The following is a 115343-nucleotide window of genomic DNA, read 5'->3' as shown; positions in this document are numbered from 1 at the left end:
ATAAGGCGCTTGAGGGTGCAGTTAAAGGGGTTAGTATTCTTGTATTTCCGATGTTCGGCGAGCCTTATAAAGTAGAGTTTGAAACAGGTGAAGGTGGTCATGGCGGCGGCGACCCAGTGCTGCTGAACGATATTTTCGGTGTTCCTGTCCATGATGAATTCAATCGCGCAGCCAATCATATTGATGGTGCACGTTCTATTCTAACAGGTATTGCAGCGAACAAATCAATTCGCACAGGGCAACTGGTCAAGGTTGATGAGCTCGTTACATTCTATAAATGAGGTGATGAAACAGTGAAAGCATTTATGGACGATCAATTTTTACTTAATTCCAATACGGCAGTCCGTTTGTATGAGCAGTTTGCAAAGTCATTGCCGATTATCGACTACCACTGCCACTTGGATCCTCAAGCGATTTATGAGGATAAGCCATTTGCCAATTTAACTGAGGTATGGCTGTATGGCGATCATTACAAGTGGCGTACGATGCGTGCCAACGGAGTAGATGAAGCCTATGTTACAGGTGGTGAGGGCGTCACCGATTATGATCGATTCCTTGCCTATGCTAAAACTGTACCGATGACGCTGGGCAATCCGCTTTATCATTGGTCGCACCTGGAGCTAAGAAGATTGTTTGGCATCAATGAGATTATTAATGAGCAAAATGCGCCGATCATATGGGAAAAAGCTAACGCGAGATTAAAGGAAGCTGATTTCTCACCACGGGGCTTAATTCGAAGCTCGAATGTTCGTGTTGTCTGTACAACGGACGATCCCGCCGATACGCTTGAGTATCATCGCAAACTAAAGGAAGAGCATAATCTTGGCTTCCAGGTTCGTCCATCGTTCCGCCCGGATAAAGCGCTCGAGATTAATCAAGCAACGTTCCTGCCGTGGCTGCTTAAGCTGGAGGAAGCGTGCGGCTACTCGATTACGAGCTATTCAACATTGCTGAAAGCGCTCAAGGATCGGGTACAGTACTTCCATGACACGGACTGCTTATTATCTGATCATGCGATTGATAAAGTGATGTACGCAGAAGCAACGGAGGAGCAGGCGAGTGCTATATTCGCTAAAGCATTAAGTGGAAAGCCCGTTTCTGTTGAGGAGGAGGCAGCTTACAAAACGTATACGCTGCGCTTTCTTGCAGGATTGTACAACGAGCTGGGCTGGACCATGCAGCTTCATATTAAAGCGCATCGAAATAACAACGAAGCGATGTTTGCCAAGCTTGGGCCAGATACTGGCTTTGACTCAATTAACGACGGCCCGCTGGCGGAGCCGCTTGTTAAGCTGCTTAGTGCAATTGAGCAGAAGAGCGGCCTTCCTCGTACAATTCTGTACTCGCTCAATGCAAGTGACAATGATGTGCTGGCTTCTATTATCGGCAGCTTCCAGGGTGGCGGCATCCCAGGGAAAATGCAGCTTGGCTCAGCATGGTGGTTTAATGATACGATTGATGGCATGCAGGCTCAGTTGAAATCACTTGCCAATATTGGGGTGCTGGGCCGATTTGTAGGGATGCTTACTGATTCACGAAGCTTCCTTTCTTATCCAAGGCATGAATATTTCCGTCGCATATTATGCAATATGCTTGGCGAGTGGGTAGAATCGGGTCAGGCGCCTGAGGATGATGAGTTGCTAGGACCTATTGTTGAGGGGATCTGCTATCACAACGCGGAAGCCTATTTTAGATTCGGTTCAAACCAATAACGAGTCCCATATGTGTAACAATCTCATAGTAAGCTAACACCGTTCCTTGTGAACGGTGTTTTTTTTGTGCCAAGCCGTTCTCAGCTAGCATCTGTATGTATAACAAAACTGTTGGGTAAAATAAGCCAACCTAACAAATAAGTGGGGGAATGATCAGGATGTGGAATGTAATAGTGGAATATTTTCCTGATTGGAAAACATGGAATCAGGCACTTGCTACGCTGCTGTTCGCGCTTATTATAAAAGCAATCTATGGACATTTGTATACGTGGGGGAAAAATAAAGGCTCGAATGAGGAGCAAAATGAGGAGCAAAGCCAGGAGGAACAAGAGAAGGCTTCACTTACGGGAAATTACGACACCGATCTTGAGGCAATTAAGCAAATGATAGGCGGCAATAGCGACGTGAACTTTCGTGATTTTCGAATCAGTCTGCGAAGCAGCCGTGCCGTTCTTATTTATGTTGAAGGAATGGAGGATAAAACGCTGCTCAATATGCAGGTTCTGCAAAATTTGATGGACAGCAGCTTTCAGAAGGCTGAGGGCTATAGCTTGCAAGGAGAAGATTTTACTTCATATGTGAAGGAAAGACTGCTGCCAGTAAGCAAGTTGAATGAAATTAAGGAGATCAATGAGCTGGGGCAATTTGTGTTGCGCGGCTTTACCGCTTTGCTTATCGAGGGATTGCAGAGTGCTTTGCTCATTGGTGAGCCTACCCCAAAAGTCAGATCGATCGATGAACCGACCTCCGAGGCTTTATTGCGTGGTCCACGCATTGGCTTTACAGAGGTACTAAGTGAGAATACCGCATTGCTTCGCCAGCATGGACGATCATCAGACCTTGAGATGAAAATGGTTGAAGTGGGAAGCAGAATCAAACGAAATATGGTTATTGCATATATGAAGGAAATCGTGAATCAAGATCTGTTGAAGGAAGTGAATGATCGGGTTGCTACCGTCAAGATGGACTTTATTGCGGAATCCGGTTATGTCGAGCAGTTGATTGAAGACGATTGGCTAAGCCCGTTTCAACAGGTTCAGAATACGGAACGACCAGACCGCGTAATAAATGCACTTCTTGAAGGCAGAATTGCGCTACTGCTTGATGGAACGCCATTCGCTCTTATCGTACCGGTAACGTTTAGTATGCTTCTTCAATCTCCAGAGGACTATTACGAGCGATGGCTATCCAGTTCATTGCTGCGCACACTTCGCTTTATAGTTGCATTTACCGCATTGATGATGCCAGCCATGTATATCTCATTTATTTCTTTTCATCCAGGGCTTATTCCAACCGAGCTAGCAGTCACCATCATTGAGACAAGGCAAGCTGTTCCCTTTCCTTCCATTATAGAGGTTTTAATATTGGAAATTTCGATTGAAATTTTACGAGAAGCGGGAATACGGCTGCCTAAGCCAATTGGACCGGCGATGGGTATCGTCGGTGGTTTGATTATTGGAGATGCCGCTGTTCAAGCCGGAATCGTAAGTCCGATTCTTGTTATCGCTGTTGCAGTTACAGCGATTTCATCCTTTGCTATTCCAATGTATAGCGCGGGGATTACACTTCGCATGCTTCGTTTCGTTGGCATGTTTTTTGCAGCTATGCTTGGTATGTATGGCACGATTTTATTTTTCCTGCTTATATGCAGTCATCTGACTCGATTAAAAAGCTTTGGCGTGCCTTACGTGACGCCAATTGCACCATATCGCTTAAATGATTGGAAGGATTTATTCCTTCGTTTGCCAATTACGTTGATGAAGCATAGACCCAATCTGTTGAAGGCTCAGCAGAAAAAGCGGCGGCCATAATCAATCAAGGGGGAGTTAAATGTTTACCCGTACGGATGATAAGCTAACGACCACTCAGACGTCTATTTTTTTAACAGATTCTCTGCTGGGTGCAGGCATACTAACTATGCCTCGATCTGTTGTAATTGCAACAGGGACTCCGGATGCGTGGATTTCTATTTTGCTTGGGGGATTCATTGTCATATTGCTTGCTCTAGTCATGGTCAAGCTAAGTCAGCAGTTTCCTAACCTAACCGTATTTCAATATGCAGGTAAAATAATCGGTAAACCGCTAGCGTTTGTACTTAACCTCCTGCTAATTGTTTACTTTATTGTGATAGCAGGCTATGAGATGCGAGTGCTGGCTGAAGTCACGATGTTCTTTTTACTGGAAGGCACACCGAGATGGATCATTATCATGCCTTTTATTTGGATTAGCGGTTACTTGCTGACTGGCGGCATTAATGCCATTGCTCGCTTATTTCAGCTTATATTTCCAATTAGTTTGTTCGTGCTCATCGTCTCCTTTCTACTGAGTATGAGAATTTTTCAACTGGACAATCTTCGACCATTTTTAGGAGATGGTTTGCTTCCTGTAATGGAAGGATTAAAATCAACCGTTCTTGTTTTTGCAGGCTTTGAAGTGTTAATGTTTCTAGTCGCTCATATGCAGCATCCCGAAAGAGCAGTTAAGGCAATGGTGGCGGGATTCGGCATTCCCCTTGTTTTATATTTCGTTACCGTTATCGTTGTCATTGGAGGCATGTCGATGGAGGCAGTGATGCTAAGTACATGGCCAACGATTGATTTGCTGCGCAGCTTTGAAGTGGCGGGATTGTTTTTTGAACGATTGGAGTTTCCATTTCTGGTTATTTGGATGATGCAATTGTTTTGCAATTTCACTTGCTATTACTATAGCGCTTCATTAGGTATATCTCAGCTGCTCAAGTTTAAGCAGCATATGGTTTCATTTGGCTTGATGCCAATCATCTACATCTCAGGGGTTATGCCTCAGCGAATTAATGATGTATTTTCAGTTGGTGAATACGTTGGATGGGTGGGGTTAATATTGTTTTTTTTAATTCCTCTGCCGCTTTCTATCGTATGGCTAATTCGGACAAAAGGATTGAAGCAACATGTCTAAACCAATATTTGCTACCCTATTGATACTGGGAATACTTATGCTGTCAGGATGCTGGAGCAGCAAAGAAATCGAGGAGAGAAGTGTATTTGTCGGTATAGCTGTTGATTTGGCCAAAGAAACGAAAGCTGAAACGCGCCTCGAGGAACAAGGCGGCATAACCGCTGTTCAGCCTTTAATTACAGCAACGATTCAGTTCGTGCCGTTGAAATCCGTTTCAGGACCACAGCAAGATGAAGATAACGGTATGAAAAAGTATTTGAATGTTTCAGAAACAGGAGATTCTGTATTTGAGATTATTCGTCAATACTCCGCACGCCGCGATCGTGCGGTGATAGGTCATCATTTAAAGGTATTTATCATATCACAGGCGCTAGCTGAACAAATCGAGGTCGGCAAGGTGCTTGATTTTATGCTGCGTGATAATGATATTCGCCCAAGCTGCTTTGTGTTTTTGTCAAGAAGTGATGCTGATGAAGCATTAAACAGCAGTCAGCCTGACGAAATACCATCTTTTTCTCTAAGGGACATGGTACGCAACAAATTCAGGAATAATCAAATAATGAATGAAGTTACCTTTACAAATATTGATCAGTATTTGTACTCCCGACAAAGCTTTATTTTACAAAATATAGCGGCATACGATGGCGAAAGCGAATTTGCGGGTGCAGGCATAATTAAAGGTTCAACTGGAAAATGGATTGGCAATTTGTCACAGGATGAGGTAGGCAGTATTTCGTGGATTCAAGGCAATAGCAGCGGTGGGTTACTTAAAAGCAAAAATGACAGAAATGAGACCATAATATATGAAATCAAGACGTCGAAAAGCAAAATTACGCCAAAAGTTGAAGGAGAGCACATTACTTTTCATGTCGATATTTCTTCCGAAGGTAGGCTGACCGAAAACTGGGACCGTGAGATAGATGCCTCTAGTATTGTTTTTCTGAAAGAAGCAGAGGATATATTTGAAGAGACGCTGGAGAACATGCTTCAAGGTCTTATTCAAAAGCTGCAAAACGAATTTCAAGTCGATGTAGCTGGCTTCGGGAGACGGCTAAGCATAACCCATCCCAAGGTTTGGAAAAAGGTTAAGGAGGATTGGGATGAGGTGTTTAGTCGGTCAACAGTTGATTTTACGGTTAAATTGAAAATTACCGATTACGGTTCTTCTAAAGAATAGCAGTCATTATGAAAAAAGCTGAAATCCAAGACACATTTTTCAACTTGGATTTTAGCTTTTTTTCTTTTTTAGTAGATAAGCTGAAACGAAGAAGCCAAAAACACGTATGGTAAATGGATAAGTAAGGAGATAGAAAAGAGGAATGTTGATGCGTGAAGCGTTTAAGAAATTGGTCGAGCATTCGTATTTTCACATGATCATTACGAGTATTATTTTCTTGAATGGCGTAGTTGTTGTTGCTGAAACGTATACCCCCGGCAATTCGTGGCTACTAGTGATTGAAAAGATCATTCTTGTCATTTTTGTGCTGGAAATCATGATTAAGATGGTTGGTTTTGGTTTCAAACGGTTTTTCTCTAATGGGTGGAATTGTTTTGATTTTTTAATAGTAGCTAGTAGTTTAGCATTTTTGGCTACTCCTTTTGTCAGTGCGTTGCGTTTGGTTAGGGTGTTGAGACTTTTTCGAATGATTCCAGCCATTCCATCATTGCGTAAAATTATTGACTCGTTGCTTCGATCATTGCCGGCACTAACTGGAGTACTTGGACTGACACTACTTATTTTCTCCATCTATGCAATTATCGGGACAACGTTTTTTAACGACGTCCTTCCATATGAGTTTTTTGGCAGTTTTCATCAGTCTTTATTTACCTTGTTGCAGGTTGTAACATTTGAGTCATGGGCTAGTCAGGTAGCAAGACCAGTTATGGCTGAACTGCCTTGGTCATGGATCTATTTTGTATCATTTATTATTGTTGGGGCTCTTGTAATTTTGAATTTAGTTGTAGCAGTCATATTGAGCTATCTCGGTCAAGAGGATGATACAGACAGGGATGAGCGTGTTGATCGTATTTTACAAGAGAATCGTGAGCTGAAGCAGGATCTGCAAGAAATAAAACAGCTGCTCTTGGAGCAGAAGAAGCACTCGAGCTAGCGTGTTGTTTCACGACAGGAGACGTGCACATAGGTAAACAATTGAATATAAGGAAACGGTATTTTTATGAAGAAAGACATGAAGCTGAATGGATAATGTGCTCATGTCTTTTTTACGTACTTGCTTAACGAGAATATTGTGTTCACACATATGATAGTTTAGTATAATAGTTAAGTGGTTTATGTAGATATAAATTCATGTAATAGGCTTAGCTGCTACAAAGATGATATGGGAGGAATGATCATGTCAGAAGAGTATTATGGATATTTATTAGCTCATTTTATCGGTGAACAGCCTGATGGGGAACAAGTCTATTTTGCATACAGCGAGAACGGCTTGCACTGGAAGGATCTAAACAATGGTCAGCCGATACTACTCTCAGGCCTAGGAGAGAAGGGGGTGCGTGATCCGTTTATTATTCGTTCTCCACTAGACAACAGCTTCTACATCATTGCTACTGATCTTCGTATTGCAAACGGGAAAGGCTGGGGAACTGCGGTAAATGAAGGCAGCCGCGATATTATCATCTGGAAATCTGAGGATTTGGTGAACTGGTCAGAGCCTTGGGCGGTAACGGTCGGCATAGAAGGAGCGGGCTGCGTATGGGCGCCGGAATCGATCTATGATGAGCAAGCGCAAAACTTCCTAGTATTTTGGGCATCAGCTACAAGGGACTTTGATCACGAGGAGCGCAAGCAAAAAATATATTGTTCCCGCACGAATGATTTCCGTACCTTTAGTGAGCCAGAGCTATATATTGAGCGGGATAATCACATTATTGATACGACGATTATTGAACACGCGGGATATTATTATCGCTTGTCCAAGGATGAAACGACGAAAAATATTACCCTTGAAAAAGGAGCTTCCTTGGATATGGAGGCATTCGCACCTGTGTCAGCTCCATCTCTAGAGGCTATCTATGGCGTAGAAGGTCCGCAAATTTTCAAGCTGAATGATCGTGAGGAATGGTGCTTAATTATAGACCGCTTTGCTGAAGGCAAAGGCTACCTGCCCCTGCTGACTTCTAATTTGGACTCTGGAGAATTTCGGATTGTTGAGGATGGAGCCTTCGACTTAGGCACGACTAAGAAGCGTCACGGCAGTGTCATTCAAATTACTAGAGAAGAATGTAACCGCTTGCTTGCCGCTTATGGCGATGGCCATCAGGTATTACCAGGCCAATTCGCAGATCCTGATCTAGCGAAATTCGGCGATCGTTACTATCTGTATCCGACAACAGATGGTTTCTCCGGCTGGTCAGGCACGCAATTCCACGTGTTTTCCTCTTCAGATATGAAGATCTGGCAGGACGAAGGAATAATTGTCGATCTGGAATCTCCCGAGGTTCCTTGGGCAGTTGGCAGCGCTTGGGCACCCGCGATTGCTGAAAAAAATGGAAAATACTATTTTTATTTTTGCGGTAAATTAAAAAGTGGCGAAAGCGCAATCGGTGCAGCAGTTGCCGATTCGCCAACAGGACCATTTACTGCTATGCCTGAGCCTCTTATTACGATGGAGCAAATGAAGCGATTGTCCATTAAAATGGGTCAGACGATCGATCCAGCCATCTATACAGAAGAAGATGGGACCTCTTACATGCTGTTCGGCAATGGAGATGGAGCGATCGTACAGCTTGGCGAGGATATGGTGAGCGTGGTAGAGGAGACGATGGCTAATCTCGAAGGCTTACATCACTTTAGAGAAGCAGTTACTGTGTTGAAGCGGGACGGCTTGTATCACTTTACGTGGTCCTGCGATGACACGGGCAGTGAGGATTATCATGTTAATTATGGCACATCTGAACATCTGTATGGCCCTGTCACATTTCATTATACGATACTATCGAAAAATGCGGACAAAGGCATGCTTGGTACAGGACATCATTCAATGATGAAGGAGCCTGGCACTGACCAATATTGGATGGCCTATCATCGCTTCGTGACGCCGCTAACTCGTTTCCGAGATGGCAAAGGCTTTCATCGCGAGGTATGTATTGATCCGATTACGTTTGGCTCAGATGGATTAATGGAGCCAGTGAAGCTATAAATAGTGTAAACATTGTTTGCAAGATGAAAAAAGACACTCAACGCTCTATCTTAGTAGAACGTTTGGTGTCTTTTTCATAAGGATAGATTTATTAAGCCCATAGCAACTGAGTTATTGCAATTATTGCTTAAAGAAACGGACTTTAAGAAGTTAGAGGAGAGGCTGACCAAGTTAATATCGCCGAAGTCTAAGCTACTATAGAATTGAAGCCAAATTTTGAGCGAGCTGATGTACAGAAGGCTTGCTGCTTAGCTGAAGCTGATATAAAAATGTAGGCCGTGGTTGTTCCTCGAGGAGCTTGTTAATCGCTCCCAGATCATGAAGCTCGCCTAATCGAGTAGAAAGCATGCGTGGCGTTACTAGCTGCAAGGCGTGCCGTATGTCCTGAAAACGTTCATGCTCGTAATGCAAAGCAAGCAGAACTGGCATATTCCATGCTTTTGCTGACAACCTGCCGAATCCAAGCTTTTCCTCTGTATGCTGAAGTGCTTTTGCCGCTTCCTTATATAGCAATCCTTTCTCGGTAAGCACATACTCAGGCAAGGCGGGGTGACGTCGTTCATAAGGGGACAGATGCTGTAGCAGTCCATTTTCCTCCATGCGTTTCAAATTATCGCTTAGTCGAGCGGGAGCAATTTGAAGCTGATGCTGCATCGGGGTAAATCGACCACGGCAGCTTTCTAAAGCTAGCAAAATAGGGATGGTCCATTGTCCCGACAGTTCCTGAGTGAGTCGTAATGTAAGCTGTTCTGTACTCAGAGGGGTGTCAGTTCCTCAGATAGCATCAAACTGTGACCGTCAGGATCGATGAATGTTGCTAGCTTTACCATCTCAGGCACAGTTTCTGTTTCCCCAATAAATGTTACACCTTTTTGTTCTAAAGCCTTTCTCGAAGCTTCGATGTCGTACACCTCAAAAACAGTAGAGGATGTAGAAGGAACAACCTCTTGAGCCTCAGAAAACCCAATAATGCAATGTTCAGTCGTGGTGCCAACCATAGCCATCCCAGATTCGGAATCGTGGAAAAGTAATGAGAAACCTAGCTTGTCTTGATAAAATTCAAGACTTTCCTGTAAATTTTTCACACTGTACCATACAGTTACCCCTGGCTTAAACATAAAACACCTCCATTAAGTTATACCGAAAGTATACCAAGTATATTTTCGGTAGTAAATAAAAAAATAGAAACTTTTGGATTTTTCTTATTGCGCTTAAGAGCTCATTTAACTTATGATTTAATTAGATTAATAAAAGTAGTATTCGATTATATAATTTGTTAATCTAATGTTGGAACCTAATAGATGAAAGATAGCAAAGAAGAGATGAGAAGCAAAGGAAGCTTATTTATTGATTTTTTATGAAAAAAACATAAAAGTTAATAAGAAAGTAAAGAGATGCCAATATAAATAAAAAAATGCATATTGCATTATGCTTATTAATTTATGATAATAACAAAATATATGAAAAATAACTGTATGTATCTATATATATGTAAGCGCTTTCCAATATTGAGTTTATTTTGATCGCCATATGTCATGTATGCATAGCCATTGCAGATAGAGCAAAAGGAGTCGTTTGTAATGTACAGACTGTTAATAGTAGATGACGAAGAGATCATTACGCAAACATTGTATGAGGTTTTTAATCAGTCCATGCAAGAGGAATTGGATGTATACAAAGCTTTTTCAGCGAAGGAAGCTCTGGATTGGATGTCTCGCACAAGAATAGATATTGTATTGTCAGATATCCGTATGCCAGGAATGAGTGGACTTGAGCTAATGGAGAAGATACACACGTATTGGCCGAGATGCAGAGTCGTATTTCTAACGGGCTACAGTGAGTTCGAGTATGCCTATCAGGCGTTGCAAAAAGCGAATGTAAAGTATCTACTAAAAACAGAAGGCTATAACAAGGTAATGCAAACAATTCAAGAGGTCATCGATGAAATTAAATACGATCACCAAATCAATCATCTGCTCAAGCAATCGGTCGAGCAGAAGGACGCGTTAGTCTCAATTGCTCAGGGAGAGTATTTTAGACAGGTTATTCTCGATGGCTATGACGAGACCGTTGAACGCTCGCTTGAAATGCTCGAGCATGAATTTAAACATTTCGATATTAACCTTCGTGCTGATGAAAGGGTTCTGATTGTTCTCGGTCGTTTTGCCTATACGACTGATTTGTCCTATCTTCAAAAAGTGGATAATCTGTCATTAGTTCGGCAAATATGGGATTCATTTATGTCTGATCAAATTAATAGTACAGCTGTTATTGATAAACATGGCGATTTAATATGGTTTCTACAACCCTCTATGCAAGCAGGGCAAATGCTAGGTGGTCGGATCACGACTTATGTTGAGGGGACGCTTGAGCTTATCCAACAAGCCTGTCAAGCCACGCTTGGAGTCGACCTCTCTTTTACGATGAGTGGAAAACCGTGCAACTGGGAACAGGTATCCAGCCAGTATGAAGCTTTGCGCCAGCTCCAGAGAATGCATATTAGTGAAGGCATTCCGGTTATTCAAGTTGCTCATTCCCTTACTCTTTCATGTTCATCCAGCTCAGAAGGATTCAGGATTGGGCCAAAGGTGGAAATGATGACTCTTCATCTTGAAGCAGGGCGCATTAAAGAGTTTATGGAATCATTTGAAGAAATTGAGTCTTATACGTTAAACCATAATGATTCCGCTCTTCGTTCTATGGAAGTATACTACAGCCTTTCATTAATGATGCTGTCATATATGAACCGATATCAATTGAATGAACAGCTAACGGATATGAACAAATTAATGCGTTTAGACGCCCACGCTTCAATGAAGGAGGGCTTTAGATATATACGAATGATTGCTGAAAAAATTTTTTCTAACAAGCATTCGGATGATCGAGATCGAGCCTCATCTGTTATTGATAAAATTTGTAACTATATCCATGAGCATCTAAGTGAAGATTTATCTTTAGTTAGGCTTGCGGAGGTCCATTATTTTAATCCTTCTTATTTATCACGATTATTCAAGCAGGAGAAAGGCGTTAAGCTGTCAGAATATATTGATGAATGCAGGCTTAGAAGAGCAAAAGAGCTGTTAGGAAACGCAGATTTGAAAATACGTGAAGTTGCCCTTCAGGTGGGATATGAAGCAGCACACTCCTTTACAAGATTTTTCAAAAAAGCAACAGGTATGACACCGCAGGAGTACCGAGATCTGTGATGCTTATCGAAGCAGTATAATCCTGAATAGTCCATTATAAATGCCAAAAGCCATCCCTTGTGCTTGTTTTCCAAGAGGATGGCTTTAGATGCATTGTAAATGCTGCTGTTATAAAAATGTGCGAATATCAATTTTTTGGCCTAACTTGGCACTTTCGAGAGCTGCAAGCACCATCGCCATGCTGTAAATATTGTCTCCACTATAGGTTTCAGGCTGTGTACCTTGCCCTAGCGAATCAAACATATGCTCAAGGCAACCATGATGAAAGGTTAATTGCATTGAAATAGGCTCGGAAGCAGCACGCTCATGTTCATACAGGAACTTTCCAGCTTGCGGCTCCGGTTTGACGATTTCGGCATATGGTTCACCATGACCATCCCAGATAGCAGTTCCTTGGTCGCCTACAATGCGCCACGATGCTTCCCATGACGTTGGAGCTCCTTCGGCACACCATGAGCCTCGGTAATCAAACACAGAACCGTCAGCCATCTCGAAGATGCATAATGCCATGGCATTCCCTTGATACCAGGACCCCTTCGGATTGAATTCATGGCAGTATACCGATATTGGATTAGCACCGATTAGATATCTTGCTTGATCGAATGTATGAATCGCCATATCGAGCAGCAACGGACTTTCCATCGCGTCTCGGAAACCGCCAAAATGCGGCGCTAAAAAGAAATCGGCACTTGTAAAACCGACTGTGCCTATCGTTTGCTTTTCAATCATTTGTCGAAGCGAACGAATTCTTGGATCGAATCTTCGATTTTGCATGATGGCATGTGTTCGTCCTGTTTCTTTAGCAAGCTGGACAAGCTCCAAGCATTGCTCAAGCGATTCCGCAAGCGGCTTTTCACTGAATACGTCGCAGCCAAGCTTCATCGCAGTAGAGGCAATCCCATAGTGGCTTGCAGGAATTGTAATGTCAAATACAAGATTTGCTCCTGTAGCATGGATGGCTTCTGACAAATCAGTAAAAATAGGGCATGCCAGCTGCTTTTGCGTTGCAAATCGAGCGGCTGCATCAGGATTAATATCGACCAGGCCGACGATGCGTGTATCGCTTCTTGTTAAGGCGTAGTCAGCCCACACATGCGCCATACTGCCGCAACCAGCAATAATTACGTTATAGCTCATAATGATGCCCCCTCTACAGGGTTAGCAATAAATTGGCCGCCGCGGCAAGTTTTTAAATAGTTGAGTGCATGCACCTGTCCCGTCATTTCTAGTTCGCCCTTATAAACGGGGTCGTGCCAGCCTTCAATGTCAATGGCTCCTTGGTAGCCATGTTGACGCAAAATCGTAATAATGTCGCTCCAATTGCTGTCGCCAAAGCCTGGCGTACGATGCCAGACAAAGTTTTTAGGTCCATGAATACCATATTCCTTCACGATGTCCCAAGCGATCGTTGCATCCTTGCCGTGCACATGAAAAACTTTATCAACCCATTTTCTAAGCTGAGGAATAGGGTCAATCAAGCTGACCATTTGATGACAAGGCTCCCATTCAAGACCGATGTTGTCGGCGGGCACAGCGTTGAACATCATTTCCCACGCAGTAGGATTATGGGCAATATTCCAGTCTCCGCGATCCCATGTTCCGCCCATATCGCAATTTTCAAACGCTAAGCGCACGCCTTTGTCAGCTGCCCGCTCAGCCAGGTCGCCAAATACCTCCTTGAAAACGGGAATGGATTCATCAATGGGACGGTTAGGAATTCGCCCAGTAAAGCCGGATACGATATCTGTACCAAACAATGGAGCGTGCTCGATTAAGCGCTTCCAGCTTGCTAAAGTATCGGAGCTGTCGCCTTCACCAGTCAGCGGGTTTCCAAAAACGCTTATAGCTGAGATCGTGAATTGATGTTCGTCTGCCAACGCACGAACTTGCTTAGCCAGTTCCTTTAAGTCTGTTTGCCCTGTCGATTGCCAAAACGTTAAATTGAACGATTCAAATCCATGACCGACAATTTGCGGAATAATAGAAGTTGCAGTATTGCCGCCTACTAATGTACCAATTGTGATCTCGTGTTTCATTATTGTTATCACTCCAATATTGTCATATAGTATTGCTAGCAACTCTATTATAGATAAGACGTTTTAAGGTTGCTCTATCTGAAATTGGCGGAACTTTCTCTAATATTGTGGAGGTATGACGCATGAGCTATCGAAAAGAACTGTGGGAGGATACGCACATGTCCCAGCGTGCTTATCCGATTCAACTTTTTCAAAATCGACCAACGAATAAAAAAATAGGCGACTGTATTTTATATTTGCACTGGCATGCCCATTTGGAATTAATTATCGTCAAGTCAGGCCAAGCCTTATTTTATATCGACAGCCAGCCAATAGAGGCAAGAACGGGAGATGTGCTTTTAGTTCCAGGAGGTAGTCTGCATGTCGGCTATTCTCAAAGCGAAGAAAAGGTTGAAATTGACTGTATCGTGTTTAACCCCGCTTTGTTCCAGGAATGGATGGATGACTCCATCCATGTTCAGCTGCTCTCCATGTATTTGGAGGGGAAAAATCATTTTCCATATTTAGTTTCTAAGGAACCTTATTTTTCAGTCGAGTTGCAGGAGGAATTGAAAAGGGTCACAGATGAATTGTTAAAAAAAGAAGCCGGCTATCAATTGATCGTTAAAGCTAAGCTATATGCTTGGCTAGTACAGCTGGCTCGCAACCATAAGCAGCCCTCAAAGGCTCAAGAGCCCTATTTTGCCAATCGAGATCGATTCAAGCAGCTTATTAAATGGGTCAAGCTTCATTATGCAGAGAAACCAACTGTTAAACAGGCTGCAGCGATGGTTGGCCTTGATCCTTATTATTTTTGCAAACAATTCAAGAAGCTGACAGGTAGAACTTTTATCGAATATGTAAATATTTGCCGTTTAACAGAGGCAGAGAGAATGCTAAAGTATAGTGAAGAAACGATAAGTGAGATTGCGAGCAGCATAGGCTGTGAAAATGCAGCATATTTTACTAAGCTTTACAAGCAGTATATGGGCATGACGCCTTCAGATGCGAGAAAAGGTAAGCACAGCTCATAGCTGGTAGGTAAATACGTTAATGTGAAGTGGGGGAGAAGCTTGCGAAATTCTATTAAGTCTAAAATACGTATTTTGTCTTTTGTTATAATTGGAATTTTTATGCTATCTGCTTATATTAGCTACCGAACGAGTATTGACCGCGATGAGCTTGATCAAGAGAAAAACTTCCATGATGAAATTTTGTATGATGAGATAGGGTTAAGTAAGTATGATCCTCCGATAAACGTTTCCTTTGTACGTGACATCGGTACGGACTTTAACGATTTGCTTAGTAGTCTCCCAGGAGAAACGCTGGAGGACAATAGATGGTCTCGCTTATACCAACAAGTACTTGGCATTCAGATCGATTATGATTGGACTGCTAATGGAGATTTCTATCGACAGAAGCTTAACTTCGCCATCTCATCAGGACAACTTCCAGATATTATTAAAGTGTCCTCAGAACAATTAAGGCTGTTAAGCAATGCAGGGTTAATTCAAGAGCTGACAGATGTGTATGAGAAGTATGCCACGCCATTTACGAAAGATATTCTTAATCAAGAAGGCAGTGGTCCCTTCGATGCTGCAACAATTGGCGGCAAATTGATGGGAATACCTGAATCGAATTCTTCGATTGAAGGTGCGATGTATATATGGATTCGTACCGATTGGCTCGATCGGCTGGGATTACAGCCACCTAAAACGATGAATGATGTATTGGAAATTTCGAGAGCGTTTACATTGCGGGATCCAGACCAAAACGGGAAGGATGATACGTTTGGATTAGCGCTAACGAATTATTTATGGGATCCTACCATGGGAGTCAAGGGCTTCATGGCTGGATACAACGCATTTCCTGAAATATGGATTGAAAATGAAGCGGGCGAGCTGGTTTTTGGAGGGGTTCAGCCAGAAGTTAAAGATGCCCTCCAGGCTTTGCGGCAGATGTATCAGAACGGGGAAATTGATCCCGAGTTCTCCTTTATGAATGGCAATAAAGTGAAGGAACGCATCGCAAACGGCAAAATCGGCATGGTATATGGCGAGCAGTGGGCTTCTTTTTTAGTACAAAGCAGTCGTACTAGTGATCCAGATGTGGACTGGCAGGCCTTCCCTATTGTATCTGTAAGTGATGAGCCAGCCAAAGTACCATTAAAATTCAATACGTGGCAATTTTTTGCTGTGCGTAAGGATTTTCAACACCCGGAAGCTATCGTGAAACTAATAAACTTGCATTTGGAAAAGAATTGGGGCAAGACAGCCGAGTACGAAACGTATTACAGCACACCTTTTGCTGCATGGCAGCTGTCTCCTGTTACGCCATTCCCCGCCAGAAAGAATATAGACGCTTATCGTCAACTGGAGGCTGCTCGTTATACTGGAGATTGGAGCGAGCTTGATTCTGAAGCAAGAATGATAAAAAAGTTGATTGATACGTATCATGCAGGTGGAGCTAATATGTCCTCGGGATGGGGCTGGGAAAAAACCTACGGTCCAGATGGCGCATTTTCCATATTGGTACAATATGAGGAAAATGATCAGCTGCTATATGAAAAATTTACAGGCGTTCCAACAGAAACGATGATTGAAGCGCAGAAGATACTCCATGATCTTCAGCATGAAGCTTACATTAATATTATTCTAGGAAATCCTATTGACGAGTTTGATCGTTTTGTTGATAGGTGGAAAAAATTAGGAGGAGATCGCATTACACAGGAAGTGAATGACTGGTATTCTCAAAATCGGTAAGGATTATAAGTATTGCGGAGGAATCGGCCTTGATCAAATTCCCAGTAACTTCATTACGAAATACGATATTTTTTCGGCTGTTGATTACGTATGTTCTAGTTATTTTTCCGATTATTTTATTAGGCTTTTATTTATATTATTGGAGCTATAATAATGCAAGTGAAGATATATCAAGGGCTACAGTAACTCAGCTTAATTATTACCTGGAAGACTTGAATCGAGAAATCGAGTGGATGGAGCTGCAGCAGCATGATTTGCTTGAGGACAATGAACTGAACAAGCTTGGCGTGACATGGGAATTGATGAGTAGTGTGGAGCAGCGTGAAAGTCTTACGTACTTGCTGCATCGTCTTACCTCTTTTAAGAATAGCAGCTCATATATCCAAGATATCAAAATTCATATCGATGCGATTGGAAAGACGATTTCAGCTCAAAACGCTGTGGTTGATTTGGATCGGCAACACTATGAAAAGCTGTCATCGAGTATGTCGAAATACCGAGAACGGCTAACCTACCTTAACTCTTCCTTGCATCTTATCGCTGCAAAGTATGGAGGGAAGAAAGGACAAGCACCGTTATACATTATTCAAATTAATCTCGATTCGAATAAGCTGAGTGATTCCTTGCAGCAAATCAGTCTCTATGATAATAGTGGAGCATTTTTATTTTCAGATACGACAGGCTTTCGAGTAATGAACCATGAGTATGCCAAGCCTATTATGCAAAGCTATCTTATGCAAACTAAAGAAGCGCGCAACAGCACTTCGCTGCTTAACAATAGTGGAACAATGTATCATATCGACAGCGTGTACTCTCCAAAATTAAAGCTGACGATTGTAACGTATTTGCCTGAGGAAACGGTAAAACGCCCCCTGCATTTTTTCTATCAGTGGGCGTGGCTATTTGCTTTAGCCTGCCTCATCGCCATTATCGTCGTAACTTATTTTACGTATCGCTTTATTCATAAGCCCTTGCTGCTGCTCGTTCAAAGCTTCAGACGAATGGAGGAGGGGGAGCTGGATATTCCGATCGACCATGACAACCGGGATGAGTTTGGCTTCCTGTACACAAGATTCAACCAGATGCTAGTGAAGCTGAAAATGCTAATTGATCAGGATTATAAGCAAAAAATGATGATGCAGCGCTCAGAATTAAAACAGCTCCAGTCGCAAATCAATCCGCATTTTTTGTATAACAGCTTCTTCATATTAAATTCTTTGGCCAAGGTTTCGGATGTGGACCGAATTGAGCAATTTACAGTAATGCTGGGGGAATATTTTAGATTTATAACACGTAATGGCGATGATCTTGTAACGTTACATGAGGAGACGAAGCATTCTCGTGTATATACGGAAATTCAGCAGCTGAGATTTTCACGCCGATTACACGTCCAATTTGACGAGCTTCCGGAAGCGTGTGCTTCTATAAAGGTTCCTCGACTTATTATCCAGCCCATTATCGAAAATGCATATGAGCATAGCTTGGAGAAAAAAAGCGAAAATGGACTGCTTGTCGTATCTTTTGACAAACAAGAACAGGGCATAACGATCATGATTGAGGATAACGGTGAGCATTTATCAAATGAGAAATTGGAAGAGCTGCAGCAAAGCTTAGAGAAAGTCAATGAAATGAGAGAAATGACAGGAATGATCAATATTCACCGACGTCTTCAATTGACGTTTGGTGAAGGCAGCGGCTTGAAACTTGAAAGGAGCGTAATGGGTGGTCTCAAAGTAACGATTTGTATTCATCTGAATGAAAACGATCAGGGATAAGCAACATGTCAGGCCGTATAAGAACGGACAGGATAGGCGCACTAGCTGAAATGGCTACGTGCGCTTTTTATATTTGAACCTATAAGTTGAGGGGCAATTCTCTTCAGTTTGACGGGTTGTTGTGACAGCACAGAAGCATTACCCTATTACGTATACTTGTATAATCGGTATTGGGGGGATTGCTGTAAAGGTGAATGCAAGTAAACGGAAAATGGTTCTTTTGCTGTCAATCGTCTGTATTGTGATCGTGAGCGTATGGCTGCTTGATAGAAAGCAACAGGATCAGCAGAATGAAGAAATTCCAGTTGTTAATGGATCAATGGCGGCCAACCCTATTTTTTTATCTGATGTTCCTGATCCAGATGTCATTAGAGTGGATGATGCCTACTATATGGTGAGCACGAGCATGCATATGATGCCTGGTTCTCCTATTATGAAATCAACGGATTTAGTTAATTGGGAAATAGTAGGATATCCATATGAGCGGTTGGAGGAAAATGACGCGCACAATATGCGAAATGGCATGAATGTGTATGGTCAAGGCACATGGGCAAGCAGTTTAAAGCATTATAATGGAACGTTTTATGTGCTTACCGCAGCACTTGATTCGGGAAAAACGTATTTGTTCTCTGCGCAAGACCCGAGTGGCCACTGGGAACGAACGGAGTTTAATGAATATTTGCATGATCCCGCTCTATTGTTTGATGATGATGGTAAGGCCTATATCATTTATGGCGTTGAAAACTTTTCAATTAAAGAGCTGACCTCGGACTATAAGGCTATTAAGCCAGATGGACTTAATAAAGAAATATTGACATCTGGAAAGCCAGGTATGGAAGGGGCGCATGCTTATAAAATCAACGGCAAGTACTACATCACTGCAATCTGGTGGGAGAAGGGGCAAATTCGTAGACAATACATTTACCGTGCTGACCAGCTAGACGGTTCATATGAGGGTAGGCTTGCTTTAAGCGATACTATGGGCTATAAGCATAATGGCGTTGCTCAAGGTGGACTCGTTGAGACACGAGATGGCAGATGGTATGCTATGCTGTTTCAGGATCATGATGCTGTCGGTAGAGTTCCAGTGCTTGTTCCTGTTAAATGGGAGGAAGACTGGCCGGTATATGGGGAAGAAGGCAAGGTTCCATTAACATTCACAGCACCAGGAATTAGCGATTTTACGACTGCATTAACAAAAAGCGATGAATTTTACCAGACAACAGATCATGCAACGGCATCGAACGCTGAAAACAATCAAGTACCATCAACAGCTCCATCAGGTGGAGTTGAATTGATCGTCAACGGTTCATTTAACAGTGGCATTGCGGATTGGAGCGGCAAGGATCAGGCGAGCATTCAAGTTATAGCTGATGCACAGTCGAATGAAAACCAAGTTGCACATATTTTTAATCGCAAGGCAACTTATGCTGGCATTGAACAAAATGTGACGGGAAAAATTAACGTCGGAGAACGATATCTTGCAAGCTTTAAAGTTAAGTATACAGAAGGACCTGCATCCAAGGAGTTTGTATTGACAGCAAGAAAGATTGTTAACGGCGAAACCACTTATCAAAATCTTATTAGAGGAACGGCCAAAAAAAATGAATGGACTGAAATAACAGGGACATTTGCCATCGAGGATGATCCAGCATTTGTGTATCTATTCATCGAGACGCCTTGGACAGCGGAGCCTGATCCGGAACAGGATTGGATGGCATTTTATGTTGATGATGTAACTGTGCTGTCAAATCCTCTTTCATCAAATGAGCTGGCCGAGGGGATGCCAAACGGATCGAAGCTTGGCTTGCAATGGCAGTGGAACCATAATCCAGACAACACAAGATGGTCGCTTACAGAGCGGCAAGGCTTCCTAAGACTTCACACTGGTTCTGTCGTCAATCATTTGCTGGAGGCGCGCAATACGCTTACGCAGCGTGCACAGGGACCAACAAGCTCTGGTTGGATTCAACTGGACACGCGGAATATGTTGGATGGCGATGTTGCAGGGCTGGCTGCTTTTCAGCAGGAGTATGGCTTTATTGGTGTAACACAGGAATCAGATGAGCAGTATCTCATTATGGTGAATAAAGGAGAAGAAATTTCGCGACAGAAGCTGACGCATTCCTATATCTATCTTAAAGTTGATTTTGATTTTACGATTGATCGGGCTCAGTTTTATTACAGTCTGAATGGTAGAGAGTGGGAACTGTTTGGCAATACATTGGAGATGAACTATACCATTCCTCATTTTATGGGGTATCGATTTGCATTGTTTAATTATGCGACAAAGCAGTCTGGAGGCTATGCTGACTTTGATTTCTTTAGATTTAGCCCTGAAGCCACAGGCAGCAAGACAGCCTATAGCCTGTCCGCTTATCTGAATGATAGCATGCTCACGCTACGCAAGGACAGGGATAGCGAGTATGAAGCTCAGGTACTGCTAGATGAATGGCCGGAAGAGCTGGATATTGAGAGAATTGAAGCTGTAATGCAAGTGCCACAGCTATTTAGAGTGAGTGCCATTCATACGCACGGGTCGAATATGTCTAATGCAGACATTACGTTTGACCATGATGGCGATAGGCTTATGCTGCACATAACTCGCATAGATTCAACCAAACCGATGTATACGAATCAGGATGGAAGCAGAGTTGTTGTTACAATCAATCTATTACTAGCCCAGGAGTTGAGCGAAATGAAAAATGAAGAAATTAAAGTAGAGCAAGTAACGATTTTTGATACAGATAAGAAAGAAACAAACATTGATGTAAGCGGAGCAGTGACCAAGGCCTCCTATACACCTCCAGCCTCTGCAGTAGGCAAAGAGATTGGCTACGGCAACCCGCTCGTTTCATTTAAGTTTGGAGCTGATCCTTATGCTCTTGTGTATGACGGTCGCGTTTATTTGTACATGACCAATGATCGTCTGGAACACGATGAGAATGGTGAAGTTAAGGACAACACGTACAGCACGATCAATAAGCTTGGCGTTATTTCTTCTGACGACCTCGTGAACTGGACCGATCACGGTGAAATCAATGTAGCGGGCAGTGAAGGTGCAGCGAAATGGGCTTCACAATCATGGGCTCCAGCGGCTGTGCACAAGGTTATTAATGGTGAGGATAAATTTTTCCTATACTTCGCTAATAATGCGAGCCATATCGGCGTGTTGATGAGCGATAGTCCTACAGGACCTTGGATTGATCCGATTGGTCAGCCGCTCATTACTAGACAAACACCTGGGGTAGCAGACGTAACGTGGCTGTTTGACCCTGCGGTACTGGTTGATGATGATGGGCAAGGCTACATCTATTTTGGTGGCGGAGTACCACAAGGACAGGATGCGATGCCTAACACTGCAAGAGTTATGAAGCTCGGAGATGATATGGTGAGCGTTGTAGGTGAAGCGGAAGTGATTCCTGCGCCTTACATGTTCGAAAACTCTGGTATTAATAAGGTGAATGGCAAATATTATTATACGTACTGCTCCAATTTCTACAACGGCACACGTGAGGAAGGCAGCCCGCCTCCCGGGCAAATTGCTTATATGGTAAGCGATTCGCCAATGGGACCATGGACGTACGCTGATACGATTTTGAAAAATCCAGGACATTTCTTTGACGTAGGCGGCAATAATCATCACGTTATTTTCGAATTTCATGGCACATGGTACATTGCATATCACGCTCAAACGCTATCGAAGGCAATGGGGGTACCAAAAGGCTATCGCTCTACACATTTAAACAAAGTGAACTTCCTGGCAGATGGCTCGATTGAAGAAATTATCGCCGATTATAAAGGTGTAGAGCAAGTGAAGTCATTAGATCCATTCAAACGTGTAGAAGCAGAAACAATTGGCTGGAATGCCGGTATTGGCATAGAGGCGAGTGCAGATGCTGGCAGCGGCAGAGTGGTGACAGGCATCGATGATGGTGATTGGATCGGCGTATCTAATGTCGATTTCGGAAGTGAAGGAGCGGCTTCATTTCATGCAGCTGTATCAGGAGGAGCTTCTCCAGCGTCCATTGAACTGCGCCTTGGAAGCCCGGAAGGTGAGCTTATCGGTGAGCTGACTGTGCCTGCTTCAATAGCTGGCATCCAATCGACGGAGCTTATCAATAAGGTGAATGGCGTGCACAATTTATTCTTTGTATTTAGAGGTGCTGCTGGCAGCGATTTATTCACTTTTGACTACTGGAATTTCCAATAATAAAGCGAGATATACAAGGGCATATGGGTTACAAACAGCCTCAGCATCGAAACAGATGCTGAGGCTGTTTTTGTCAGGGTAATGGTCTGGCTGGAGAAAGCGTTAAAACCACCACTAACCCAATGTTTATATAGCGTGCAAATCTTTACTTGTTGCATGGTGATGGTTACCCGAAAACCCTTGTCAGTAAAGGAAATCTATAATTAAACAGGTAACTGATCTAAAGAGAGTAAGGTTGTTGCAACTCCGATGTAAGCGCTACACTTTCACTGTAATCATAACACAATTAGGGGGAAGCAAAATGCGTAAGAACAAAACGATGTTAATGATGCTGTGCCTTGTATTTGTATTAATACTAGCTGCTTGCAGCAGTAATTCAGGGACAACACCTTCCAACAATGGTGAAACACCTCCAGCAAATGAACAAACACCTTCCAATGACAATGACGCTGAAGAAGATGTAGTCGTAGGAAACCCTAACGCAACGCCTGAAATGGATTTTGATTTGGGAGGACGCACGATTAAAGTCGTATCCTGGTGGGATATGTCAATTCCAGAGGACAACCCAGACAATATCCAGCGTAAAGCTAATTTGGAAGCCTTAATGGAAAAACACAACTTTAACATTGAATACATTGCTATTGATTATGGCGAGTATCAAACAAAAGTTGTCGCATCGTTAATGGCTGGAGAACCGCTTGGGGACATCGTTCGTCTAGGCAAAACGTATACGGTTCCAACACTGGTCAAGCAGGATCTATTATGGCCGCTTGATGATTATGTGAAAAATGAAAACGCTTTTAACGTCAAGGTTACAAAAGAGCTGTACACTTACGATGGTAAAGGCTATGGCTTCACAGATGACAAAGCTAACCATACAACAGGAATCTTCTATAATCGCACACTTATGAATCAGCTTGGCTTAAAGCCGCTGCAGGATTACGTGAATGAGGACAATTGGAACTGGGATACATTTATCCAGGTTGCCAAGGAAGCTAATAAGGATACAAACAATGATGGAAAAATAGATACTTGGGGACTGGCAAACCGCGGGTTGCTCGAGCCAGCACTTTTCTCCAATAATGCAGAACTTACTTCAGGAGATAAACAAAACCTGGATGATCCAAGAACATTAGAAGCATTAAACTTTGTTTCTCGTCTTGCAACGGAGCAAGTATCCAGACCTACCGAAGGTGGAGATTGGACAGAACCAAGCCAATTTTTCCGTGAAGGCAACACCTTGATGTATGTAGGAGCTATGTATGAGGTGAACGGCATTAAAACGGATATGGCGGATTACGATATCGGCTTTGTACCGCTTCCTAAAGGACCAAGTGCAACGGAATATCATTCTGGCGAAGCGTTATACCAAGCATTAACGATTCCAAAAGCAGTAGATAATCCGGAACAGCTCATGTACATTTGGGAAAAAATCAATGACATTGAATCTATGTACGATTATCCATCTCAAGCTTCATTCGAAAGCAATTTCGACAATGAAGATGATATCAATAATGCAAAAATGGCACAGGCAGGATTAGTCGTAATTGATCATTTTACATTCCCATCCTTGCCATATTGGGATTTTGAAGGTGAATTGACGTCAGGAACATCCGTTTCGACGGTAGTTGAAAAGTACAAATCTACGTTCCAAGCCGCAATTGATGAAATATATGGTCAATAAGCATCAAGTTTAAATGTAATGTTAGTCCCCATTATGCAGATCGTAATGGGGACTAACAATGATGATGCAGCTTCGCAAGGAGGGAAGAAAGTGAAAAAAATTAAAAAGAACTACGTGATTATCTTCCTAGTTCTTGCCCTAATTATAACGTCTGTTGCAGTGTATAATCCTTCTCGATCATCTGATAATCATGTAGCACTTGCAATGAGTGATTTTATTGCAGTAACGGACGAGTCGAACGAGAATGACTATACTCATTACTTGCAAAGACATGAACATGCGTCCCGTCCCAATCAGATTATTCGAATCGAAGGTGAACAGTTTTCTGAAGTAGATGGGGATGGCTTTGACATTGTTGACCAATATCAAGGTTTGTCAGGAAAGGCAGTTATTACGCCAGAGACAGGCTCGATTAGCTGGAAGGTCCAATTAGAGACAGCAGGCTTGTATAACATCAAAATTCACTATTATCCGATTGAAGGAAAAAGCTCTTCAATCGAAAGAGAGTTTTTAATCAATGGTCAAATCCCTTTTAAAGGCGCTGACATTTTATTGTTCAATCGAGTATGGGGCAATGCTAGCGATGAAATTAGACAGGACGATCGCGGCAATGATCTACGACCTAGACAAATTGAAAAGCCATCATGGCAAGTTATGTCCTTTATAGATGGCTACGGATATTATGAAGATCCGTATTTATTCTATTTTGATCAAGGTGAGCAAACGATTACATTAAACGCGCTTCGAGAACCGATGGCAATCGACTATATAGAGCTGTATCAGGAAAAAGAGCTTTTGAACTATGAGCAGCTTAAGCAGCAATATGAAGCCGAAGGTATTCGCGAAGCTAACAACCAATCGATTATTATTCAGGCTGAGGATGCAACGAAAAAATCATCACCAACGCTGTATGCTCTGACAGATCGATCAAGTCCTTCAGTGGTGCCTTATCACGTTTCAAAGCTCCGTATAAACACAATCGGAGGGGTGAACTGGAAGCTGCCAGGTCAATGGATCGAATGGGAATTCGAAGTTGAAGAGGATGGCTTGTATCACATAGCACTAAAGCGCAAGCAGGATCAATTGCGTGGCGTATACTCAACCCGTAGTTTAACGATTGATGGCGAATATCCATTTGAGGAAATGAAACGCATCCGTTTTAACTATAACACAGAATGGCAAATGGACGTTCTCGGTGGCGAGGACCCATACTTGTTCCATTTAACGAAAGGCACACACCGTATTAGGATGATGGTGTCACTAGGCGATATTGCGCCGCTTCTTCGCACGATTGAATCAAGCGTACTTCAATTGAATGAAATGTATCGGAAAATATTGATGATAACATCTAACACTCCGGACCCATATCGCGATTATCAACTGGAGAAGCGCATACCTGATTTGCTGGAGGTATTTTCTACACAGGCTGATACGATAGCTTCCGTTGCTGAATATCTCGAGGAAACGACTGGTGAACGCAGTGATAAAGTTTCGGCGCTTCATTCTACTGTTGTTCAATTGCGAGATATGGTTGAATCTCCAGAAACAATCGCCAAGCGACTGCAGACATTCAAAATCAATGTCGGCAGCTTGGGAACCTGGATTCTACAAGTAAAGGAGCAGCCGCTAACGCTCGATTATTTGGTGGTTTCTTCACCAGATGCTGAGCTTCCGCGAGCTGATGCAAATTTCTTAGAGAATGTAAAGCATGAACTTGGTGCTTTAGTCGCTTCCTATACTGAGGATTACGACAGTATCGGAAATATAGAGCAAAAACAACGATCCATTTCAGTATGGATCACAACAGGTCGTGATCAGGCACAAGTATTAAAGGGCATGATAGATGATTCCTTTACACCAGAAAGCAATATCTCGGTACAGCTAAGACTAGTGCCTGGAAACATCTTGCTTCCTGCGACATTAGCGAATGAGGGACCTGATGTTGCCTTGCAATTAGGTGAGGATGTTCCGATTAACTATGCAATGAGAAACGCGGCAGCAGATTTGACTCAGTTCGCAGATTATGATTCTGTTATATCCCGTTTCCGGAAAAGTGGTATTGTTCCTTACGAGTACAATAACGGCGTATACGCACTTCCGGAGCAGCAATCGTTCCCAATGCTGTTTTACCGTAAAGATATTTTGGATGAATTAGGAATAGAAGTGCCGAAAACGTGGCAGGACGTATATAATATGATTTCTGTCCTGCAAAAGCATAATATGGAGTTTTGGCTGCCTCTTGAAAATCCAACGAACAACGTAAGTCTTGTGCCGAACGCAACGTTTGCGATGCTGCTCTATCAAAACGGCGGAAAATTTTATCGTGATGAGGATAAGAGAAGCGCACTAGATTCAGAAACTTCTATGGAAATGTTTAAGCGCTGGACGCAATTCTATACGAATTACAAATTCCCGCTAACAGCGGATTTTCCGAATCGTTTTAGAACGGGCGAGATGCCAATCGGAATTGCGGATTATACAACGTACAATCTGTTAACGGTCATGGCACCAGAAATTCGTGGTCTATGGGATTTCACACTGGTACCTGGCACAGAGCAGGCTGATGGCACAATCAGCCATCAAGTTGCAAGCTCCACGACAGCAGTTATGATGCTTGAAAATGCAGTCGATAAAGAAGCTGCGTGGGAGTTTATGAAATGGTGGACTTCAAAGGATGTTCAAATTCAATATGGACGCGAAATGGAAGGCCTAATGGGCGAGGCTGCACGTTATCCAACAGCCAACATTGAAGCGCTGGAGGAACTGCCTTGGCCAGTTAAGGACTACAATAACCTGGAAAGTCAATGGCAGTGGGTCGAAGGGATTCCTCAGGTGCCAGGCGGCTATTTTACTGGAAGACATTTAGATAATGCTTTCAGAAAAGTTGTCAATGGCAATGAAAATCCGCGTGAGGCACTATCCGACTACATCCTTTACATCGATGATGAAATTGCGATTAAGCGAAGAGAGTTTAATTTACCTTATTAGTGTGGAGGTGGAAGCCGATGCAAACTGAAACGAATAGTCAAACGGTACAGGGCTCCATCCAACCGATGAAATCATCAAGGTTGGCTCGTGTTGCTGGCGAGCTGAAAAGAAATAAGCATTACTATATCTTGATGAGTCCGTACATGATTATATTTTTTACTTTTACCGTCATACCAGTCGTTTTTTCTTTACTGTTAAGCTTTTTCTATTTCAATATGCTGGAGTTTCCACGATTTGTTGGCTGGCAAAATTATTCGCGACTGTTTCTTAATGATGATGTGTTTATGATCGCATTGAAAAATACATTTTTATTTGCCGTTATTACAGGGCCTGTGAGTTATATCGCGTGTTTTATCTTTGCCTGGATTATTAACGAGTTGTCTCCGAAGGTCCGTGCTTTTATGACACTCGTTTTCTACGCGCCATCTATATCTGGGAATGTGTTCTTTATATGGCTTATCGTATTTTCTGGTGATAGCTACGGGTATCTTAACGGGTTTCTAATGAAGATCGGCATTATTTTGGAGCCTATCCAATGGTTAGCCGATGAGAAGTATATTCTGGCGATCGTCATGATTGTTCAGCTATGGCTAAGCTTGGGTACGAGTTTCCTTGCATTTATTGCCGGGTTGCAGACAATCGACAGATCCTTAATCGAGGCTGCAGCGGTCGACGGTATCCGAAACAGATGGCAGGAGCTGTGGTTTATCACGCTGCCATCTATGCGTCCTCAATTAATGTTTGGTGCGGTTATGCAAATTACAGCGTCCTTCGCTGTAGCTGATATTTCCATTGCACTAGCCGGTTTTCCGAGTGTCAATTATGCAGCGCATACAGTCGTTACCCATCTAATGGATTACGGTACAATTCGTTTCGAAATGGGTTACGCTTCAGCGATTGCAACGATTCTGTTTGGTCTAATGATTGGAACGAATTTGCTGACACAGAAGCTGCTTAGAAAGGTGGGTGAGTAACGATGGGATTAAAATTAATTGCTCGTTTGCGGGCGCCTAGAAAGCTGAATCGCTCGTTTACGGTCAGTTTCTTGCTATTCGTGCTCCTTGCCATGTTTGGTTCATTTATGGCACTGCCGCTGATCTATGCGGTTAACAATGCTTTTAAGCCATTGGACGAACTATTTATTTTCCCACCTCGTTTTTTTGTTAATAATCCAACGCTGGATAACTTTTTTGATCTGGTAGCGATTATGGGCAATTCGTGGGTTCCGCTGTCTCGTTACTTGACGAATACATTGCTTATTACAATCATTGGAACGGCAGGGCACATCATTCTTGCTTCAGCCGCTGCTTATCCATTGGCGAAGTATAGGTTTTATGGATCTAAAACGTTGTTTTCCATCGTTGTATTATCATTAATGTTCTCCGGACATGTTACAGCAACTCCTAACTACATGGTTATGTCATGGTTAGGCTGGATCAATACACATGCATCTATTATCGTTCCTTCACTTGCGTTTCCATTGGGATTGTTCTTGATGAAGCAGTTTATGGAGCAAATTCCCGATGCATTGCTGGAAGCGGCAAAAATCGATGGGGCAAATGAATATCGTATTTATTGGACAATTGTTATGCCGAATGTAAAGCCAGCCTGGCTAACGTTGCTTATTCTTCAGTTTCCAGCGCTTTGGGGAACAGATGGAGGAAGCTTCATTTATAGCGAGAATTTGAAGACGCTCAATTACGCATTAGGCCAGATTGTACAAGGCGGGATTGCTCGTGCAGGTGTCGGAGCTGCAGTAGCCTTAATACTAATGATTGTTCCGATTACGCTCTTTATCATCTCGCAAAGCTCTGTCATTCAAACAATGGCAACTTCAGGGATGAAAGAGTAGAAGGGGGGTACAGTCATGAAATTAAACCGCATGTCGAAAAGATTCGTGATGCTTACGCTATGCTGTGCATTGTTTTTTAGCTCAGGGTCTATGCTTGTTCAGGCTGAAGGTGCTTCCAATTCGTACAATTACTCCTTCTGGGGCAATACGGTTGTATCTCCAGCAGCTTATGAACCAACGAATATCGTAACCGGAGCTAAACTAGGCGTTGACAGCTTTAAAGATCCGAGTGATCTGCATGTATCAGAGGATCAAACGATATATTTGCTTGATTCAGGAAATCATCGCATCATCGTAATGGATAAAAATTATTCCTTAATAAACATCATTGATGGTTTCAACAATGGAGGTCAGCAGGACGGCTTTTCTAATCCGCAGGGGATGTTCGTAACAGAAGATAATCAGATCTATATTGCAGATACAGGCAATAAGCGCGTCGTGCATCTCAACGAACAATTACAGCTTGTACAAATCGTCGATTCACCACAATCTGAATTGCTTCTGCAAAACTACGAATTTTTGCCGGTTCGAGTAGTCGTAGACAAGGCCAAGCGTATCTATGTCATGGCGACTGGTGTGTTTGATGGCTTTATGGAATTTAGCGCAAGTGGTGATTTTACCACTTTTATCGGGGCAAACCGAGTGAATGTTGATCCGATTGAATATCTTTGGAAGATGTTATCTACCAAAGAGCAGCGCAGTCAAATGGTACAATTCACACCGACTGAATTTACTAATCTGGACATTAATGACGAAGGCTTTATTTACGCAACCAATGGAGATCAATGGGGCGAAAATATCAAAAAACTGAATGCTCAGGGCAATGATATTTTAAGAAGAGAAGGCTACTTCAGTCCAAGAGGAGACGTACGTTACAGATCAGCAGAAGGACCTTCCAGACTCATTGATATTGACGTTGGGGATAGTGAAATCTACTCCGTGCTGGATTCCAAGCGCGGTCGCATATTCACATACAACGGTGACGGACATCTTATGTATGTATTTGGCGGACTAGGAAATCAGCTTGGAGAATTTACGATGCCGATCGCCATTGAACGAGTTGGCGATGATATGCTCGTGCTGGATAAAGCACTCGGCGAGATTACGATCTTCAAAACGACAGCTTACGGCCGAACATTAAATGAGGCGGTGCGCAGTTATTATCGTGGAGATGAGGAAGCAGCTTTTCAACGATATCTTGAAACAATTAATATGAATGCCAATTTGGAATTTGCCTACTCTGGTATTGGTAAAGCCCTTTTAAGACAGGGCAATTATAAAGAGGCAATGAAATACTTCAAGGAAAGCTACGACAACAAAGGATATTCAAAGGCATTTTTACTTTATCGAAAAGAGATCATGAGAGCTTATTTTCCGACAATTATGACGTCCATAGTAGGATTACTGCTAGTCCTTATAGTTTGGAGAAAAGTGCGTAAATGGAAGGGAGGAAAAAAGATTGTCACCATTGAGTAAGGAAGTCGTAAAATATCCTTTTTATCTTATCATCCATCCCTTTAATGGCTACTGGGAGCTGAAATATGAGCGCAGTAATAAAATAAATCTCATTATCTCCTTTGTTATATTACTTATGCTTGCGCTTACAAACATATTGCACTCTCAATATGCTGGTTTTTTAGTCAATTTGTATAATCCAAAAACAATGAACAGCTTAATGGAGGTTGTCTATGTAGTTGTACCCGTGCTGTTCTGGTGTGTTGCGAATTGGTCGCTTACGACGCTAATGGATGGAGAGGGGAAGTTTGTTGAAATTTTCAATTCGACTTGCTTCGCGCTCATTCCGCTAGTCATCATTAATTTTCCTTGGATATGGCTTAGTAATTTAATTGCAGTGGAAGAGACAGCCTTTTTCTACTTTTCCGGCAGCTTCGCAGTTGTTTGGTTTTTATTCTTATTATTTGTAGGTAATATGACGGTGCATCAATATACTCCGCTTAAAACGATTTTTACGATGCTGTTGACACTGGTGGCTATCGGATTTATGGCATTCCTTTGCTTGCTATTTTTTAGCTTGGTGCAGCAAATTATTTCCTTCGTATCCGTCATCTATCAAGAAATCGTCATGAGAGGCTAGGGGGAGGATCGCAATGAGGTTAGCAAAAAAATGGATCGCTTTATTCATCGCGGTTGTACTCTTGGCTGGTTGTGCAAGTACGCAGCAGGCGAATGAAGCGATGGAAGAAAATAACGACAATCAAGTTCAAAATGAAAGCACAAGCCTTCAAGCTAAGCCTGTCTCTGCTGCTTTTACAAGCAATGCGGTTGCAGGCATGAAGGGAATGCTGGAAAATGATCAACTGCAACTGTATGTCAGTGACGAAACTGGCGAGATAGCGGTTGTTCAGAAAAAAAGCGGCGAAGTATGGTATAGCAATCCGTTAGAAAGAGATGCGGATACCATGGCATCAGGGATCAATAAGGATATGTTGTCTGCACAGCTGAAGCTTGACTTTTACAATTCCTTCGGTCAAATCAACTCGATAAACTCCTACACCGACAGCGTTGCACATAAGCAGCTCAAGGTGGAGCCGATAGAAAACGGCGTAAAAGTGACATATCAATTTGGATCGGCGAAGCGCTCATCAGAAGATTTGCCAATGAGGCTGAGCAAGGAAAGATTCGAGGAATTAACGGGCCAAATGGAAAAAGCAGCGCAGCGTGCGCTATTGATTGCGTATAGGGAAAATAAAGATCTAGAAGTGTATGAGAGAAACGATAGTGCATTGCAAGGGCTGCAATTGGAGAGAGCATTGCAGGCATTTGATTCAATCGGATACACGGAGGAAGATCTGATCAAGGATGCAGAGGAGCATAATCTTACGCAAACGAAGCCCGAGCCGAGAGTTTTTTATGCATCCATTGTTTACACGCTAGATGGGGATAGCTTAATTGCAACGATTCCTGTAGAGGAAATTCAGTATCCGGATGTATTCCCGGTTAATATGATTTCAATGCTGAGCTTTTTTGGGGCAGGAGATGCTCAGGAAACAGGCTCTATCCTAGTTCCGGATGGCTCAGGCGCATTGATTCACTTTAATAATGGAAAAACGAAATACCCAGCATATAAACAGTCAGTTTATGGCTTGGATATGAGCATGGAAACAACCGAGGATGCGAATAGAGAGCAAAAGGTTAGATTGCCCGTATTTGGCATGATTCGTGAAAACAGTGCATTTCTCGGTATTATTGAGCAAGGTGCAGCGGCAGCACTTATTAACGCTGATATCAGTGGTCGATTGAACAGCTACAATTATGTGTATCCAAGCTTTTACGTCGTCAATAAAGGCGATGTAACGCTAGATGCCAATGGACAGCGTCGATCCCTACCAAAGTTCCAGGAGAATCCGATGAATACTGATTTTTCAGTACGTTATGTGTTCCTTGGCAAGGATCAGGCTTCTTATTCAGCTATGGCGCAATACTATCAGCAATACTTGCAAGAGCGTAATGGCCTGCCTCAGCGGATAAGCGAAGCATCCAGCTCAAGCACGTTCTATCTGGAACTGATTGGCAGCATTACAAAGCTTAAGCATTTTGCTGGTATCCCGTATCAAGCGCTGGAGCCGCTAACGACCTTTGATCAGGCGAAAGCGATCATTGCAGAGCTTGAGGAAAGAAAAATTACGGAGCTTGCCGTTAAGTATTCTGGTTGGTTTAATGGAGGACTCGATCATAAGGTTCCTTCAAAGGTTTCAGTAGATAGTGGAATTGGCGGCAGCAAAGGCATGAAAAACTTTGTAGCCTATGCTGAGGAAAAGAACATTGCATTATTCCCTGAGACAGCCTTACTTATTGCAAATACCAACAAGGGCTTTAACGAGAGAAATCAGGCTTCCCGTACGCTTAGAGAAATTCCAGCAGTATTGTATCCGCTTGATCTGGCATTAAATCGACGTGACCGTGAAAAGTCACCATCCTACATCGTATCGCCGCGCTTAGTGGAAAGTTACACTAAATCTATGCTGAAAGGCGTTGGTCAATACGATACGAGCGGTATTGCACTAAGAGATTTGGCAGATTTGCTTAACAGCGATTTTTTGAAAAACAAGCAAATAGATCGGGTGGAATCAGAACAGATTTCCATACAAGCGCTGCAAATGATTCAGGAGCAGCATGAACAAGTGCTTGCAGATGGTGTAAACGCTTATGCACTTCCGTACGTTACGAATATTACAAATGCACCGATGACGAGCAGCAAATTCAAAATAGAGGATGAATCGATTCCATTCTATCAAATGGTCATCCGCGGCTATATTGATTACGCAGGCTCGCCTTATAATCTATCTACCTATACGAATGACAAGCAATATATTCTAAAAACGTTAGAATACGGCTCCAATGTGTACTTCAAATGGATATATGAACCCAATCATTCGGTGAAGGACACAGATCAAAATGATTTGTTTGCTGTAAATTATGAAATATGGTTGGAAAAGGCGACTCAGATATACAGTGAGGTCAATGACTTCTTACAGCAGGTTCGTACAGAACGCATCATAGGTCACGAAAAGCTAGGTGAGGGTCTCTATAAAACAACCTATGAAAATGGCATGTATGTCATCGTTAATTACAGTCAAACAAGTGTAACAGTCGATGGCAAAACTATTAATGCCGAGGGCTATATAACAGGTGGTGATCGTTCATGAAAATTGGATTGAAGCTCGGCATGAAACAGCGTACGTATGCGCAGCAAAAGGCGTTTTGGGGATTTCTATATGTGTTGCCATGGCTGTTAGGCTTTATCTTTTTCTTCCTGATTCCATTAATTTCTTCATTTCGCTACAGCTTAAGTACCATTACTGCAAATGCACAAGGAATGATGATCGAATTTATTGGATTTAAGAACTATATTGATGCACTTACTGTAAATACCAGCTTTAACCGTACCTTGACCGAATCCATTATAAATATGGTTGTTAATGTTCCGCTTATTGTTATTTTCAGCTTGTTTTTAGCGGTTATCCTTAATCAGAAATTTATTGGTCGGTCGGTGGCCCGTGCTGTCTTTTTCTTACCCGTTATTCTTGCATCTGGTGTTATTCTACAGTTGGAAAGCACGAGCTTGATCCAGGCAGTAAACGATCAAAATGCAGGCGGTTCAGGTGTAATTAATGCATTTAGCAGCTTTGAGCTGCAACGGCTAATGCTGGAAGCGGGTGTGAGTGAAACAATTGTCATTTATTTGACAGGTGCGGTGGATCGCATTTACGAAATTGTCAGTCTGTCAGGTGTACAGATCCTGATCTTCCTGGCGGGAATTCAAACCATACCGCCCCAATTGTACGAGGCATCGAAAATGGAGGGTGCAACGGGTTACGAGGCTTTTTGGAAAATCACATTTCCGATGGTAAGTCCACTTATTCTCGTTAACGTCGTGTATACGATTATCGACTCGTTCTCTCGCAACGCCTTAACGAGCTTGATTCGCGAGACTGGTTTCACTAAATTCAACTTCGGCTTAAGCTCTGCAATGGCGTGGATCTATTTCTTGTGCATCGCGATCATATTGGCTATTAGTACGGCAATAATTTCAAGAAAAGTATTCTATCACGAATAGAAGGAGGGTGTGGAGCTTGAGTCTATCCAAATTTTTATCATTCGAAAACTGGAAGAAATGGCTATGGTCATTCGTACGGTACACCCTAATTCTTGGCTTGGCATTCGTAATTTTGTACCCAATACTGCAAAAAATATCAACTGCCATTAAAGATAAGTCTGATTTGTATTCTCCTATTGTAGTTTGGATACCGCAAAACTACTCGCTAGACAACTTTGTTCAAGTTATCAGAGTTATGGATTATTGGGAAACGTTGCTGAACACCTTTACGTTGTCGGCAATGACGACGGTATTGACCGCGATCTCTTGCGCACTGGCTGGTTACGGGTTTGCTCGTCTCAAGTTTAAGGGCAGCAATCTATTGTTCGGCGGGGTATTGTTAACCATTTTGGTTCCACCGACTACCATTTTGATTCCTATTTATTTGAATTTGAAAGATTTTACCTTAATGGGAATCATTCCTTTAATAACTGGGAAACCAGTCAATTTGCTGAACTCCTATTGGCCATTCATACTAACATCGATGACGGCTAATTCTTTGAAGGCAGGGTTATACATTTTCATTTTCAGACAGTTTTTCAGAGGTATTCCTAAGGAAGTGGAGGAGGCTGCTTATATTGATGGAGCGAATATTAGCAGTACCTTTACGCGTATTATGCTGCCAAATGCGATTCCTGCAATTATTACGGTTACACTGTTCTCGTTTGTTTGGCAGTGGAACGACAGCTTTTATACCACAACCTATTTAACTTCAAGTAAAGTGATGGCGACTCAATTATCGTCATTACCGTATAATCTGGGCATGCAAATAGACGGTGGGGATGCATCTCAGGCGGATCCATTCTATTTGAGCATGGTTCAGGATACGGGGATTTTAATGGCAATATTGCCGCTCATCATCATTTATTTATTCGTACAGCGTTACTTTGTAGAAAGTATTGAAAGAACGGGGATTGTTGGTTAATAACAGAATTAAGAGACGCCGAGTGCTGAGCATGTATTAGGTTCACACAAGGCGTTTCTAATTTTCAAGAGAGGCAGGCACATATGTTGAATCGTATTCAAAAAAAACAAGCGGTCATCATCGGCATTACAGCTGCCGTTGTGCTAGCGCTCCTACTGATCATCATCGTAACAAGCAACCAAGGAAACAAGTCGTCAGAAAGCAATGATGTGGCGGTATCGAATCAGGTGATTCAGGAGGAGCAGGATGAATTGCCAGAAGAAAGTGAAAGCCCTCCTCAGGAGACGCTAGAGCCCGAACCAGCACCTACAGCAGCTGCAGAGCCATCGGTCGAACAGGATATCCCTTCTCTGCATGAAGTATTCGCTGATTATTTTCCAATTGGTGCAGCAATCGAGCCTTTTCAAACTAAAGGATTGAAGGCTGAGCTTTTGAAGAAGCACGTTAATATGATAGTTGCAGAAAATGCGATGAAGCCTTCATCCATCCATCCTACTGAAGATCAATATAATTGGGGCCCAGCTGATCAAATTGTACAGTTTGCTAAGGAAAACAATATGCAGCTTCGCTTCCACACATTAGTTTGGCACACTCAGGTTGGTGATTGGTTTTTCATAGATCGAGACGGCAAGCCGATGATAGATGAGACAGATCCTGCTAAACAGGAAGCGAATAAACAGCTGCTGCTGGAGCGTCTTGATTCCCATGTCCGGACAGTCGTAAGCAGATATAAAGATGATATTGTATCATGGGATGTTGTGAATGAAGTTATTGAACCTAATGATCCTGATGGAATGCGAGCAAGCCTTTGGTATCAACTAACGGGTACTGATTATATTGAGACCGCTTTCCGTGCTGCACGAGAGGCAGGAGGGGAACATATTAAGTTGTATATCAATGATTACGGCACGGATGATCCTACTAAGCGTGAGCTTATCTATGAGTTAGTTAAGGAACTGCTTGACAAGGGAGTACCTATAGATGGGGTAGGTCACCAGACTCATATTAGTATTCATTGGCCGCCAACGGATTTAGTTATCGAATCTATGGAGCGTTTTGCAGAGCTTGGGTTGGACAATATCGTAACAGAGCTGGATATGAGCTTATATGCGTGGAATGATCGCAGCGATTTTGGAGACAACATTCCGGAAGATGTGCTCAACAAGCAGGCAACTCGCTATCGTGAGCTATTCGAAGCATTTAAAGCAAAGCAAGATATTTTAAGTGAGGTTGTGTTCTGGGGAATTGCCGATGATCATACATGGTTAAGCGGCTTTCCAATAAAGCGAACAGAGGCTCCGCTCTTGTTCAATGATGTTTTACATGCGAAGCCTGCTTTCTGGGCAATAGTAGATCCCGAAAAACCAATTGAGTAAATGAAGAGGAATAAATAAGCTAAGCAGCAGATAATTTTGATCTGCTGCTTTCTTCATCGCAGACTTGTTGAAAAAGAGAGGAATGAAAAAGCATATGGTAGACATTACAGCGTTGCCAGAGATATTCAAGTCACAATTGAATGAGGAGCTGCTTTTCAGCGTCAAATCAGACTTGGATATAGACGGAAAAATTGCTGTTCAATGGCTGGCAATTACGCACGATGAGGTCGTGTTATGGCAGGAGCAGCAGTCAGTTCCGTTAAAGAGGATGGCAGTACATACGATGAAGGAAGCAAGAGCAGTAAGCAATATAGGAAGTGGCATGCTTATTGTGGAAACAACAGAAGGGCCAGTAGTAGCAGCACGCTATACGTCCTCGCTAACTTCACCTATGAGCTTTGCTGCTAAACTTATATCTGCGCTTGCACAAGGGGAAGAGCTGCCGACTTTAACGAAAAGTGATGTACCTCGTTATTGCTCAACCTGCAATAGTCCTTTGGAGGAAGGAACTCAATTTTGTGAAGTTTGCATGAGCAAAAAATATGCAGCATTGCGAATGTTAAGCTATTTAAAGCCTTACAAATTCAAAGGCTTGATGGCGCTTTGCCTATTGGTGCTTACTACGCTGGTGGAGCTGATTCCGCCTTATCTGACGAAAATTATAGTCGATGATGTGCTGCAGCCGCAGCAGACAGGGACAATTTTTATTATCGTTATTGCTGCCTGGGTGGCGACGCTCGTCGTCATGTCAAGCATGCAGGCATTACGAGGATACATTGGTGTTGCGATCAGTTCAAAATTGATGGGGGATATACGGAAGGATGTATATCAATCACTTATGAAACTATCTCTAGCTTTTTTTGATAGAAGGCAAACCTCTCAATTTATTAGCAGAGTGAACAACGATGCAGAATCGATGCGCCAATTTATGACCGATGGTGTCATATATATCGGCGGACATCTGCTGCGCTTCGTATTTATTTTAGTCATAATATTTTCAATGGATTGGAAGCTTACGCTGCTTGCATTAGCGCCTATACCGTTTCTCGTGTTTTTGTCCGTAACAATATGGCCTAAGGTCGGGCGTCGATTATATCAGCAATGGCGTGCCATCTACCGATTAAATATGCAGGTTGGAGACACGCTGCAGGGGATTCGTGTCATAAAAGCCTTTGGACAAGAAAAGATGGAATTGACGCGCTATCATGCTGCCAATAAAGAAGTCGTTTACCACGATATGCGCTCTGAAAAAATGTGGCAATTTTTCTTTCCGGCTTTCGGTCTTATTACGAGTCTTGGTACGGTGCTCATTTGGTATCTAGGAGGTCAACAGGTACTAAGCAGTGAGCTGCAGTTAGGTGTGCTGCTCGCATTTGTTGCTTACCTGGGAATGCTCTTTGGTCCAATTCAATGGCTGAGTCAAATGATTAGCTGGACGAGTAGGGCTATGACAGCTTCACATCGCATATTCGAAATTATGGACACGCCTGCCGATGTATCCGATCATCCACAAGCGGTCAAGCTTTCTCAAATTAAAGGGGATGTGGTTCTCAAGGATGTGACCTATGGCTATGAAAAGCATCATCCCGTTTTGAAAAATATTAACCTTGATGTTAAAGCAGGAGAAATGATCGGTCTGGTGGGACATTCCGGTGCGGGGAAGTCAACGTTCATCAACTTGCTATGTCGTTTTTATGATGTCGATGAAGGCGAAATTACGATTGATGGTGTATCTATACGCAACATCGAACAGACAGAGCTAAGAAGACAAATTGGTGTTGTTCTGCAGGAAACCTTCTTGTTTGACGGGACAATTGCCGAAAATATCGCTTATTCGAAGCCTGACGCAAGCCCGGAGGATATTATGCGTGCTGCAAAAATAGCTAATGCGCACGATTTTATCGTTCGCCTGCCCGATGGCTATGATACTCGTGTCGGCGAGCGCGGACACAAGCTGTCTGGCGGCGAAAAACAACGCGTTGCGATTGCTAGAGCTGTTATTCATGATCCGAAAATATTAATTCTTGATGAAGCAACGGCTTCGGTGGATACGGAAACAGAACGCCAAATTCAAGAAGCGCTTGCAAACTTGGTAAAAGGCAGAACAACGTTTGCAATTGCCCATCGCCTTTCAACTTTACGCAATGCGGATCGATTGGTTGTTTTGGATCGAGGAAAAATGGTTGAGCTTGGGACACATGAGGAGCTGCTGGAAAAAACAGACGGTGTCTATCGCAAGCTGGTTGATGCGCAAATGGAAATGTCAAAAATTAAAGGAGTGGGATCATAATGAGTGTTCAGGATATTCGTATCCTTTCGCCAGACGATTGCTATATCTATCGTGGCGAGGGAGGCGTCTTGCAAGGGATCATTGCTGGAAAGACCTATCACGAATTGCTCATATACCTAGCGTTTCCGATGCATCATACAAGCGGTTACGTTTCAGTTCGAAATAAAGAGGGGGATGAGATAGGGATTATTCGTGACCTATCAAAACTTGATCGAGACAGTGCTGCACAATTGAAAGAAGAGATAGAGCTTCGATATTTTTTGCCAAAAGTTATGAAAATTCATTCGATCAAGCAAAAGTCGGATCGTTGGTTTTGGGAACTGGAAACGCATCTCGGTTCTATCCGCATTATTATGCGAAATTTACATGAGCACATTCATTTTCCAGGAGGAAACCGTATTATATTATCTGACCTCGATGGAAGAAGATGTGATATACAGGATTGGCAGCAACTAGATGCCACGAGTCAAAGATTATTAAAAGATATTTTATAATCAGAAACCTATAAATTGACAGGTATATCAACCGCTATTAGACATGTTGCTGATGCAGGTAGCGGTTGATATAGTTCATAAATGTAAGGCTAAGTCAACTACACGTTTGGATCGATCCCATTTCCATATGATCTGGCGTGCCATTATATTAAAGTAAGGAGTAATATAGTGAAACGAACGGAAACAGCATTCATTCTTTGTTATACGAGAACCGCTCAAGAAAGCGAAGTTTATTCTGAGAAGCTCGCTTACAGTATGCATTTGGCATATAGTGAGGATGGAACGAGTTATACGCCGTTAAATGATAATTCTGGCGTGTTATTTGCTAAAGCGGTTTCAAATGAAAATGAGACATTGACAGCGAAGAGCTTGAAAAACCCCTACATATTCGAGCTAAAGGATGGAAATTACGGTGTCATTGCACAGCGAACTGAAGCAGATGGTTCTAAGGATCAAGAAAGTGTCGGCTCAGTATTGCTGTTTCGATCATCGAATCTCATTCACTATGAGGAGCTTGGGCAGCTGAACGTTAAATCTGATAGCTATGTAGAGGACGCGATTTGCTATTATGAGCAAGAGCGTTCAGTGTATGTCATACACTGGCGTGACGAGGATGGTCAGTATTACAAAAATACGATCGATGATCTGAACTTGCTGGATCATGCAACTCCTCCAGTCAAGGCTGAAGCGTTTCAGCTACAAGGCAATAAGGGCTTAGTTAAGGATGCCAATGAACGTAATGTCATTGAAATTCCACAAAAACTGGGTACAACAATAAAGAATAAGCTTGGCAGAATTTATAACCATTCGGTTCATGTACCAAAAGTGATCGAAGCAGCATCCTTAATAGAATTAGAGAACATCCGAGCGACTGCTATTTATAGTGATGGATCAACGGCAAATAAAAAAGTAAAATGGGATACGAGTGCAGTTGATTGGGAACGTGCGGGTTCTTATGAGATAAAAGGAGAAGCTTACCAGCAATTTTATCGCTTTCCTATCGCATCTCATCGTGCCGATCCTTGCATGATGTACTTTCAAGGCTCTTACTATTTTATTGCAACAGATGATACAACAGCAGGCAATTTGCGCTTCTTTGTAAGAAAAGCTGATACCATTGACGGTATCGAGCATGCCGAGGAGCATCTTATACTAGATCAAAACAGCTACCCAGAGCTGAAGATGTTTTTTTGGGCGCCTGAATTTCATATTATAGGAGATGACCTCTATCTCTTGTTCGCATGCAGCAGCGGTGAATTTGTTGATATCCGTAGTCAAATGATGAAGCTAAAGCCAGGTGGAGAGCCGATAAAAGCTGAGGATTGGGAAAAACCGATTCCAGTAATTAAGAATGACGGCAGCCCATTGTTTACTGATGGTATTACGCTTGATATGACATATGTAGAAGTAGATGGCGGACATTACGTTCTGTGGGCACAAAGACAATTTAAGCCTGTAGATACAGGATCATGGCTATACATTGCAACGATTGATCCAATAAAGCCATGGCAGTTGACCTCCGATCCAGTTCTTATTTCCAAGCCAGAATATGGTTGGGCGAACAATCATACGTTTGTAGATGAAGGTCCGTATGCCATTATTGATCAAAACTATATTTATATGACGCTTTCAAGTGCCCTGGTGAACGCAACCTATTGTGTAGGCATGCTTAGAGCAGCAAGAGGCGCTAATTTACTTGACCCTGCTAGCTGGATCAAGTGGAACTATCCATTGCTAACTTCACGTTCGGTAGAGGGTGAGTTTGGACCAGGACACAACAGCTATATCGAGGATAGAGAAGGTAATTTACTTAACGTCTATCATGCACGTCCAGGATTAAATGCACCGAGAAGTACAGGAATTCGAAGAGTTCATTTTGATATTGATGGAGAGCCGGTACTTTACTTGACAGAAGAAGAAGATTTAAACCCAGAATTGCGTTCAGTAGCGTCAACACTAGTGATACCTGAACGATAACGGAAAGGATGAATGCACATGCAAACGGCAACAGCGACAGTTCAAAATCCAGTCATTTGGGCCGATGTCCCTGATGTGGACGTTATTTACTCGCGTCAGTATTTTTACATGGTAAGCACTAGCATGCATGTTATGCCAGGATGCCCGATCATGAGATCGAAAGATTTGAACAATTGGGAAATCGTTAACTATGTGTTTGATTCATTGGAAGATAATGATCAGCACAATCTGGTTGATGGTAAACATATCTATGGTAAGGGGTCATGGGCAGCCTGCTTGCGTGAGCATGAAGGAATCTACTATGTTTGTTTTTCTTGCAACGACACAGGGCAATTTTATGTATACCGTACCGACGATATTGAAAACGGCGAATGGCAGCGTTCAGTGATCAAGCATTTATATCATGACCCTAGCTTGTTGTTTGATGAAGGCCGTGTATTTGTTATTTATGGCAACGGAAACATTCATATTACAGAGCTGACTTCTGATCTTACAGCGGTAAAAGAAGGCGGTATTAACCAACTGCTGTTACAAGGCGAAACAGAAGGTATTGGTCTGAGAATTGAAGGCTGTCATGCCTATAAGATCAACGGATTTTATTACTTTTTCTTTATTGAATGGCCAAGAGGTGGGAATCATCGTCGCAGACAAGTTTGCTATCGCTCAGAAAGTCTGCTTGGACCTTTCGAGCATAAAATCGTATTGGATGATAATATGGGGTATCGTAATCATGGGGTCGCACAAGGCGGCATTGTAGCTGATGAGCATGAAAATTGGTTTGCTGTTCTGTTCCAGGATCATGACGCAGTAGGAAGAATTCCGGTTGTGGTGCCTGTTACATGGCAGGATGGTTGGCCGATTCATGGCATAAATGGTCAGGTGCCAGAGACATTCGAAGTACCTCTTCCGTTCACGCCGACTAAGCCAATTGTGTGCAGTGATGAATTCACATATGAAGACAATAAGCTTGCCTTGCAATGGCAATGGAATCACAATCCTGACAACCAGCTTTGGTCTGTGACCGAACGAGCAGGACATTTAAGGCTAAAAACAGGAGCTGTCGTCAAAAGCGTGCTTCATGCAAGAAATACGTTAACGCAGCGTACAGAAGGTCCGGCCTGCATTGGGACCACGGCCATCGATGTATCGAAGATGAAGCCAGGTGATCACGCTGGAATGATTGCTCTGCAAAGTGGCTTTGGCACGGTAGGGGTTAAGGTTGATGCTTTAGGAAATCGTTCAGTTGTAATGACAGTGAATGACGGATCAGGTTTGGAGGAGATTGTTGAAGCTACATCGATTGGGGCATCTGATATTTACCTGAAAATTGAGTTTGACTTTGAGAATAGTGTCGATCTTGCAACATTCTATTATGCAGAAGTTGATGGCGAATGGAAGCCAATAGGTCGTGCCTTGAACATGAAATATACACTTGATCATTTTATGGGCTATCGTATTGGATTGTTCAATTATGCGAGCGAACAAAGCGGAGGCTATGTAGACGTTGATTATTTCCACTTCTATAAGCGTATCGGCAGTGAGTACCAACAAATTAAATAACGATATATAAGAAAAAAGCCTGCCGCAGCAGGCTTTTTTCTTATATAAATTAATTGGCTCTGGACAACTCGTATCTTTTTCTATACTCATTAGCGCTTGAGCCAGTATACTCCTTAAACTTTTTATAGAACCAGTCAATTTCGGTGTAGCCGATTTCATTTGCGATTTCATAGATCTTTAGATCTGTCTTTTTAAGAAGAAGCTTTGCCTTTTCCATTCGTTGCTGCAATAAATATTCATTAAAGGACATGTTTTCATAGTTCTTGAACTTTTGTCCTAAGTATGCACAGTTAAAGTGCAACAATCTCGAGATTTTTTTCAACGTAATATTTTGATGCAATTCATTCTGGACGTAACGTTTCACCGAATCAATGACAGCTTTCGAAGCATCATCTTTTTTCTTAAGTGCTGTATGCTGTGGGATAAATGCAGCCGGGTAGTAGGTGTAGCGTCCATCAAGCTCTTTTTTTATAGAACGCAAACTGGAGAGTAGAGCACCCTCATTTAGCGGTTCTGGTATATAGTCGTTGATTTGATACGTTAGTGCTTTTCTAGCAAGACGGAAGTCATTTTTACCTCCAAGCAATAGAATTGGAACGCGACTTACCTGGCGAATGCGACTGCAAAGCACGATTCCGCTAGAATTATAGCTTTTCATATTAATAATAATTAAAGAATACTGCTGCTGTTCTAGAAGTGAAATGACATTATTAACTTGACTCGTGTTTGTGTAAACGTCAAACCCAGTTGCAAGACGTCGAATTAAAGCTTCTGTTTCTTTTAGAGTAGTGGTATTCGGATCAACGATAAGTACGTTATGCATGAAACGGCCCCCTTACTGAAAAAGCATGCTGTTTTTGAGTTATGAAGCATAAGCAGCTAAAAATGAATACGCTTTAATTATGGAGAATGAAAGCGCTGTAAACAATGTGCATTTCTTTGCTCTTGCTTCATTTGTTTACTTGTTGAAAAAGGGATGTAAACGTTTTCTGGTTAGATGTAAAAACACCTATAAACAGACAGGTATAACATGTGAAATTAATAAGGTTCTATTGTGTTGAAAATAAAAATGATAAAAAAATACCATAAATATTGATAAAATATACTATGAAAACGCTTTTATATCCATTAGCATCTAAATGATACAGATATGAGGTGAGGCGGAATGCCGACATTTAATTTATATAAAAAAATGTTAACGATATTGGTCGTTATGCTTATTCCGATTATTGTGCTCTACGTTTATTCCAATAAGACGAGCTCTGGTGTGCTGCGTGAGGAACTGCAAAACTCAAGTCGAGATCAGCTTCGTTTTTTCCAACAGCAGATTGACACTACGATTCACTCCATTAGTCAGTGGCCTAACCTTTTAATCTATGATCCCGATATATCTAATCTGAAGGATATCCATAAGCTGGAAGGGGATTATTTGGATTTGGAAACGATCGAGCTTATTAAACGCATTCAGAAGAAGCTAAGTATTCAAGAAAACTCTGTGAACTGGGCGAGTCAGCTAACCATCTATTCACCCTCGCTGCAAAGGGTTATTACGTCAAGCAAGGTGTTCAGCCTAGATGAGGACTACCTATCCTCATTATCTGTCTCAGGCTGGCAAATGAGCAGCTTCGCAGACAGCGCGTCCGAGTATCAGTTCTCACTTGTTACCGTTTCCCCATTTTCAAGCTCCAGCAGTCCCGAGCATTCGAATCTTGTATTGGAGGTTCAATTCAGCAGCAGCAATATTCAACAGATGCTTGATGCGTTTCGAGGCGATGGGCAGCGAAATCCGTTCTACTACGTAAAGGAAGACGAAATCATATACAATTCTGCCGCCAATAAGCAATTGGTTGCTCAATTAGTTGATCATTTGCGGCTTCATGAACTGGAAAAGTCAGGCTATGAGATCGTAACGCTAGAGGGAGAAGCTTATCTTGTCAATATGGAGCGCTCAACAACGACTGGCTGGATTTTGATCGATTATTTGCCAATATCCGAAGTGATGCTTCCAATCACGAAAAGCAATAAGCTGTTTTATGCCTCGGTAGCAACTTTGCTTCTGATGGCAGCAGTCGTTATTTATATTTTATATGTTCAGGTTCAAGTACCTATCAAGCAGCTTGTCACCAGTTTTCAACGTGTAAAGAAGGAGGACTATTCCGTCAGGCTTCAACCAAAGGGGAATACGGAATTTACCTTTTTGTTCAACCGTTTTAATTCGATGGTTACGCAAATACAAGAGCTGTTCGAGCGTTCTTATTTGGAACAGATTCATATCCGCGAGGCAAAGCTAAAGCAGCTGCAGTCTCAAATTAATCCGCACTTTTTTTATAATTGTTTTTCGTTCATATCCAGTATGGCCAAGCTTCAGAACTACGCTGCGATTATTGCGATGTCGCAAAATCTTTCGCATTACTATCGCTATACGACAAGACAGGAAAAGGAGCTTGTTCCACTGCAGGAAGAGGTGAAATTTGTCCAGCATTATTTGGATATTAGTGTCATGCGTATGAAGCGTCTAACCTATCAGATCAATATGCCTAAGCATGTGTTGGAGGAGATGATTCCGCCGCTTTCCATTCAGCCACTGGTAGAAAATGCAGTTTTGCATGGAATCGAGCAATCCGGCTCATCCAGCATGATTCAGATTACAGCAGAAAAAAAGCGCAACAGGATAAACATTACGGTAGAAGATGACGGAAAAGGCATGAAGGAAGCAGACATTGTAGCGCTGAGCAAGCGACTGCATTATCCGATGCAGGAGGACATGGGGTGTGGACTATGGAACGTGCATCAGAGAATGGTCTTGCGTTACGGAGGTGGCGCAGGTATCATGTTGCAGCCCTCCAAGCTGGGTGGATTAAGTGTCACGATAAGCTGGTCAGTAAGCGATTCAGAGGAGGAAATAGACAATGGTGGACATCTTGCTCGTTGATGATGAAACTTATGTAACAGAGAGCCTGGCTGCAACCATTCCTTGGAAAGAGCTTGGCGTCGAAGGGGTATATCAGGCTGCTTCAGCAGCCGAGGCACTTGATGTAATGGAGGAACAGCGGATAGACATTCTAGTTACTGATATTCGAATGCCGGAGAAGAGTGGACTAGAGCTGATCGAGCAGGCTAAGGACAAATGGCCGGGCTTGAAGACGGTGCTGCTTACGGGTTATTCCGATTTTGAATATGCACAGCGTGCACTGAAGCTTCAAGCATGTGACTATTTACTAAAGCCTGTAGATGATGATGCGTTCGTTTCCTGCATCTCGTCGCAGGTTGAAGTGCTCAGGCAGGAGTGGAGGCAAGCAGAGGAAGAACAGCGTCAGCAATATATTCGCAGAACAGAGCATACGGTGCTGAGCAGACAATTAATGCATGAACTGCTGTTAGGAAGAAAGCGCACAGCTTCTGCCTTGCAGTCCCTGCTCAGGCAATACGGGATTGGGCTCGAGGTCAATCAAGCTTGCGTGCTGCTGACGGTTCAGTTGGCGGGCCGATTTCGCGAGATGGATCGCCAGTCGAGTGAGCTTATTGAATATGCTGTGGGCAATATAGCCGAGGAGATTTTCGCTAAGCCGTACCAAGTGTGGCATAGCAGCTCACCGCAGGATCATGTCATCATGCTTATTGCATTGCCGGATGATGCTAGTACGGATTATACAGATAAGCAAAAGATGAAGACGCTGTATCATTTGCTTCAGCAGAAGGTATCGAGCTATCTTAATGGAGAAATTTCGATTGTTGCCTCTGACTGGATCAGGTTTCCTGAGGAGCTTCCCAAGCATTATCGCGAAGCCTTAACAGCCTTGTATCGATTACAGCTTGATGAAGCAAGCATTGTAATGCTGGATGAGCAGTGGATTAAGCAGCAAACAAGCAATACTGCGCTAGAGGAGCTGCACAAGCCGCCAACTTTTATACATTTGCTCGAAAGCGGTCGATGGGAGGCAGCAAAAGAAAAGCTGCATGCTTTTTTTATAAGCAACTCGTATCATACGCGTGAACGGCTGTATGAGGCGTTTATTGCGATATCGAATGGACTGATTTATGTAGCTAGCAAAATGGGAATTGATTTGCACAGCATAGACCCTCAGGGTGCAAACTTATTGCTGGATCGTTCCATTATGCTGACTGCTTCAAACTTGCGAGCATGGTCCAACGAAATGCTGGATTTGCTATCCATGCAATATGACGAAAGCGACATCTATCATAAAAAGCATATCATAAAGCAGGTACAGGAGCTTGTCAGCAAGGAGTTGGGGGGCGATACCTCTGTTAAAACCATTGCTGATCGTGTGTTTTTGCATCCCGTTTACCTGTCCAAGCTATATAAAAATGAAACAGGCGAAAGTCTTGGTGATTATATTATTCGCATCCGTATGGAGAAAGCCGTCTACATGCTAAAGCATACGAATAAAAAAATCTATGAAATTACGATGGAGCTAGGCTATCAAAACCCGCAATACTTCAGTAAAATTTTCAAAAAATATTACGGCTGTACCCCGAATGAATATCGAGATCAATAATAGGTTGGAAAAGGTGCAGAAATGTTGTGACAGTGTCATAGGTTGCTAAAACGCCCCAATTTATAATCAAGGTGTAGCACATATTCGTAAGGGGGTATAAAGATGAGAAAGGTTTTACTATCATTGATTCTCATTATGCTTGTTTCTGTTATAGCGGCATGCAGCGGGAATAATGGAGGTTCGACTACGAATAGCACACCACCGCCAGATGGCGCACAGTCAGAAAATCAAACAGACAATGAAAGCAACGGCTCAGCTTATAAGGAAAAGTATGATCCTCCTGTGACAATTTCGACAGTATGGGGAATTGATCCAGAACTGAAGTTCAAAAACAACGAAACGATAGAGAACAATGTTGCAACAAAATGGGCACTAGAGACGCTGGGGATTGAAATAAAATCGCTATGGTCGGTAACGGATTCGAACAATGCATTTCAAACTAAAATGCGACTCTCTCTTAACTCGGGCAACGATATTCCAGATGTTGTAACGATTGGAGATGAACAACTCGCACATGAATTAATCGATTCTGGTCTGTTCCGCGAGGTAGGCTCTTTGTTCGATGAGTATGCAAGTGATACATGGAAGCAGGCAATGGCGCTTGACGAAAATGTTTGGAATCCGTATACGCGTGATGGCAAGCGTATGGGCATCCCGGTGCTCGATTATGCTTACAACCATGATTACTTGCTATGGATCCGTCAGGATTGGCTTGATGCCTTGAAGCTAGAGGCGCCAAAAACAATGGCTGAGCTAGAGCATGTGCTTGATCAATTCAAAAATAATAACCCGTCTGGCTTAAAGCCAAATGAGGTAACGCCGTTAAGTACAGGAACGAAAATGAGTTTGAACACTTGGATGGGAGACCCTTCATGGATTTTCGGGGCATTTGGAACTTTGCCGGAACAGTGGAATCTTGCAGAAGACGGAACACTAGAGTACGGTTCGATTCACGCGGGTATGAAGGAAGGGTTGGCGCTGCTGCGTGATTGGCACAGCAAGGGCTATATTCCACAGGAAATTGCACTATGGGATGAAAATCAAACCTCGGTTCCTGCAGTAGCGGGTACGGCAGGCATTATCGCAGGTCCATACTGGATGAGCGGATGGCCGCTGTCAGATACAGCAGTAAATGATCCAGCTGCGGTATGGAAGCCATATCCGATTCCTACAGGTCCAGACGGTAAAGCAATGCGTCACGGTACGCATTACACGAATGGCGTTACGCTGATTAGCACGAAAATGGAGCATCCTGAAGCATTTTTCACGTACCAAAACTACCTGTTTGATAATTACGCTGATCCAAAAGAAGGCGGTGTTTTTGAAAACGGACTATTCAAAAACTATGATTATGACATTGCAGATGATGGCTCGCTGCTTCGTTGGGACGATATTCCTGGCGGTTATGTAAACGCTGTCCGCTACTTGCTTGTTCGTGATGGCGCGCGTATTCCTGATGCACAGATGAAAGCATTGATGAATCTGGCAGACGGCAAGGAGCCTGTAACTCGTCTTGAAAAAGAAGTGAAGGCTTCCTATGGCGTCGAGACGCCTTCTGCGGCTGTAGTGCTGCTGCAGCAAGAAGACATTTCATTCAAAAACATGTTCACAGGACCACCAACACCAACGATGAGCAGCAAGCTTGATTATTTAAAAAAGCTTGAATTAACAACGATGAATGAAATCATTTATGGCAACAAGGATATTAACGCCTTTGATGACTTCGTTGCTCAATGGAAAGCTGAGGGCGGAGACCAAATTACTGCTGAAGTCAATGAATGGTATAACGGCGTGAAGTAATAGTGAACGTTACAAGCTCGTTCAGCAGCTAGGAAGCAGCGCTGAACGAGCTTTATTTATAGAAAGTGAAATGTTAGGTGGATGCTTACGAGGTACATTTCTTGTTCAGTGAAGTGTACCGGTGTAGCCCATGAAATGTTAGGTAGATGCTTACGGGGTACATTTCATGTTCTGTGAAGTGTACCAGTTGTAGCCCATGAAATGTTAGGCAGATGCTTCCGATGTACATTTCTTGTACAACGAAGCGTATCTAATAGGTTCAAGAAATGTTGGAGGAGGCGTTGTTATGAAGCGAATTAAGGATTGGCCCTTTCATCTTATGATTTTGCCATCGCTGCTGTTTCTCATCGTGTTCAACTATGTTCCAATGCTGGGGATCGTCATTTCGTTTCAGGACTTTAAGCCTTGGTTAGGTGTTACAGGGTCACCCTGGGTTGGATGGGATAATTTCAAGCTGTTGTTTGAACGACAAGACAGCGTGCAGGTCATATGGAACACTTTTATCATTGCTGGCCTGAAAATTGTGTTTAATCTAATTGTTCCTTTCGTATTTGCCTTATTGCTTAATGAAATTCGTAAAGCCTATCTTAGTCGCACGATTCAAACGCTTGTTTATTTGCCGCATTTTCTGTCTTGGGTTATTCTGGGTGGAATTTTGGTAGATATTTTATCCACTGATGGCGGGTTAGTCAATCGTTTCCTTATGAGTATGTTTGGTATTGACCCGATTCCTTTTTTATCAAATGGAAACTGGTTCCGCTTTACCGTTGTCGTGTCCGAGGTTTGGAAGGAATTTGGCTATGGAACGATCGTATTTATTGCCGCTTTAGCCAATATTAACCCATCGCTTTATGAAGCAGCCGAGGTAGATGGGGCATCGCGCTGGAAGCAAACTATTTTTATTACAATACCAGCCTTGCTGCCAATGGCGGTTGTCGTTGGAACGCTATCGTTAGGTAATGTTCTAAATGCTGGCTTTGACCAAATATTCAACCTATACAATGCACTTGTCTATGAAAAAGGCGACATTATCGATACCTTCGTCTATCGAACGGCAATTCTGGAAGGAAAGTTTGGTATAGCAACGGCGGTAGGCTTATTCAAATCCGTTGTCTCAATGGTGCTAATCATCATCTCGTACCGACTGGCTTACAAGCTGGCAAATTACCGAATTTTTTAGCAAAAGGAAGGTGGAGCGGCAATGTATCATAAAACGTTATCCTATCGTGTATTCAATGTGTTCAATACGATTGCGCTGTTGCTCATCGCGATATGCTGTGTGCTGCCAGTGTGGCATGTGCTGGCTGTCTCCTTCAGTGCGAAGGCAGCGGCAGATGGTAACTTGGTTAGTCTGTGGCCGGTTAATTTTACGACGATCGCTTATGAAAAAACGCTTAATAATCCCGTATTTCTAGGCTCAATTTGGGTAGCGGTCAAGCGAACCGTAATCGGAACACTCATTACGTTAACGCTTGCTTGCCTGGCGGCCTACCCTTTGTCAAAGGAAACACAGGCGTTTCGCGGTCGTAATGTATACGCATGGCTGTTTGTATTTACGATGATCTTTAATGGTGGTCTTGTTCCTTTTTATGTTGTCATCCAGAAGCTGCAGCTTGTCAATTCGTTCTGGGTGCTGGTGCTGCCTGGAGCGGTTAATGTTTGGCTTACGATTTTGCTGCTGAACTTCTTCCGCGGGGTTCCGAAGGAGCTGGAAGAAGCAGCCTTAATTGATGGCGCAGGGCATTTTAGAACGATGTTCAGCATTTATTTGCCGGTATCGTTGCCTGCACTTGCAACGCTCGGCTTATTCAGTATCGTATTTCACTGGAATTCCTGGTTTGATGGACTGCTTTATTTGAATGACAAAACGGACTATCCGCTTGCGACGTTTCTCCAAACTGTAATTGTGCAGCGTGATATGAGCTCGATGAGCTTTAATCCAAAGGAAATGGAGCTGCTTTCACAGACGACCGTACGCGCATCGCAAATTTTTCTAGGTGCATTGCCTGTCATGATTATTTATCCGTTTCTGCAAAAGTATTTCGTTAAAGGGCTTGTTCTAGGTTCTGTTAAAGAGTAGGCAGACTGTCCTGTGAAGTCATGTTTGTGTAGTAGGACGCCGAAGAAATGAATGTTGACAAGTGAACGATATCGTAAAGGGGATGTTGTAATGAACGTACGCAAATGGTTAAGCGCGCTGTTAACCGCAGCCTTGCTGCTCACTCTGCTGCAAGCAGGTGGAGCGAGGATTTATGCAGAAGAGGGGGAGAGCTTCACCTCAAATGCTTTAACAATCAATGGGGAAGCTGTGACGTGGCAGCTGATTGGGGAGCGCCCATCAACATTTGGCGATCAGAACTCTCCAGCACGGCTTGAGTACTACAGCGACAGCAGCCTTCAATTCGAGCTGCAAGCGGTGCAATCAAATGTACCAGAAGGACAGTATGAATTGTCGTTAGAGGTATTCAGTGAGCAGGCATCGCCAGGGCCTGATGCGCTATTTTATGCGATCACAAGCGAGGGCACATATTCAACGCCTATTCAATACAGCGGAAGCAGCTGGGAAGCGCCAGCTACACTGCGACTAGGCAATGTTTCTGTTGGCAGTGACAGCTCACTATTAATCGGTGTGAAAATGAACAGTTCGGGTGAGCATTATGGCTATATACGCAATATTCAGCTGAAGGCAGGAAAAACGACAGAAACCGTCGCGGTTAAACCGAATTCTGCCATCCTTAGACCAGGATATAGCGTAGCACTCACAACTGCAATCACCGAGCAGCAGTCCATTCAATATGCATCCAGCAATGAAAGCGTAGCGGTGGTTGATGCACAGGGCATCGTTACGGCAGCTGGAGATGGAGAGGCTACGATAACGGCTACGGTGTATGAGCAAGGAGAAATTGTTGCTGTTGGCAGCAGCGAAATGGTAGTTTCAAGCACAATGCAGCAACAATATACGCCAATCGCCGTAGAGCCAGTAGATGAGCTGATTGGAGCTTCACGTTCTGATTTTATTATGGGCGCCGATATTTCGATGATGGACGAGTTAGCTGCTATTGACCGTAAATTTTACTCTGCTGATGGTGTAGAAAGCTCGCTAATATCGGAGCTGAAAAATGGCGGTGTCAATTGGGTTAGGCTGCGTGCTTGGGTTGATCCTTCTGATGAGCAAGGAAGACCTTATGGCGCAGGCAATATCGATACGGATGCGCTAGTTCGTATGGCTGCACAAGCGAAGGCGGCGGATATGAAGCTGCTTGTTGATTTGCATTACAGTGACTTCTGGACCGATCCAGGCAGACAAAGCATTCCGAAGTCATGGGCAGCGCTCAATGAGGAAGAATTGAAGAAGCAAGTGTATGACTATACGTATGAAACCTTGCAAGCACTAGTTGATGCTCAGGCTTATCCTGACATGATTCAAATTGGCAATGAGATTAATGGCGGTATGCTGTGGCCGCTTGGAAATTCACTAGAGAAAGCAAAGCCATACCTTGAGCAAGGGATTAAAGCTGTAAGAGATTTTGAAGCGGCAGTAAACGGAGATCATATCGATATTGTTATTCATCGCGCCAATCCAGGGGATGGCTTAAGCCGTGTAAGCAGTTTTTACGCGACATACAGTGATCTTGATTATGATGTGATCGGACTGTCCTATTATCCGTTTTGGCATGGTACGCTTAACAATTTGCAGCTCGTTATGGATGAGCTAGCTGCAACCTACAACAAAAAGATTGCCATCGTAGAAACCTCATATGCTTATACGTTGGAAGATACAATTCTGAATGGACCTACAGGTCATATTTTCGGTCAATCGCAGGCTGATGCGGGAGGCTATCTTGCTACTGTTCAAGGCCAAGCAAGTGCCATTCGTGACGTGATCGCCGCAGTAGCTGCTGTTCCTGAGCAAAAAGGAATCGGCATCTTTTATTGGGAGCCTGGCTGGCAAATGGGTACAGATACAGGCTGGGCGACAACCTACGCAGCTTCTTATCAGAAGGAAGCAATCCCAGCAGATGGAGGCAGCGGTTGGGCAAATCAGGCTTTATTCAATTATTTTGGAGAGGCACTTCCATCTATAAATGTGTTCTCTGCTGTTCGCGCATCAAGAGAGCAGTATGTAGAACCGACTATTGTTTCGGTCGCTTCGGTGCAATTAACGACAAGTCAGGATGATTATGCGGCTCTTCCGTCTACGGTCAAAGCGTTATTTAGCGATGATACGTATCGCGAGGTTGAGGTGCTGTCATGGACACCGAGCAGCTACGATGTAAAAACACCAGGGAATTATGAATTAGTTGGAGTATTGTCTGGTGGTCAAACGGTTACAGCAAGCATTACCGTTCGCCCCAAAAACTATGTTGTGAATCCAGGCTTGGAAAGCCCGGATATGAGTGCGTGGGAGCTTACGAACAGTACTAGAAGCACCGATGCCGCCTATTCAGGCAGCTATGCGATTCATTTTTGGAATCAGGAAACGGTTAGCGCGAAGCAGCTGATCCAAAACCTTCCGAATGGCGTCTATGAACTGTCTGTGCAAACGCGTATTGGCATAGAGGGTGAGCCAATTGCCGATACGAGCATGCTGTATGCTACAACAGGCAATAAAACCTATTCGGCCCCACTCGAAGTAACAGGCTGGGATAGATGGAAGAAGATTATGGTGTCTGATATCGAGGTGCGCAATGGTCAGCTTGAGGTTGGCGTTCAGGTTCATCATGCTGAGGGAGACTATGGCGATTTCGATGATTGGGAGTTAATTCGAGTTGGAGATTTGCCTGGTTCAACTCCACGTCCTAATCCACCATTCGTACCAAGCCCGACAGAGACGACAGAGCAAGTGCTGTCCAGCTCGCAGGAAAATGGCATAACCGTTCTGAGGGCTGAGATTCCTGCTAATCAGACAGAGCTCGTCATACCAGCCAAAGAGCTTGCTAATCATGCTGGTGCTCGTATTGTGTTGACATGGGGCGAGCAGATCGTTTCATTTGATAGAGATGCATTAGCAGAGCAGCTTAAGGATGACATTACGCGTTCAACGAGTAATATCGTTGTCCGCAGAAGCGCTAACGAGCAGTTGGAACTTGGATTTAACGGTGCTGAGGTGAATGCGCTGCTGGCGCCTGTGCAGTGGAACGTTTTAGAGAAAGCAGCCAGCGATCAGCGAGACCTGGACGTTCAGTTACAGCTTACTGCCAAGACTACATCGTCAGTCTCAGGATCGAGCAGTGGCCTGTATCGCGTAGCGGCTGATGGCAAGCTAACCTATGTCAGAGACGCTACATTAAATGATTCAGGCATAGCCGAGCTGCAGCTGCAAGCAGGACTATGGTATACAGTTGCAGATGTAACCCGCAAGTTTACTGACGTAGATGAGCAAAGCGAGGCCATTCGCAAGCTTGTAGCTATTGGACTGGTGCAAGGCGATCAGCGCGGCGCACTTCATTTGCAGCAGCAGGCAACGCGAGCGGAAGTAAGCAAGCTGACTGCGATGCTAGTAGAATTGATTGGAGATGTATCTCAAGCTGCGGAAACAATTGATGGAGAAGCAAGCATGGAGCAAGCAGCAGGTAATAGTACCGTCAAGTCGTTCGCCGATGTGCCGACTCAGCACTGGGCTAAGCCGTACATTGAGCAGCTAACTGCTCGCGGGTGGCTGATTGGTGTGAGCGAACACAACTTTGCTCCAAATGCGGCGATGAGCTATGAGGCGCTATGTGTTATGCTTGCCCGCATATTGAATTTACCGCTCGGAGAAGTGAACGCACAATCTTCAATTGAAGCTCATGCTTGGGCACAGCCTTCAATTGAAGCGATTGCCAGCGCAGGCGTTTTAACTCAGGCCGAGCTGCTGGAAACAGATTTCACTGCCCCGCTTACGAGAGAGCAGCTATTTGAAGTGTTCTATCGTTTGCTGGGTATATTGAGATCTAATAGTCAGATTGAGTGAGTTAGTTTATTAATACGCGAGGATAGCAAAATCCTCTTTAAGCACGCAGTGTCATGCTTAAAGAGGATTTTTTTCATATATTTCATATAAAAGAAAGGAAAAAATACTAAGAGCAGTTCCTGTAGAAAAACTGTTGTATAAGTACAGAGAAGTACAGTTCGGACGGATCTCCGATGGTTATAGGTGCACCCGAATCTGTATATCCATACAAGTTGCATTATGAACATATGTGACTTAAGATTAAAATACATTTATTACTAATAAATGGAATGTAGAGGGGCGAATATGAAAAAGATTATTGTTATATTATTTTTGTTGCTAAGCTCATGCAGTGCGAATACTAGTACCGTCCTCAACTCCATCCCTAACCCAAATGAAAGCAACCATACTCAGTCGCCTGAACTTGAAATTAATTTGAATGAGGAGCTACCATCGCCATTTACTGCTGAAGCGGTAGCTGATGCATTGGTCGAACATATAAATTTCTACAGCTATTATTACCCCGAAGACAGCACCACTGCACTTTATCTAGCTTCAACTAATCAACATGCTAGAGTAGAATTAAGAGCCTATAACCAGCCAATCTATCAAAATGGATATGAGGTTCCTGTACTTTATGGTGTAGATCAAGTAAGCGATTATGTTATCTCATTTTACTATCATCCAGTAAGCAAGCAGATATATGTAGATTCAATTGCTGAGCCGCAAAACATCCCGTTTTTAGACGCTGCCATGCCTTATGATACTTTGGGGCGAATTGAGGTCGATATTACCGAAGCGACTTTCCCGTTTACGGAGGAAATTTCGGAATACAAAGCAAGAAAGATTGAAGCAATTAAAGATGCGGTTCAACGCACTTTTGGCGTATTACAGCAGGATTATCCAGACATCGACTTTACGATAAAAGTAACAAATTTCTTAGAGCATCAACAGGAAGCATGGATGCTGATCGAAGGCTCCAATGGATTAAAGATGTATGCGTTGCTCGTAATGGACGAGTATTTTTATCCAGTAGATGACCAGGCGAAGGAATATGACTATAACGTAGAAATAAACGTTACGCGGGGAAATTTGATGGAGCTATCATTAGAGGAAGCATGGTTTAACCGTCAGCTTGAGGCCGATGCTTATTATTTCAAAAAAATATTTTTGGAGGATCCACCACTAATCGTGATGGAGAGTACGTGTTGTATATAAAGGAAGTGTTTCCCTGATGATTCAAACCTTTGAATCTGTAGACGCTTTACGTAAGCTAGTAGACTACATATGGATTGCAGATTTCGACTTTCTGGTAGCTGAAAGCAGAGAGGATATTATAATGCCACAAGGGCATATCAATATTATTTTTAATTATGGCTCTGCATATAAACGGATTGGAGCAAAACAAGAAACCATCATTCCCAACGCAGCTGTAATTGGTCAGATCAAAACTGCTAAGTACGTTCAATATGGATCATGTTTGCATCAGGTTGGAATTTCATTAACCCCATTAGGGTTTATAACGTTGTTTGATGTACCGAGCATTCAATTGACAGAACGAATCGTAAATGCTGTTGAGGTGGACAGTGGCCTTAATGATATGTACCGAGCGATTATTAACTACAACGATGTTGAGCTGAAAATTTCAGCAATTCATCATGCTTTACTGCATAAGCTATCACAGCGTAAAGCCGACACGGTACGTATGGAGGAGATGCTCAATTATGTTGAACGAGAGTATAAAAACTTAAGCATTGCAACGATGGCAGAGTTTTTTAGCGTGTCTGTGAGCACGTTAGAACGTGTGTTCAAGAGAAAGGTTGGACTGCCTCCAAAGACTTACGGAGATATTATTAAATTCAGAAAACTAACTGAGGATAAAGAAAATCGAAGTGTTATGCAGCAGCATTACTATGATCAGTCGCACCTCATCAAAACATCGAAGCGATTTGCAGGTAAAACGATAAAGGAATTAGAAAGACCGACCAATGAAATCACATTAAGTTATTTGTGGAATGACCAATAAAATTTTCATATAGCTGCTCATTTTTTACAATACATTCGTTTTTCCTCTTGCTATGCTAATGGTATACCAATGGATGAGGGGATGGGATAGCATTGCAGAGCATCGCGATAATGGCAAGCTTGTTGATGTTTTTGAATGTAACATTATTAATGATTTTGGTTCCAGGAGGACCGATTGAAAATAGAGATTTCAAGCATTTAAAAGGTGTTGTTTTTTGGGGATTTAATTTGTTTCTTATCATACTTGGAATTGCTTCATTTATTGTATGTTATCTATTATTGGTTTCACACTCTTATGCTGTGTTAACTGGGCAGATCCTTGCTGGCTTGTATTTTATCGTATATATGATAGATCTTGCCGGTGTTTTTCCAAAGTCGCCAACAAAAATGTCGCGAACACTTATGCTAATCGAAATTATTAATATCTCAATGGCGGTCTTTTTATTTCTGGTTTTGACTGCAATGGATCGCGTGTTGTGAGAATAGGCCATGCCAGATGCTCGATAGGTATAGCTTATCATCCTAATAGAAACAATAGTGGGAGAGAATTGTGAAGGAGGCATATAAAGTTGCTGTCAATCCCATCTACTTTTATTGAAGGAAAGCATGCATACTATGGCGAGATCAAAGATGCTTTTGAAGAGCGTGGCTTTGTTATTAATGGAAATTGGGAGTATTACAAAGCATTTTTTGATCATATTTTGCATCAGCATGAAGGTGAAACGATTTATCTGCGTTTACCAATTTATGTCCTGCAAGGAAAACTGGATCGAGATGATGCGTTTTTTGAATTTGGACAACCGTTTTTATTAAAGCATCTGGTGCATACGGGAATCGCTTCAGATGATAATGATTTTGGCATTTTGGATGCAATTGGATTGGCGCAGTTTCAAAAACCGCTTGATCCTGATGACAAAATTGAAAAAGAAGATAAATGGAGGCATGCAGGCTTGTCTGCGATTGAGCGTCTTGCCCCGATCTTTCATTAGAAGCATTGCCTGTGTGCGTATTCAGATGACACACAGGCAATGCTTTTTTGTTGGCATACGCTAGTCCTAGACCCTTCCCCGTCTTAGTATGTAGAGCCATCCTCGACCATGGTCTAGGTCAAAAACCGCCGTTAGTCCGTTTTGGTTAATCGGAATTTTATCTATACTAAGTACATAAGCAAGACAACGCAAGCAACAACAAACAACAACAGCAACATTGATGGATGAATGATGAAAGAGGTGATTTCAAAGCATGAATAGTAAATCGTTAGTCGGTATCATTTGTATCGCAATCGGCGGATTGCTCGCCCTTAAGTTTTTGCACATTGATCTAAGCGGTATTTTCTCCTTTCTGATTCCGATCGCATTAATCGTATGTGGTTATTTCGGATTAAAAAGCGGAAAAAAAGTAATCGGGGGTACATTTCTAGTAATTGGCTGTGTGTTACTATTAGGTAAGCTGGGTGGATTATTAACACTGATCTTCGCGGTAGCATTGATTGCAGCAGGCATTTATTTCATGAAAAATCAAAAACGCCGTTATTACTAGGCAAGTGAAAAATGATAGAGGAGGTATAAAGGATGGGAATATTTAGACGTATCCGAGACATTTCAGTAGCTACACTTAATGATCGTCTAGAGAAGGCTGAAGATCCTGTTAAGCTGATCGACCAGTTTTTATGGTCCACACGCGATGACATTATTGAGGCAGAGCGACTGCAACAGCAGTACTTAACACATACAAACCAGCTTAAAGCACAATGGCTACAAGCAGAGCAGCAGATTGAACAAAAAGAAAAACAGGCGATGATCGCATTGAAAGCTGGAGAGGAAATGATTGCCCGCTCTCTGCTTACCGAAAAAACGATGTTCGTCGAAACGGCTAACAACTATCGTGAGTTGTATGAGCAAAGCAATGCCTCACTACTGGAGCTTGAAGCTCAGCTTAAAGAGCTTCGTACCGAATATCAAATGGTTTACGATAAGCGTTCCTATTATGTGGCGCGTATGGAATCAATTCGTTTGCAGCAGCGATTAAACCAACGCATGAGCTTCAACAATGGTCAACAACCGGGTGAAGTGATGCGTAAAATGGAAACGCGCATCCAGGATATGGAGTATGAAACACAAAGCTTGCGCCAGCTTCGTAAAGAAAATGGCGTGTACGGTGAATCGATTAAGACGAACCGTCGCAGCGCAGAGGTTGATCTTGAGCTTCAGCAGTTGAAAGATAAATTAAACAAGGAAGGATGGTCCCTGTGAGAAAGTTATATCGCTCTAGAGAGAATAAAATGTTCACAGGACTATGCGGTGGATTGGGAGAGCTAACGAATGTCGATGCGACACTATATCGTGTGCTGCTGGTCGTACTTACGATCTTGTCGAGCGGAATATTCATTCTCCTATACTTTATTGTTAGTGCAGTCGTTCCTAAGACACCTGGGTTTCATACGCCATTCGGACAGCAGCATCGTCCATATGGTGGGATGCCATACGGCGGTAACCCCTATCATCAAGACCCAATGAATCAACGCCCTCCTGGTCAAGGACCATGGACACATGGGGCTGCACCATATACGAATCCACAGCCGCAAGGTCAACAGACATATCAGCCGTCACAAGCAACAGATCAAATGATGGATGATCTTGAGAAGAAAGCATTACGTCGTGAAATCGAAGAGTTAAAAGCTAAAATTTCTAAGATGGAGAAGGGAGAATAATACTATGAGTATTTTCAAAAGAATGAGAGATATGACGAAAGCATCGGTAAATGATTGGTTGGATAAATTAGAGGATCCAGTTGTTATGCTTAACCAATACCTGCGTGATATGGAGGCTGAAATTCATGCAGCAGAAGTAACGGTAGCGAAGCAAATGGCGAATGAGCGCAGCATGAAGCAACGTTTGGATGATAGCCTGCGCAATGCCTTTGATCGTGAATCTAAAGCAGAAGCGGCACTTCGCAACAATCATGAGGAGCTTGCTCGCAAGTTGCTCGAAGAAAAGTTATACTTTGATCAGAAAGCAACAGAATATTCCGAGCTTCATGCAAATGCTGCTGCACAGGCGGAGGAGCTTAAGCTTCAATTGCATCAAATGAAGGATGAGTTCTACCAGCTTCGCAACAAGCGCAATGAGCTGGCATCCAGAGCTCAGCTTGCAAAAGCACAAAAGCAAATGTCTTCAATCAGCTCTAACCATACAATCGAGAGCGGTTCTGCATCACGTGGTTTCCAGCGCATGGAAGAGAAAATTATGCAGCTTGAGGCAGAAGCGGATGTACTTCGTACACCATACAGCTATTCATCAAGCAGCAGCTCGGCTCCAAGCACACCTGTAACGGCTGCAGATTTAGAGCGTCAGGTTCGTGTTGATGAGCAGCTTGAGGCATTGAAAAGCAAACTAAATCAAAACAATGACGCTGAGTAACGTATAATATAGCAAGAAAGGCGGGCCGGTACTCGGTCTGCTCTTTCTTGTGTTTTGGGTAAACGCGGGTAGACAGGAGCGCTGGCGCTGTGAAAAATAGTGAAACAAAAACAAATGAGACTGAACAAAAACAATATCGAAAACGCAAGCTGCTGGAAACAGGACTGTGGCTTTTAATACTTGGCTGTTTTTTAATTATTATTTTGCAGGCGATTGGCATTTTGGAATTTTTGCGCCTGCAAGGCCAATGGATTATTATTATGCTCCTAGCTGTAGGAGTTGGATTGGCGTCGTCCGCCATCTATCAATATTATATTAATTCTAGGCTGAAAGCCTCTTTGAAAAAACTGATGCACCAGCGTGATACATATTCGCCGATCACAATTTCGAGTGGCGAACATCAGGATGAACATGTTGAAATCAACAGTGAGGAAGAAAGAGTTTGGAAAGAGCAGGTCCGATTTAATGCGGTTATTGAAGAACGTCAACGCCTCGCGCGTGAGTTGCATGATGCTGTTAGCCAGCAGCTGTTTGCGATCTCGATGACGGCTACGGCAGTAGGCCGAACTATCGAGCATGACTGGCAAAAAGCACAGCGTCAAGTGCAGCTAATCGAGGAGATGGCGTCGGTTGCGCAATCGGAAATGCGCGCGCTGCTGCTGCATCTGCGGCCAACACATTTGGATGGAAAAAGCTTAGGGCATGCATTGTCTACTCTTGTGCAAGAGCTGCAGCAAAAGATTCCGATGCAAATTGAAATGGACGTTGATACAACCATTGTGATGAGAGAGGAAAATGAAGATCACTTATTCCGTATTGCACAGGAGGCGCTGTCTAATGCACTGCGTCACGCAAAAGCTGAATACATGCTCATTAAGCTGTATCGGTTGGAGCAGGAAATTCATATGGTGATTCAGGACAATGGCATGGGCTTTGAAATAAAAAATAGAAAACAAGGCTCATATGGCTTGCTAACAATGGAGGAGCGCGTAAGAGAACTAGGTGGTCAATTCCGCATATTATCTGAGCCTGGCGAAGGTACAGCGATCTATGTCACGATACCTTACGAACCACCACTGGTAAGTAGCAAGGCATGAGGAGAGGAGAAATAGAATGGAAAGACCAATATCCGTATTATTAGTGGATGATCATGAGATGGTACGTATAGGATTAGCGGCAGTTTTGGACACGGAGGATGGGATTGAAGTAGTAGGCGAGGCGAGTAACGGCAGCGATGGGATACGCTTTGCTGAAAGCTATAAGCCAGATGTTGTTCTGATGGATCTTGTGATGGAACCAATGGACGGAGTAGAGACAACACGAAGAATTCTTGAGGTGCATCCAGAATGCAAGGTTATCGTACTAACAAGCTTCATTGATGACAGCAAGTTATACCCTGTTATTGAAGCAGGCGCGTTCAGTTATTTATTAAAAACATCAAGAGCAACGGAAATTGCCAATGCGATTCGCGCTGCAGTACGTGGTCAATCCGTAATTGAAGCACAGGTAGCGGCTAAAATGATGAATCGATTGCGTCAGCCTAAAGTAGAACCAGCATCTGTTCTGCATGATCAACTGACAGATCGAGAGATGGATGTGCTAAAAGGCGTAGCAAGAGGTCTGTCGAATCAAGAGATTGCAGATGAATTATTTATCGGCGTTAAGACGGTAAAGTTCCATATTACGAATATATTTAACAAATTAGAAGTAGATGATCGAACTCAAGCTGCCATCTATGCACACAAACATGGCATTGCTGAGTAAGGAAAGAGCTAAATGGCTGCTGCGCTAGTCGCTGAGATGGAAAATTCTCTTGGCGAGTGGCGCATTTTTTATGTAGAAACAGAAGCTGTTGCTGTCGAGCTTCGTTGATGTAAAGCTGCTGCAGGAGCTGTTCATGACGCTTTCTTGCTGAGGCTGTCGAAACGGAAAATGATGACAGAATTTGCTTTGCCAATGTCGGACGAAAGTGGCCTTTCATAGGCAGGAGCTGCCTTACTAATCGCGTATAAGTATAGAAAAATATGTGATTAGGGGGCATTGCAATGATCTATATGATGGCACCTAGTTATGACCAGACAGCGGATAAGAAGAAAACAAAAAACAAGCGGAAGCAGGTAAAGCAGCAGCGACTTCCGTGGAAGCTGATGTTAAGCTTCTTACTTGTTATCATGCTGATGCTGACTGCTTGGATTCAGGAGCGTTCTATTTCGGGCAAGGAGGCGGATCATGCAGCCTTGCAGGATTTCAATCAGCTGGTAAGCTGGAGCGGAGAGCTGTTGGATGGCGGTGCGATGTCTGGACAGTGGTCGCTTCGCTGGGACGCAACACTCGCTTACGATACGCTAGAAGGACTTGCGAAGGAACTGTTTATAAATGAGCGAGGGGAGCTGCTTCCTAAAAATATTCGAGCTAACGGAGATGTATACGATGGCGAGTGGCTGGTGGAGTCAAGCGTATTAAGGCTGGCTCGCACCGAACAGGACAAATTAGCTGAAAAAGTAACGATTACGCTACAGATTGATGCCTCAGAGCTTGAAAAAGCATCAGAGTTGAAGGAGACAGTAGGACTGCTGCATCGAAAGCTTCAGGCAAAGGATCAAAATGTGCAAATGAATATAAAAGTTTTCGGGCAAGCTAAGCATGATCAGGTGCTTGATGATCTGAAACGTTTGGCGGTAGCGCAAACCGTTGATGAATATTTGGATCGTGGCACAAAAAGCGTGACGTATTTTGTGAATCAAATGAAGCAATATCGCTGGGTTGATAACGGCAGTATGGTGAACTTGCAAGCCTCCTTACATAGGAATTCAGAAGATGGACAGCTTTCACTGACGCTTGGAGTTCCTTTAATTAGTGGAGAATTTGGCGAGATCGTTGATCCATCAGACTTTAATTAGCTGAACTTAATCGCTTTATTAGTAATTTTTATGCAAACTTCATGGCGATTTGAAAGCGAATATGCTAAACTACATTACATGTAAATCTGTATAAAAATTTTTATAGAAAGAATGAGATAAATGACCTACAATACTTCAATCGAAACGGTGGCACCAGAAGGGGCTATTTACTACTTGTTTGGTGCAACTGGTGATTTGGCGCGTCGTAAATTATTCCCAGCATTGTTCAGTTTATATAAAGAAGGCAAGCTGTCGGAAAATTTTGCAGTAGTTGGACTTGCTCGCCGAGTACGTACGAATGAGCAGTTTCGTTCTGATCTTTATGATTCTATTCAAGAGTTTTGCCGTTACAAACCGGATGACTTGACGATGTGGAATCGTTTTGCTGAACATTTTGTTTACATGCCGCTTGATATTAACGATGTGGAAGGCTTTAAGGAGTTGAACAGACTGTCTGATGATCTAGACAAGCAGTTTGATATTCCAGGCAACCGCTTGTTCTATCTTGCATTGGCACCTTCTCTTTTCGGTCCTGTTTCCTTCAATATGCGCGATGGTGGCATGCTGGAATCAAAAGGCTGGCATCGTCTAGTAATCGAAAAGCCATTTGGTTATGATCTGCCTTCCGCACAAGAATTGAACAAGCAGCTTAGCCAAGTGTTTAAGGAAGAGGAAATCTTCCGCATCGACCATTATCTTGGCAAAGAGATGGTACAGAACATTCAAGTATTGCGTTTTTCTAATTCATTCTTTGAACCACTTTGGAACAACAAGCACATCGCAAATGTGCAGGTCACACTTTCTGAAACCGTTGGTGTCGAGGAGCGCGGAGGCTATTACGATAAGTCTGGTGCTTTGCGTGACATGGGACAAAACCATATGCTGCAAATGCTTGCAATGATCGCAATGGAGCCGCCTAGTCGTCTTGTTGGCGAAGATATTCGCGATGAGAAGGTAAAGGTGCTTCGTTCGCTTCGCAGTTATGAAACGAGTGAAGAAGTTCGCGCTAATGTTATTCGCGGCCAATACGAGTCTGGTAAATTTGGAGACAAGCATCTGCCTGGCTACCGCGAAGAGGATTCTGTTGATCCAGCATCTACCACTGAAACGTATTTCGCAGCGAAGGTCTTCGTTGATAACTTCCGCTGGGCAGGTGTGCCGTTCTACATTCGTACGGGCAAACGCCTGCCTGTTAAAACGACAGAAGTTGTTATAGAATTCAAGCCAGTGGCTGATAATATTCTGTTCGGCAAGCACCATGATTTGGCACCGAATTTGCTAGTAATTCGGGTTAATCCGATGGAAGGCATCTATATTAAGCTGAATGCGAAAAAGCCTGGCTCTGATACAGAAATCCAAAATGTAAATATGGAATTCTGCCAAAGCTGCCAAATAGGCATTAATACGCCAGAAGCTTATGAGCGTTTAATTCATGATGCAGCGCGTGGCGATTCTACATACTTCACACGCTGGGATGAAGTTGCTCATGCATGGTCGTTTGTCGATCGAATCGCACAAGCATGGCGCGAGGATTCCTCTGATCTACAATTCTATCCTGCTGGCTCGTGGGGGCCAAAATCTGCTGAGCAGATGCTGTCTGACGATGGTTTCGTATGGTGGCCGGTGAATGGGCAGGAAGAGGATAATGTGATCTGGGTAACTAACAGCCGCTAATTAGAGGAAGGTTATAAATGAAGTAACTTGAACTTCGGATGAAGGGAAGGCAAGTATGAGTCTAAGTGAAGAAATTAAACAAGAGGTTGACAAAAGGCGCACATTTGCTATTATCGCCCATCCCGATGCAGGTAAAACGACGTTAACTGAGAAGCTCCTCCTATTCGGAGGAGCTATCCGTCTTGCTGGGTCTGTAAAAGCCCGCAAAGCAAATCGTCATGCCACATCGGACTGGATGGAGATTGAAAAGCAGCGCGGAATTTCCGTTACATCCTCTGTTATGCAATTTGATTATGCGGGACACCGCGTTAACATTCTGGATACACCTGGTCACCAAGACTTCTCAGAGGATACGTATAGAACGCTAACAGCGGCGGATAGTGCCGTGATGCTTATAGACGTTGCCAAAGGGGTCGAGGCGCAAACGATCAAGCTATTCCAAGTTTGCCGCCAAAGAGGCATTCCTATTTTTACATTTATTAATAAATTGGACCGCGAAGGTAAAGGTCCGTTTGATCTAATGGAAGAGCTGGAGCAGGTGCTAGGCATTCGCTCAGTCCCGATGAACTGGCCAATTGGCTCAGGTCGTGAGCTGTGCGGAGTCTATGACCGTATGAAAGGTCAGGTTGAGCTGTTTCAAGGCAAGGATCATACGACTATCGAAGTGAAAAAGGTCGAGGATTACAATGATCCAATTATTCGTGAAATGGCGGGCGATTATTTGACCGACCAGCTAATATCGGATTTGGAACTGCTTGATGTAGCGGGCGATCCTTTTGATTATGAAAAGGTACGCGCAGGCGAATTGACACCGATCTTCTTCGGAAGTGCGGTTAACAACTTCGGCGTGCAGACATTCCTTGACAACTTTTTGCAGCTAGCTCCAAAGCCAGGGGCAAAGGTAAGCGAGAGTGGACCTGTTGACCCGACAACTGATAAATTCAGCGGTTATGTATTCAAAATTCAAGCGAATATGAATCCAGCTCACCGCGACCGTATCGCGTTTCTACGAATTTGCTCAGGTCGATTTGAGCGCGGCATGTCAGTCAAGCATGTTCGCAATGGCAAAACAATCAAGCTGTCACAGCCACAGCAATTTTTGGCGCAGGATCGAGATATTGTAGATGTCGCGTATCCTGGTGATATAATTGGCTTGTTCGATCCGGGTATTTTCCGAATTGGCGATTCGTTAAGTCAAGGCAAGGATATTGTCTACAACGAGCTGCCAACCTTCTCGCCAGAAATTTTTGCGAAGGTTTCGATTAAAAATGCGCTGAAGCAAAAGCAATATCAAAAAGGAATCGATCAGCTTACTGAGGAAGGCACGATTCAAGTGTTCTACTCGGCAAGCTTTAATGATACGATTTTAGGCGTAGTTGGACAGCTGCAATTTGAAGTGTTCCAGTATCGCATGCAAGCAGAGTATGGGGTTGATGTACAGCTGCATCCGATGACGTTCCAATTTGCCCGCTGGATCGTAGATGATAACATCGATCCGAGCAAATTCCGTATTAACTCGACGCTTGTTAAGGATAAAAAGGACAATTATGTAGCGCTGTTCGAAAACGAATATGCGATGCGAACGGCAATGGAAAAAAATCCAACTACCAAATTTTTAGAAGTCGCTCCATAGGGAGCGGCTTTTTTATATCCAGATCATAAAACGATTGAGCAATATTATACAAGATTAGGGCGAGAGAGGTTTGTTACACTGGACTCTACAGAACAATGAGGAGGGGAGACTATGAAAAAAGAGTTGAGATCAATTGTATACGATACTGATCTAAATGTTGAAGCGTATCATTTTGCAGGCATTATGCAGAAGTTTCCCAATCATTTTCATGAATATTTTGTTATTGGCTTTATTGAAAGTGGAAAACGATTTTTATCGTGCAAGCATCAGGAATATATCGTTATGCCGGGTGATCTGCTTCTGTTTAATCCGCTAGACAACCACGCTTGCGAGCAAGTTGAAGGAGAAGCTCTCGATTACCGCGCGATCAATGTGCAGCCTGAAGTAATAAGAAAAGCAGCTCTTGATATTACAGGCAAGGATGAGCTTCCGTATTTTAAATCGCCAGTTGGTTTTAGAAGTGAGCTTGTCCCAGTACTAAGGGAGCTGCATCAGATGATGATGCTGGGAGATCGGGAGTTTAGAAAGGAAGAGCTGTTCTATTTTTTAATGCAGCAGCTGATTGAGGACTATGCCGATCAGCAAGCTTTACTGGAAAAGTCTGAACAAAGTGTAGAGGTTACAATGATTTGCGAATATCTAAGGGAGCATTATAAAGAGAGAATTACACTCGATCATCTAAGCAAGTTAACAGGACTGAGCAAATATTATTTATTGCGCAGCTTTACGAAGCAAAAAGGAATTTCTCCTTACAGTTATTTGGAGACTTTACGTATCAGCAAGGCGAAGAAATTGTTGGAGAAAGGCATAATGCCAATTGATGCAGCCCTTGAGACAGGCTTTGTAGACCAAAGTCATTTCACCAACTTTTTCAAAAAGTTTATCGGGTTGACACCGAAGCAATATATGAACATTTTTAAATGATTTTATAGATAGTTGACTTAAGTGTAGAAGGGAAATATCAATCTTATGAACGAAAATATGAGAATAGTAGGGCATTCTCTCGCATGGATTACGATACTGATGTGGGGAATGACCTTTATTTCAACGAAGCTGTTGCTCGAGGTTATTTCTCCGGTGGAGATTTTATTTATGCGTTTCTTAATCGGGTTTATTGCGCTTTGCCTACTTTCGCCATTGCAGCTAAAACTAACCGAATGGAAGCATGAATGGTACTTTGCAGCAGCGGGCGTTTGTGGTGTAACACTTTATTTTTTATTGGAGAATATCGCATTGACATACACATTTGCTTCAAATGTTGGCGTTATCGTTTCTATCGTTCCGTTTTTCACGGCGCTGCTCGCTCATTTTGTTTTGGATGGCGAAAAGCTAAGCAGGCGGTTTTTTGCTGGATTTGCTGTCGCGCTGGTAGGGGTTTTCCTTATAAGCTTTAATGGGAATTACCATTTCCAGCTTAATCCATTTGGGGATTTGCTAGCTGTTTTAGCTGCTGCTGTTTGGGCGATCTACTCTGTTCTTATGAAAAAAATAGGCAGTTTTCCTTATGGCACAGTCCAAGCAACTCGCAAAATTTTTTTCTACGGTCTTCTGTTTATGCTGCCTATTTTAGTGATATCGGGATTTAAGCCAAATTGGTCATCTCTTATGCAGCCGCTTCCTTTATTTCATTTATTATTTCTCGGGCTCGGAGCTTCGGCGCTTTGTTTTGTAACCTGGAATTCTGCTGTAAAGCTGTTAGGTGCTGTAAAAACAAGCGTATACATCTATGTCGTTCCCGTCATAACGGTAGTGGCTTCTTCAATCATACTAAAGGAAAAGATCACGGTAGCTGTTGTGATTGGTACGTTGTTGGCTCTGGTAGGGCTGATCTTGTCCGAGTACAAGTTTGATATAGTAAGATCAAAAAAAGAGTCGAACATAGGGAGCCGTATAGAAGCAGAAGGTTAGATTGGTTGAAGGATTCGATAGATGGCAGCTTGCTGCTGTTATTCTATATTAGGAGCAAGCGGATTGGAGAAATTAAAAAAAAGATTGCGAAAGTAAATTGACAAGTAAACGATTACATGAAATAATGTACGCGTGTACATCTTGTGTGCGTAAGCAAATTTTGGAGAAAAGGAGGTTCAGGAATGAGCAGAAAGGACGTTGCTAAGCTAGCAGGAGTGTCGGAAGCAACCGTCTCGCGCGTAATGAACAATGTAGGACCGATCAAGAAAGAGACGCGAGAGAAGGTGTTGCAGGCCGCGGAACAGCTTGGTTATGAATTGAATGCGTTAGCTCAGCAGCTTGCTCGTCAAAAAAGCGGTAACCTAGGTGTTGTATTGCCGCATGTTCCGAAAGTTCATTTATTCTCGACCTATTACTTTTCAGAAATACTAAGCGGGATCGCGGAGATCGCCCGAAAGTCTAACGTTGATTTGCTGATGGTCTTTCAAGATCCCACTCAGCGAAGAGACTATACTAAATTATTTCGCTCTAAAAAGATAGATTCCTGCATTATATTAGGTTCCAATGACAATGAAGAAGAACGAGCAGCATTGCAGGAGCTGTCTGATCACGATTTCCCTTTCGTCATTATTAATCAGAGATTTCCTGAATCATCGTTTCGTTTTGTAGATGGGGATCATGAATATGGCAGTTATCTGGCTGTATCCCATCTGCTGGATCAAGGCAGCAGAAAGGTAGCATTATTGAATGGCCCCAAGCAATATTCTAATAGTATAGATCGATACAAAGGATATATTAAGGCACTTGAGGAGCACAGTATTGCAATTCAGGACCAGTGGCTGGTGGAAGGGAACTATAGTAGGAAAAGCGGTATGGCAGCGGCTGAGAAGCTAGCCTCACTCATTAAGACTGGTGCTATTGATAGTATTTTCGCAGCCAATGACCGAATGGCGATTGGTGCAATGGAAGGCTTATCTGCTTACGAGCTGGAAGCCGGGAAGCATTATCGTATTATCGGCTATGATAACTCGGATGGTGCCAATATTGTAACGCCCAAGTTATCCAGTGTAGCTGTTCCGTTTTACGACATGGGCGTGACTGCCGCATCTTTTCTGTTGAATGAAGCACAACAAGCGGAGCAATACGCCATATTGCCTGTAACGTTAGTTGTAAGACAATCATCAATCTTGTAGAGGAAAGGTGGATTTTAATATGAGTCAAGTTCGAATCGGTATGGTAGGTTATAAATTTATGGGGAAGGCCCACAGTAACGCGTATCGCGTTCTTCCTATGTTTTTCCCAAACAGTACCGTACCGCAGATGAAAGCAATCTGCGGACGAAATCAAGAAGCACTGGAGACAGCACGCAAGCAATTTGGCTGGGAAGAGGCTGTAACAGATTGGCGTGAGCTGCTGAAGCGAGATGACATTGATTTGATTGATATTAACGCGCCTAGCGATGCACATAAGGAAATCGCAATTGCCGCTGCTCGAGCAGGTAAACATATTTTTTGCGAGAAGCCGCTAGCTCTGACCTTATCAGACGCAAGAGAGATGCTCGCTGAAGCAGAAGCAGCAGGTGTTAAGCATATGGTTGGCTTCAACTATCGATTTGCTCCTGCTGTTCAGCTTGCTAAAAAGCTGATCGATGAAGGCCGAATTGGCAAGATCAATCATTTCCGGGGGCAGTTTTTACAGGACTGGATTATGGATCCGCAGTTCCCGCTTGTTTGGCGCCTACAGAAGGAAATTGCTGGTTCAGGATCTTTAGGAGATCTTGGCGCGCATGTTATTGATATGGCGCGTTACCTTGTTGGTGAGTTTTCAGAGGTGATCGGGATGAGTGAAACCTTTATTAAGGAGCGTCCGATTGCTGAAAATATGACCGGTCTAAGTGCAAAAGGCGGCAGCTCTACGGAAATGGGTCAGGTAACAGTAGATGATGCAACGTTGATGATGGCACGCTTTGAAAATGGCGCGCTAGGCAGTATTGAAGCGACTCGTTTTGCTGGTGGTCATCGCTGTACAAATGGCTTTGAAATTAATGGAAGCAAGGGCAGTGTTCGATTCGATTTTGAACGTATGAATGAGCTTGAAGTGTATTTTACAGATGATGCCGAGGATGTACAGGGTTTCCGTCGAGTCCTTGCTACTGATGCCCCACATGCTTATATGGATGCATGGTGGCCAGCAGGACATACGATTGGCTATGAGCACACATTCACCCATGAGATGGTGGAGTTGATGGATGCGATTACGAATGATCGCCAACCAGTTCCTAACTTCGTAGACGGAGTTAAGTGCCAAGAGGTACTTGAAGCAGTAGAGCGTTCGATTGAAGAACGTCGCTGGGTTGCAATTAGCGAGATGTAAGTAAGGAAACGACATACAGGCTCTAACCAATAGACAGCAGCAATCTGAGATTGCTCAACATGAGGAGGAAGTTCTATGCGCAAGGCGTTAATCGTATGGGGTGGCTGGGATGGTCATCAACCCGAACAGGTAGCAGGAATTTTTAAAGGTCAACTAGAAGCAGAGGGCTTTGAGGTAAATGTGCAGAATACGCTTGAGGCATTTCGTGATGCGGAATATTTGAAGCAGTTAGATCTTATTATTCCAGCATGGACGATGGGGGAAATCGAGCAGGGACTTGTAGATAACGTATCTGCAGCCGTTCAAAGCGGTGTAGGGCTTGCTGGCTGTCACGGCGGGATGTGTGATGCTTTCCGCAAAAATGTGGACTGGCAGTTTATGACCGGTGGACAATGGGTGGCTCACCCCGGCAATGACGGTGTGCGTTACACCGTTGAAATGAGAAACAGCTCTAGCACACTTGTAGCTGGCATTCCTAATTTTGAGGTGTCCTCTGAGCAATATTATCTTCACGTCGATCCAGCAGTAGAGGTGCTTGCTACTACGCGCTTCCCGACTGTGGATGGACCGCATTCATTTAATAAAGCTGTGGATATGCCGGTGGCATGGACGAAGCGTTGGGGACTCGGAAGAGTATATTACAACTCACTAGGTCATCAAGCAAATATTATGGAAATTACAGAAGTGAAAGAAATGATGCGCAGAGGCTTTTTATGGTGCGCTGAAGGCAAGGTGCTCGCTCAAGAGGCAGGCGAGCTAGCAAGTACTTACACAGGCATGCAAGATAATCAAGTCAATTAAGCGGATAGGGTGACAATAGACAATGGATAAAATAAAAGTTGGTATTATTGGAGCAGGTAATATTAGCGGCATCTATCTTGAGAATGGCAAAAAATTTGACAGCATGGAGGTCGTTGCGATTGCCGATCTTGATGTGGCTCGTGCGCAGGAAAAAGCAGAGCAGCACAGTATCAAGGCATACTCTGTAGAGGGACTGCTGGAAGATCAAGAGATTCAGATGGTTATCAATTTGACTATCCCGCAAGCTCATGCCAAAGTATGCATGCAGGCGCTTGAAGCCGGCAAGCATGTGTACGTAGAGAAGCCTTTTACGGTTACACGTGAAGAGGCTAAGCAGGTGCTGGAGCTGGCGGCAGCGAAAGGGCTGCTTGTTGGTAGCGCACCCGACACTTTTTTAGGTGGCGGTATTCAAACTGCAGCTAAAGTCATTGCTGATGGATGGATCGGTACGCCAATTAGTGCGACGGCCTTTATGCTGTCCGGTGGTCATGAAAGCTGGCATCCTAACCCTGAGTTTTATTATCAAATTGGCGGTGGTCCGATGTTTGATATGGGACCATACTATTTAACAGCAATGGTAGCGATGCTGGGACCAATTCGTCGAGTTACTGGCTCAGCAAATATTTCATATCCGGAGCGTACGATTACGAGCCAGCCGAAATTTGGTCAAACCATCAAGGTAGAAGTGCCGACGCATATTGCAGGTATCGTTGATTTTGCTGGTGGAGCAATGGGCACCATTATTACCTCGTTTGATACAAGGGGCTATTCCACGCTTCCACGCATTGAGGTTCATGGCAGCCACGGTACGCTGGTTGTACCAGATCCAAATAATTTTGGCGGAGATGTTCGGATTCATCGTGCAGGCACGAAAGAATGGCATAACGTGCCATTGCTGTATGGCAATACAGACAATAATCGCGGATTAGGAGCTGCCGATATGGCGGCAGCAATTATCGAAGGTCGAGCTCACCGAGCTAGCGGTCAGTTAGGCTATCATGTGCTTGAAGCAATGCACGGGATTCACGATGCGGCAAGCGAAGGCAAGCATTATATGATGCAAAGCACATGCGAACAGCCGGAGCTGCTTCCACTTGGCAAACGTAGTTTCCAAGTTTTGAATGGCTAATGAACGATAATAAGCTTTACTTAAAATAAACCTTTATTCATGCATGCTGAGCACCTTCAGATTGCTTTTCTTCACATTTGTAAATGTGAGAGGCATCTGGAGGTGCTGTTTGTTATAGAGACAGAAGTTGAAAGCTTGCTGTTCGTTTTACAAAACCTTAGCAACCATTTACAATGAATGAAAACATCGTAACCGAGGAGGCCATATGATTCTTAACGACCAATATAATTTTGAAGTTCATGGTGAGCACCTCATTATTCTAAAGTCAGGGCTTGTTGTAATGGAGAACGAATGTAAAGAAGCGTCTGTTGTTATTGCAGACGGAACAATTAAAGCTATCCTTACGGACTCTAAATACGTGGATGAATGCATTGAGCATTACAAGCTGCAGAACAAAGCTCTTGTCATAACAGTAATTGATGCAGCGGGCAAGACGATTCTCCCCGGCTTGATCGATATTCATTGTGATGCGATCGAGAAAGAGGTTCAGCCTCGACCTAATACTTTATTTCCTTTGGAAATGTCGCTATTAGAATTTGAACGCAAGCTACCGGTACATGGCATTACAACGATGTATCATTCCTTATCGTTGGGGGTTGGCTTGAGCTTGCGCGGCTATCATCTGGTTAATGACTTGATTGAGCTCATACATCGCTACAAAACTGAGCGCAGCTTAGTTCGCAACTATATACATTTGCGTTATGAGGTGGCCTACGATGATGGTCTGCCGTATATTGAACGTTATATCAAGCAGAAGAAGATCCATTACCTGTCTTACATGGATCATTCGCCAGGTCAGGGGCAATATCGTCAAGAGGGCTCCTTCGAGCGTTATGTGATGAAAAATCAAGGGGTAACGATTGCAGAAGTTAAGGAGATCGTTGATCAGCTGATGGAGCGCAGGCAGGCAATTGATTGGGATAAGCTGAAGCACCTGTCGCTACTGGCTGCTAAAAATGGAATTGCGGTTGCTTCCCATGATGACGATAGCTTCGAGAAAATAGAGCTTGCCAAGCATAACGGAGTAGCGGTAAGTGAATTTCCAATAATGCTGGATGTTGCTAAGTATGCCGTACAGAATGGAATGAGCGTTTGCGTGGGTGCCCCCAATGTTGTGCGCGGGGCATCCCACGATCAAAATTTGCGGGCGAGTGATGCGATTGTGGAGGCGGGCGCGCAGATATTATGCTCGGACTATCACCCAGCTTCTATGCTTCAAGCTGTGTTTAAGCTTCATACGGAATCAACTATTCCGTTGCATGAGGCTGTCAAGCTAGCCACGCTGCACCCTGCCCAGGCTATGGGGACAGCAGCTGAAACAGGCTCGATTGCAGAAGGTAAAAAGGCCGACCTTATTGTGGTCGACCAGTTCCATAACCTGCCATTTGTTGAGATGACCATCGTTAATGGGAAAATCGTCTACACATCCCGTCCTTATTACGAGGCTTAATACGATGGCGATGCAGTTGAATTATTATGATCTGATTGCAGATGCTGATACAAGGTCTCGACCATTTGAGACTGTTGAGATTCTGAAGATTCCTTCCAAATAATTTCAAAAAGCACTCCTAGTCCAGGCAGCGCGCGCTCGTCTGCGCCGCAGGAATCAGCAATCGTTTCGTGGATTTCATTTTTGTTATTGTCTTGGATTCGATCAATAATCGCTTGACGTAGATCAAAGTTTTGCATCTTATCCATCCTCCTTATGTAGTGAATGTTCTAACAGCTTTACTGTACCCAGATAAATAAGGTATCATTCAACATAGTAGTTAATTAGAGGAAGGTAAGTGGAAAGCATGACATACACAAATGAGCATAAACTGCTCTCATCTGTTCAAAATGAGCGCGTGAAGCTGTGGGCATCATTACTTGAAAAAAAACATCGTGATCGTCAAAGATTATTTATTATAGAAGGCATTCATCTAGTTAAGGAAGCCATCACGGCAGGAGCTGATATTGAAGCGATAGTGTATGACGCGGATAAAGGCTTGCCAAAGGAAATCGTCGAGCTTCAAAGCAAGACTGCCTCTTTTACAGAATGGTTCAAAGCAACCTCTAATGTGATGGCAAAATGTACAGGGACGGACTCAGCCCCGCCAATATTTGCAGTCATGGGCAAGCTTAAAACAAATGATGAAGCACTTTACAAGCCGAATAGTTTGGTTGTTGTGCTTGATGGGGTTAGAGACCCAGGCAATGTGGGTACGATTATTCGCAGTGCGGATGCAGTTGGTGCGGATGCAGTGCTGCTGGGCAAAGGCTGTGTCGATTTATACAATCCGAAAACGGTGCGCTCAACAATGGGCTCGCTGTTCCATCTGCCGATTGTGGAAGGCGAGCTGAAGCCATATATTGAACGTGCGAAGCAGCAGGACATTCAAATTGTTGGAACAAGCCTGCAGGCAACGCAGCATTGCTATGCTTACAACTGGAAGCAAGGATCATGGCTTGTGATGGGCAGTGAAAGTGATGGCTTGTCTGCTGAGATCGAGACGCTTGTCAATCAGACGGTAATTATTCCGATGAAGGGTCAAAGTGAATCCCTCAATGTGGCGATGGCCACAACCGTGCTGCTTTACGAGGCACTGCGGCAAAGGGAGTTTTAAGGGGAACTACTGTACAAGGACGGCGAACTGATCATCGCATTATCGATCAAGTCGCCGTCTTTTTTCTAAGCTGATGATCAGAAACTACAATAAAAACTAACAACACGAACATATAGCTCTAAAGAGGAGTAAGAAACGGGCCCTTACAGAGCTGGAAAAAACGAATTTAGATAGCTTATTGTTTATAGCTGCAATAATGTTTTTTTATAATCACTTGGAGTCGTTCCCATCCATGTTCGAAATTGATTGATGAAATGATTGTAATTATGAAACCCAACATCATAAGCAACCTCTGAAGCACTACGATTGGTATGCTCTAGCAGCAGGGCTGCTTGATGAATTCGCATTTGATTCAAGGTATCAATGATGGAATGACCAGTTTGCTCTCTGAATAAATGGGATAATCGTGAAGACGAGAGTCCAATTGCTTTTGCTAATGTGTCGATCTTTATATTGCTGCGCATATGGAGGGATAAGTAGTGCAGCGCTTCTTCGACTCGTGGATCGAGCTGCAACTCACGCTGCTGCGCTAGAAGCATTAATATTTCACGGAGCGAATTCAGGCATAGATCATGCCAAAACTGGCTTCTTTCTCTGGAATCGGATATGATTCTGCGAAAAGCTCGATAGATCCGTTTTTGTACCGAAACAGATTGAATAGCCTCGACATACAGCGCTTCAACTGGTAGAAGTCTATCAGCGATAAACGGATCCGCAAAGTGCGCCCACACAAAATTCCAGGTTTCACCCTTTGAAGTACCATAACGATGTGGGGTATCTGGTTTTAAGATTACAATATCTCCGCTCGTGCACGTTTTCATTCCTTCGGGCGTGTTAAAATAACCCTCTCCGCTTAATGTATAAGCAATCAACCAATCCTTCATGCCTTGTTCTCTGATCGTGACGTAGCTGTCATTTACTTGAAAATGCCCTGAAATAACGATGCTATAGCATTTTCCATCATATTGAGAAGGCTCATCGAATCGTTTCATTGCAACTCCTCCAATCCAGAGGGATCTGTAAGTTTAGTATAACCATAATCCTCTTAAGAATCTACAAGATAGCAGAATAGTGTGAATGAAGTGCAGGATTGCTAATTCTGTGTAGTTCCAGTGCACGATACAATGTACATAAGTCAAACGAGGAGGGATTTTATCGTGTATATGCTGCGTTTTTTAACTGAGGAGCAAAAGAAGCAATTCGATAGAGAAGGCTATATTATTGTTCAAGGGCTGTTCAAACAGGAGCAGCTAAACGAGATCGAGCATACTTTCGAAGAAATTAGTCATCAGTTTATTCCAGGTCATTTTGAACCTGATCTAAGCAATGAGTCAACTGATCCTTTAAGACGATATCCTAGAGTCATGCATCCACATCGCTTTAATGAAGTTGCAAAAAAATATATGCTGCACCAGCCGGTTTTAAATGTGTTGCAGGATTTGTACGAAGAACCGCCACTCGCTGCGCAGAGCATGTTTTACTATAAACCGCCGGGTGCCAGAGGACAGGCGCTCCATCAGGACAATTTTTATCTAAAGGTGGAACCAGGGAATTGTATCGCAGCTTGGACAGCAGTGGATGAAGCCGATGAGGAGAACGGAGGCTTGCTTGTCGTTCCTAAAACGCAAGAGCATGAAATTGTTTGTCCGGATAGAGCAGATTCAAAGGAATCGTTTACGACGCATTTTGTCAAGCCGCCAAAGGATCAAAAGGCTGTTCCTGTTATGCTGCAGCCTGGGGATGTACTCTTCTTTAACGGCAATTTGATTCATGGCTCTTATCGCAACAAGACGAAGAATCGCTTTCGAAGAGCATTCATCTGCCACTATGCTAATGAATCTGCTACGCATATTAGTCATTACTACAAACCGCTTTACCGTGCAGATGGTACAGAAGTAGAGCTGATTGAAAATACGGATGGAGGTCCATGCGGCGTTGAATTTGAGCCACTTTATCCGCATTAATAGTAAACAGTAAAACTGGAAAAGATTCGGGAGTAAACCGACTTCTTTTCCTTTTTTATTGTGGATTATGGAACATAAGCAGGATTGTCGCACGAAAAGGGGAATTAACAAGTATAGGCACATGCTAGCCTTAGAGCAAGCATGCAGGCGATCTTACTATTTTCTCTGTACAAGCTAAGGTCGTACAAATTTGCCTTCAAAAGGGTACAATGAATAAGAAGATAACTCTAATTCAACTAAGAACGAACATGGAGGTACATATGACACGTAAAATTCGTATTGGTATTATCGGTTGTGGAGGAATCGCTTTTGGCAAGCATATGCCGGCCTTGCAAAAGCAGCAAAATGCAGAAATGGTTGCTTTTTGCGACATTGAGGAAGAACGTGCAAGAAAAGCGAGCAGCACATTTGGTACTCCAGATGCAAAGGTGTATACAGATTACAAGGAACTGCTAGCTGACAGCTCCTTGGACGTTGTGCATGTATGTACGCCAAACGATTCGCATGCAGAGATTTCGATCGCTGCGCTTGAATCAGATAAGCACGTCATGTGTGAAAAGCCAATGGCTAAAACGGCTGCTGACGCTAGACGAATGGTTGAAGCTGCTAAACGTACAGGCAAAAAGCTGACAATCGGATACCAAAACCGATTTAGATCGGATTCCCAATACTTGAAAGGCTTATGTGAGGAAGGTGTGCTAGGCGATATTTATTATGCAAAAGCACATGCCATTCGCCGCCGTGCTGTACCAACATGGGGAGTGTTTCTTGATGAAGAGAAGCAAGGCGGAGGACCATTGATCGATATCGGTACTCATGCGCTTGATTTGACGCTATGGATGATGAACAATTACAAGCCAAAAGCAGTGCTCGGTACTGCATTCCACAAGCTCTCCAAAAAAGCGAATGCGGCAAATGCGTGGGGATCATGGGACCCTGAAAAATTTACGGTCGAGGACGCAGCTATGGCGATGATTACAATGGAAAATGGCGCAACTATTATGCTTGAATCCAGCTGGGCAATTAACATGCTGAAGACTGGTGAAGCAAAAACGACACTATGCGGTACGGAAGGCGGCGCAGATATGGAAGATGGGCTGCGCATTAATGGTGAGAAAAACAGCAAGCTGTTTACGAATCGCATAGAACTGGACGCTAGCGGTGTAGATTTCTATGATGGCAGTACGGACGATCCTGCTGAACTAGAAGCAAGATTGTGGCTGCAAGCGATCGAAAATGATAGCGAGCCGCTTGTTACACCAGAGCAGGCATGTGTAGTGTCCGAAATACTTGAAGCGGTTTACGAATCATCCAAAACTGGAAAGGCAGTTTATTTTGAATAGATCGAAAGATGTGTAATGAATAATAATGGATTAGCCCGCACCTCTAGTGCGGGTTTTTCTATATTGTGTGTCCGATCCCTTTTACATTGAAGGCGAACGCTTTATTTGACGATTAAATGTAAACAAATGGGTTAATATGTTTTTCGTTTCAATTATCTCAAAAAATTGTTGTTTAGCATTAAATGTCCTGCTATGATGAAAGAAAATCTAATCTCTTTATATCTCCCAGAAAGTCCAACAGGTTATGGAAAAAATGAGAATCATTTTTTTGAGACACAAGTAAAACAAGCCACTTGTCCATCTATACGCATATGTTAAAGAGGTGAAAGATGTCATCATTATTACTGCGACCTGTTGAACCACAAGATGAAACGTTTTTGTTTGAGTTATATATGTCCGTTAGACAGGAAGAAGTGAAATCCTGGGGATGGACATCCACACAAATCGAACATTTTTTGCATATGCAGTGGATGACACAGCAATCTTCTTACAAGATGCAGTTTCCCAATGCGCATCGCACCGTCATATTGTACGAAAATGAGTCTGTTGGTCAATGTAGTGTTGACTGCACCTCGGATCGTCTTCATCTTATTGATATTTCTATTTTACCCTCCTTCCGCAACAGAGGAATTGGAGCTTCTCTGTTGAAACGTCTCCAACTAGAAGCAACAACGCTTCAAGTACCCATTTTTTTGAATGTCACACTCGGAAATCCTGCTCACCGTTTATATGAACGGCTGGGATTTATAATGATCGGCAGTACGGATATGTACGTGTCGATGCAATGGCAACCGCCAAACACTACCATTTATTGAGAGGGGTAAGCAAATGAGTGATCAATATGTAGGAGAAATTAGAATGTTCTCCGGTAATTATGCGCCACAAGGGTGGCATTTTTGTGATGGAAGCTTGCTCAGCATTAGTCAGTATGAAGTGTTGTATGTGCTGATTGGCACCACGTATGGAGGTGATGGAGTAACAAACTTCAAGCTTCCAGATCTAAGAGGACGGGTACCGTTACATACTTCTAACAATTATCCACTTGGTCAAATGGCTGGTACTGAGAAGGTAACGTTAATCCAATCAGAGTTGCCAACACACACACATATAGCTTATGCCAACAATGTTGCTGCTGATGCTACGAGCAATTCACCAGAGGGAAAATTGTGGGCATTCAATGAGCTTATAAAAAACTATCAGAGCATATCTCCCAATGTTACGATGTCCACAGCAGCGGTTTCCTCAGTCGGGGGAAATCAATCGCACGATAATATGATGCCTAGTTCGACAGTAAGTTTTATTATTGCATTGCAAGGGATATTTCCTTCGCAAGGTTAAGTTATTTTAGAGGAGGAGTTCGTATGGCAGAACCATTTGTTGGTGAGATTAGATTATTTTCTTTTGGAATAATTCCACAAGGTTGGGCCCCATGCAACGGGCAAATTATGCAGATAAACTCTAATCAGGCACTATATTCCATTATAGGAAACAGGTTTGGTGGAGATGGTCGAACAACCTTCGCTTTGCCTGATCTACGGGGGAGAGTGCCTGTTGATATGGCTGTTGATTATGCAATTGGAGCATCTGGAGGAGAAGCTCAGCATGTATTGACTGTGAATGAGATGCCTCAACACACACATCAGGCATACGGTGATTCTAGTGGTGTAACAAGTGCAAATCCTGAAGGTAATGTATGGGGGACTGCAGCTGCAGGACGCAATCTTTACTCGACTGCGACTGCTAACACTGCCATGAATACAAACGCTATTGGGACGGCTGGAGCGAGTCAAGGTCATAACAATATGCAGCCTTATACCGCTGTGTCATTCTGTATAGCTTTGGTCGGAATTTTTCCGTCAAGATCATAGGAGGGATAGTATGGATCCGTATGTTGGAGAGATTAGATTATTTGCAGGGAATTATGCGCCGAGAGGTTGGGCATTGTGTGATGGTTCAATTATGCACGTCCAGCAAAACCCCGCATTATTTGCCGTAATAGGCAGTCAGTATGGTGGGGACGGTCATACAACATTTGCACTGCCGAATTTGCAAGGAAAAGCACCAATGGGACAAGGGGCTGGCCCAGGACTTACACCTCGAGCAATTGCAACTGCGGTCGGTGAGAAGACGCAAACACTTACACTTGATCAAATACCCAGTCACACACATGTACCCAACGCATCCAATGCGACCTCAGGTGGTGTAGATGATCCGACTAATGCTGTATGGGGCGCGAGGGGGAATGTACCTGCCACCAATAGAGCGTACTCAGCAACTGCTAATACCGATATGAATCCACTTGCGTTGTCCCCGATTGGTGGAGGTAAGCCTCACAACAATATGCAGCCGTATTTGGTCTTGAATTTTATTATAGCGCTCGAAGGAGTTTTTCCTCCGAAAAGCTAATGGCCCTCATGCTAAGTAGTTTGAAGATGAATTTTTTGCTAGATTTAGTTTTATATTTTGTTAAATGTTGTGGGGGCTTAAATGATGAAAAAGCTTTCAATAGTTATAATGGTTGCGTTGTTGACTATAGTAGGAGCGTTAGGTTATTGGCTGCCGAGCCTTTCTGCAAATGACGATCCCGTAAAAATTCAAGCTACTGCTGAGAGAAGTGTTCAATTGCCGAGTACTGAAGTTCCTCCACTAGCTATTAGTAATGGGATAGAGTCTATACTACGTTACGAGATTGCACCTAATAAAGAAGTACTTTCGGCTGTCCTTAAGCTTAGTATTGACAGGGATGATTACAATGGAAACTCTATTGCTGTTCATATCGCGCAGGAGGATAACTGGCCTAGTACCCCTGATGTTACGCCTGCTAAGCTAGGGGCTCCATCTTCTGTTCAATTAACAAGTCCAGATGCTGTTACAGGAGATTACGCTGGATATTATAGGTATAGTGTAGATGTTACGAATTTATTAACTACTGCCAATATTGCTGTCGGAGAGCCCGACACGGTTTCGCTAATACTTTCTAGTAACACGGCAATGCAATTCATGACAAGACAGGATTGTGGAGGGGATTTGGCCTGCGAAGCAGCACTAGCTCCACATTTGGAGGTCGTGTATGGTGCTCTCAACAATGCGCCAACAAACATTAGCCTTAGTTCTACAACAGTGAATCAAAGTGCAGTTGCGAATGAGGTTGTTGGTACATTAACGACTACAGATGCAGATGCAGGAGATACCCATACCTATGAGCTTGTTGCGGGAGCAGGTTCAACACATAACGAGTTGTTTAATATTGCTGGCAACCAGCTTCGGGTAAATAACGCTTCGCTAATGGCAGCAAACACGTATTTTGTAAGAATTCGTACGACCGATACAGGTGGGGCTTCAAAAGAAATAGAATTTTCCATTGCAGTAGTGGACGATATTGCTCCAAACTTTAACAATGGCACGCCAACATTTTCGAATACGACAAAGCTTGGAACAACGTTGACCGTTCAATTGAATGAAACAGGTACGGTGTACTATGTAGTGCTACCTGATAACGCTGCGGCTCCGAGTGCTGAACAAGTGAAGGCAGGCCACAACAATCAGAATGTAACAGCACCATATAGCGGAAGTGTAGTTGTGCACACAGAGAATATCAACATGACAACTGAACTTTCAGGGCTCACACCGGGCACAGCCTATGACATCTATGTCGTAGCCGAGGATAGTAAGCAGAACAAGAGTGATGTAATAAAGCGGGATGTCTTGACAGTAGCTAACATTGCTCCAACAGACATTAGTCTTAGTGCTGATACGATCAATCAAAGTTCAGGAGCAGATGCGGTAGTTGGAACGTTAACGACTACAGATGCAGACGCAGTAGATACGCATACGTATACGCTTGTATCTGGTAACGGCTCAACGCATAATGAATTGTTTAACATTGCAAGTGGCCAGCTTCGGGCTAATAACTCATCACAACTTACGCCAGGCAACTATTCGGTAAGAGTTCGTTCGACCGATACTGGTAATGAATTTATTGAGAAAGCCTTCACCATTACGGTAGTAGATGATATGGCACCAAACTTCACGAATGGCACACCAACAGCATCCGATGAAACGAAATCAGGACTGACGTTGACTGTTCAATTAGATGAAGCAGGCATGGTGTACTATGTCTTAGTAGACGAAGGAGCAGCAGCACCAAGCGCAGCCCAGCTAAAAGCAGGCAATGACGCGCAAGATGCGGAAGCGCTGCAAAGCGGCAGCATCGTGGTGGGTGCAGCAGCTACAGATGCAACACGTTCGATTGTTGGACTAAGCACGCATACCGCATACGACATCTATGTCGTAGCCGAAGATAGCGCTCTGAACCAAAGCACAGTAAGCAAGCTGGATGTATCAACAGCGGCGAACAGTGCCCCGACAGCGATCAGCCTAGATGACAGCACGGTCAATCAAAGTGCAGGCGCGAATGCGGTAGTTGGAAGGTTAACGACAACCGATGCAGACGCAGGAGATACGCACACGTATACGCTGATAACGGGCGAGGGCTCAACGGATAATGCCAGCTTTGCCATTGCAGGTGATCAGCTGCAGGCCAACGATGCATCGCAGTTGGCTGCGGGTACGGACACGTATGCCGTACGAATTCGTACGACTGATGAAGATGGTGGAACATATGAAGAATCGTTCACCATTACGGTAGTGGATGATGTCGCACCAAGCTTCGCGAATGGCACACCAACAACGTCCGATGTAACGAAAACAGGATTGACGTTGACCGTTCAGCTGAATGAAGCAGGCAAGGTGTACTACGTCGTCGTAGCAGATGAAGCAGACGCACCGAGCGTGACCCAAGTAAAGGCAGGGGATGATGCTGGCGATGCGCCAGCACTGCAAAGCGGCAGCATCGAAGTCGATGCAGCAGATAGGAATGAGATTGCCACGATCTCAGGCTTAACGGAAGGGAAGACGTATCAGATTTATGTCGTAGCAGAGGACAAAGTGAGCACGCCGAACACGCAAAGCTCAGCCACCAAGCTGGATGTATCAATGGTGGCAAACAGTGCTCCTACAGCGATTAGCCTAGATAATAGTACGGTCGATCAAAGTGCGGGCGCGAATGCGGTAGTCGGCACGTTAACGACAACGGATGCAGACGCATTAGATACGCATACGTATACGCTCGTAACAGGCGATGGCTCAACAGATAACGCGAGCTTCACCATTGCAGGCGATGAGCTGCAGGCTAACTCGCAGCTGGCGGCAGGCACGTATGCTGTGCGCATTCGCACAACAGACAATGATGATGGAACGTTTGAAGAAGCCTTCACCATTACGGTAGTCGATGATATGGCACCAAGCTTCACGAATGGCACACCAACAGCATCCGATGTAACGAAATCAGGACTGACGTTGACTGTTCAGTTGGATGAAGCAGGCACGGTGTACTATGTCGTAGTAGCAGATGGAGCAGCAGCACCGAGCGTGACCCAGCTAAAAGCAGGCAATGACGCGCAAGATGCGGAAGCGCTGCAAAGCGGTAGCATCGTGGTGGGTGCAGCAGCTACAGATGTGCTCGAAACGATCACTGGCTTAGCGACGAATACCGCCTATGACATCTATGTCGTAGCCGAAGATGGCGCATCTAACCTAAGTACAATCAGCAAGCTGGATATCTCAACAGCGGCTAACAGTGCTCCGACAGCACTTAGCCTAAGCAATAGCACGGTCAATCAAAGTGCAGGAGCAAATGCGATAGTCGGTACATTAACGACAACCGATGCTGATGCAGGAGACACGCACACGTATGCGCTGATAACGGGCGAGGGCTCAACGGATAATGCCAGCTTTGCCATTGTAGGTGATCAGCTGCAGGCCAACGATGCATCGCAGCTGGAAGCAGGGACATATGCCGTACGAATTCGTACGACTGATGAAGATGGTGGAACATATGAAAAATCGTTCACCATTACAGTAGTGGATGATGTCGCACCAAGCTTCACGAATGGCAGACCAACAACATCTGGTGTAACGAAAACAGGGCTGACGTTGACCGTTCAGCTGAATGAAGCAGGCAAGGTGTACTACGTCGTCGTAGCAGATGAAGCAGACGCACCGAGCGTGACCCAAGTGAAGGCAGGGAATGATGCGGGGGATGCGCCAGCACTGCAAAGCGGCAGCATCGACGTCGATGCAGCAGATACGGATAAGATTGCCACGATCTCGGGCTTAGCGGAAGGGAAGACGTATCAGATTTATGTCGTAGCAGAGGACAATGTGAGCACGCCGAACACGCAGGATGTTGCCACCAAGCTGGATGTTTCAACGGTGGAGAACAGTGCTCCTACGGCAATCAGCCTATCGAATAGCTCGATTAACCAAAGTGCAGGCGCAAATGCGCTAGTTGGTACGTTAACGACAACGGATGCAGACGCATTAGATACGCATACGTATACGCTCGTAACAGGCGAGGGCTCAACAGATAACGCGAGTTTCACCATTGCAGGCGATGAGCTACAGGCCAACGATGCCTCGCAGCTGACGGCAGGCACGTATGCTGTGCGCATTCGTACGACTGATGATGATGGTGGAACGTTTGAAGAATCGTTCACCATTACGGTAGTGGATGATGTCGCACCAAGCTTCACAAATGGCACACCAACAGCATCCGATGTCACGAAAAGAGGGTTGACGTTAACTGTTCAATTAGATGAAGCAGGCACGGTGTACTATGTCGTAGTAGCAGAAGGAGCAGCAGCACCAAGCGCAGCCCAGCTAAAAGCGGGCAATAATGCGCAAGATGCGCCAGCGCTGCAAAGCGGCAGCATCGTGGTGGGTGCAGCAGCTACAGATGCAACACGTTCGATTGTTGGACTAAGCACGCATACCCCATACGACATCTATGTCGTAGCCGAGGATAGCGCTCTGAACCAAAGCACAGTAAGCAAGCTAGATGTATCAACAGCGGCGAACACTGTTCCAACGGCGATCAGTCTAGATGACAGCACGATTAACCAAAGTGCAGGAGCAAATGCGGTAGTCGGTACATTAACGACAACCGATACAGACGCAGGAGATACGCATACGTATACGCTGATAACGGGCGAGGGCTCAACGGATAATGCCAGCTTTGCCATTGTAGGTGATCAGCTGCAGGCCAACGATGCATCGCAGCTGGAAGCAGGGACATATGCCGTACGAATTCGTACGACTGATGATGATGGTGGAACGTATGAGCAGTCATTCACTATTACGGTAGTGGATGATGTCGCACCAAGCTTCGCGAATGGCACGCCAACAACATCCGATGTAACAAAAACAGAATTGACGTTAACGGTAAGCTTGAATGAAGCAGGAACGGTGTATTATGTCGTAGTAGCAGAAGGAGCAGCAGCACCGAGCGTGACCCAAGTGAAGGCAGGACATGATGCGGACAATGCTTCAGCGCTGAAAAGCGGCAGCATTGACGTCGATGCAGCCGCTACGAATGAGATTGCCACGATCTCTGGCTTAGCGGAAGGGAAGACGTATCACATTTATGTCGTAGCAGAGGACAATGTGAGCACGCCGAACACGCAAAGCTCAGCCACCAAGCTGGATGTATCAATGGTGGCAAACAGTGCTCCGACAGCGATTAGCCTTACTAACAGTACGGTCGATCAAAGTGCGGGCGCGAATGCGGTAGTGGGCACGTTAACGACAACGGATGCAGACGCATTAGATACGCATACGTATACGTTAGTGTCGGGCGAAGGTTCGACGGATAACGCGAGCTTCACGATTGATGGCGATAAACTGCAGGCCAACGATGCATCGCAACTGGCAGCAGGCACGTATGCTGTGCGCATTCGCACAACAGACAATGATGGTGGAACGTTTGAGCAAGATTTCAGCATTACGGTAGTCGATGATATCGCACCAAGCTTCACGATTGGCACACCAACAGCATCCGATGTAACGAAATCAGGACTGACGTTGACTGTTCAATTAGATGAAGCAGGCAAGGTGTACTATGTGGTAGTAGCAGAAGGAGCAGCAGCACCAAGCGCAGCCCAGCTAAAAGCGGGCAATAATGCGCAAGATGCGCCAGCGCTGCAAAGCGGCAGCATCGTGGTGGGTGCAGCAGTTACAGATGCAACAAGTCCGATTGTTGGACTAAGCACGCATACCCCATACGACATCTATGTCGTAGCCGAGGATAGCGCTCTGAACCAAAGCACAGTAAGCAAGCTAGATGTATCAACAGCGGCGAACACTGTTCCAACGGCGATCAGCCTAGATGACAGCACGGTCAATCAAAGTGCAGGAGCAAATGCGGTAGTCGGTACATTAACGACAACCGATGCAGACGCAGGAGATACGCACACGTATACGCTCGTAACGGGCGATGGCTCAACGGATAATGAACTGTTTAACATTGTAGGTGATCAGCTGCAGGCCAACGATGCATCGCAGCTGGAAGCAGGGACATATGCCGTACGAATTCGTACGACTGATGAAGATGGTGGAACGTATGAGCAGTCATTCATCATTACAGTAGTGGATGATGTCGCACCACAAGCGCCTATAATTGAAGTACCTGTCGACGAGACGATTATAACAAGTTTATCTCCAACGATTAGCGGAACAGCGGAAGTAAACAGTATAGTGGAATTATTTGTGAATGATATTTCCCAAGGCACTGTAAATGCAAATCATTTGGGCGAATGGACATATACTCCTTCGACAGCTTGGATTGACGGCGAATACCGTGTGGTTGTTACTGCGACAGATGCTGCTGGAAATACTAGCATGGAATCTATTGCTATAGCGTTTACCATTGATACGACACCTCCAATCATTACGTTGAATGGAAATAATGATGTAAGAGTGGTAGTAGGCTCCACTTACGATGATGGGGGAGCAACAGCGATTGATGCAAGACAGGGAGACGTATCGACAAATATTGTCGTTACGAATCCAATTGATACGAATGTTATTGGCACCTATATTGTCTCCTACAACGTTAGTGATGACGCAGGCAATGCAGCTGAAGAGGTGCAGCGTACAGTAACGGTTACTCCGACGACTGTTTCGGTAACAGGAGGTGCTCGAACTGTTTCTGTTCGAAATGCAAATTCGGAAGCAACCTTGATTCTGTATAATCACGAGCATATTCAGGTGGGAGATTCAGCAACTGCTTCGAGCGACGGAACGTTCGTCTTTACAGGTGTTGATGCAGGTGAGGGCTATTATGTGACGCAAACAGTGAACGGAATTGAAAGTGACCCTTCATTGTCTGTAAACGTTTCGCGCACTAGTTCTTCTTCTCCATCACCAGCAGGGACAGGAAAGGTTCGTCAAGTTCTTGTAGCAGCTGACGGTACAAATCCTATCGAGCAAGTGGATATTTCGCGAGTTGTAAACAGAGATGGCAGAGCTGAAGATGTAGTTGAGCTTGATTTGGCAAAAACGAAAAGTATTGTTGAAAAAGTATTAGCTCAAGGGCGCACGATGGCAAGCATACTGATCGATGATCTGCCAGATGATCCAGCGGATGAGATAAAGGTAACGATAGAGCAATCTTCAGTACAGCAATTTTCGTCCAATAAGATCGCACTTGAAATTCGCACAGACCATGCCACTATTCAGTTGTCCCAACAAACATTGCAACAATTGGAGCAACAAGGCATAGATTTGTATTTCCGAATTGTGCCGATTCGTGACTTAGCGGAGAAACAGCAAGTGTCTGAGCGTACGATAACAGCTGAGCAAGTACAGCAGATTGCAGGAGAAGGCAAGGTTGGTATTGTAGGAACGCCGACAGTTATTGAAACGAATTATAAAAATTTCAATACAAAAGTAGTTTTCCCACTGCTAGGGATAGATCTGCCAACCAATCCAGATCTATTAAAGCAGCTTCTTAACTCTCTTGCTGTGTATATTGAGCATAGCGATGGCGAGAAGAAGGTGCAGACGGGCCGCATTATCCTCGATGCAAGCGGACGTCCGCAAGGTATTGAGATTGAAGTAAGCAAGTTCAGTACCTTTACAGTGTTTAGCTTCAGCAGCACTGATCTGCACGTATCGTATGTGAGTGGCTATGCAAATGGAACGTTTAAGCCAAATCATACGATTACGCGGGCAGAACTGGCAGCTATGCTGTCGCGTTTGCTTGACGATAGACTGCAGGATGTTGAAACATCAATGAGTTACAAGGATGTAGGGGCATCTCATTGGGCAGTACAGCATATTAGTGCTATGCAACAGCTTGGTTTGATGGTCGGATATTCCGATGGGACATTCCGTCCAAATCAACCTGTTACTCGAGCGGAATATGCTAATGCGATCGTAAAACTATTAATTGGCAAGCAGGCAGATCATTCGTACGATGTGAAGGATATCGAAGGACATTGGGCATACCGTAGTATACTACGTGTTCTTGCAACAGGAATGATGAATGGCTATCCCGATGGAACCTTCCGACCAAATATAGTGCTAACTAGAGCGGAAGCTGTCAGCACGTTGAATAGGCTGTTTGAGAGATCGCCACTTCATGAAGTAGACACTCCGTACAATGATGTTCTAGAAAGCCACTGGGCGTTCGGTGATATCATGGAGGCTTCGATTGAGCATCAAGCATCCATTCATATTGATGAATAAATAACCAAATTTCCTTGACAAAACCGGGCTGCCAGTAGGCAGCCCGGTATTTTTAATGGCTTTATTTCACAGAAGGTTGTTCGCTTTATTATGAAGGTGGTCGTGATTAGTTACAGTTTTACAACAGCTTAAATAAGACGCATATAAGCCTTAAAAACAACGAGTATCATACAAGCATGAGTCCGATTGTTTCGGATTCATGCCTTTTCATTTGTAGAAGTAGTCTAATTGTCATAGTCATGACACGATGCGACATAGATTAGGAGATGCCTTACGCCAAAGTAGAGACCTTTGTATGATTACGAGCTACCCTTGTCATGTGATACAATAGATCGGATTTTATGGATAAAAATGGTTAGGGAGGGAGTACATGCAACACTTATTGAAAGCTTATAACAAGCTAATTTTATTAGCAGCAATAACTGTATTAGGATTAGTAATGCTCGTTCATGCACAAATTGCACATGCAGCTAGTAAGCCAATTGATGTATATGTTAACGATGAGCAAATTACATTTACGATAGACCCTGATATTAAAGCAGGAACGACCGTCGTTCAAATGCGCCCGTTGTTCGAAGCGCTAGGAATGGATGTTACATGGAATGGAACGCAGCGTACTGTAGCTGCTGAAAAAACAGGGATAAAGCTTCTGCTTACCATCGACAGCGATGTTGCAGTGGTTAACGGACGCTCTGTAAAGCTTGACCGCCCTGCAGTTGAGATCAAAGGGCATACGCTGGTGCCGCTTCGTTTTGTAAGTGAATCAACAGAATCCATCGTCCATTGGAACGGTGTACATCGAGAAATTATCGTGTATACACCTGAGTATGTAACCTCTCACGGATATACAATGGAGGAAGTAAGGGAAATGCTGCTGGAAGCTCAGAAGCAGGTTAATGCTGCGTATGAAGCTCAAAAGGAGGCCGAAAAAGCTAAACCTTCCATTGTGCTGCCCCCTGTTGTAAAGCAACCAACTGGGCCTGTCAAATTGAATGAGCTGCAAGGTATGTATTATGGAGGGAAATACGACTACGGCGGTTATCAATGCGGCGGGGTATGTTGGATGTTTTATACCTTTCTGCCTGATCAAAAAGTAGTAGTTGGTCACCCGGCAAATGGCGGACCGGAGACGGTTAATTGCAATCGAGATACCTGTCATAGCTATTCGATTAAGGATGGCAAGCTTCTGATAAGTGGTCAAGATCCGCTTTCTATTAGCGTAAATAAGGATGGCATATTGGAAATTGATGAGGTTGCGATGAGGAAGGTAGTGCCTGTTCCAGACGGAACAAAGCTAGGAGGCAAGTATATTTCTCAAGGATATACTGGCTTGGTTGGGATTACCCCATTCTCGACTTCATGGACGAATGAAATGATTTTTTATCCGAACGGTACATTTACCTCGGATACACTGTCGCTTGCCTCACTCAACACTGGAGACGCTCGTACAGATTCAGCAGCCTCTGGCAAGACGGTCAAAGGAACGTATAAGATTAGCAGCAATACGATTGAGTTGACGTATGAGGATGGCACGGTTGAACGACATGTGTTTGCAATTCCACCCCAGCAAAATGATGATCGAGTATACGTACAGATCGGAGAGCAAAGCTTTCATATGGAGCTTGAATAATCTAATTCATACTATCGATAAGCTGTTTTACATTAACGAACGAAGGGCATGGGTCACTATCGACCTATGCCCTTCGTTCGTTGGCTTTATTGGATAATTATGTGAGTAATTTCTTCTTTATAAAACGGCATTCAACAGCCGATATATTATACAGGTAGACACTCATACGACTAAAGGGGAAATCTTCAATGAACTTCAAAGTAAAGCTGCTTCTTGTATTTATGGTTCCATTATTATCTTTCGCGGCCGCCTCTATTTATTTCTTGAATCAAAATGTATCGAATACGAAGCAATTACAGATGGTTTTGTATGAGACAAGCTATCTTGCACAATCCAATGTGCTGAATGCTGATCGTGATATGTATCAAGCGATGGCAGACTATCAATCGATGCAATTGCAAAATGGGGGCAATCAGCAAGCTTTAATTGAAGATTTTCATGAAAATGTGAAGCAGGTTGACGAACGTTTACAAGGCGCACTAGAAATACTTCGTGATCAATCAGAATTAATCACAGATTCGAATGGTAGAACGGTTATACAGCTGCTGGAAGAGATGAAGCTTAATTTCGATGGTTGGGTAACGGCCGCCGAGGCCAATATTGCTAGTGAAAATTGGAATGACCTTGTGCTGCATGAGAAGTTTGAATTGGCTCGTGCTGATGTAGACCTTTTCGGGGATCTGATCGAACAATATGCATCAGAGCAAATGTTCACCATTTCTGAAGAGAATCGAAACACAGCAATCATTGCCTTTATCGTTATTGCTGTCCAAGTTATCATCATATTAACGGCTGGTTTGCTGCTCATTCGGAATATGAATCGAACGATTAAGCTCGTTACAGAAAAAATGGTACGTATTGAAGATGGCAATTTACAGCTTTCTTCTAACAATAAATATAGTAGAGATGAGCTTGGCCAAATTTTACGTTCTATCGATCAGATGATCATAAAAATGCGAGGTTTAATAGGCAGTATTTCTTCTAGCACGGAATTAGTTTCGGTTGCATCTACGGAGCTTACCGCGAATGCAGACATTACTTATCAATCCGCACTAAAGGTGAATGAGCATATTAGTGAAGTTAATGGGCAAGTAGAAATTCAATCCACCGTTTCTAGTGAAGTGAGTAAAGCGATGGAGGAAATGACTGTAGGTATTCAAAGAATTGCCGAAAGTACGACCTCTATTTCAGAGATTACGATGCAAAGCAGTGAAGAAGCAGAGCTCGGTGCAGTAAGATTAAAGCAGCTAAGCAATCAAATGAGTGAAATGATGGAAAGTATCGGAACACTAAACCAACATATTTCCAGCTTAAAGCAAAAATCAACGCATATCGGTGCAATTACTGATAATATTACTGCAATTGCAAACCAAACCAGCATTCTATCATTAAATGCATCCATTGAAGCGTCAAGAGCAGGGGAATCTGGCAGAGGATTTGCGGTTATTGCTGAAGAGATTAGAAAGCTTGCTGCTAATTCAGTAGAATCTGCACAGCATATTAATGACCTTATATCTGAAACACGTCAAGAAATCGATGCTGTATCAGATTCAATGAATACGACTGTCTCTCAAGTGGAAACGGGCAGTGCTTATATGGAAACTGCGGTAAAGGGCTTTGGTGAGATTTTGATCGCGACGAAAAAAGTAAATGAACAGATGGTGGATGCGTCTGCCATTACGGAACAAATGAGTGCAGGCTCTGAAGAGGTATCAGCAAGCATGGCTCATGCTGCAGTCTCTGCACAGGAAGTAGCGAATAAGTCAGATCTAGTAGCTAAGGCTACATCAGAGCAGCTAACCTATGTTCAAGATATTCATAGTGCTGCGAGCTCATTGCAGCAAGTTGTTCAGCAGTTAAATGGATCTGTCTCTCAGTTTAAGCTATAGCGCCGTATAGCTATAATTAAAAAGCACAATGTAAAAAGAGGTACGGAACGTCAAGCCTATCTGACGTTCCGTGCCTCTTCTATTAACTAACTAATGGATGCTTAATATGCTGTCCAGCCGCCATCCGCGGTTACAACCTGACCGTTAATAAAGCTCGCATCGTCTGATCCAAGGAAGATTGCCAGCTTTGCAATTTCCTCTGGTTGACCAGCACGTGGATTGATCGCCAAACCAAGAGATTGGCGTCCTGCCCCGAACTCACTAATATTGGTCATGGTAGAAGCGATATTGGTAATAACAGCGCCAGGAGCGATGCCGTTACAACGAATATTATTTTGTGCGTACATGAAGCCAGTATTTCTCGTCAAACCAACGACAGCATGCTTGGAGGCTGTATAAGCTGCACCTGCACGCGCACCCATAAGACCTCCAGCAGAAATATTGTTAACGATAACACCATGTCCTTGCTCTAAGTAGATGTTAACGGCTTTTCGCATTGTTTTCATTACCGCTGTAGTATTTACTGCAAACAGCTTGTCCCAACGCTCATCTGAAAGTTCTCCAACGGGCTCCATGCCATCCATAATTCCCGCGTTATTAACGAGAATGTCCAGCTTGCCATATTGTGTCATCGTTGCTGTAAATAGAGCATTGATATCGGAATCATCTGCAACATTTGTTTTTACAGCAATTGCCTCGCCGCCGCTAGACTTAATTTCCTCAACGACTGCTTGCGCTCCAGACTCATTCAAGTCCGATACAACGACTTTTGCTCCTTCGGCAGCATACCCGATCGCGATTGCTTTACCCATTCCTGATGCTGCACCTGTTACAATAGCGACTTTATCCTTAAGCTTCATATTTACATGACCTCCAGTATTTTATTGAACAACTGTTCATTATTTATTATAATGAAATCGCTTTATCGTAACAATCAACAACCTTTTAACTTTGTGATGCATATTCAACACATTTCCATAATGTGTACAATAAAGAGGGAAATTATAATGAAATCAGATTTGAGGATTATAAAAACAAAGGAAGCACTTCGAACGGCTCTGTTAAAGCTTCTTAAGGAAAAGTCACTCGAACAAATTTCCATCTCGCAGCTTTGCCGTGAAGCCAAAATCAATCGTGGAACCTTTTATTTGCACTATGAAAATGTAGAGGCGTTGTTTGAGGAGTATTTCCGAGAAATTACACATGATCTGGACCTAGCTTATAGGGAGCCTTATCGTTTCGTTCAGGAATTGGATCTAGCCAAGCTGAATCCAAAAACGATACGAATTTTTAATCATATCGATAAATTCAAGTCATTCTATTCAATCGTTTTTTCTCGCAATGTCCCAATGCAATATTATTATCTACTGTTTGAAACTGTAAAAACACTACTATTGCGCAATAGTTCTCGTGAGGATGCGGAAGAGCTAGGTGTAGACAGACAGCTTTATGCCAGTTATTATGCGAATGCGATAATTGGAGTGATGATGCAGTGGTATCTTGACGGTTTTAAGCTGACGGTGGAGGAAATCAATATTCAACTAGTTCGTATCATCTCACTTGGTAGTGACAAACCTGACTAAATGTGATTGAGGGAGCAAGTTATAGCAAATTGTAATAGCTTTTAGCTATATCTACATATAGAAAATGAAGATTAGTTAGAAGTCGAAAGCCATGTTAAGCTGATAGCAATATAGGTAAAAGGAGAGATTAATATGGCATTGAGCAGTAATCTTGGCTATCCTCGAATCGGCAGACACAGAGAATGGAAAAAAGTGATTGAGCAGTATTGGGCAGGGAACTTGGAAGAAGCGGAATTGCATCAGAAGCTAAAATCCATCAGACTGGAGCATTTGCGTAAGCAGAAGGAAGCGGGCATCGAGCTTATTCCCGTACATGATTTTAGTTACTATGATCATGTACTGGACACCTCAGTTATGCTTGGCATTGTGCCTGCTCGATTTGAATATGAAGGTGGCAGGGTTTCCACACAGCTTTACTATGAGATTGCACGGGGTTCACGAACTCAACCAGCGAGTGAAATGACGAAATGGTACAATACCAACTACCATTATATTGTGCCGGAGCTAAACGACGCGAAGCCGCAGTTAACATTCAACGCTCCACTTGAGGCATATCGCGAGGCGAAGCAGGAGCTGGGCATTAACGGCAAGCCTGTGATTGTCGGGCTTTATAGCTATATTAAGCTGGCTAAGGGCTATGCTTCTGGTGAGGAACGTGCATGGATAGATCGGTTGCTGCCGCTATACTGCGAGGTGTTGAAGCAGTTGGAGGATGCAGGCGTAGAATGGGTGCAGTTAGATGAACCGAGCTTGGTCACAAATGTGACTGATCATGAGTTAAACGATATTCGATACATTTATCAAACGCTTGCTGAAGCGGCACCTAAGCTGAAGCTAATTTTGCAAACGTATTTCGACAGTATCGAGCGTTATCAAGACTTGATTCAGCTTCCAATTGCAGCTATTGGATTGGACGGAGTACACGGCTGGGAGAGCAATATTGCGCAGCTGCAAGCTCATGGTCTCCCGGAGTACCTATCACTTGCGATTGGACTTGTTGACGGTCGCAACATATGGCGTACTGATTTACAGGAAGCATCCATCAAGCTGGACCAGCTCCTTCAGCTGGTTTCTAGTGACCGTTTAATTATCCAGCCGTCGGCAAGCTTGCTGCATGTTCCGGTTACGGTTGAAGAAGAAACCAAGCTACCTGAGACGATCAAGCAAGCGCTCGCATTTGCAGATGAAAAGCTTGTAGAAGTCGTTAAGCTGGCTGGCAGAGCTTCTGGACATACACAGGACTGGGAGCAAAGCGTCAGCGAGGCGGAGCAGGCTTATAAGGCACTCCAAGCATTAGAACAGCGTCAGCAGAAGCAAGTGCTTCAGCAGCAAATTGAAGAGTTGCTGGCAAAAGGCTTGACTAGATCAACTAGCTTCAAGGATCGTTATCAACTGCAGGTAAACAAGCATAAGCTGCCATTGCTGCCTACTACAACGATTGGCAGCTTCCCGCAGACGCCTCAGGTACGCGCAGCACGAAGCCGTTGGCGCAAACAGGAATGGACGACAGAGCAGTATGATGCATTTATTGCCGAAGAAATAAACCGTTGGATTGACCATCAAGAAAAACTTGGACTAGATGTACTAGTGCATGGAGAATTTGAACGTACGGATATGGTTGAATTTTTCGGAGAGAAGCTAGGTGGTTTTTGCTTCACTTCGAACGGCTGGGTGCAATCATATGGTTCGAGATGCGTGAAGCCTCCGATCATTTATGCAGATGTAACGTACAGCGGTGCGATGACAGTTAAAGAAACTGTATATGCACAATCGAGAACAAGCAAGCCAGTAAAAGGGATGTTGACTGGTCCGATCACAATTATGAACTGGTCGTTTGTAAGACAAGACATCTCGCGCGAAGAGGTTGCGTATCAGCTTGCTTTGGCATTGCGTCAAGAAGTAAATGCGCTGGAACATGCAGGTATTGCGATGATTCAGGTTGACGAGCCTGCTGTGCGCGAAGGACTGCCGTTAAAGGAGGCTGCGCAAAGACAATATCTTGATGCCTCGATAGCAGCATTCAAGCTTACGACAAGCGGCGTAAGTGCAGAAACTCAAATTCATACCCATATGTGCTATTGTGATTTTCATGACATGATCGCCTCAATCCGAGATATGGATGCGGATGTGATCTCGATTGAAACCTCTCGCAGTCATGGGGAACTGATTCGCAGCTTCGAGCAGCAAACCTATGATCTGGGCATAGGACTTGGGGTATACGACATCCATAGTCCTAGAGTGCCGGCAGCTGCTGAAATGATCTCGTTAATTGAGCGCGCACTTGAGGTGCTTGATCCTCGTCTGTTCTGGATTAACCCAGATTGCGGCTTGAAAACGCGAGGTGAAGTTGAAACGTTGGCGGCACTTGCACAAATGATTGAAGCTACCAACGTAGTTAGAAGCAAGCTGCTAAGCAGCGTATAAGTATATAGCTTTAAGAAAAAACCTCTACTGCCGTCCGCATATTCGACATGCGGCGAAGCGAGTAGAGGTTTTTCGTTAGTTTAGCATTCCGATTCATTTGGTGATCAGGAGGATGGTTTTTTGTTTTCAATATAGGCATTAATTTCATCTAACTGTGCTGGGTTGCTGGATGCAACGGCATGTGTCGCACCAAAATAATCATAAGCAGCTTTTCCTGGATCAGGATAACCATATAGATCAAGATCATGCAAAATTCTATGCATATAGCGCAGTGCATTCGGCTCATATTGTGTAACGGCGATTTCCTGCAAAGCGATAAGATTGTTCATATCCTTGACCAATTCTTCCTCTTCTACTAATGTCTCGGAAATTTGCGTGTAATGAGCAGGGTTCAGCAGCTCTGATTTGAGAATTTCGCTCCATCCTTCATCACTACCCTCGGCATACTTCTCGAATTTGCTGCCGAGCAGGAAGAAGTCAGCTAGAGCATGCAGCTCGCGAATTTGCTGAACGGCCTTGTATTGAGGCGAATCAGGGTCTGCAGCATAAGACTGTGATGGAAACTTAACAGGCGTATTAGCCGAGGTGTTAGCACCCTTGTCGAGTCCATATTGCGCTGCATAGTAGGACTGCTTGTATTTTTCATCTTCAATTACTTTTTGTACAATAATTGCCGTTGTTACGAGTAGGGCTATGAATGCTACAATAAAAAAGATCCCGATCATAAGTCCAATTTGTTTACGTTTCACGTTTGTTTGCTCCCGTTGAATAATTGTATTCCATGTGGTACATAGCGAGATGTTTATGTTATTCTTTGCGATAGTACCTCGAAAATTATCCATTAATAACGAATACTAAACCAATTATGCGGCAAGATGATGGGAATGGTCAACCTTTTACATGCAACATGACTATACCGTTCCCTGCCTATATTGGACTCTATACACGGAAATCTCTAGGTAAGAAAAGGAGTTGCTCAATGATTCGTTTTACAGCAGCAGAGGAAAAATATTTAAAGAATGTCCGAGACATCTATAATGATTATGTAGCCAACACGACTGTATCCTTTGATGTGGAGCCAGCTTCGATAGATAAAATGCGTGAGTTAACGATGCACAGTGATCCCCGTTTTTGTTCTTATGTCATTTTGGATGATGACCGGGTAATCGGGTATATGATGCTAAGTCCATTTATTAAAAAGCATAGCTGTGCACGTACAGCAGAAATTACGATTTACTTGGATGGGGAGTTTAAAGCGAAGGGAATTGGCTCGCAGGCGCTCGAATATTTGGAGCGAAAAGCAACCGAGCACGGCTTCCATACGCTAATTGCAGTCGTTTGTACGGAAAATGAACGAAGCATAAGCTTGTTCAAGCGGCATCACTATCAACTGAAAGGAATTTTGGAGCAGGTCGCTTACAAATTTGACCGGTATCTGGATGTGGCCTATATGGCAAAAATACTGTGAAAAGATCGTGAATAGTTTGCAATTCACGTCATAGGACATGTCAGCATAAGCTAAGATATGGTATAGTATGATAGAGTCTAAACAGAAATGTGGGATTAAGCATGATCGTAATTAAAACGATGGAAGAAATAATGAAAATGAAAAAAGCTGGCGAAATTTTGGCGGCTTGTCATAAAGAAATCGCAAAACTGATCAAGCCAGGCATTACCACAATGGAAATTGATGCCTTTGCAGAAAAATTTATTCGAGAGCATGGTGCAACACCAGAGCAAAAAGGCTATCATGGTTATCCATATGCAACCTGTGCTTCAGTTAATGATGTAATCTGCCACGGCTTCCCAAGCAAGGAAATGGTGCTTAAGGATGGCGATATCGTCACCATTGACATGGTTGTGAATCTAAACGGCTGGCTTGCTGATTCTGCTTGGAGCTATGCTGTCGGAGAGCTTGAGCCGCAAGCGAAAAGGTTGCTTGATGTAACGAAGGAATCTCTATATAAGGGAATTGAGCAGGCTGTTATTGGCAATCGTATTGGCGATATTTCGAGCGCAATTCAGAAGTATGCAGAAGCAGAGGGATTTTCAGTCGTTCGTGACTTTGTCGGACACGGCATAGGCTCAAAAATGCACGAGGAGCCCCAAGTGCCACACTACGGTCCAGCAGGTCGTGGAACGCGCCTGAAGGAAGGGATGGTCTTAACGATTGAACCGATGCTGAATATCGGCAAGTACCATGCCAAAATCGATGCAGATGGCTGGACAGCTAGAACAGTCGATGGCAGCTTGTCTGCTCAGTATGAGCATACGCTTGCTATAACATCAGATGGTCCTTTACTAATTACAGATCAGTCGTAATTAATCAACGCCCGAGGATGAAGTGATCACCGCTTCGTCGCCGGGCTTTCTTATTTTTAATTCATGAACAGATATGAAGAAGAGGTAATGATGCTGGAGCAATTTTTAAGTGCTAAAAGAAAACTCATTGAATTGAATGATGTGCAAAGACAAGCTGTTTCACATATAGAAGGACCACTGCTGCTGCTCGCTTCACCTGGCTCGGGGAAGACGACAACGATGATAATGCGCCTTGGCTACATGCTCAGCTGCTGCAATGTTTCTAGTGACCGTGTTATCGCTGTCAGCTTTAGCAAGGCATCTGCCGCCGACATGGGCAGACGCTATGCACAGCTTTTTCCAGAGCTGCCTCAAGTGAAATTTTCTACAATACATAGTCTTGCGTATGATATTGTTCGTACTCAGCTTCAGCTGGAAAGAAGAAGCTATCGCATGATAGACGGCTTTGAGTCAGAGCAGGGCGAGCACGAGACGCAGTCAGCTTTGCAGCATGAAGGTATGGCAGAGGCTAACATTAGCAAGCATCAATTGCTGCGAACGCTGTTCGAGCAAGTCAATGGCACACAGCCAAAGGAAGAACAGATGGAGGAGCTGAAAACGTATATCAGCTACGTGAAAAACAAGCAGCTGCCTGTTGAGCAATGGGATACGGCAAGCTGCAGCATTCGCCATGCTGCTCAAATTGCGCAGCTGTATGAGCAGAAAAAGGAGCATGGCTATTCGGAGCTTCTGCTTGATTTTGACGATATGCTCGTTTACGCCGAACAATTTCTAAGCAAGCATGAATCTTTGAGACAGCGTTACAAGTCTCGCTATGATTATGTAGTAAGCGATGAAAGTCAGGATACTTCGCTCGTTCAGCACCGCATTTTACGGTGGCTCGTCGAGGATCATCTTAATTTATGCGTTGTCGCAGATGATGATCAGAGCATCTATAGCTGGCGTGGGGCGGAGCCAGCCTATTTGCTTGCATTCCAGCAGCACTATCCTTCTGCCAAAATTTTGTATATGGAACAAAACTATCGTTCCTCCCGTACGATTGTAGAGGTAGCTAATCAATTTATAAAGCGCAATCGACATCGTTATGAAAAGTCGATGTTTACTGAAAATGAGCATGCTCAGCCGATCGTTGTTAAACATCACGCTCATATTCAGGAGGAAATTGCTGAACTTGTTCAGCAGCTAAAGCATGTTGAGAAGCTGGAGGAAACGGCAGTGCTGTACCGCAATCACAGCTCTTCGCTGCTGCTTATGCACGAGCTGGACAAGCAGGGCATTCCTTTTTATATGAAGGATGCGGATGATCGATTTTTTAAGCATTGGATCGTAGAAGATATTTTGAACTTTATGCGACTAAGCTATACAGATCGGAGGTTTGAGCTGTTCGAAAAGGTCATGTTCAAAATGAATGTCTATGTAACGAAACAACAAATATTAGAGCTAAAATCAAAGCATACCGATCAATCGCTCTTTCAGTTGTTGCTGGAAGAGACGACTTTGAAATCCTATCAGATTGAACGGATACAGGAAGCTAAGGCACATATCGACCACTTAAAGTCGATGACGCCTAAAGAGGCAATTCACAAAATAAGACATGATCTTGGTTACGATAAATGCCTGGATCAAATAGCGGAGCGATTAGGCTTTCAAAAGGAGCGTTTGCTACTCGTATTGAATAATGTAGAAGTAATCGCTGAAGGCCTGTCTACATTAGAGCAGTTCGCAGGCCGCCTTAAGGACCTTGAAAAGCTTCAGCATCAGGCAAGACGGCGCTCCCAGCAAAAACCTGCTGTGACCTTGTCTACTCTGCATAGTGCGAAAGGTCTTGAATTCGACACGGTGTTTATGATTGATTTGGCAGCTGCGGTTATTCCTAGTAGGCAAGAGCTTAGCAAGCCGGAGCTGATTGAGGAAGCAGCGCGGTTATTTTATGTAGGATTGACTCGTGCGCGCAAGCGGCTGGAGCTTCACTCTGTTGCCAACTGGCAGGGAAGCAAGTCACAGCCCTCTATATTTGTCGAGGAGGTTCAGCGGATTATAAATCCAGTAGATGCCTCAGTACCTGAACATCTGCATGTTGCTGGCAAGGTAACGGTCAAGTCTGGTTTGGCAGGCAAGGGAACTGGACAAGCGGACAAGGCAGATTCCAATCGTTTAGCAGCAGAGCAGCAATGGCGACAATCCGGGGAAAGCTTGCTTACTGCAAGCGAGCTTGGCATTGGCATGAACGTTGAACATCTTCATTTTGGCAAAGGAATTATTGAACATTTGGAGCAAGACAAGCTGAGTATTGTTTTCGAGCAGTATGGCACGAAAACAATTGCCGCTTCCGTTGTTTTGCAGCGTGGACTGCTTCGTCTGCGTACTGAGGCAACGATACTTACCTAATGTGCTCAATGACATACCTGTTGAGCTGTGGCTCGAGAAGTTTCTATACGTTACAACTGGAGCAGCTGATGCTTGTCCGTCTTGATACCTTCATTCAAGATGGAGCTCGTTTTTGATGTCAGCTGCTCATTTTGGCTTTATATCTGCTAGTCTTTTAATAAGAAAAATTCGCATTGGCCGCGTTTATGATAGGTCAAATCGCTGACATTGCTTTGCGTAATAACTTTGGTTTCATCGAAACGAACAACAATTGCACGATGCTCGATAATTTGATTATCACTAAAGACGCGAATGCTGCTTTCTTGCTCAACGGCGTCTTGAAAGTCCTGATCGGTTAAAAGTTTGCGAAGAATAGACATAACTCCTCCTTTAAGGCATAGATGGGATGCAATCATTATAACGTCAATTATAATCAATGAAAATGAAATTATGGGCAACGTAAGCAAAACGTTGCTGCTTATCTTCTGTTATGCTTCTAAATAAAGGGAGGTAATGCTAGTGAAATTTTCTGTGTTTACAGTTATGATGCCTGATTGTACATTAGAGGAAACGGTGCGATTGCTTCAAAAATACGGATACGATGGCGTAGAGTGGCGATTTACAACGCTTGATCCTAATCGTCAGAATGAAACCCCTTCATTCTGGGTAAATAATTTATCTACAGTTCCGGCAGATAGCTCGATAGAACAGCTTAAGTCGATTGCAGAATTAACGAAAGCACACGGCTTGGTCATTCCTAATCTTGCTGCTTATATTAGCACAGGAGATATCTTGGCGACTGAGCAGGCGATGAAGGCTGCTGCCGTGCTAGGAGCCCCTTCTATACGCATAGCAGTCCCAGGTTACAATAAGGATACCCGATATTGGGAAGCCCTTCAATCAGGACGAGAATACCTTGCAGAGGTCGAAAAACTTAGCAAGCGCTATAGTGTCAAGGGCACAATAGAAACGCATCATGGCAATATAGCGAGCAGCGCGTCTGCCGCTAGAAGATTGGTTGATGGCTTTGATCCAGATCATATCGGAGTCATTTACGATCCTGGCAATATGGTTCATGAAGGTTTTGAAGCGTATCGCATGGGTCTTGAGATATTAGGAGCATACCTGGCACATGTTCATGTGAAGAATGCAGCCTCTTTTTATGATGTTGATAGCTCTCAGTGGCGTGTGGCATGGCGGACAATTGATGATGGAGAGGTATACTGGCCGCAAGTAATTGAAGCACTTCAAGCGATAGGCTATGATGGCTGGTTAAGCATGGAGGATTTTAGCATGTCAGCCCCCACGGAGGAAACGTTGGAGAAGCATATTTCATACTTAAAGCAATTCATAACATAGATGTTTAAGCAAAGCATGCTGCACTGTCAACGCAGCATGCTTTTTCTATGTTCCTTTTCTGCATTATGATGATCTTCAGGTCCTCTTCCTAGGATTTCATTTTTACCATACAGCTGCTCGTCTTTTCTTCTGGATAAGCGCATACGTTTAAAGGAAGAAGGAGGTGAGGCGATGGCTAGATGGGGGCGTAAAGGCTTGGGCTGGCAGATTATGCAATTGTTTTCTTCTAGAGGACAGCGCAGTACGTTTTCTTCTGCATCTAGCTGGGGAAAACGCAAATGGCTTGAGCAGCCAGCATCTGTTGCAAGAAAAAAACAACAAACTTTTAAAGCGAGACGAACTTCATTCATAAGCTGGGGACGTCCCTTTCACAATCGAGTAGACGATTACAGCTCCAATTCAGAAGCTCCTTTTTTCACTGAATCTGCATCACGGCACGGGCGAAGGCAGAGCAGTTGGAAGCGTGGATTGCTCTTCATACTTGTCACGCTGCTTGTTATGACCATTCCGGCATTTGTTTTTGTTGAAAAAAATATTCGACAACCACTCATGCATGTTGCTAAAATTCGCATTAAGCAGGTGGCGACTCAAGCCATTAATGGCGCAATAACGGAGCAGGTCGCTCAGCGAGCGACTTCTGAAGAGCTTATTGATTGGAAGATGGACAGCAAGGGGAAAATATCAGGCTTTATGCTGAATTATAACGAGCATATGCGTATCACATCATCAACGATTGAAACGGTGCAGAGCACCTTGTCTGACCTACAGCATATGCCTGAAAAAATACCGCTCGGTCACGCTTTGGACAGTGCAATCATTTCAACCTACGGTCCCAAAATTCCAGTAACATTTGAGCCTTTGGGTGCTGTTAAGGTCGAGCTGAACACCAGAGAGAAAAATGCTGCGATTAATATGGTGCTTGTTGAGGTATATATTAAAGTCATTACTGAAGTAGCGATTATTGTTCCGTTCGATTCAGCTCCAGAGGTTGTTGAAGCCGAGATTCCGATATCTTATCTGCTCGTTGTTGGAGATGTGCCAATGTACTACTATGACAGCACGGGCAAGCCGGTTGGCGAGTCAGCGCCACAGGCGCCGAATATTTCAGTCCCACTGCAGCCAGGTCAAGGCATATCAAGCGATACCTCTAATCGTCAGCTAACGGATCCAGAAGCGGAAGGTGCTAATACAACAGGGGAACAGCAAAGCAGTTATATGCTTACCCCATAGCACTACTCTAATCGAAAAGAGCGCGGGCGCGCTTCGCTATTTGCGAAGGCGTCTGCGCTCTTCATTTTCCCAGTGCTTAAGGCTTGGGTATGGATCGAATGCCCATTCCAGCAAGCCGCGATCACTATAGATGCCGTAATGCAGATGGGGTGGGAATTTCCCTGATGTTCCAGGCTTGCCATAACCGGAGCTGCCTACCCAGCCAATCACTTCACCCGGCTCGACAAGCTGTCCAATTTCCAGATCCTTTGTAAAGCCGGATAAATGGGCGTAGTAATGATAGTAGTTATTCAGATCGCGGATGCCGACTCGCCAGCCGCCATATCGATTCCAGCCCTTAATTTCTACTACCCCATAGCATGTGCTGCGAACAGGCGTACCATGTCCTGCGAAGATGTCGGTTCCTTCATGGATTCGGCGTCCTCCCCAGCCTCTGCGATCTCCCCAAGTGTCTCTATAGGAATAGGTTGAGCGCAACGGCAGAGGAAATGCATGCTCAAATAAATCCAGTTTATCGAATTTGCTGTATAATTGATGAAATTGCTGGATGCGCTGTACTGCTCTAGGATTTTGATAGTATTCCCATAGACCGATGGCCAGGTCTTCATCGGTTTTGCCAAATTGGCTGACTAAATGAATGACTGTATATAGCAAATCAATATCACTTGATCGACTTGCAACACCGTCACCATCGCCGTCACGTCCGACTCCTTCGAAAAAGGCGATTGAAACAAGCTCTTCATCGTTTTCATCTGGATTTAGAGGTCCCGCCCATTTTTGCTCGTTAATATACACACCTGTTAATTCTCCAAGCTTTGGTCTTACCTTGGGTTTTGCTCTTGTCATGGTTCGTTCGTACTGATCAATGGCTGCGATCCATTGCCAGGGAATATCTGTCATCACCGAAAGGCTATTATATAGCTCTAGGCGCTCTGCATAAATCTCTTCTGCGCTTTTTTCCTGTTTTTGTTTTTCATTAGCAGCGGCTTCAGGTAAAAAGTAGGCATACGCAGGAAGGAGAAGGACAACAATAAGCACGATGGATCGAAGCTTACTCAATTGGGATCATCCTTTCACAATTTCGTTAAGCTTAATGGTCCCCAAACGGCTTGAAAAATATCCAGCTTGTCATGGTTCTCAAGGAATATGCACTTCCAATCTTGGAATTTATGTTATAATAACTACAATGTCATTATCGAAAAGTAATTGAAAGCAGGTACTGTTTAATGAAACAAGACAAAAAATTGCAAAAGCCGGATTGGCTTCGAATTAAGCTGACTGCTGGCGAGAACTATACCGAAATTAAACAAATGATGCGTACGAAAACGTTACATACAGTATGTGAGGAAGCGCGTTGTCCCAATATTTACGAATGCTGGACAAATCGTACTGCAACATTCATGATTCTGGGAGATATTTGTACAAGAGCATGTCGTTTTTGCGCCGTTAATACAGGCTTGCCAACTGAATTGGATTTACAGGAGCCTGAACGCGTAGCAGAAGCAGCAGAGCAAATGGATTTGCGCCATTGTGTCGTTACATCTGTTGCTCGCGATGATCTGGCTGATGGGGGAGCATCAATATTTGCTGCAACTATTCGTGCTATTCGCAAAAGATTGCCGTTTTGCCGCGTAGAAGTGCTGATTCCTGATTTCATGGGAAATTGGGATGCACTGCAAGTCGTAATGGATGCCAATCCAGATATTCTTAATCATAATATTGAGACGGTTAGACGTTTGTCTGATCGTGTTCGTGCAAAAGCTAAATACGAACGTTCGCTTGAGCTTCTGAAGCGTGCGAAAGAGATGAAGCCGAAAATCCCTACCAAGTCCAGCATTATGCTCGGTGTAGGCGAGGAGCGGGAAGAGATTTTACAGGCAATGGATGATTTGCGCGCAGTCGATTGCAATATTTTAACGTTAGGTCAATATTTGCAGCCAACACCAAAGCATTTGCCAGTTGAACGTTATGTGCACCCCGATGAGTTTGTTGAGCTTAAGCAGGAAGGCAAAAACCGCGGCTTCCGACATGTGGAGTCTGGACCTCTTGTTCGAAGCTCCTACCATGCACATGAGCAAACTGATTCTGCTTATGCAGCAATTGAAGCAGATCAACCAAATATAAATACTATGTCAGAAGCAAACGATCAGTCTGAACAAAACGTGACGCCAACATCTGGTGCATGTTCCAGCATGCTGATCTAGGCTAAGGAGAGATGCTGCAATGGCATTAATTCATATTGCAAGTAACACATATGAATTAATTTTCGAGAACCGAAACGGCTGGAATGTCGAAGCTTTTCGTAATCGTTATAGTGAAGTTTTAGAACGGTATGATTATATCGTAGGAGATTGGGGCTACAACCAGCTGCGCTTAAAAGGGTTTTTCCGAGATGGCCATCAGAAAGCAACGAAGGATTCGACCTACTCCTATATGACCGACTATATTAATGAGTACTGCAACTTTGGTTGTGCGTATTTTATATTGGAGAAAAAGCAGGACAATGTGGAAGCTGGAGATGCTGAAGTCATCTTTATTGACGAGGTGGAATATACACGGCCTGTACCAGTATCGAAAGAATCGAAGGATAAGTCTGCGTCTATTTCTACGTCAGAAGAAGGAGCTTCGCCACAAAAAGAACAGCGAAGCAAACCGCGTCCTGCTCATCGTGATAAGCAAGGCCAAACTTCCGATTCGGAGACTGGCTCTGATAAACCGCGTCCACGTCATCAACGCAACCAAGGGAGCCAAAAACAGCATAATCAGCAGCAGGACAAGCAAGATAAAGAAGCTGCTCTAGATGCGAAGCAGGAGCAAAAAAAGGAAGGCAAATCGAAACGCAAAGAGCATTTCTATCGCAAGGGACGTTCAGGCGATCGAAAAGGCAAAGGAAACAAGCAGCCGCAAGCCGAGCGTGTTTCTACTTCCAGTGAATCATAATCCAAAAAGATCAAATTTTAGCAAAAAGGCACGACGGGGCTATCCGTCGTGCCTTTTGCTGTGGGAATCAACTATACGGTTTATTTGAGGGAATCGATACCGATAAATGCGTTTCGAACGCGATTCCAAAATGGAAATGGACGATAGCGTGCAAAACTAACTTTTTTGGAAGCGACAGCGCATTTGATCGAAACCACATCATCGAACATTTTTCCTAAGTGATCGACGTGAATTTGAATGCGTTGCTGCTTCATGCAAATAATATCGCAATAATGGTGCTTAGGCAGTAGAACCGATGAGCCGAGCGTTCGGTAAACGATATTGTTGATGGATGCAATTTCCGTTACTTGTAGCGATTCAATTGCCGGATGGACGATGGTGCCGCCCAAACTTTTATTATAAGCCGTACTGCCTGTAGGAGTGGAAATGACAATTCCGTCACCTCGGAACATCTCGAACTGTTCACCGTTAATATTGACCTGCGCAACCATTGTATTATCAACACCCTTAAGGGTGAACTCGTTTAAGGCAAAATAATTATATTGACCTGATTTTGTAACAAGCTCGATATTGGCGAGAGGATATTTCACGATTGCAGGCTCAATTGTACTCATTTTTTCAACAAGAAGCTCAAGCTCATTTGCTTTCCAATCGGCATAGAACCCTAGATGTCCCGTATGAATCCCAACGAAAGCAACAGAATCAATTTGCGCAATATAATGATGGAAGGCTTTCAATAATGTTCCATCACCGCCAATTGAAATAACGATATCAGGTTCTTGTTGATCATGCTGAAGACCTTTTCTCTCTGCTAATTCAATAAAGTTTTTGACTAATTGTTTTGATAGTGAATCTCCTCGGTCGACCACAGCATATTTCAATGACATAAACTCCTTTGCAAATTCCTGGTTCTTATATGAGCATAGCTGAAAAACGAACAATGTTCAAGAACGGAGGTTCAATCTATTTTGGACCAAGCCAGTCCCATAAAGCATATAGCAACATAACGGAGAGCACGCTATGTATGAATCGTGAAGCTAGAAAAGGCAAGTAACGAATCGTCGTTTGGCTTAGCAGGCTGGCAACCTGAGCATGCACAGACAATCCTCCCCAAGATAAAATCGCTACTGCAATAGCTGCTTGATGCTGAAGGGGTAGGGAAGCAAGACTTGCCTGCTGAGCGCCTAGCGTTACTTCAAATAAACCAGGGATTATTGCTTCAGCTACTGAGGGAGAAATTCCCAGCATATGAAATAGCTCTTGCAGGGCAATAATAAGCATAGTGAGTACCTGACCATCGGACAAAAGCTGTAGCACAACCGAAAAAAATACGACAAGTCCACCGACTACGATCATCATGCGAATTGCTGAGCTTATTGCCTGCTGCAAAATAACGGAAAAGGGGCGCCCGTCAAGCAATCTTGCTTGATGCATCGCTCGCATTGCTTGATGCAGCAATGTTTGCTTATAGCTAAAGCTTTTAATAGTTGCTGTAGGTTGCACTTCAGTTCGTTCACTGCGGCGATCATGAAATCTCATGAGTAACCCAATTAACAAAGCACCAATATAATGGGCCGCAGCAAGCACGACAGCAAGCTCTGCTTGGCCAAAAAAACCAATCGCGACTGCACCGATCAGAAAGATCGGATCAGAAGAGGTTGTAAAGGCAACGAGACGTTCACCTTCTCTTCGATTCAGCAGGTTTTGCTCATAGAGTTGAGCAGTCAGCCTTGCTCCTACCGGATAACCTGATATATAACCGAGTGTTACAACGAAACCGCCAATGCCAGGAATTCGAAAAACAGGTCGCATTAACGGATCTAGTATCTTTCCGAAAAAATGAACAACACCAAAGCCGAGCATCAGCTCAGAAATAACGAAAAATGGGAATAAGGCAGGGAAGAGCACCTCCCACCAAATTTCAAGTCCACGCAATGAGGCTGTTAAAGCTTGCGATGGAAACAGAACCATTAAAAATAAAATAATGAATGACAAATAGGCAACTAAAGCTAACGGATGCAGCATCTTTTTTATCATTGATATACGTCCTATCCTATAAGTTTGGTTTACTAGATGTATATGAAATAAAAAGTACAAGCATACCGCGAGTATTTAATAAAAAAAGAAAACGAATTCAAATTTTTATTCGGAAATTGTGTTATACTATAGATATATGAAATGATGGAGTGATGACTATGAGTATTCTAGCAGGAATTCTTGTATGCGCCTTTGTGTACGTGATCAGAGAAGCAATTTCCACCCCAGCCAATTCAAAAGATTACGATTATAAATAATTGATAGCTTAATGCTGCTTGGCGAGATGCCAAGCAGCTTTTTTGATTAGAGGACGGCGAAATCTGATTTTATTATGGTATAATGAAAGCCGATATATGGTAGGAGTTGATCACGATGTCACAGCAAAGTACGTATGAACAAATTGGAGGAGCTGACACGGTTCGCAAAATCGTGGAAGCCTTTTATCCAAAAGTTCAAAAGAACCCGGTAATTGGTCCGCTTTTCCCAGAGGATATTATGCCGGTTATGGAAAAGCAATATTTGTTTTTAACGCAGTTTTTTGGCGGACCAATGCTGTACACAGAGCAATATGGACACCCGATGATGCGTGCACGACATATGCCTTTCCCAATTACTGAATCTAGCGCTCAAGCCTGGTTAAGCTGTATGAAGGAGGCACTCTCCGAAATCAATATGTCTGAACCACTTCAGGCGCTTGTATTGGAAAGACTATCAGGACCTGCATATCATTTTATAAATACAGCCGAACAGGAGTGAATTCGAGTGGATCCCTTATATTTGTCTACTTCTGAGTGTCCTTGTTGTGAATCAACATTTAAGATTACGAGAGTTCGCCCTAGCTTTAAAAATCCATCAAGGACGGATACCGATTTTTGCGGATATTATAAAAACGGCATTAATCCAGATTATTATGTCATTAGGGTTTGTCCGCAATGCGGTTATGCGTTTTCTGAAAATGGCTCAAAGCGAATGAACGATGAGCAAAAAAATCGTTACTATCAAGAAATTGGCAAGCATTGGAGCGAGCAGTATTTTCACGGCGAGCGTACGATTGAGCAGGCACTTACCACATATAAGCGGGCTTTAATGATCGCTCAGCTTATGAATGAGGACCATCGATTAATTGCAGGGTTTTTACATCATATCGCGTGGTTGTATCGTTACATGGGACACGAGGAAAATGAACAACGCTTCCTTCGTTTCGCGCTTGAAAAATATATTGTTGTCTATGAGCATGAAACGAATAGCAATAAAAACGCACGGCTGTTATATATTATTGGAGAGTTGAATAAACGTGTTGGGAATTATCAAGAGGCCGTTAAATGGTTTTCACGTGTCGTGAATGATCAATCGATAATAGATGCGGGCATGATTCGTGCCAGTCGTGAGCAGTGGAAGGAAACTACTGAACTGGCAGCAGCAGAACGCGAGAAAGCGAAGAACGATGCTTAGCACATTGTGTGATTTTAAGTAAAAAGCTACAGACGCAACAAGCACATGCGGCATGTTGTGGCTGTAGCTTTTTTATTCTACTTCTACTCTATGTTATGATTAACGAAAAGAACGAACCTTGCTGTCAGCTAAAAAATAATCCTGATCAATATCAATGATCGTTAGCTTGGAATAGCAGCATGGGAAAATGAGCAGCTTTTTTTTACCGCTCTGGATGTCAGGCACTTCCTTCTTTTTCAGAGGGAGCAGAACCTGCTTCGCTTCGCAGAAAGGGCATTCCTCTACATAATAATCATTTAAAATCACTTCATAGGGCCATGTATTTTCAAAAGGAATCATGAATTAGACTCCTTTTCGTCGTCTGCATCTTCAGTTTTCGCCGCTTCAGGCTGCTGCTTGGCTAATTCAGCGAGCTTTGCGAGTACAATATGTCTAGGTGTGTGGACAAGCTGCTCTATGGGAATGACTAGCTCTTTGGCCAGCTTTATTGCCGTTTCAGGTGACAGCTGCTTCAACATGGTGTTGCACCTCCAAAATCGATATACTTAATGTTATACACCTAAGTGTGCCTGTTGGCAAATCGTTCTTGTTCTAAAACCAAGTTATAGATGGAAAAATAATAAAAATGTGAAATGAGGAATGAAGCATGACCTATAGCCTTCAATGGGAGCTTGATAGCATTTATGCAGGTGGAGCATCCTCACCTCAGCTTAAGCAGGAGCTTAAGCAAGCAGAGGAGCTAATTAGCAAGCTACGCGCCATGCTGAAGGAAGCGGATGCCTTACAGTATGACCGTGTTGTCGAGCAAACAAGGATTGTCGAGGAGGTTTTATCGATTCTGCGCGAGGCAGACTCCTTTACAGCCTGTTTAATGGCTCAAAATATGTTTGACAAGGAAGCGGTTTTGCTTAATGATCGCATGAAAAATTTAAGTGCTTCATATACCACGGTGCTTACAGAATATGATCGAAATTTGTGTGACATCGAAAATGAGCAATGGGAGAGATTTTTATCACAGCCAGAGCTTCAACCGCTCGCTTATAATTTAAATGAGCGTAGAGACCTGGCTAAGCATAAGATGGCGCCCGAATTGGAGGCGCTTGCTGCTGATCTGGCTATAGATGGCTACCATGGGTGGGGAGATTTCTACAATACGATTGTTTCAAGAATGACGTTTACAGCTGAAGATGGTAGTGAGCTTTCAGCCGGACAAATGTCCAACCGGCTGGATGATCGTGACCGCGAAAAGCGCGGTGCTGCCTTCGAGCAATGGGAGAAGGGTTGGCAGGAGCAGGCTGATTTACTTACAGATACACTTAATCATTTGTCAGGCTTTCGCTTGAAGCTGTATCAAAACAGGGGCTGGTCGTCCTACTTGGAAGAGCCGCTGCACATGAATCGAATGAGCGAAAAAACGCTGCAAGCGATGTGGCAGGCTGTAGAGAAAGGCAAGCAGCTGCTGATTCCTTATTTTAAGCGGAAAGCGAAGCTGCTTGGTGTAGATAAGCTGCAGTGGCATGATGTTGAAGCGCCGCTAGCCACAGCAAGCAGTACGATGAGCTTTGATGAAGCAGCAACGTTCATTATTGAGCAATTTGGCAGCTTTAGCAGTGAGCTAGCGGATTTTGCACAAGAAGCATTCGAAAAGCGCTGGATTGAAGCGGAGGATCGGCCTGGCAAGCGTCCAGGAGGCTTTTGCACTTCGCTGCCAAGAAGCAAGGAAACTCGTATTTTCATGACGTACTCTGGCACGGCTTCCAATGTGTCAACTTTAGCTCATGAGCTTGGTCATGCGTATCACCAGCATGTCATGAAGGATATGCCGCCGCTTACTCAGGAGTATGCGATGAATGTAGCGGAAACAGCTTCTACGTTTGCAGAGATGATTGTATCGGATCGTGCCCTGCAGCGTGCACAGAGCAAGGAGGAGAAGCTTGCACTGGTCGATGACAAAATTCAGCGAGCAGTTGCCTTCTATATGAACATTCATGCTCGCTTTATATTCGAAAGTGCTATGTATGAGAAGCGAGCAGAAGGTCCACTTACAACTGAGGCTTTGAATGAGCTGATGGTCGCGGCTCAGAAGGAAGCATTTCTTGATCAGTTATCACTTTATCACCCGCATTTTTGGGCGGCTAAGCTTCATTTTTATTTAACTGACGTACCGTTTTACAATTTTCCGTATACATTCGGCTACTTGTTCAGCGCAGGCATCTACAAGCGTGCCCTTAAGGAAGGATCAAGCTTTGCAGCGTCGTACGATGCATTACTGCAGGATACTGGACGCTTACAGGTAGAGGAGCTGGCGAAAAAGCATCTTGCTGTTGATCTGACAAAAACAGATTTCTGGGAAGAAGGCGCTTCGCTTGTCGCAGAGGATGTGCAGCTGTTTCTGACATTAACGGAAGAGAAGCTCGATTAGATAACCAAGGAGGAGATTATGATGGAAAGATCGTTTGTTATGATTAAGCCAGATGGTGTACGACGTGGGCTAATCGGAAAAATTGTTACTCGATTTGAGGAAAAAGGCTTCAAAATTGCTGAGGCGAGGCTGATGACAATTTCTGAAGAGCTGGCAAGCGTCCATTATGCACATTTGCAATCTAAGCCGTTCTTTGGCGAAATCATCGAGTATATAACGTCAGGTCCGGTATTCGCCATGATCGTTGAAGGACACGAGGCTGTACGCAATGCGAGAACGTTAATTGGCTTTACGAATCCGGTTGAAGCAGCGGCAGGTACGATCCGAGGCGATTTTGCGACGATTGTCGATTATAACGTTATTCATGGCTCGGATTCCGTTGAGAATGCGGAAATCGAAATTAAACGTTTCTTCGAGTAATCTTCTCATAAACAAGGGCTAAAACAGAGGTTGACATATATTGGATCAATGTGTTACATTTTGAAATAATAAGAAACGGAAGCACCGTATAGCCGCTGCCAGAAGCAGCGCGCTATGCGGTGCTTTTTTTTATGGATTTCAGGAGGGATTGCGATGAGTATCAATGCAGCTTTTATTGCCTCGGATATTGAATATGTCACACGTATGCTTAGTTATATGAAGGGAAGTCCGATTTATCATACGTGGCGAATGCAGCTGTATACGAATCCTGATCGTTTGCAGCATCCAGCCGAGCTGGATCGTGTAGAGCTAATTATGATCGAAGAGAAGCTGCTGCCCGCCTTCAAGGCACGGCTGGCGGCTGGCGGTGGACAGCTGGATGGCAGCAATTATATGACGAAGCATGGCGTTGTCCCCATTATTGTGCTTGTTGATGATCGAAGAGAGCTTGCAGAAGCAGAGCTATATAAGTATCAATCGGTTTCTTCTCTGCTCCATCAGCTGCAGCAGCGCTTTGAGCGAGTGAAAAGCGGCGAAGGGAAAAAGCTGCTTCGCAAGCAAGAGCAGCTTAGAACGATAGCCGTAAGCTCAGTGCTAGAGCAATGCGGCAAAACGATGATGGCCTTGCACCTGTCTGTACTATTGGCAAGCAAGGGCTATCGTGTGTTTTATTGCAACTTAGAGAAATGGAATGCAACTGATCGCTTGCTCACACAGCTCAAGCACCTTGGAAGAGGTTCTTATTCAGATCTGCTCTATCTGGTGAAAAGCAATAAATCACAAGCATCAGCATGGCTCAGTGAGCATGCATACCAGGATCCACATCTTCAATTTCATACGCTGCGGGCCTTTGAGCATGAAGCAGACCGAGCCCAGCTGTCATCTGACGATGCGAAAGAGCTGCTAAACACAATTGCTGCAAGTGGCTTGTATGATTTCGTTATTGTAGATATGCCTGCTGGGCTCGACAACTGGACAATCACCGTGCTGTCCGAGTGCGATATGCATTACGCCGTATTGCTTCCACAGCCATTATGGCTGCATAAGCATGATCTAGCGATGAAGGATGCGGAGCGCGAGTATCCTGAGCAGATGAGCGAGTTAAGCAGCAAGAGAT

The 115343-nt window shown here is 43.7% G+C and carries 91 protein-coding genes (2 of these 91 cut by a window edge); 76 read left to right on the top strand and 15 right to left on the bottom strand.

Annotation, left to right across the window (positions count from 1 at the left end; translation table 11 throughout):
• From ACFP56_RS04460 to ACFP56_RS04430, 7 genes are all read left to right on the top strand, one after another.
• Positions 1-281, top strand: partial view of a Gfo/Idh/MocA family protein gene (locus ACFP56_RS04460; protein WP_379231539.1) — the end only. 1012 nt of this gene lie to the left of the window's left edge; only the last 281 of its 1293 coding nucleotides appear in the window; its start codon lies beyond the left edge, outside the window; its stop codon occupies positions 279-281.
• A gap of 12 nt (positions 282-293) precedes the next feature.
• Positions 294-1712 (top strand): glucuronate isomerase, encoded by a 1419-nt coding sequence (uxaC, locus tag ACFP56_RS04455; protein WP_379231537.1) that lies wholly within the window; start codon positions 294-296, stop codon positions 1710-1712.
• A 158-nt stretch (positions 1713-1870) separates the two neighbouring features.
• Complete coding sequence (locus ACFP56_RS04450) at positions 1871-3523, top strand: spore germination protein (protein ID WP_379231535.1); 1653 nt, start codon at positions 1871-1873, stop codon at positions 3521-3523.
• A 19-nt stretch (positions 3524-3542) separates the two neighbouring features.
• On the top strand, positions 3543-4646 hold the full coding sequence (locus ACFP56_RS04445; RefSeq protein ID WP_379231533.1) for a GerAB/ArcD/ProY family transporter: 1104 nt from the start codon (positions 3543-3545) through the stop codon (positions 4644-4646).
• On the top strand, positions 4639-5823 hold the full coding sequence (locus ACFP56_RS04440) for a Ger(x)C family spore germination protein (protein ID WP_379231531.1): 1185 nt from the start codon (positions 4639-4641) through the stop codon (positions 5821-5823). Before ACFP56_RS04445 ends, ACFP56_RS04440 begins: the two co-directional genes overlap by 8 nt.
• Positions 5824-5971: 148 nt before the next feature.
• Positions 5972-6757, top strand: coding sequence for an ion transporter (locus ACFP56_RS04435; RefSeq protein WP_379231529.1), 786 nt, complete (start codon positions 5972-5974; stop codon positions 6755-6757).
• A gap of 243 nt (positions 6758-7000) precedes the next feature.
• Entirely contained in the window at positions 7001-8806 is a 1806-nt protein-coding gene (locus tag ACFP56_RS04430; protein ID WP_379231526.1) for a family 43 glycosylhydrolase, read from the top strand.
• A 195-nt stretch (positions 8807-9001) separates the two neighbouring features.
• Here ACFP56_RS04430 and ACFP56_RS04425 read toward each other — a convergent pair whose 3' ends face one another.
• Positions 9002-9526: a winged helix-turn-helix transcriptional regulator gene (locus ACFP56_RS04425; protein ID WP_379231788.1), complete on the bottom strand. Its 525-nt coding sequence runs from the start codon at positions 9524-9526 to the stop codon at positions 9002-9004.
• A 35-nt stretch (positions 9527-9561) separates the two neighbouring features.
• Positions 9562-9924: a VOC family protein gene (locus ACFP56_RS04420; RefSeq protein WP_379231524.1), complete on the bottom strand. Its 363-nt coding sequence runs from the start codon at positions 9922-9924 to the stop codon at positions 9562-9564.
• Between the two features lie 462 nt (positions 9925-10386).
• Between ACFP56_RS04420 and ACFP56_RS04415 the strand changes: the two genes are divergently transcribed.
• The gene (locus tag ACFP56_RS04415) at positions 10387-12012 is read left to right on the top strand and encodes a response regulator transcription factor (RefSeq protein ID WP_379231522.1); all 1626 of its coding nucleotides are present in this window, start codon (positions 10387-10389) and stop codon (positions 12010-12012) included.
• A 108-nt stretch (positions 12013-12120) separates the two neighbouring features.
• On the opposite strand, the gene ACFP56_RS04410 is transcribed toward ACFP56_RS04415, so the two are convergent.
• Positions 12121-13149: a Gfo/Idh/MocA family protein gene (locus ACFP56_RS04410; protein ID WP_379231520.1), complete on the bottom strand. Its 1029-nt coding sequence runs from the start codon at positions 13147-13149 to the stop codon at positions 12121-12123.
• Positions 13146-14048, bottom strand: a complete 903-nt coding sequence (locus ACFP56_RS04405) for a sugar phosphate isomerase/epimerase family protein (protein ID WP_379231518.1) — start codon at positions 14046-14048, stop codon at positions 13146-13148. Before ACFP56_RS04405 ends, ACFP56_RS04410 begins: the two co-directional genes overlap by 4 nt.
• A 122-nt stretch (positions 14049-14170) precedes the next feature.
• On the opposite strand from ACFP56_RS04405, the gene ACFP56_RS04400 reads away from it, so the two are divergent.
• From ACFP56_RS04400 to ACFP56_RS04315, 18 genes are all read left to right on the top strand, one after another.
• On the top strand, positions 14171-15061 hold the full coding sequence (locus tag ACFP56_RS04400) for an AraC family transcriptional regulator (protein ID WP_379231516.1): 891 nt from the start codon (positions 14171-14173) through the stop codon (positions 15059-15061).
• Between the two features lie 99 nt (positions 15062-15160).
• Positions 15161-16789 (top strand): extracellular solute-binding protein, encoded by a 1629-nt coding sequence (locus tag ACFP56_RS04395; RefSeq protein ID WP_379231786.1) that lies wholly within the window; start codon positions 15161-15163, stop codon positions 16787-16789.
• A 29-nt stretch (positions 16790-16818) separates the two neighbouring features.
• Positions 16819-18564 (top strand): sensor histidine kinase, encoded by a 1746-nt coding sequence (locus tag ACFP56_RS04390; protein WP_379231514.1) that lies wholly within the window; start codon positions 16819-16821, stop codon positions 18562-18564.
• Between the two features lie 190 nt (positions 18565-18754).
• On the top strand, positions 18755-22777 hold the full coding sequence (locus ACFP56_RS04385; RefSeq protein WP_379231512.1) for a family 43 glycosylhydrolase: 4023 nt from the start codon (positions 18755-18757) through the stop codon (positions 22775-22777).
• 301 nt (positions 22778-23078) lie between these two features.
• On the top strand, positions 23079-24461 hold the full coding sequence (locus ACFP56_RS04380; RefSeq protein WP_379231510.1) for an extracellular solute-binding protein: 1383 nt from the start codon (positions 23079-23081) through the stop codon (positions 24459-24461).
• Positions 24462-24551: 90 nt separating this feature from the next.
• Entirely contained in the window at positions 24552-27449 is a 2898-nt protein-coding gene (locus ACFP56_RS04375) for an extracellular solute-binding protein (RefSeq protein WP_379231508.1), read from the top strand.
• A gap of 17 nt (positions 27450-27466) precedes the next feature.
• Positions 27467-28423, top strand: a complete 957-nt coding sequence (locus tag ACFP56_RS04370) for a carbohydrate ABC transporter permease (RefSeq protein WP_379231506.1) — start codon at positions 27467-27469, stop codon at positions 28421-28423.
• Between the two features lie 2 nt (positions 28424-28425).
• Positions 28426-29301: a carbohydrate ABC transporter permease gene (locus ACFP56_RS04365; protein ID WP_379231504.1), complete on the top strand. Its 876-nt coding sequence runs from the start codon at positions 28426-28428 to the stop codon at positions 29299-29301.
• Between the two features lie 15 nt (positions 29302-29316).
• Positions 29317-30777 (top strand): hypothetical protein, encoded by a 1461-nt coding sequence (locus tag ACFP56_RS04360; protein WP_379231502.1) that lies wholly within the window; start codon positions 29317-29319, stop codon positions 30775-30777.
• Positions 30770-31396: a YIP1 family protein gene (locus ACFP56_RS04355; RefSeq protein WP_379231784.1), complete on the top strand. Its 627-nt coding sequence runs from the start codon at positions 30770-30772 to the stop codon at positions 31394-31396. The genes ACFP56_RS04360 and ACFP56_RS04355 overlap by 8 nt, the downstream gene beginning before the upstream one ends.
• 13 nt (positions 31397-31409) lie before the next feature.
• Positions 31410-33968: a DUF5696 domain-containing protein gene (locus ACFP56_RS04350; RefSeq protein ID WP_379231500.1), complete on the top strand. Its 2559-nt coding sequence runs from the start codon at positions 31410-31412 to the stop codon at positions 33966-33968.
• Positions 33965-34879: a carbohydrate ABC transporter permease gene (locus ACFP56_RS04345; protein WP_379231498.1), complete on the top strand. Its 915-nt coding sequence runs from the start codon at positions 33965-33967 to the stop codon at positions 34877-34879. Before ACFP56_RS04350 ends, ACFP56_RS04345 begins: the two co-directional genes overlap by 4 nt.
• 16 nt (positions 34880-34895) lie before the next feature.
• Positions 34896-35843 (top strand): carbohydrate ABC transporter permease, encoded by a 948-nt coding sequence (locus tag ACFP56_RS04340; protein WP_379231496.1) that lies wholly within the window; start codon positions 34896-34898, stop codon positions 35841-35843.
• Positions 35844-35926: 83 nt separating this feature from the next.
• Positions 35927-37219, top strand: coding sequence for an endo-1,4-beta-xylanase (locus tag ACFP56_RS04335; protein ID WP_379231494.1), 1293 nt, complete (start codon positions 35927-35929; stop codon positions 37217-37219).
• 82 nt (positions 37220-37301) lie between these two features.
• Positions 37302-39509, top strand: a complete 2208-nt coding sequence (locus ACFP56_RS04330) for an ABC transporter ATP-binding protein (protein WP_379231492.1) — start codon at positions 37302-37304, stop codon at positions 39507-39509.
• Positions 39509-40003 (top strand): DUF1854 domain-containing protein, encoded by a 495-nt coding sequence (locus tag ACFP56_RS04325; RefSeq protein ID WP_379231490.1) that lies wholly within the window; start codon positions 39509-39511, stop codon positions 40001-40003. Before ACFP56_RS04330 ends, ACFP56_RS04325 begins: the two co-directional genes overlap by 1 nt.
• 168 nt (positions 40004-40171) lie before the next feature.
• Positions 40172-41980, top strand: a complete 1809-nt coding sequence (locus ACFP56_RS04320; protein WP_379231488.1) for a family 43 glycosylhydrolase — start codon at positions 40172-40174, stop codon at positions 41978-41980.
• A gap of 18 nt (positions 41981-41998) precedes the next feature.
• Positions 41999-43540 carry a glycoside hydrolase family 43 protein gene (locus ACFP56_RS04315; RefSeq protein WP_379231486.1) on the top strand — a complete coding sequence of 514 codons (1542 nt, stop codon included), beginning with the start codon at positions 41999-42001 and terminating at the stop codon, positions 43538-43540.
• Positions 43541-43589: 49 nt separating this feature from the next.
• Here the strand turns inward: ACFP56_RS04315 and ACFP56_RS04310 are convergent, their stop codons facing one another.
• Positions 43590-44363 (bottom strand): helix-turn-helix domain-containing protein, encoded by a 774-nt coding sequence (locus tag ACFP56_RS04310; protein ID WP_379231484.1) that lies wholly within the window; start codon positions 44361-44363, stop codon positions 43590-43592.
• Positions 44364-44705: 342 nt separating this feature from the next.
• Between ACFP56_RS04310 and ACFP56_RS04305 the strand changes: the two genes are divergently transcribed.
• The 26 genes from ACFP56_RS04305 to ACFP56_RS04180 all read left to right on the top strand — a co-directional run bounded on the left by ACFP56_RS04305 (position 44706) and on the right by ACFP56_RS04180 (position 75101).
• Positions 44706-46472, top strand: a complete 1767-nt coding sequence (locus tag ACFP56_RS04305) for a sensor histidine kinase (RefSeq protein ID WP_379231482.1) — start codon at positions 44706-44708, stop codon at positions 46470-46472.
• The gene (locus ACFP56_RS04300; protein WP_379231480.1) at positions 46450-48057 is read left to right on the top strand and encodes a response regulator; all 1608 of its coding nucleotides are present in this window, start codon (positions 46450-46452) and stop codon (positions 48055-48057) included. Before ACFP56_RS04305 ends, ACFP56_RS04300 begins: the two co-directional genes overlap by 23 nt.
• Positions 48058-48159: 102 nt before the next feature.
• Positions 48160-49857: an extracellular solute-binding protein gene (locus ACFP56_RS04295; protein WP_379231478.1), complete on the top strand. Its 1698-nt coding sequence runs from the start codon at positions 48160-48162 to the stop codon at positions 49855-49857.
• A gap of 286 nt (positions 49858-50143) precedes the next feature.
• A complete protein-coding gene (locus tag ACFP56_RS04290; protein ID WP_379231476.1) occupies positions 50144-51037 on the top strand; it encodes an ABC transporter permease in 894 nt (297 codons plus the stop codon).
• Between the two features lie 21 nt (positions 51038-51058).
• On the top strand, positions 51059-51937 hold the full coding sequence (locus ACFP56_RS04285; protein WP_379231474.1) for a carbohydrate ABC transporter permease: 879 nt from the start codon (positions 51059-51061) through the stop codon (positions 51935-51937).
• Positions 51938-52027: 90 nt separating this feature from the next.
• On the top strand, positions 52028-55810 hold the full coding sequence (locus tag ACFP56_RS04280) for a glycosyl hydrolase 53 family protein (RefSeq protein WP_379231472.1): 3783 nt from the start codon (positions 52028-52030) through the stop codon (positions 55808-55810).
• A 285-nt stretch (positions 55811-56095) separates the two neighbouring features.
• On the top strand, positions 56096-57007 hold the full coding sequence (locus tag ACFP56_RS04275; protein ID WP_379231470.1) for a hypothetical protein: 912 nt from the start codon (positions 56096-56098) through the stop codon (positions 57005-57007).
• 16 nt (positions 57008-57023) lie between these two features.
• Positions 57024-57815, top strand: a complete 792-nt coding sequence (locus ACFP56_RS04270) for a DUF6597 domain-containing transcriptional factor (protein WP_379231468.1) — start codon at positions 57024-57026, stop codon at positions 57813-57815.
• A 92-nt stretch (positions 57816-57907) separates the two neighbouring features.
• A complete protein-coding gene (locus tag ACFP56_RS04265; protein WP_379231466.1) occupies positions 57908-58294 on the top strand; it encodes a hypothetical protein in 387 nt (128 codons plus the stop codon).
• Between the two features lie 89 nt (positions 58295-58383).
• A complete protein-coding gene (locus ACFP56_RS04260) occupies positions 58384-58803 on the top strand; it encodes a YugN family protein (protein ID WP_379231464.1) in 420 nt (139 codons plus the stop codon).
• Positions 58804-59056: 253 nt separating this feature from the next.
• Positions 59057-59353 (top strand): LiaF transmembrane domain-containing protein, encoded by a 297-nt coding sequence (locus ACFP56_RS04255; RefSeq protein WP_379231462.1) that lies wholly within the window; start codon positions 59057-59059, stop codon positions 59351-59353.
• Positions 59354-59385: 32 nt separating this feature from the next.
• Positions 59386-60066, top strand: coding sequence for a PspA/IM30 family protein (locus tag ACFP56_RS04250; protein WP_379231460.1), 681 nt, complete (start codon positions 59386-59388; stop codon positions 60064-60066).
• Entirely contained in the window at positions 60054-60524 is a 471-nt protein-coding gene (locus ACFP56_RS04245) for a PspC domain-containing protein (protein WP_379231458.1), read from the top strand. Before ACFP56_RS04250 ends, ACFP56_RS04245 begins: the two co-directional genes overlap by 13 nt.
• Positions 60525-60528: 4 nt before the next feature.
• Positions 60529-61233: a PspA/IM30 family protein gene (locus tag ACFP56_RS04240; RefSeq protein WP_379231456.1), complete on the top strand. Its 705-nt coding sequence runs from the start codon at positions 60529-60531 to the stop codon at positions 61231-61233.
• 89 nt (positions 61234-61322) lie between these two features.
• Positions 61323-62330 carry a sensor histidine kinase gene (locus tag ACFP56_RS04235; RefSeq protein ID WP_379231454.1) on the top strand — a complete coding sequence of 336 codons (1008 nt, stop codon included), beginning with the start codon at positions 61323-61325 and terminating at the stop codon, positions 62328-62330.
• A 16-nt stretch (positions 62331-62346) separates the two neighbouring features.
• A complete protein-coding gene (locus ACFP56_RS04230; RefSeq protein ID WP_379231452.1) occupies positions 62347-62997 on the top strand; it encodes a response regulator in 651 nt (216 codons plus the stop codon).
• Between the two features lie 281 nt (positions 62998-63278).
• On the top strand, positions 63279-64133 hold the full coding sequence (locus ACFP56_RS04225) for a YwmB family TATA-box binding protein (protein WP_379231449.1): 855 nt from the start codon (positions 63279-63281) through the stop codon (positions 64131-64133).
• A gap of 120 nt (positions 64134-64253) precedes the next feature.
• A complete protein-coding gene (gene zwf / locus ACFP56_RS04220) occupies positions 64254-65807 on the top strand; it encodes a glucose-6-phosphate dehydrogenase (protein ID WP_379231447.1) in 1554 nt (517 codons plus the stop codon).
• A 55-nt stretch (positions 65808-65862) separates the two neighbouring features.
• Positions 65863-67440 carry a peptide chain release factor 3 gene (locus ACFP56_RS04215; protein ID WP_379231445.1) on the top strand — a complete coding sequence of 526 codons (1578 nt, stop codon included), beginning with the start codon at positions 65863-65865 and terminating at the stop codon, positions 67438-67440.
• A gap of 111 nt (positions 67441-67551) precedes the next feature.
• Positions 67552-68364, top strand: coding sequence for an AraC family ligand binding domain-containing protein (locus tag ACFP56_RS04210; protein ID WP_379231443.1), 813 nt, complete (start codon positions 67552-67554; stop codon positions 68362-68364).
• 45 nt (positions 68365-68409) lie between these two features.
• Complete coding sequence (locus tag ACFP56_RS04205; RefSeq protein ID WP_379231441.1) at positions 68410-69348, top strand: DMT family transporter; 939 nt, start codon at positions 68410-68412, stop codon at positions 69346-69348.
• Positions 69349-69530: 182 nt separating this feature from the next.
• A complete protein-coding gene (locus tag ACFP56_RS04200) occupies positions 69531-70541 on the top strand; it encodes a LacI family DNA-binding transcriptional regulator (protein ID WP_379231439.1) in 1011 nt (336 codons plus the stop codon).
• A gap of 19 nt (positions 70542-70560) precedes the next feature.
• The gene (locus tag ACFP56_RS04195) at positions 70561-71721 is read left to right on the top strand and encodes a Gfo/Idh/MocA family protein (protein WP_379231437.1); all 1161 of its coding nucleotides are present in this window, start codon (positions 70561-70563) and stop codon (positions 71719-71721) included.
• A gap of 75 nt (positions 71722-71796) precedes the next feature.
• The gene (locus ACFP56_RS04190; protein ID WP_379231435.1) at positions 71797-72522 is read left to right on the top strand and encodes a ThuA domain-containing protein; all 726 of its coding nucleotides are present in this window, start codon (positions 71797-71799) and stop codon (positions 72520-72522) included.
• A gap of 22 nt (positions 72523-72544) precedes the next feature.
• Positions 72545-73651, top strand: coding sequence for a Gfo/Idh/MocA family protein (locus ACFP56_RS04185; RefSeq protein ID WP_379231433.1), 1107 nt, complete (start codon positions 72545-72547; stop codon positions 73649-73651).
• 205 nt (positions 73652-73856) lie between these two features.
• Positions 73857-75101, top strand: a complete 1245-nt coding sequence (locus ACFP56_RS04180; protein WP_379231431.1) for an alpha-D-ribose 1-methylphosphonate 5-triphosphate diphosphatase — start codon at positions 73857-73859, stop codon at positions 75099-75101.
• Here the strand turns inward: ACFP56_RS04180 and sspI are convergent.
• The gene (gene sspI, locus ACFP56_RS04175) at positions 75098-75340 is read right to left on the bottom strand and encodes a small acid-soluble spore protein SspI (RefSeq protein WP_379231429.1); all 243 of its coding nucleotides are present in this window, start codon (positions 75338-75340) and stop codon (positions 75098-75100) included. The genes ACFP56_RS04180 and sspI overlap by 4 nt on opposite strands.
• A 107-nt stretch (positions 75341-75447) precedes the next feature.
• Between sspI and ACFP56_RS04170 the strand changes: the two genes are divergently transcribed.
• Positions 75448-76257, top strand: coding sequence for a TrmH family RNA methyltransferase (locus tag ACFP56_RS04170; protein ID WP_379231426.1), 810 nt, complete (start codon positions 75448-75450; stop codon positions 76255-76257).
• A 182-nt stretch (positions 76258-76439) separates the two neighbouring features.
• Here the strand turns inward: ACFP56_RS04170 and ACFP56_RS04165 are convergent, their stop codons facing one another.
• Entirely contained in the window at positions 76440-77249 is an 810-nt protein-coding gene (locus tag ACFP56_RS04165) for a helix-turn-helix domain-containing protein (protein ID WP_379231424.1), read from the bottom strand.
• Between the two features lie 171 nt (positions 77250-77420).
• On the opposite strand from ACFP56_RS04165, the gene ACFP56_RS04160 reads away from it, so the two are divergent.
• From ACFP56_RS04160 to ACFP56_RS04120, 9 genes are all read left to right on the top strand, one after another.
• Positions 77421-78221 (top strand): phytanoyl-CoA dioxygenase family protein, encoded by an 801-nt coding sequence (locus ACFP56_RS04160; protein WP_379231782.1) that lies wholly within the window; start codon positions 77421-77423, stop codon positions 78219-78221.
• Positions 78222-78481: 260 nt separating this feature from the next.
• Positions 78482-79564, top strand: coding sequence for a Gfo/Idh/MocA family protein (locus ACFP56_RS04155; protein ID WP_379231422.1), 1083 nt, complete (start codon positions 78482-78484; stop codon positions 79562-79564).
• A gap of 329 nt (positions 79565-79893) precedes the next feature.
• Positions 79894-80379 (top strand): GNAT family N-acetyltransferase, encoded by a 486-nt coding sequence (locus ACFP56_RS04150; protein ID WP_379231420.1) that lies wholly within the window; start codon positions 79894-79896, stop codon positions 80377-80379.
• Positions 80380-80392: 13 nt separating this feature from the next.
• Positions 80393-80902: a phage tail protein gene (locus ACFP56_RS04145; protein WP_379231418.1), complete on the top strand. Its 510-nt coding sequence runs from the start codon at positions 80393-80395 to the stop codon at positions 80900-80902.
• A gap of 23 nt (positions 80903-80925) precedes the next feature.
• On the top strand, positions 80926-81432 hold the full coding sequence (locus tag ACFP56_RS04140; protein ID WP_379231415.1) for a phage tail protein: 507 nt from the start codon (positions 80926-80928) through the stop codon (positions 81430-81432).
• A 10-nt stretch (positions 81433-81442) separates the two neighbouring features.
• Positions 81443-81970, top strand: a complete 528-nt coding sequence (locus ACFP56_RS04135; protein WP_379231413.1) for a phage tail protein — start codon at positions 81443-81445, stop codon at positions 81968-81970.
• Between the two features lie 84 nt (positions 81971-82054).
• Positions 82055-90151: an S-layer homology domain-containing protein gene (locus ACFP56_RS04130; RefSeq protein WP_379231411.1), complete on the top strand. Its 8097-nt coding sequence runs from the start codon at positions 82055-82057 to the stop codon at positions 90149-90151.
• 370 nt (positions 90152-90521) lie between these two features.
• Entirely contained in the window at positions 90522-91781 is a 1260-nt protein-coding gene (locus ACFP56_RS04125; RefSeq protein ID WP_379231409.1) for a copper amine oxidase N-terminal domain-containing protein, read from the top strand.
• Positions 91782-91969: 188 nt separating this feature from the next.
• Positions 91970-93670, top strand: coding sequence for a methyl-accepting chemotaxis protein (locus ACFP56_RS04120; protein ID WP_379231407.1), 1701 nt, complete (start codon positions 91970-91972; stop codon positions 93668-93670).
• 101 nt (positions 93671-93771) lie between these two features.
• On the opposite strand, the gene ACFP56_RS04115 is transcribed toward ACFP56_RS04120, so the two are convergent.
• Positions 93772-94530: an SDR family oxidoreductase gene (locus ACFP56_RS04115; RefSeq protein ID WP_379231404.1), complete on the bottom strand. Its 759-nt coding sequence runs from the start codon at positions 94528-94530 to the stop codon at positions 93772-93774.
• 144 nt (positions 94531-94674) lie between these two features.
• Here ACFP56_RS04115 and ACFP56_RS04110 point away from each other — a divergent pair, with 144 nt between their 5' ends.
• Together ACFP56_RS04110 and metE are read left to right on the top strand one after the other, a co-directional pair.
• Positions 94675-95253 carry a TetR/AcrR family transcriptional regulator gene (locus tag ACFP56_RS04110; RefSeq protein ID WP_379231780.1) on the top strand — a complete coding sequence of 193 codons (579 nt, stop codon included), beginning with the start codon at positions 94675-94677 and terminating at the stop codon, positions 95251-95253.
• A gap of 132 nt (positions 95254-95385) precedes the next feature.
• Entirely contained in the window at positions 95386-97677 is a 2292-nt protein-coding gene (metE, locus tag ACFP56_RS04105) for a 5-methyltetrahydropteroyltriglutamate--homocysteine S-methyltransferase (RefSeq protein ID WP_379231402.1), read from the top strand.
• A 104-nt stretch (positions 97678-97781) separates the two neighbouring features.
• Here metE and ACFP56_RS04100 read toward each other — a convergent pair whose 3' ends face one another.
• Positions 97782-98426 carry a hypothetical protein gene (locus ACFP56_RS04100; protein ID WP_379231400.1) on the bottom strand — a complete coding sequence of 215 codons (645 nt, stop codon included), beginning with the start codon at positions 98424-98426 and terminating at the stop codon, positions 97782-97784.
• A 230-nt stretch (positions 98427-98656) separates the two neighbouring features.
• On the opposite strand from ACFP56_RS04100, the gene ACFP56_RS04095 reads away from it, so the two are divergent.
• The 3 genes from ACFP56_RS04095 to ACFP56_RS04085 all read left to right on the top strand — a co-directional run bounded on the left by ACFP56_RS04095 (position 98657) and on the right by ACFP56_RS04085 (position 102387).
• Complete coding sequence (locus ACFP56_RS04095; RefSeq protein WP_379231398.1) at positions 98657-99145, top strand: GNAT family N-acetyltransferase; 489 nt, start codon at positions 98657-98659, stop codon at positions 99143-99145.
• Between the two features lie 101 nt (positions 99146-99246).
• Complete coding sequence (gene map, locus ACFP56_RS04090) at positions 99247-99999, top strand: type I methionyl aminopeptidase (protein WP_379231396.1); 753 nt, start codon at positions 99247-99249, stop codon at positions 99997-99999.
• 90 nt (positions 100000-100089) lie between these two features.
• Positions 100090-102387: an ATP-dependent helicase gene (locus ACFP56_RS04085; RefSeq protein ID WP_379231393.1), complete on the top strand. Its 2298-nt coding sequence runs from the start codon at positions 100090-100092 to the stop codon at positions 102385-102387.
• Between the two features lie 146 nt (positions 102388-102533).
• Here the strand turns inward: ACFP56_RS04085 and ACFP56_RS04080 are convergent, their stop codons facing one another.
• The gene (locus ACFP56_RS04080; RefSeq protein WP_379231391.1) at positions 102534-102746 is read right to left on the bottom strand and encodes a hypothetical protein; all 213 of its coding nucleotides are present in this window, start codon (positions 102744-102746) and stop codon (positions 102534-102536) included.
• Between the two features lie 139 nt (positions 102747-102885).
• Between ACFP56_RS04080 and ACFP56_RS04075 the strand changes: the two genes are divergently transcribed.
• Together ACFP56_RS04075 and yunB are read left to right on the top strand one after the other, a co-directional pair.
• Complete coding sequence (locus ACFP56_RS04075; RefSeq protein WP_379231389.1) at positions 102886-103725, top strand: sugar phosphate isomerase/epimerase family protein; 840 nt, start codon at positions 102886-102888, stop codon at positions 103723-103725.
• Positions 103726-103896: 171 nt separating this feature from the next.
• The gene (gene yunB, locus ACFP56_RS04070; protein WP_379231387.1) at positions 103897-104955 is read left to right on the top strand and encodes a sporulation protein YunB; all 1059 of its coding nucleotides are present in this window, start codon (positions 103897-103899) and stop codon (positions 104953-104955) included.
• Positions 104956-104991: 36 nt separating this feature from the next.
• Here the strand turns inward: yunB and ACFP56_RS04065 are convergent, their stop codons facing one another.
• Positions 104992-106014 carry a M23 family metallopeptidase gene (locus ACFP56_RS04065; RefSeq protein WP_379231385.1) on the bottom strand — a complete coding sequence of 341 codons (1023 nt, stop codon included), beginning with the start codon at positions 106012-106014 and terminating at the stop codon, positions 104992-104994.
• 167 nt (positions 106015-106181) lie between these two features.
• On the opposite strand from ACFP56_RS04065, the gene lipA reads away from it, so the two are divergent.
• Together lipA and ACFP56_RS04055 are read left to right on the top strand one after the other, a co-directional pair.
• Positions 106182-107159, top strand: coding sequence for a lipoyl synthase (lipA, locus tag ACFP56_RS04060; protein ID WP_379231383.1), 978 nt, complete (start codon positions 106182-106184; stop codon positions 107157-107159).
• 19 nt (positions 107160-107178) lie between these two features.
• Positions 107179-107895 (top strand): YutD family protein, encoded by a 717-nt coding sequence (locus ACFP56_RS04055; protein ID WP_379231381.1) that lies wholly within the window; start codon positions 107179-107181, stop codon positions 107893-107895.
• Positions 107896-107975: 80 nt separating this feature from the next.
• On the opposite strand, the gene ACFP56_RS04050 is transcribed toward ACFP56_RS04055, so the two are convergent.
• Together ACFP56_RS04050 and ylbJ are read right to left on the bottom strand one after the other, a co-directional pair.
• Complete coding sequence (locus ACFP56_RS04050) at positions 107976-108776, bottom strand: NAD kinase (protein ID WP_379231378.1); 801 nt, start codon at positions 108774-108776, stop codon at positions 107976-107978.
• Positions 108777-108858: 82 nt separating this feature from the next.
• A complete protein-coding gene (gene ylbJ / locus ACFP56_RS04045; protein WP_379231376.1) occupies positions 108859-109932 on the bottom strand; it encodes a sporulation integral membrane protein YlbJ in 1074 nt (357 codons plus the stop codon).
• Between the two features lie 372 nt (positions 109933-110304).
• On the opposite strand from ylbJ, the gene ACFP56_RS04040 reads away from it, so the two are divergent.
• Both ACFP56_RS04040 and ACFP56_RS04035 read left to right on the top strand, forming a co-directional pair.
• Positions 110305-110688, top strand: a complete 384-nt coding sequence (locus tag ACFP56_RS04040) for a globin domain-containing protein (RefSeq protein WP_379231374.1) — start codon at positions 110305-110307, stop codon at positions 110686-110688.
• Positions 110689-110694: 6 nt separating this feature from the next.
• Entirely contained in the window at positions 110695-111384 is a 690-nt protein-coding gene (locus ACFP56_RS04035) for a DUF2225 domain-containing protein (protein WP_379231372.1), read from the top strand.
• Between the two features lie 99 nt (positions 111385-111483).
• Here the strand turns inward: ACFP56_RS04035 and ACFP56_RS04030 are convergent, their stop codons facing one another.
• Both ACFP56_RS04030 and ACFP56_RS04025 read right to left on the bottom strand, forming a co-directional pair.
• The gene (locus tag ACFP56_RS04030; RefSeq protein ID WP_379231370.1) at positions 111484-111723 is read right to left on the bottom strand and encodes a hypothetical protein; all 240 of its coding nucleotides are present in this window, start codon (positions 111721-111723) and stop codon (positions 111484-111486) included.
• Positions 111720-111902, bottom strand: coding sequence for a YycC family protein (locus ACFP56_RS04025; RefSeq protein WP_379231368.1), 183 nt, complete (start codon positions 111900-111902; stop codon positions 111720-111722). Before ACFP56_RS04025 ends, ACFP56_RS04030 begins: the two co-directional genes overlap by 4 nt.
• Positions 111903-112030: 128 nt before the next feature.
• Between ACFP56_RS04025 and ACFP56_RS04020 the strand changes: the two genes are divergently transcribed.
• The 3 genes from ACFP56_RS04020 to ACFP56_RS04010 all read left to right on the top strand — a co-directional run.
• Complete coding sequence (locus ACFP56_RS04020) at positions 112031-113806, top strand: M3 family oligoendopeptidase (RefSeq protein ID WP_379231366.1); 1776 nt, start codon at positions 112031-112033, stop codon at positions 113804-113806.
• Between the two features lie 21 nt (positions 113807-113827).
• Positions 113828-114226 carry a nucleoside-diphosphate kinase gene (ndk, locus tag ACFP56_RS04015; protein ID WP_379231364.1) on the top strand — a complete coding sequence of 133 codons (399 nt, stop codon included), beginning with the start codon at positions 113828-113830 and terminating at the stop codon, positions 114224-114226.
• Positions 114227-114379: 153 nt separating this feature from the next.
• On the top strand, positions 114380-115343 hold the 5' portion of the coding sequence (locus ACFP56_RS04010; protein ID WP_379231362.1) for an AAA family ATPase. The gene runs 185 nt beyond the window's last position; only the first 964 of its 1149 coding nucleotides appear in the window; the start codon lies at positions 114380-114382; its stop codon lies off the right edge, out of view.

The sequence above is a fragment of the Paenibacillus septentrionalis genome (genome assembly GCF_042659865.1).
In the GTDB taxonomy this organism is placed as follows: Bacteria; Bacillota; Bacilli; order Paenibacillales; family Paenibacillaceae; genus Pristimantibacillus; species Pristimantibacillus septentrionalis.
This window is presented reverse-complemented; position numbering and strand designations above follow the sequence as displayed.

Excerpts from the sequence above, each read along its gene's own strand:
- ACFP56_RS04305 (WP_379231482.1), top strand. The coding sequence starts at position 44,706 with ATGCCGACATTTAATTTATATAAAAAAATGTTAACGATATTGGTCGTT.
- ACFP56_RS04285 (WP_379231474.1), top strand. The coding sequence starts at position 51,059 with ATGTATCATAAAACGTTATCCTATCGTGTATTCAATGTGTTCAATACG.
- ACFP56_RS04360 (WP_379231502.1), top strand. The coding sequence starts at position 29,317 with ATGAAATTAAACCGCATGTCGAAAAGATTCGTGATGCTTACGCTATGC.
- ACFP56_RS04125 (WP_379231409.1), top strand. The coding sequence starts at position 90,522 with ATGCAACACTTATTGAAAGCTTATAACAAGCTAATTTTATTAGCAGCA.
- ACFP56_RS04085 (WP_379231393.1), top strand. The coding sequence starts at position 100,090 with ATGCTGGAGCAATTTTTAAGTGCTAAAAGAAAACTCATTGAATTGAAT.
- ACFP56_RS04180 (WP_379231431.1), top strand. The coding sequence starts at position 73,857 with ATGATTCTTAACGACCAATATAATTTTGAAGTTCATGGTGAGCACCTC.
- sspI (WP_379231429.1), bottom strand. The coding sequence starts at position 75,340 with ATGCAAAACTTTGATCTACGTCAAGCGATTATTGATCGAATCCAAGAC.
- ACFP56_RS04215 (WP_379231445.1), top strand. The coding sequence starts at position 65,863 with ATGAGTCTAAGTGAAGAAATTAAACAAGAGGTTGACAAAAGGCGCACA.
- ACFP56_RS04140 (WP_379231415.1), top strand. The coding sequence starts at position 80,926 with ATGGCAGAACCATTTGTTGGTGAGATTAGATTATTTTCTTTTGGAATA.
- ACFP56_RS04195 (WP_379231437.1), top strand. The coding sequence starts at position 70,561 with ATGAGTCAAGTTCGAATCGGTATGGTAGGTTATAAATTTATGGGGAAG.
- lipA (WP_379231383.1), top strand. The coding sequence starts at position 106,182 with ATGAAACAAGACAAAAAATTGCAAAAGCCGGATTGGCTTCGAATTAAG.
- ACFP56_RS04380 (WP_379231510.1), top strand. The coding sequence starts at position 23,079 with ATGCGTAAGAACAAAACGATGTTAATGATGCTGTGCCTTGTATTTGTA.
- ACFP56_RS04435 (WP_379231529.1), top strand. The coding sequence starts at position 5,972 with ATGCGTGAAGCGTTTAAGAAATTGGTCGAGCATTCGTATTTTCACATG.
- ACFP56_RS04250 (WP_379231460.1), top strand. The coding sequence starts at position 59,386 with ATGGGAATATTTAGACGTATCCGAGACATTTCAGTAGCTACACTTAAT.
- ACFP56_RS04150 (WP_379231420.1), top strand. The coding sequence starts at position 79,894 with ATGTCATCATTATTACTGCGACCTGTTGAACCACAAGATGAAACGTTT.
- ACFP56_RS04025 (WP_379231368.1), bottom strand. The coding sequence starts at position 111,902 with ATGTTGAAGCAGCTGTCACCTGAAACGGCAATAAAGCTGGCCAAAGAG.
- ACFP56_RS04300 (WP_379231480.1), top strand. The coding sequence starts at position 46,450 with ATGGTGGACATCTTGCTCGTTGATGATGAAACTTATGTAACAGAGAGC.
- ACFP56_RS04190 (WP_379231435.1), top strand. The coding sequence starts at position 71,797 with ATGCGCAAGGCGTTAATCGTATGGGGTGGCTGGGATGGTCATCAACCC.
- ACFP56_RS04430 (WP_379231526.1), top strand. The coding sequence starts at position 7,001 with ATGTCAGAAGAGTATTATGGATATTTATTAGCTCATTTTATCGGTGAA.
- ACFP56_RS04080 (WP_379231391.1), bottom strand. The coding sequence starts at position 102,746 with ATGTCTATTCTTCGCAAACTTTTAACCGATCAGGACTTTCAAGACGCC.
- ndk (WP_379231364.1), top strand. The coding sequence starts at position 113,828 with ATGGAAAGATCGTTTGTTATGATTAAGCCAGATGGTGTACGACGTGGG.
- ACFP56_RS04120 (WP_379231407.1), top strand. The coding sequence starts at position 91,970 with ATGAACTTCAAAGTAAAGCTGCTTCTTGTATTTATGGTTCCATTATTA.
- ACFP56_RS04315 (WP_379231486.1), top strand. The coding sequence starts at position 41,999 with ATGCAAACGGCAACAGCGACAGTTCAAAATCCAGTCATTTGGGCCGAT.
- ACFP56_RS04205 (WP_379231441.1), top strand. The coding sequence starts at position 68,410 with ATGAACGAAAATATGAGAATAGTAGGGCATTCTCTCGCATGGATTACG.
- ACFP56_RS04095 (WP_379231398.1), top strand. The coding sequence starts at position 98,657 with ATGATTCGTTTTACAGCAGCAGAGGAAAAATATTTAAAGAATGTCCGA.
- ACFP56_RS04335 (WP_379231494.1), top strand. The coding sequence starts at position 35,927 with ATGTTGAATCGTATTCAAAAAAAACAAGCGGTCATCATCGGCATTACA.
- ACFP56_RS04415 (WP_379231522.1), top strand. The coding sequence starts at position 10,387 with ATGTACAGACTGTTAATAGTAGATGACGAAGAGATCATTACGCAAACA.
- ACFP56_RS04410 (WP_379231520.1), bottom strand. The coding sequence starts at position 13,149 with ATGAGCTATAACGTAATTATTGCTGGTTGCGGCAGTATGGCGCATGTG.
- ACFP56_RS04055 (WP_379231381.1), top strand. The coding sequence starts at position 107,179 with ATGGCATTAATTCATATTGCAAGTAACACATATGAATTAATTTTCGAG.
- ACFP56_RS04395 (WP_379231786.1), top strand. The coding sequence starts at position 15,161 with ATGCTATCTGCTTATATTAGCTACCGAACGAGTATTGACCGCGATGAG.
- ACFP56_RS04405 (WP_379231518.1), bottom strand. The coding sequence starts at position 14,048 with ATGAAACACGAGATCACAATTGGTACATTAGTAGGCGGCAATACTGCA.
- ACFP56_RS04330 (WP_379231492.1), top strand. The coding sequence starts at position 37,302 with ATGAAAAAGCATATGGTAGACATTACAGCGTTGCCAGAGATATTCAAG.
- ACFP56_RS04365 (WP_379231504.1), top strand. The coding sequence starts at position 28,426 with ATGGGATTAAAATTAATTGCTCGTTTGCGGGCGCCTAGAAAGCTGAAT.
- ACFP56_RS04200 (WP_379231439.1), top strand. The coding sequence starts at position 69,531 with ATGAGCAGAAAGGACGTTGCTAAGCTAGCAGGAGTGTCGGAAGCAACC.
- ACFP56_RS04020 (WP_379231366.1), top strand. The coding sequence starts at position 112,031 with ATGACCTATAGCCTTCAATGGGAGCTTGATAGCATTTATGCAGGTGGA.
- ACFP56_RS04135 (WP_379231413.1), top strand. The coding sequence starts at position 81,443 with ATGGATCCGTATGTTGGAGAGATTAGATTATTTGCAGGGAATTATGCG.
- ACFP56_RS04420 (WP_379231524.1), bottom strand. The coding sequence starts at position 9,924 with ATGTTTAAGCCAGGGGTAACTGTATGGTACAGTGTGAAAAATTTACAG.
- ACFP56_RS04290 (WP_379231476.1), top strand. The coding sequence starts at position 50,144 with ATGAAGCGAATTAAGGATTGGCCCTTTCATCTTATGATTTTGCCATCG.
- map (WP_379231396.1), top strand. The coding sequence starts at position 99,247 with ATGATCGTAATTAAAACGATGGAAGAAATAATGAAAATGAAAAAAGCT.
- zwf (WP_379231447.1), top strand. The coding sequence starts at position 64,254 with ATGACCTACAATACTTCAATCGAAACGGTGGCACCAGAAGGGGCTATT.
- yunB (WP_379231387.1), top strand. The coding sequence starts at position 103,897 with ATGGCTAGATGGGGGCGTAAAGGCTTGGGCTGGCAGATTATGCAATTG.
- ACFP56_RS04130 (WP_379231411.1), top strand. The coding sequence starts at position 82,055 with ATGAAAAAGCTTTCAATAGTTATAATGGTTGCGTTGTTGACTATAGTA.
- ACFP56_RS04255 (WP_379231462.1), top strand. The coding sequence starts at position 59,057 with ATGAATAGTAAATCGTTAGTCGGTATCATTTGTATCGCAATCGGCGGA.
- ACFP56_RS04245 (WP_379231458.1), top strand. The coding sequence starts at position 60,054 with ATGGTCCCTGTGAGAAAGTTATATCGCTCTAGAGAGAATAAAATGTTC.
- ACFP56_RS04240 (WP_379231456.1), top strand. The coding sequence starts at position 60,529 with ATGAGTATTTTCAAAAGAATGAGAGATATGACGAAAGCATCGGTAAAT.
- ACFP56_RS04450 (WP_379231535.1), top strand. The coding sequence starts at position 1,871 with ATGTGGAATGTAATAGTGGAATATTTTCCTGATTGGAAAACATGGAAT.
- ACFP56_RS04440 (WP_379231531.1), top strand. The coding sequence starts at position 4,639 with ATGTCTAAACCAATATTTGCTACCCTATTGATACTGGGAATACTTATG.
- ACFP56_RS04225 (WP_379231449.1), top strand. The coding sequence starts at position 63,279 with ATGATCTATATGATGGCACCTAGTTATGACCAGACAGCGGATAAGAAG.
- ACFP56_RS04165 (WP_379231424.1), bottom strand. The coding sequence starts at position 77,249 with ATGAAACGATTCGATGAGCCTTCTCAATATGATGGAAAATGCTATAGC.
- ACFP56_RS04350 (WP_379231500.1), top strand. The coding sequence starts at position 31,410 with ATGAGGTTAGCAAAAAAATGGATCGCTTTATTCATCGCGGTTGTACTC.
- ACFP56_RS04310 (WP_379231484.1), bottom strand. The coding sequence starts at position 44,363 with ATGCATAACGTACTTATCGTTGATCCGAATACCACTACTCTAAAAGAA.
- ACFP56_RS04275 (WP_379231470.1), top strand. The coding sequence starts at position 56,096 with ATGAAAAAGATTATTGTTATATTATTTTTGTTGCTAAGCTCATGCAGT.
- ACFP56_RS04170 (WP_379231426.1), top strand. The coding sequence starts at position 75,448 with ATGACATACACAAATGAGCATAAACTGCTCTCATCTGTTCAAAATGAG.
- metE (WP_379231402.1), top strand. The coding sequence starts at position 95,386 with ATGGCATTGAGCAGTAATCTTGGCTATCCTCGAATCGGCAGACACAGA.
- ACFP56_RS04115 (WP_379231404.1), bottom strand. The coding sequence starts at position 94,530 with ATGAAGCTTAAGGATAAAGTCGCTATTGTAACAGGTGCAGCATCAGGA.
- ylbJ (WP_379231376.1), bottom strand. The coding sequence starts at position 109,932 with ATGATAAAAAAGATGCTGCATCCGTTAGCTTTAGTTGCCTATTTGTCA.
- ACFP56_RS04370 (WP_379231506.1), top strand. The coding sequence starts at position 27,467 with ATGCAAACTGAAACGAATAGTCAAACGGTACAGGGCTCCATCCAACCG.
- ACFP56_RS04325 (WP_379231490.1), top strand. The coding sequence starts at position 39,509 with ATGAGTGTTCAGGATATTCGTATCCTTTCGCCAGACGATTGCTATATC.
- ACFP56_RS04280 (WP_379231472.1), top strand. The coding sequence starts at position 52,028 with ATGAACGTACGCAAATGGTTAAGCGCGCTGTTAACCGCAGCCTTGCTG.
- ACFP56_RS04400 (WP_379231516.1), top strand. The coding sequence starts at position 14,171 with ATGAGCTATCGAAAAGAACTGTGGGAGGATACGCACATGTCCCAGCGT.
- ACFP56_RS04230 (WP_379231452.1), top strand. The coding sequence starts at position 62,347 with ATGGAAAGACCAATATCCGTATTATTAGTGGATGATCATGAGATGGTA.
- ACFP56_RS04155 (WP_379231422.1), top strand. The coding sequence starts at position 78,482 with ATGACACGTAAAATTCGTATTGGTATTATCGGTTGTGGAGGAATCGCT.
- ACFP56_RS04040 (WP_379231374.1), top strand. The coding sequence starts at position 110,305 with ATGTCACAGCAAAGTACGTATGAACAAATTGGAGGAGCTGACACGGTT.
- ACFP56_RS04295 (WP_379231478.1), top strand. The coding sequence starts at position 48,160 with ATGAGAAAGGTTTTACTATCATTGATTCTCATTATGCTTGTTTCTGTT.
- ACFP56_RS04030 (WP_379231370.1), bottom strand. The coding sequence starts at position 111,723 with ATGATTCCTTTTGAAAATACATGGCCCTATGAAGTGATTTTAAATGAT.
- ACFP56_RS04210 (WP_379231443.1), top strand. The coding sequence starts at position 67,552 with ATGAAAAAAGAGTTGAGATCAATTGTATACGATACTGATCTAAATGTT.
- ACFP56_RS04160 (WP_379231782.1), top strand. The coding sequence starts at position 77,421 with ATGCTGCGTTTTTTAACTGAGGAGCAAAAGAAGCAATTCGATAGAGAA.
- ACFP56_RS04145 (WP_379231418.1), top strand. The coding sequence starts at position 80,393 with ATGAGTGATCAATATGTAGGAGAAATTAGAATGTTCTCCGGTAATTAT.
- ACFP56_RS04270 (WP_379231468.1), top strand. The coding sequence starts at position 57,024 with ATGATTCAAACCTTTGAATCTGTAGACGCTTTACGTAAGCTAGTAGAC.
- ACFP56_RS04185 (WP_379231433.1), top strand. The coding sequence starts at position 72,545 with ATGGATAAAATAAAAGTTGGTATTATTGGAGCAGGTAATATTAGCGGC.
- ACFP56_RS04345 (WP_379231498.1), top strand. The coding sequence starts at position 33,965 with ATGAAAATTGGATTGAAGCTCGGCATGAAACAGCGTACGTATGCGCAG.
- ACFP56_RS04445 (WP_379231533.1), top strand. The coding sequence starts at position 3,543 with ATGTTTACCCGTACGGATGATAAGCTAACGACCACTCAGACGTCTATT.